The sequence below is a fragment of the Pseudomonas sp. AC239 genome (assembly GCF_979258545.1).
Genome location: NZ_OZ409864.1, coordinates 4,417,195 through 4,525,661 on the forward strand (window position 1 = coordinate 4,417,195; position 108,467 = coordinate 4,525,661).

Genomic DNA, 108,467 nt, shown 5'->3' on the forward strand with positions numbered 1-108,467 from the left:
CATTGGCGCAAAGTACAGTTTCATGTGGATCTCCTTGAAGTAAGCAACACGTACCCGAACGCATTGCCCGGCTCACGTCGCAATGGCTGTGAACCGTGTTCCAGACATATTGGTGGCGTGTCATGGATCGGTAAAATTACGATTTTATGCGCTCATCATTAGCTGCTCTTATGTCCACTCAGGCGACTTTCGCTTCAGTACTGCGAACCGTCATCGGAATATCGTTGCCAATACTCGACTTGCGAATTTCATTGAGAAACGCTTGAGCGGAAGGAGTCCGTTCGCCGACCGCCGAGCAGACCAGCCCGAATTCACGGTAAATCGGTCGGGCCAATTCGAAGACCCGCATGCCGCGTCGATCCAGCGGCAATGTCGAGGCAGGAACGATCGAGATGCCCATGCCTTCACTGATCAGCGCAAATGCAGTGGTCCAGTCGCGCACGGTGATCTTGATGTCTCTGAGCGTGAGTCCCTCACGCTCGACCAGCGACTGGCCATTGAGGTGACAGCCACCCGTTGCCAGGATGAAAGGCTCTGTCACCAGATCTTCGAGCGCGACCGTGCTGGCCGAGGACTTGCGCGCCAGATCATGGTTCGCAGGGACTGCCGCTACCCACGAGTCGCGGCCCAATAACAGCGCACCGCGCGAAGGGCAGGGGTTCATCACCACACCAAGGTCGATGCTGCTGTTGGCCAGCCACTGTTCGACTTCTTCATCGGTGCCTTCCAGCGCGACGATTTCGATGCCCGGGTGCAGCCGACTGAAACTTTGCAGCAGCGGTGGCAGCAGGTTGGCGAATACCGAGGGAAAGCTGGCGAGTTTGATTCGCCCCAAGTGACACCCACGTGATGCATCCACCAGATTCTGAATCGATTCGAATTCACTGAGCATGCGCCGCGCGCGGTCAATGATTTGCTGGCCAATGGCCGTTGCAGTGGTCTGGCGTCGATCACGCACAAACACTTTGACCCCGAGTGCTTCCTCCATCTGGGTCAAGGCCTGACTGGCGCCCGACTGGGTGATGCCATAGCGCTCGGCGGCGCGGGAAACATTCTCGGCGTCAGCCACGGCGACCAGCAGTCGCCAATGCATCAGGTTCATCATCTCAGTAGTTCCTCTTATGTTCAGGTAATCGAGATTTAATTTTACGGAGCCTGCGCACCGCCTCAGGATCACGATGAATACACAGTGAGGTGGTGGAAGGTGGGCAAAACTCTGTCAATGGATCTGGTGGTCAGGCCTGCGTCGGCGACGCCCGTGTTACTGAGCGTGGCGTTGAGCTCGTTCATGGTCGCGCTGGACGTCACAGCGCTGAATGTCGCGCTACCCGAGATGGGTCGCGACCTGGCAGCGGGGATGGATCGTCTGCAATGGATTGCCGGTGCCTACACGCTGGTCTTTGCCAGCCTGCTCCTGTCTGCCGGTGCATTGAGCGATCGTTTGGGCGCGAGGCGAGTGTTTGTGTGGGCCTTGGTGATATTCACGGGCGCATCGATAGCGTGTGGATCGGCCAGCAATGTCTTGGCGCTGATTGCGGCGCGTGCCGTGCAAGGCGTCGGAGCGGCATTGATGCTGCCCAGCTCCATGGCGCTGCTGGTCGAGGCCTACCCCGAGCCCGGCGCACGGGCGAGGGCCGTTGCGCTGTGGGGTGGAATCTCGGCGCTGGCGCTGGTGAGCGGACCTTTGTTGGGGGGCTTGCTGGTCGAGCACATCAACTGGCGTGCGATTTTCTACCTCAATGTGCCGTTTTGTATGGTTGCGCTGCTCAGCTGCGCGCTACGCAGCAGGCCCGTTGCCGTCCGGCCACGTTCTATCGACTGGGCAGGGCAGGTGCTTTCGGCCCTGGCGCTGGTGTCGTTGATCTTCGCTTTGATTGAAGGCCCCGTATGGGGCTGGGGACATGCGTGGGTCATGGCTGCACTGCTCACCGCTTTGATGACCGCCGTGGCATTCGTCCATTCGCAGCGAACTCGGCGCGAACCGATGCTGCCCCTGAATCTGTTTGCCTCCAGAACCTTTTCTGCAGCGATCGGCGCCGGATTTCTGCAAACGCTGGCTTACTACGGCAGTCTTTTCGTATTGCCGTTTGCCTTGCAGGGGCAAGGTCGCGCCCCTGTTGAAATCGGCGTGGCGATGATTCCGATGACGCTCGCAACCGGTGTGATGGCCAGCCTTTCCGGACGCCTGTCGAATGCATTGGGTGCCCGCTCAGTCGGTGCTGCTGGCATGTTGTGCGGCGCACTCGGCGCGGCATCGCTGGCACTGTTCGATATGAATGCTGTAAGCCTGGTGCTTGGCGGTTTGTTGATCGGCCTCGGCGGTGCGACCTTGCCGGTGATCGTCGGTGCCTGTCTGGCAAGTGTGCCGAGCGGCAAGGTCGGAATCGGCTCCGGCGTGCTCAATGCGGCCCGCCAGTGTGGCGGAGTGATGGGTATTGCCTTGCTCGGTGCGACGTTCCAGGGCTCGGGACACGCAACCGCTGCGTTGGCAATCATTGCGTTGTCATTTGCGGCGGCGGCCGTGCTGACCGTCATGCGGCTTTACACCGACGAAGTCGATGCTGTGGGTGAATGCTGACCGGCGTGCCGAAGCTTGCCGGTGAGTGTTTCGATGACACAGCGTTGCATTCGCCCGGCCGCACTCGGTTTGAGCGAGCAGGCAAACGCAACGGTATAGCGTGGTTCCTGATTGTGAAAGAGCGAGTCGGCAAGGCGTCTGGACACACTTGCCGATGATGCAGCCAACCGGGAATTCAGCCCCAGCGCCGCACGGTTCCGGTATCCAGTCCCAACAGATCAAGCATGCGCCCAAGCGTATGGTCGACCATGTCCTGGATCGATTGGGGTCTGGCATAGAACGCCGGTACTGGCGGCATCACGGTGCCGCCCATTTCACAAATCTGGGTCATGCTGCGCAGGTGCCCCAGATGTAACGGCGTTTCCCTCACCATTAAAATCAGCGGTCGACGTTCCTTGAGTGTCACGTCGGCGGCACGGCTGAGCAGGGTGCCGGTGATGCCGCTGGAGATCTCCGAAAGGCTTTTGATGGAGCAAGGAGTCACGACCATGCCCAGTGTCTTGAACGAACCGCTGGAAATCGAGGCGCCAATGTCCGCAGGGTCGTGTACGACACTGGCCAGCGCTTTGACGTCCGCCACTTTCATGTCCAGTTCGTGGGCCAATGTGACCTGGGCCGAGCGGGTCATCACCAGATGCGTGGCAATGCCCAGTTCGCGCAACAGCACCAACGTACGCACGCCATAAATCACGCCGCTGGCCCCGCTGATGCCGACGACAATCCGCCGCTCAGGGCTGTTCATGAGAATCTACCGCCTCGTCGAATGTGCTGATCAACGGCGGTTGACCCGGCAGGCCCAACGCGGCCCAGCGTTCGCTGACGCGCGCGTACACCGATGGGCGCAATAACGTGCGCGTCGGGAAGTGGCGTATGTTGCGGTAATCCTTGCAGGCGTTGATCAAGGCCTTGGAACCGAAAAAACGTTTCTCTGGCGGGTTCTGCGCCGGGTCCAGCGGCGAGCCGCGCGTGTTGCGCAGAATATCGATGTCATCGCTGGGAGTTGCACGTGTGGCCATCGCCCAGAGCACTTGGTTCATGTCGGTGGGATCGACATCCTCGTCAACCGCGACGATCCACTTGCTGATATAGGCGCCACCGGGGACCTGGCTGGCGAGTGCCAGGGCCTGTGCAGCGTGACCGGCGTATTTCTGTTCCAGGCTGATCACGATCATGCCGAACGCACCGGCTGCGGCCGGAGGGCAGTACACCCCGTGGATGCCCTGGATGCCGAGTTTGTCGAGATCGCTCCAGATTTTCGCCGAGCGGATCGTCGAAAAAAATGCGCTTTGTTCGTTCGAGGGGAAATCAGCCATCAAGGCATTGGTCAGGATCGGTCGGGTGCGATAGTGCAGGGCAGTGACTTCGATCAGCGGGCAATCGATGTCCTTGTAGCCGTAGTAACCGGTGAACTCGCCGAAAGGGCCTTCTTCGCGGGTCGAACCGGGACGAATCAGGCCTTCAATGACAATCTCGGCAGCCGCAGGAATCAACAAGTCGGAATGTCTGGCCCGTACCACTTCGATAGGCTTGCCTTTGATGCCCCCGGCGAAGTCGTATTCGCTGACGCCCGGTGGCAGGGATTGCGACCCCACGACCATCATCAGCGGGTCGACACCCCAGGCAGCAGCAACGGGCAGCGCCTCGCCCTTGGCCCATGCCTGATGAATGTGACGCAAAGCGTCCTTGCCTGGGGCCAGTGACAGGCCGACCTCGCGGGGGCCTTGGATCATCATTCGATAGGTGCCGACATTCAGGTAACCCGAGGCCTGATCGCGGGTGAACACCGCGTCCGCGGTACCGGCGTAAGCGCCGCCGTCTCGGGGCCAGTGCTTGGGAATCGGCAGCCGGGTGAGGTCGATGTCATGGCCGGTGAGGGTGTTCTGATAGATCGGTGCGGCTTCAGCGCTGACCTCCAGCGGGGCGATGCTGTGCCTGAGCTTGTCTTTGGTGCGCCGGATCAATTCCATCGTTGGCGTATCCGGTGCTTCCTCCAGGGTGATCGCGGTGCGAGCCACGCTTGGGCCGAAAATATTCCACAGGTGGCGTAAGCCCAGCGGCGAGTCCGCCTGGTCGAAGAGCACCGCAGGCGAAGCAGCCTGGCGAGCCAACAAATAAGTGATGGCGCTCATTTCCTCAACCGGATCGACAGCGGGCGAGACAGTCTGCAATTCGCCGATCTTTTCGGCCCGTGCCAGCCAGTCGCGCAGGTCGGCAACCGGTTCAATCAATTCGTTCATGTTGGATATCCGCAAGCACTGAAATGGAAGCGACGGGCAGCATTGCTGCGCCCGTCGCCAGAGGATCAACGTTTGTCGATCGAGTACTTTCCAGGCCCCAGAAGGCAGAGGAAGAGGAAACCGCCGGCAATGCTCACGTTCTTGAAGAAGTGCACGAATAGCGTGTGATGATCGGCCGGGTTGGTGCTGTTCCAGAAAGCATGGCCGATGATGCCGGTGCCAATGGTGTACACCACGAAGATCGCCGCGATCGGCCGGGTCCAGAAGCCGAACAACAGTGCCAGACCACCGAAGAATTCGATGATGGTGGCGACGATGGCGGTGAACTCGGGTATCGGCGCGTTTACCGTTTTCAGATAGCTGACGAAGCTGCCGTGATCGGTGACGTAGGTGAAGCCGAAGTAACCGTAGAGGATCAAAATCATGATCCGGGCCACCAGGATCATTGCGTCGCGTTGGTCGTCGAACAATTGATAGCGTAAGTACATTGCATGGCCTCAGATTGGGTAAGGAAACGTGCTGGCTGACTGCGTGTCGGCGAGCTGAAACGCACGCGCGAATACTTGCGGGTTCACCGCGTTGTCGTGGTTGGGTTCAGCGTCGAAAACCGCGAGAACATTGCCCGCAGCCAGTTTCGCCATGCGGCTGACGGCCTCGCGGGATACTCCCGCCAGGTGCGGCGAGCTGATAACGTTGTCCAGACTTGGCAAACCGCTGCCAGGAGCGGGCGGTTCCGGCAGAAATACATCCAGCGCAGCCCCCCCCAGTCGGTTCTCCCTCAACGCCTCATACAGCGCCTGTTCATCGACGATGCCGCCACGCGCGGTGTTGATCACATACGCGTGGGGTTTCATCAAAGCCAAGCGTTCGGCGGACAACAAGCCAACCGTTTCGGCGGTTTTGGGACAGTGCAGACTGACGTAGTCGGCGCTCGCCAATGCACCTTCCAGGACGGCAACCGGCTCCACGCCGTGGGGCAAGTGCTGCGCGGCGAGATAAGGGTCATACACCCTGACCCGCATCCCCAGTGCCAACAGCAGAGTGGCGACCCGAGCGCCTATTCGGCCGCAACCGATGAGCAATGCTTCACGACCTTCCAGCTCGCTGGGCAGATACTCGTAGCGCTGATGCCAATCGCCATTGCGCACCAGGAGACTCAGCGCCTCGGTGCGTTTGGCCAAGGCCAACATGAATCCCAGCGTATGCTCGGCGACTGCGCGGTGATTGGCGTTGGCGCAAACCATTACCGGAATCGCCGCTTCGGTCATTACCGGGATATCCACCGCATCGAAGCCGACGCCGATCCGTGACACTACCTGCAACCCTGTCGCGCGTTGCAACTCGGCTGGGCCGAATCGGGTCAGTCCGAGGACGACACCGTGTACGGCATCGAAACTTTCCAGCAGTGCCTGAAACTGACTTTGCTCAATCGTATTGGCGAACTCCACCACCTCGATATCGTCGCGCTCGCGCAGCAGGCGCTTCCCTTCATCGCCGAGGATATGAGCAATCAAAACGCGCTTTTTGCTCATGCGACATGCTCCTTCAGTTCATCTTTGGCAAAGAACTCGCCGTCATTGACGCCAATGCGAAACATCACCCGTTGGGCATCGCGGGGCAGTTCGGTGGCGCAGTGCCATACGGAGCGGTTGTCCCAGATCAGCAGATCGTGGGGCTCCCATTGGTAATTGAAGATCCGCTCCGGCGTCAGCGCGAATGCGAAAAGCTGGTCAAGCAATGCCTGACTCTGCTCTGGCGAATAGCCGCTGATGTGCGCTGTGTAACCCGGATTGACGTACAGGCTTTCGCGTCCGGTGCGCGGATGTATGGCAACTGTGGGGTGTGTGCTGGCGGGAAATGTCTGCTCCAGGCGTGTGAAAATCTCTTGGATCGACTCGCCTACGTCGTCTTCCTTGACTTTGTAGGTCCAGCGCACGTCGTGTACGGCTTGTCGATTCCTGACCCGCTCATACAAGTCTCTGGGCAAATCGTCGTACACCGACTGCATATCCACGAACAGGGTATCGCCACCCGCTTCGGGCAATTGCTGTGCGTGCAGCATGGTCAGTGGCAACGGTTCTGCCAGGTAGCTCGAATCGCTGTGCCACATGTTGCCGAGCTTGCGTGCACCGGTTGCGCCACCGCCATTGCGATTGTTGATTACCAGAATGTTCGGGAACGCCGGGTCGTGGTAATTCTTGAGCCTGAACTGCTCCAGTTCGCCGAAACATCCGGCGAATTGCTGATAGCCTTCGCGAGTCAATCGCTGGTTCTTCAGCGCCACCACTTTGCGCTCGTAGACCAGTTCCTGAATGGCACGAATCTCATTCAGGGACGCCGTGTTGATATCGAAATCTGTCACCGCGGTGACAAAGGTGTCGGTCAAATCCATTCGCTTCACGTTAAGTGTCTCCTGCACGACGTCAGTCAAACAGCCAGCGCAGGCTGGTGTTGGTCGGCACCCGGGTTCACTTGTGGCGACACGCTGCTTTTGAGCATCAGGCTCAAGTCGAGGATGTCGGCCGGGTTGTGTGCCGAGGTGACTGACATGCGCAGAGCAGCCTGGCCGCGCGGCACTGTCGGGAAGAACACGACGGAGGTGTAGTGACCCTGCTGCAACAGGTACTCGCCTTTGGCAATGGCCTGCTCTTCGTTGCCAATACGAACGATGCGAATCGGCAGTTCGCTGCCGCTGGTTTCGGTCGGGATCAGGTTGTCGAACAGCGCCATGTTGTTGCGCAGTGACCGTTGCAGTTTGTGCAGTTCAGGCGTGGCATGAATTTCCGCCGAAGCCAGCGCAGCACCGACGGCCGCCATATTGGGAGCGCAGGAGAAGCCGTAGGTCGGCGCATAACGGCGGATCGCGTTCTCGACATGTTGGGTGCCCAGCATCAACAGCCCGCCGGCGGCACCGTAGCCCTTGCCCAGCGATGCGGCCACGATGGTGTTTTCATCCAGACCGTCGAGTTGCGAACGAACGAAGCCCTCGCCGCGCTGCCCGACCACCGAAATCCCGTGGGCGTCGTCCAGATAGACGAACAGCCCGTATTTATCCTGCAGCGCGCGTAATTCGCGAACTGGCGCGGCGCCACCCATCGAATAGGCACCGTCGCCCACATACGCAACCTTACGACCGCTTTTGCACAAGCGTTCCAGGTGATCGAGGTCGTTATGCTCGATGACGATTACGTCAGTCTCTTCGCGCAAGACCGGAATGTGATACTGCAAGGTCACATGAGCAAAGCGGTCGAAGGCGATCAGCGGCTTTTCACCGCCGGTGAACAGGCCGGCAGCCAACAGGGGCAGGGCGCCCATATTGGCAGCGGCGACTGTCGGGAAAACCACTATGCCGTTGACGTCAAACAGTTTGGCCAGGGTTTTTTCCAGGCGTACCAGCGGTTCGGCGGACAGGCGCGTACGGGCGACCGAAAAGTGCGTGGAGGGCGTTTCTTCCATTGAGGCCCTGGCGGCAGCGAGCACTTTGGGGTGCGCATCGAGGTTAAGGTAGCCGCAGCGGGTATAGTCAATCACCTCCTTGCCGCTGGTGGCGATTTCGATACGGCGGTTGTCCAGCACGCGGCAGGACACCCCCATCAGACCTTTTTCATACGCAGCATCGAAATGCGGACGGCTGATTTCAGCCATTCTCGACGCATTGCGCGCTTTTGACCGGGATGTTTTTTCAAGCGCGACGCTGCTTGTTTCAACGGCGTTATTCATGGCGACCTCATCCTTTGAGTGGGTGTTCCCGAAGCCGTAATGGCTCAGGAACGGCGCTAGAATCCACGACCGCTGAAACATTTTGCAAAGGACTTCTCCGCTGTTACCTTATGACAAAATCTCATGAGCATTACGAAGTCTTATGGTTACCCGGATTCCCTCTCTCAATGGATTGAAAGCGTTCGAAGCCGCTGCGCGCCATATGAGCTTTACCAAGGCGGCCGAAGAGCTGAATGTCACGCAGACGGCCATCAGCCATCAGATTCGTCGCCTCGAAGATGAACTCGGAATTCGTTTGTTTCTGAGACTCAAGGACGGCCTGGCGCTGACGACTGAAGGCCACGCCTACCTGCCCGGTATCCGCTCGGCATTTCATGAGTTGCGTTACTCGACTGAAATGCTGCTGGAGTCCACGAATAACAGTGCGTTGACCATCAGTACTCTGGTGTCGCTTGCCTCCAAATGGCTTTTGCCGCGCCTGGCTTCTTTTCAGGATGCATTTCCCAATATCGACGTGCGTGTAACCGCCTCGACGGACCTGGTCGATTTCCGCAAGGGCGGTATCGATGCGGCGATTCGCTATGGCTTCGGTGACTGGAAAGGGCTGCGTGCAGACTGGCTGATGTCGGACGAAATCTTTCCGGTCTGCAGCCCGAAGCTACTGCTCGGCCCGCAGGCCTTGAGGACTCCCGTCGATCTTGCCCATCACAAGTTATTGCAAGTGAGCGGCATGACAAGCAATGACTGGAACATGTGGCTAAGCGCGGCGGGCCAGCCGAAAAAACTGGCCGAGGGTACGCGTTTGACGTTCGATCTGGCGATGATGGCGGTACAGGCCGCCATTGATGGTCTCGGCGTCTGCATTGGACGTTCGACCTACGTCGATGACGACTTGAAGGCCGGAAAGCTGGTCGCGCCATTCAACCTTCGATTGAAATCCGATCTTGGTTTCTATCTGGTGACACCGCTGGAAATTGCCAACTCCAACAAGGTCGTGGCCTTCCGCACATGGCTGATTGATCTGGTGCAAGGCGCAGGCACCGTCAAACCCTGATTTCGCGGCCATCCTTGATAGGCGGTCGGCGATCAGGAAGCGAACACGTTGGCGGCGATGCGCTGCCAGACACCGGTAATTTCGGCTCCGCCAAATCCCTCTTGCAGGCGTAAGCCTGCTCGCGATGACGCCAGCCCATTCGTCACCACATAAACACAAAATACCGAGTTCGTTTAAACGATTACTCCAGACTCAAGCAAACGGCTACAACGCCTTGCGCCATTCCCTACGACTACGCCAGAATCCGCCGGCTTGTGCGTCTGCCGTTCCCTCCGTAACTTGACTCCTGTCACTGCTCATCAGTGATCGGGTCTGCAAGCCCGTCGGAAATCAGTCGCATCGTCCTGCCAAAGGACACTTGTTCGTGTCCGCTCAATGGCGGCTTTGTGCGGGAGACCTTCGGGTCTGCCGGGTTCCTGATTTCCCGGTCTTGCAGACCCGCACACAGCTGCCACCCATCATCTGCAAGTGATGTTGGTAGCTCCAGACCAATAATCAGGAGTTTCACCATGTTCAAAGTCACACCCAATCCCCCAACCAACGACCCCGCATCGCCCTACGAATCCAGCGCCTCGAAAAAGCTTCACGAAGCCGCCGAACGCGCCCTCGATCACTATCTCGGTCCCGCTGAAATCCTGGCCAGCACCACCACCCCGGAACAGATGTTCCTCGCCAATCCGAAATACGACACCGAATCCCTGCTGGCCAATGCCAGCGAATCCCTCGGCTCGGCCACCACCATGCTCTACGACTTCGCCGCGCTGCTCGACAACCCGCGCCGCAAAACCCTGCTGGGCATCGCCCAAGTCGTCATGCTCGGCGAAATCGCGGTAAATCAGGCTTTGGACAAAGTCGAAATAGCCAAATAACCCGCAACGCGACGAGCGCCAAACCTCGTCGCATCCCCCGGTTGTGCCATGACTGGCACACCGCCACGGCTTGCACCACCCGGCCCCGACTGTCACCCTTCGGGCCGTTCTTCAAGGATCAGAACAAGGAATCAAGGATTGAGTGGCTACGTTCCAAACCCGCCGAAAAACTACCGCTACGAACAAGCCAAACCCGTCGACATACACGCCCAGCACTGGGCCGAGTATGAGAAACACGGGAAAGAACCCGCGCGCGAGCCTGAGAAAATAGGCATTGCGTTGAGGATCGGGGTTTTCTTTGATGGCACAGGCAACAATGCGAACAACTCTGCTGCGGGGTTGTTGTGCGGTGCCCAGCATCCGATTGCGCCGGAGGATATACCGGCTAGCTGTATGCCTTACATGAGTGATCCGGATAGTAGTTATGGTAACGATGTAAGCAATGTGAAAAAGCTGAGTAACCTTTACGACGCCATGCCTGAGGCAATAGGAGAGGGTACCCAGAAGAGTGCTTCTCGCGTCGTTTATGTCGAGGGTATCGGAACGCAGTCCGGGGAAGAAGACAGCAAGCTAGGTGCGGGCACTGGTCGGGGAGAAACGGGCGTAGCCAGCAGAGTCGAATCTTCGTTTCCGAGCATTCAACAGGCCATCAGCCGAGCTCTGATCGATAATCCTGGCAGTGAAATTACATCTTTGAAATTTGACGTGTTTGGATTCAGTCGCGGCGCGGCGGCTGCGCGGCATTTTGCCAATGAGGTCGTCCGCACTAGCCGCGGCCCACTTGGCACTGTGCTAAGAAACTTGCCACGAGCTTTCAGTTCAAAATTCAACGATCAATACCAAGGAGACATCGACATAGGCTTCATCGGCTTGTTCGACACCGTCCCGTCGATAGCTGGTTGGTCCAATCTCGGAAATATAAGGAGCCCGATCGCGACCGGCATAAAACTCTATCTCGACCGTCGTTTTTTCACCAATGTCGTTCAACTAACTGCGCGCGATGAATGCAGGGCCAACTTCGCACTTAGTCGCGTCAAAGCTGATCATTTGGAAATTACGCTACCGGGGGTACATTCGGATATCGGCGGAGGCTATCTCGAGAGCGCCCAAGAGTGTGTACTGGTAAGCCCCATGCAAACGCTGGTTGTGTCCTTAAACACCGACGTCAAAGCGACGTCAATATATCGCGATGCACTTGATGCACAAAGCCAATGGCTGGCCAAAGGTTGGCCTAAAGCCATGCTGGAAATAGTGACGCCTGAAGCATCGTTCATCCCTAATGAACCTCGGGATCGGCTCAGTCGTACTCAAAAGCGTGTTTACGCTGCTCTTCAGCTCAAGCGCCCGGTGAGTGGCATGCTGTCCAGAGTGTATATGCGATTGATGCATCGCTTGGCGAAAGAAAAGGGTGCCCGCTTCAATGACATTCCAGATACGCCGGATTTAACGATTCCGGCAGAGCTTCAAGCGTTGTGCGATAGATTTCTGGCTGGGAATTACAGCGTCACAGCGCAGGAAAACGAATTGCTGAAATTAAAGTACATTCACACCTCCGCCAATTGGAACCATCCATTAGGACGAACAGACGGAAGCGGAATAAACGCTGTTTACATCAACGCGCCAACTCAAGATTCCATCCGAGTGCAACATCCACACGTACCTGACTGGACGCTTTGGTAATGAAGATTTTTGTGACCATCTTGTTTGCACTCTTTATCTCTGGCTGCCAGTCCGCTGATCCGCTGTCCGCCGAATCCGACCCCAGATCGAGTGCATGGGAGCTCGCCTTCACCGAACCCTACTACATGAAGGTATGGGTAGAAGACAGCGCCGTTGAAGACATCAACGGCAATTTATTTCGACGCACCGGATCGGGAACCGCAGCAGGCGGTGAACCGGAAACCGGTGAAGAATCCGCTCGAGGCTGGCATGCGGTTGGCGCTGCTGCAAAACCGGTGATTGGTGCCGACTTGCCCAAACGTATTTATGTGCGCTGGCAGTCTATTGCCGAATCACAGACCTATCGGGTGTGGATAGATGTGCCGGAAGAAGCCAGGCAACTGATGGCGGCATCGGTTAATCAACGATGTCCTGAAACTCCGGATGAACAAGCCAGCTATAGCGCCTCCATTTATTTGGGGCTGGCTCCGGGAGGCGTCGTGCAGGTGTTTGTTCGCGATTCCTGTCATCGACCCGTCAAAGTAGCCAAGGCCAAGGCTGAAATTGACCCGTTGGGACCTAGCCAAGGGAAGAACGGAGGGCGCTACGCTTATCCTGTAAGTGAAAAGGCCAAGCGGTATATCGACAAATACGGTATCCCGTACGGTAGTTGGTAACAGGGGTGCCTAGGCATGCAATTGCCACTTTTATCGGAGGCAATTGCAATTCTGCAGATCCACTACCGATGAGTAGCGGCAGGCGGGTTCCCCGGCGGCGACTCCCGCCATCACACCCCCTCAAACCTCAGCCTTCGCCCCAACCTTCACCGCAGCCTTCCGATACGTCAGCAAAACAATCCCGCTCACCACAATCACGCCACCGATGATCTGTCCTCTGCTGAGCATCTGATCCAGCACAATCCAGCCCATCAACAACGTCGCCAATGGCTCAATGTTCATCACCGGGGCGTTGCGCGGCATGTCCAGTCGGGGGACGGAGATGAACAACACAATGAAGCCGGTTCCATAGAGCACCACAAGCGTGGCAAGGGCCAGCCAGCCGGTTGAGGTGGCGGGGAGGTTGAGTCCGCCGGGGAGGGCGCCGGTCAGTCCGGCGAGGTTGACGCTGCTGAACACGATGAAGATGGTCAGCAGGCTGCGCACCGAGCCGCGCACTTGCGACAGTTTGTGGTCGGTGATCCACAGCGCGCAGGCGAAGACGCTGGCGGCGCAGAAGGCGAGCGCGACGCCCAGCAACCATTCCGGGCCGACGCTGGCGCTGTCTGACAGACGTCCGGGGACGTCCAGTACGAACACCAGCCCGACGAGAATCAAGCCCATCAACATCGCGGTGCGCGCGCTTGGTCGTGGGCCGCCCAGCGCCCAGGTCAGCAAGGCGAGCAGGATCGGAAACACGTTGGCCACCAGCAGTGCCAAAGCGACCGGCACTCGTGCGACAGCGGAATACAGACACAGGCTCTGCGCGGTAATCAGCAGGCCCAACAACAGTTGCCAACGCCACGCGCCCGCCGGCAGGCGCAGGCTTTGCCGCTGCCATAGGACGAGAACGGCAAGCACCAGCAGGGTCCCGCCGGAGCGCATCAGAATTGCCAGCAACACGCCCGCGCCATCATCAAAAGCGACCCGTGCCGCGACGTGGTTGCCGGCGAACGCACAACCCATGCACAACAGAATGATCACGGCGAGATAACGGGGGAAGGGCGGCGGCACGGTTGGGGCAAATTCAGGACGGGACATGGGCAGTTCTCAAAAATAATAGCCACTCAGGGTGGCTCAGGTTTTTATTATGTTGTCGTACAACTGTTCGATTTGTACCGTAATCGAGCAGGGGCGGCAAGCTTGAAAGGCTTGATAATCCGCTTATGCATGATGCTGCTTGAGTTTCAGAGGTCGTATAACTTGCTGGCTAAGCTCGAGAGTCGAGTCGAGTCGCCCAGCCATCCTCTCGAGCCTGACCGACCAGAAAATCAACAAAAGCCCGGGTCTTTGCCGGCAACAGCTTCTGGCTGGAAAAGTACAAATAGATCTGTCCCGCATCGACATGCCAACCCGGCAACACCCTCTCCAGCGTGCCGTCCTGCAGATACGGCAGCACATCCGGAACCGCCAACAGCGCAACCCCTAATCCCAAGCGCGCGCACTGACACAGCGCTTGCGGGTCGTTGACCAACAGGCGCGGCGCCAACTCCAGCGGTGCTCGTTGCCCATCGGGCCCTTGCAGCATCCAGCTGCGCACCTTGCCGGTCTGCACCGAGCGCATGGCCAGATGATCCAGCGTCGACAGTTCTTCAATGTGCCGGATGCGCTTGTGTCCCGAGAGATATGCCTTCGATGCCACCAGGATCAGATGCGCCGGCGCGATAGCTCTGGCGACCACACCTTGCGCGAGTTCGATGCCGCCGCCGATGGCCGCATCAAACCCGTCCGCGATGAGATCGACTTGGCGATTGTCGAGGTGCCATTCAGGGGTCACGGCGGGGTATTGCTTGAGAAACTCGGGCATCAGCGGCAGCAGAAAATCCTTGGCGAAGCCCGGTGCCGCACTTAGACGCAAAGTCCCGGAAGGCTCTCCGGCATTGCCGGCCACATCGGCGATCGCCGCCTGAACGCTCTCCAGTCCCGAACCGACGTTGCCCAGAAAGCGCTCTCCCGCCTCCGTCAGTGTGAGTTTGCGCGTGCTGCGCTGGAACAAGCGTACGCCGAGGTTGGCCTCCAACTGCGCGACATTGCGACTGACCGCCGCGGGTGTCAGGCCCAAGCGCCGCGCCGCCGCAGAGAAGCTTCCCGCCTCAGCGCTGCGCACGAATGAGAGCAAATTGCCTAACGTTTCCATCGGCGCACCTTCAACGAATGATTGAAAGTGATTCTAGGTGGCTTCTACTACTGGTGGAAGATCAAAAAGCGTCTCATAGGCTCCTCAACTCCAACCACCCAGAGGCTCGACCATGAACACATCCACGCTTCCACTGACCGGCAAAATCGCCATCGTGACCGGTGGCTCACGCAGCATCGGCGCAGCAATTGCCAAGCGACTCGCGGCAGATGGCGCCACCGTCGCCATCAGCTACAACGCATCGCCAGATCGCGCCGAAGCGGTGGTGCAGGAAATCGTTGCGGCGGGCGGCCAGGCTGTGGCGCTGGCGGCCGATGCGGGCAATCCCGAAGCGGTGCGTGCAGCGATCGCCGAGGTTGCGCAGCGTTTCGGCAAGATCGACATTCTGGTGAACAACGCTGGCATCAGCGTGCTCGGTGCCCCGGAGGACATCGCCTTCGAGGACTTTCAACGCATCCTTGCGGTGAACGTGACCGGCGTCTTCGTCGCCACTCAGCAAGCGCTCAAACACATGGGACAGGGCGGTCGCATCATTCACATCGGCAGCTCGATGGTGCAATACGCTGCGTTCGCTACGGCCTCCGTCTACACCCTGAGCAAAGGTGCGCTGACCGGTTTCAGTCGTGGACTGGTGCGCGATCTTGGGCCGCGCGGCATCACTGTGAACACCGTCCATCCTGGCCCGACCGACAGCGACATGAACCCGGCCGACGGGCCCATTGCGGACTTCCTGCGCCCGAACATCGCCATGGGGCGGTACGGCGAGGGCAAGGATGTTGCCAGTGCGGTGGCGTACCTGGCCAGTGCAGAGGCAGGTTTTGTCACCGGCGCAGAATTAATCGTCGACGGCGGCTTCACAGCGTAAGGAGAGCATCATGACTATCAGCATCATTGGTACTGGTTCCATCGGCGGCGCCATCGCTCGGTTGCTCGTCAACGCAGGCCTGCCGGTCAGTCTGGCCAACAGCCGCGGGCCGCAAAGTCTTGCTGGCTTTGTCAGCGAATTGGGCCCACTCGCACAAGCCGTAACTGCTCGGCAGGCGAGTCAGGCGGACATCGTTTTTCTGGCGGTGAACTGGTCGAAAATCCCCGATGCCGTGCGCGATCTCGGGCCTTGGGACGGGCGCATCGTGATTGATGCCAACAACCCGATCGAGGCGCCACTGTTCAAGCCGTTCGATCTGGGCGGCCAGCCGTCTTCGCAAGTGGTGGCGCAGATGCTGCCCGGTGCGCACGTGGTCAAGGCCTTCAACCATTTGCTCGCGGCTCTGCTGACCGATCCCACCGCCGAGGGCGGCAAGCGTGTGCTGTTTTATTCCGGTGAAGATGCCGCGAGCAAAACCAGGGTTGCAGAGCTGATTACTCAACTGGGTTTTTACGGCATCGACCTGGGCGGTGTGCAGCAGGGAATGCTTGCACAGTTCCCGGGCGGACCGCTGCCAGCCTTGAACCTGGTCAAACATGGTTGACCGCTGAGCCCGGGCAACCGGGCTTCACATACCAATCGAGGATTCAAAAATGTCTGGCTCAGATTCGCGAAATATCAATGACGTGGAAAACTACGACGCCTTGCTGCGGGCCAACCTGCAGCGCGTGTTCAACGAGCGCGATGCACAGAAGCGCATTGCGGCGGTGCAGGAGCTTTTTGCAGACACACCGACGATGTACGAACCGACTGGCATCGTCACCGGGCGGGCGGCGATTTCAGAGGTGGCCGGTGCGTTGCTGGATCAGTTCGGGTCGGACTTCGCTTTTGTTCCCGAGGGGCCGGCGGTTGGGCATCATGGCTTGGGTTACCTGCGCTGGCATGCGGGCCCGAGCGCTGGGCCGGTAGTCGTCAGTGGCGTTGATGTGGCAGAAATCAAAGCGGGAAAGATCGTGCGGTTGTGGGTGTTGCTGGATGCGCCCCAAGGCTGAGCCGCAGGGCAGGGCAGGGCAGGGCAGGGCGGCGAAGCGAATCCCGATGCCGCCTGTCGCAGACTGCCAATCAGATCAAAATCGCGCATTGACATATCGAAGAATCTCGATATCATCGGCGCATGGAACTGATCGAAATCTTCAAAGCCCTCTCGAACCCGACGCGCCTCAAGATCCTTGAAGGCCTGAAGGATCCCGTGAAGAACTTCCCCCCGCAGGATGAGGGTGACGTTCTCGTCGAGGGTGTCTGCGTCAGCAGCATCCAGGAAGGTATCGGCTTGTCGCAGTCGACGGTGTCGAGTTACCTGGCCACGTTGCAGCGGGTGGGGCTGGTTGAAGTGCGACGCATCGGTCAATGGACCTACTACAAACGCAATGAGGCAGCTATCAGCGCGCTTGCAGAGGTCATAGGGAAAGAGCTGTAAATTTTTTTACTCTAGGATATCGAGAATTCTCGATATCCCTCTTTATCGATACGAGGTTTTGCCATGAAAGCGATGATTTTGAAATCCTTCGGCGGTCCTGATTCGTTCGAACTTAGCGACGTTCCAAAACCGGTTCCGCAAGCGGGCCAGGTGCTGGTCCGAGTGCACGCTACTTCCATCAATCCGCTGGATTATCAGGTTCGGCGCGGTGACTATCCCGATCTGGTGCCGCTGCCAGCCATTACCGGTCACGACGTGTCGGGCGTGGTTGAAGCCATCGGGCCGGGCGTCAGCGCTTTCGCGCCGGGCGACGAGGTCTGGTACACCCCGCAGATATTCGACGGGCAGGGCAGTTATGCCGAGTACCACGTCGCAGCCGAAAACATCATCGCCAGAAAGCCTGCCTCGCTGAGCCACCTTGAGGCGGCCAGTCTGAGTCTGGTCGGCGGTACGGTTTGGGAAGCGCTCACCGTGCGGGCCGTGCTTCGCGTTGGCGAAAGCATTCTGATCCATGGCGGCGCCGGCGGGGTCGGCCATGTGGCGATTCAGGTGGCCAAAGCCATGGGCGCCAGAGTGTTCACCACCGTGCGCGAGGCCAACGCCGACTTCGTCCGCAGCCTGGGCGCCGACGTGGTGATCGATTACACCCAAGAGGACTACGTCGAAGCAATCATGCGCGAAACCGCCGGGCATGGCGTTGATGTGGTGTTCGACACCATCGGCGGCGATACCCTGTCTCGCAGTGCCGACGCGCTCGCTCAGCTTGGCCGCGTCGTCTCGATCGTCGACATCGCGCAGCCACAAAACCTCGTTCAGGCCTGGGGCAAGAACGCCAGCTACCACTTCGTCTTCACCCGGCAGAATCGCGGCAAGCTCGATGAACTGAGCGCATTGGTCGATCGCGGTCAGCTGCGGCCACACGTTGGCGCCGTCTATTCGCTCGCCGACATCCCGCTCGCCCACGCCCGCCTGGAGAGCGCCAACAACGGTCTGCTGGGAAAAATCGCCATCGCCGTCGAGCCTTCGCTCATCGTCTGAATCCGCTCACTGATTTTGGAGAAACATCATGGTTTACGAGATCGCTGCGCTGCCCGTTCACCCGCAACAGACTGAGGCCTTCCGACGCGCATTTGCCGAAGTCGAACCGTTGCTCACCCGCGCCAAGGGATATGGCGGCCACTTGCTGGCGCAAGGTATTGAAACCCCCGAGCAATTCAATTTGATCGTGCGCTGGCAGTCACTTGAGGACCACTCGCCGGGGTTTGAAGAAAGCGAGGACCACCAGCGCTTCATGCTGGGGCTGGAGAATTATTTTTCGGCAGAACCGAAGGTCTACCACATTGAGGGTGGTGCTTTTCCGGGTGGCGATTTTGGCGTACCGGACAACGGTGCCAGCTTAGGCATCTGAGGGAGCATGTGGCTGTTCGTCACACGCGGCTGTGGCTGGTCGAGCGTGCTTGTGATGAATTGCCACATTAATTCCGCTTCGGCCTGTTCATGGGGCAGGGGTGGCAGGCAAAATGCGCCGTTTTCCATATGTCTTGTACTGCTGCTCATCCAAGGAAGGCCACTTGAAAGTCACTCTCCACGCTTCCCTGCGCCCTGAAATCTGGCCAGCCGTTGTTTTATTGCTGCTGGCAAGTCTGATCACGACCGGCTGCACGCGCTCCCATTCTCCAAAACCGGTGGAGCGCGATCCTTGTCTGGATGCCGGTCCAGCGCATACAACGGCCTACGCCAAATGCGTGAGCGAGCGGAAAGAGCGCCAAGCTGAAGCGCTCAGAATACTGCTCAGTGATGATCCTGCTGACAATCCGCAACGACAAGTGGCCGTGCCAGGCGACAGCAATTTCCAACCGTCAGATTTTCCTGACGAGCCAATGCCAGCGAGTTTTCGCATGTCTTCCGACTTGAATCTCAAGGATACCCAGGCATTTCCTTACAAGTCTCGCATCAGCTGGAAATACGTGTCGGATCGCTACCTGCCGAGTTCGAAGGAATCCGCGCGGATGATGCAGGTGGACCGCCTGATTAAGGCGGCCGTAACGGCGGATGGGTTCGCAAAGTGGGGGTGCACGGTCACCGGCGGAAAGCGTCAGGTGTGGGTTTTCTACACCCTGGACGACGCGGCCTTTGTCAGCCGTGTGCAGGCAGCTCTGGCGCAGACCGGGCCTTATCCGATTGAATTCAGCAGCCGTAAACAGGCAGATGTCAGTGCTGAGGTGCCGAACACCGAGCAAACTCGACTGACGCCCAAGCAATGCCTGGAGTGAAGACTCTCGACGGATAACCTCTTGAAACGGACTTCTCTCATCGCAAGGAGTCCGTAGCCGTAGTCGCTTCAGAGGCGTTCGTTGCGGGCGCAGCGATCATCTCATGCCGACCGCAACCTCTTCAGCACATCGATTTTCCTCCAACGTTAGCCCAGCGCTTTGGTGGTAGGCTGCATCCCCTCAGCCGTACTTTCTGTACTCCTGAATTGCCCTTTCCGAAATCTGCGCCGGCTCAGCTGCTGGCGTTGATGGATTTCCCCTGCGGACTACAGCCATGCGCCTGCCAGATTTCATTCTCGAAAACCTAGAGCCGATCCTCCAGGCCTGGGAAGATTTCGCCCGCACCATCGAGACACCAGGTGCGGAACTCGATAACGTCGCGCTGCGCGATCACGCCGAGCAGATGTTGCGCGCCATCGTGATCGATCTGCGAACCAAGCAGACCATGAGCGAACAAATCGCCAAAGCCCAGGGCCAGGCGCCGCGCGACGATGAAGAAACGGCTGCGGAAACCCACGCGGTGACGCGGCTGATGGCCGGTTTTACCATCGATCAGATGGTGTCGGAATACCGCGCGCTGCGCACCAGTGTGCTGACCCAATGGCTGCGTGAGGTCAAGGATGGCAAATCGGTGAATGTCGACGACATGACACGCTTTCACGAAGCCATCGATCAGGCGCTGGCCGAGTCGATTGCCAGCTACTCGCGCGCCGTCGAGGCGTCGCGCAACGTGTTTCTGGGGATTCTCGGCCATGACTTGCGCACGCCGCTGGGGGCGATTCTGCTCGGTGCGGATATGTTGCGTCGTACCGAAGCTACCGACCCGCGCACCAGCAAAGTGGCCAGGCAGATCTACGCCAGCGTGCAGCGCGCCAGCCAGATCGTGGGCGACCTGCTGGATCTGACGCGCTGCCAGATGGGGCCGGGGATTCCGGTGAAAAAATCCCTGATCGATCTCAGCCCTGTGTGCGAGCGGGTGATCGAGGAAATCCGCGCCTTTCATCCGCAGGCCAACGTGCGGTTCGATGCGACGGAAGCGGTGATGGGAGCGTTCGATGGCGCCAGGATGGAACAGGTGTTTTCCAACATCATCAGCAATGCGGTGACCCACGGCGATAATCAGTTTCCGGTTACGGTTGCACTGGAAGCGCGGGAGGATTGCGCGGTGTTCACGGTGCACAACGGCGGCGAGCCGATTCCGGAAGATGTGTTGCCGTTCATCTTCAACCCGATGGGGCGCTTCTCGCAGCGCTCCGTGGTTGATCACGGGCCGGTTGCCGGGCTCGGTCTAGGCCTGTTTATCGCTTCGGAAATCGTCGCCTCGCATGCCGGCTCGATCGAGGTCAGCTCTGACCTGGAAGGCGGAACCGTGTTTCGCGTAAAGCTTCCGGTTAATACCGAAAGCCCCGTCACCATCTAGGCCAATCGATGGAGAGCCGGCCCCGGCCCTCCAGCCTGATCACTCCTCCATCACCTCAACCAAACCGCGATCTTCACCGAGGAACCCGCCGCTCTGGTGCTGCCACAGACGCGCATAGGTGCCGTTCTTCTCCAGCAGTTGCACGTGGGTGCCTTGTTCGATGATGCGGCCTTCGTCCATGACGATCAGTCGGTCCATCGCTGCAATGGTCGACAAGCGGTGGGCGATGGCGATCACGGTTTTGCCCTGCATCATTTCATCGAGGCTTTCCTGGATCGCGACTTCAACCTCGGAATCCAGTGCGCTGGTGGCTTCGTCGAGCAACAGGATCGGTGCGTTCTTCAGCATCACCCGGGCGATGGCGATGCGTTGGCGCTGGCCGCCGGAGAGCTTGATTCCGCGCTCGCCGACCAGCGTGTCGTAACCGCTGTGGCCTTGTTTGTCGCTCAACTGGCTGATAAAGCCATCGGCCTGGGCGTTCACTGCCGCGCGATGGATGTCTTCGTCGGTGGCGTCCGGGCGACCGTAGGCAATGTTGTCGCGGATCGAACGGTGCAGCAGCGAGGTGTCCTGGGTGACCATGCCAATCACGCTGCGCAGGCTGTCCTGGGTGACCTCGGCGATGTTCTGCCCATCGATGCGGATCTCGCCGCGATCAACGTCATAGAAGCGCAGCAGCAGGTTGATCAGGGTCGACTTGCCCGCACCGGAGCGGCCGACCAGACCGATTTTCTCGCCGGGACGAATGTGCAGGGTCAAGCCGTCGAGCACTTGGCGTTCGCCGTTGTAGTTGAAGCTGACATTGTCGAAAACCACTTCGCCGCCGGCAGGCTCAAGCACTTTGGCATCCGGCGCGTCCTGGACTTTCGGGCCGCTGGTCAGGGTGGCCATGCCGTCCTGGACGGTGCCGATGTTTTCGAACAGCGAAGTCATCTGCCACATGATCCAGTGCGACATGCCATTGATGCGCAACGCCATGGCGGTGATCGCCGCGACGGCGCCGGTGCCGACTTCGCCCTGATGCCAAAGCCACAACGCATAACCGCCAGCGCCGAGAATCAACGCCACCACCAACGCCTGATTGACGATTTCGAACTGGCTCACCAGACGCATCTGGCGGAAGCCGGTGAGCTTGAAATCTTCCATCGCCGCGCGGGCAAAGTGCGCTTCACGCTTGGAGTGCGAGAACAGTTTGACTGTGGTGATGTTGGTGTAGGCGTCGGCAATCCGCCCGGTCATCGACGAGCGTGCATCGGCCTGTTCCTGGCCGACCTTGCCCAGACGCGGGACGAAATACACCATCGCCAGCCCGAACAGAACGATCCACGCCAGAAACGGCAGCATCAGCTTCAGCGCAAAGCCACCGGCCAGCGCGATGATCGCGATGAAGTACACGCCGATGCCGGGGAGAATTTCGATCAAGGTGAACAGCACCTCGCGCACCGACAACGCAGTCTGCATGACCTTGGTCGTGACCCGGCCGGAGAACTCGTCGGAGAAGAACGACAGACTTTGCCGCAGCATCAACCGGTGAAAGTCCCAGCGCAGGCGCAGCGGCAGATTGATCGCGAGGATCTGGTGCTGAACCATCGTGCGCAGCGCCACCAGACCAATGCTGACTACCAGCACGATGCCGATGCCCCACAACACGCGGCTTTCCTCATCACCGGCGGCGCCGCCGGATTGCCAGGTCGAGAGCAGATCCACCACTTGCCCGAGGAAGGAAAACAACCACGCCTCATAGATCGACACGCTGGCGCTGAGCAGGGCAAAGGCGAGGATGTAACCGCGCGCGCCCCGGGTGCAGGCCCCCAAGAAACGCATCAGACCGACTGGCGGTGGCGGCGCCTCGTCGGGCGGGAAGGGGTCGAGCCTTTCTTCAAACAGGCGAAGCATTGCGGTCTCCGAAGTGATCAGGGTGTGGGGATTCTGCCATCTATCGGCGTTGTTGCGGGTTTCAGCGTCGTGTTGCAGATAAATGCTTGTGCCTTGTCTTGACCGCAGCCAGGCGCAGAAGCTCAACGTAATCGTGCCAAGCGCAACCTTTCGTCGCTGATCAAGACCTGACACGGCACGCTCATCAACCTCTTTGAACTCTCGCGCAAGCTGCTTCGTCATCTTCTATGTGGGGGCTCGAGGCAATGTTGCCGTGTAGCTCCGATTTTCCGTTTTCAAGTCAGAACGCGAGGGGCCACATGAATACTCAAGACAGCAGGGCAGGCTTTGAACCAGGTGATCCGAACAGCAAGCCTGGACAGGGTTTTGAACATTTGAAGGACGACGTCAATGAAGCAATTGGCGGCGCGCGGCAACAGGCTGACGCGCAATTCGGACAGTACCGTGACACCGCGGCCGAACAGATAGAAGCACTGGCCCAAGGCGCAAAGAGCTTCGTCTCGGAGTTGCAGGACAAGGACACGCTGGGCATGTCCGACTACCTGACGGATATGGCGGACTCCATGACCGGGCTGGCGGGCAATCTGCGCGGCAAGAGCGCCGAGCAGTTGCTGCACGATGCCGCCGATCTGGCGCGCAGCAATCCGGGGCTATTCATCGCCGGCAGCATTGCTATCGGTTTCGGACTGTCGCGGTTTCTCAAGGCGGGCACGGCGGCTGCGGCGACGGTCAGCGCCGAACACGATCCGGCGGCAGGCACGACATCGACGCCACCGCCAGCCGATTATGGCGCGCAGCGGCCTTATGAATCGTCAGTGCCGTCATCGGCCCACGCCAATCCGGGACTGGCCACCGGCATCACTCCGACCTCGCCGAGTGACAGCGATCACCCCTCAGATTTTGCCGCGGCTTCCGTACCGCACGCACCCGACGCCAAAGGAGAACTGTGATGAACAGAGATGAATCTGATCTGAGCGGGGCAAGGCCCCTCGGCCAAACGGATGACGCTTCGGTGGTCGGCCTGTTGCGACAACTGTCGCGCGAAGTCCCGGCGTTGTTCACCAAGGAACTGGCGCTGGCCAAAGCCGAACTGCAGAACAGCCTCAGCACGCTCAAAGCTGGCATCGGCGCGGTGGCCGGTGGCGCAATCGTGTTCCTCGCCGGCTTCATCATTCTGCTGATGTCGGCGGTCTATGGCCTGAGCATGTTCATGGCGCCATGGCTGGCCGCGTTGATCGTTGGCGTGGTGGTGATGGTCATTGGTTTCGTCATGCTGCAATCCGGGAAAAAACAATTCGAGCCGTCTCACTTCAAACCTGATCGCACCCTCGACGCCTTGAACAAGGATCAGGAAGCGCTGCGGAGGAAAGTCTCATGAAAAGCGAACTGGATATCGAAGCGGAAAAAAGCCCGGAGCAGATCGAACGCGAAATCGATGCGCAACGCGCGAGCATCGGCAATATCGTCGATCAACTGGAAAGCAAATTCACCCCCGGGCAGATGATCGATCAGGCCTGGGGAATGATGCAGAGCAACGGCTCGACGTTCTTCACCAATCTGGGCACCAGCGTGCGCAATAACCCGGTGCCAGCGGTGCTGACTTCCGTGGGGCTGCTCTGGCTGATGATGGGCCAGAATCGCCCACCCGTGCCGCAACCAACCTATCGCAGCGGTCCGGATCAGGACAAGGCTGGCGAGTGGGCGGACGGTTTGGCCGACGGCATCGACAGTGCTCGCGCGCATCTGCACTCGACCACTGACTCGCTGAAGGGTGGTTATGAGGCACTGAAAGGCAAGGCCAGCCATTTGGGGGAAAACGTCGGTGCAGCGAAGGAAAATCTAAGCCATGCGATGCACGACGCCAGTGATCGACTGTCGCGTAATTCGCAAGTGCTTGGCCAGCAATTCAGCCACATGCTCAAGGAGCAACCGCTGATGGTGGCTGCCGCCGGGGTCGCACTCGGTGCATTGCTCGGCGCGGCGTTGCCGACTACGTCTACTGAACAGCGCTACATGGGCCGCACCAGCGCAGGCATGGTCGACAAGGCCAAGCAGAAAGCTCAGGAAGGGTATGAAGCAGTGCGTGACACGGTAACTCGAACCACTGAACAAACCGAAGTGGAGACCAAGCCGGAAACGGCGCGGCCTTCGTCTTCCGATTTGTCGCAAGGTCTGGGTACTTCCTGACGGTGGGAGATAAGGGAGGCCGCTTATGGGCCTCCCTGTTTTTGTCCTGCGGGTTAAGCTGCTACGTCGTCTGCAGTCCTTTCAAATATTCCACCAGCGTCTGCGCACACGCTTCAATTGCGCCGTCGACCACCAGTTCGAAACCATGGGTATTCTCGGTCGGGATCGCGATGCATCCGGCCTGGGCGCTGATGCCTGAGCTCATCACCGCGCTGGCGTCGGAGGCGAAATCCACCAGCAGGGCGAACTGCGGATCGAAGCCGCAACGCTTTGCTGCGTCGGCCAAGGCCATGACCACGCCGCGCGAGTAATAGCCTTTCTGGTCGCCGGTATCGATGATCGGGTCGACGCTCAATCGCGTTGCGTACTCGCTCATCACCGGGCCGACTTCCACCGCGATTGTGGTGTCGCCGGACAGGTGTGCAGCGGCGTACATTGCGCCGGCGTTGCTTTCTTCCTCGAGGGTGGTGAAGACAAAGTAGGTGTCGTGCGCCAATTCGGTCCGGCTGTGCTTGAGTTGCTCGGCGGCCTGGAGCATGGCGACCACAGGCGCGCGGTCATCGAGAAAATGCGCGGCGGTGGCATCACCTACCCGGAACGGCGTGCGCCAGTGCTGGCTGAGCACAACCCGCGTACCCGGACGCACGCCCATGCCTTGCAGGGTCTGCTGATCATGGCGGGTGATGATGTGCACGTCTTTCCATTCCACCGCGCCGCTCATCACATCCTTGCCCTGCGGCGAGCCTGTGGTGGCGTGCATCGAACCGAACGAGAGAACGCCGGGCAGGGTTTGCGCGTCGCCGAGAATATCCACCGGGCAGGCACCAAAGTTGACCGGATTCGCCCCACCCAACGCCACCACCCGCAACGTGCCGTCCGGCTCGACGCGTTTGACCAGCATGGCGATTTCATCCATGTGGCCCATGATGCGCACAGCGTGCTTGCCGTCCGGATCGGGTTCGCGGCCCTTGAGCAGGCCGATGACATTCCCGGCCCGATCGGTCCAGACCTCGTCGCAATGGCGCCGCAGTTCTTCCAGGCAGATCGCCCGGACCTCATCCTCCTGACCACCGGGCCCGCGTGCCATGAGCAAACGGCTCAATAGTGTTTGGGTGGATTCCTGTGTGTCGCGCGGCGAAGGCGTTTGATTATCCGACATGCATGCTGACCCTCCTTGCATCGGCGGACGTGTATCGACCGCCCACAATTTTAGGGGGCAGATTGGCGGGAAAATTCAGATGGTTTTTTGCCCGCTGATTCATATGCAGACCCACAGGATTTTGGTTGGGATGGAGGTCATTGGCGTGCCCCCGGATCATTGTGGGAGCGAGCTCGCTCGCGAAAGCGGTGATTCAGGTAATGCAGGTGTTGAATGTGCCGGCGCCTTCGCGAGCAAGCCCGCTCCCACAGGGATTGTGTCTGGGATGAAGATTGTTGGTGTGCCCCGGATCATTGTGGGAGCGAGCTTGCTCGCGAAAGCGGTGTGTCAGGCAATGCAGATGTTGAATGTGCTGGCGCCTTCGCGAGCAGGCTCGCTCCCACAGGGATTGTGTCTGGGATGAAGATTGTTGGTGTGCCCCGGATCATTGTGGGAGCGAGCCTGCTCGCGAAAGCGGTGGTTCAGGCGATGGTGATGTTGAATGTGCCGGCGCCTTCGCGGGCAAGCCCGCTCCTACACTGGATATTGTGGGTTGCCGGGATTTGGCACGCGCCGCGAACACCTGTGGGAGCGGGCTTGCTCGCGAATGCGCTGGGTCAGGCGATGAAGATGTTGAATGTGCCGCCGTCTTCGCGAGCAAGCCCGCTCCTACAGGGATTTTGTCTGGGATGGAAATCGTTGGTGTGCCCCGAATCATTGTGGGAGCGAGCTTGCTCGCGAACGCGGTGGTTCAGGCGATGGTGATGTTGAATGTGCCGGCGCCTTCGCGAGCAAGCCCGCTCCCACAGGGATTGTGTCTGGGATGAAGATTGTTGGTGTGCCCCGGATCATTGTGGGAGCGAGCCTGCTCGCGAAAGCGGTGGTTCAGGCGATGCAGATGTTGAATGTACTGACGCCTTCGCGGGCAAGCCCGCTCCCACAGGAATCTTGGTTGGGATGGGGATCGTTGGTGTGCCCCGGATCATTGTGGGAGCGAGCTTGCTCGCGAAAGCGTTGGTTCAGGCAATGCAGATGTTGAATGTGCCGACGCCTTCGCGAGCAGGCTCGCTCCCACAGGGAATTTGTCTGGGATGGAGATCGTTGGTGTGCTCCGGATCATTGTGGGGGGGAGCCTGCTCGCGAAAGCGGTAGTTCAGGCGATGCAGATGTTGAATGTGCTGACGCCTTCGCGAGCAGGCTCGCTCCCACAGGAATCTTGGTTGGGATGGGGATCGTTGGTGTGCCCCGGATCATTGTGGGAGCGAGCTTGCTCGCGAAAGCGGTGTGTCATTCAATGTAGATGTATCTGATCTGGCGCCTTCGCGAGCAAGCCCGCTCCCACAGGGTTTTGAGTTTGATTGAAGAGTTGCGTTTGTCAGCGGTTGTATTTCAGCGCTTCGACAAACGCCGCGAACGCCGCCGAGCCCTGGCGTCTGTTCGGGTAATACAAATGATAGCCCTGGAACGTTGGGCACCAGTCACTCAACACCTCCACCAGTCGCCCATCCGCCAGATAGGGCGCGACCAATTGCTCGGGCACGTACGCTACGCCGATGCCATCTACGGCGGCATTGAGCACATGCATGATGCTGTTGAACACCAGTTGCCCGTCGACCTTCACGCTGAAGTCCTGACCCTTGTGCGCGAATTCCCAGGCATAAATCGCGCCGGCTGGTTGGTGGCGGATGTTGATGCACCTGTGCTCCGTCAACTGGTGGGGCGAGGCGGGCGCCGGATGGCGAGCGAAGTAGTCGGGTGAGGCGACCACCGCCAGGCGCCAGTCCGGGCCGATGCGCACGGCGATCATGTCTTTGCTGATCGATTCGCCTAGTCGAATGCCGGCGTCGAAGCGTTCCTTGACCACGTTGGTGAAACCGTAATCGACATAAAACTCTAACGTGATGTCCGGATAGTCCCGCAAAAACTGCGCAAGCTTCGGCCGGATGCACAACTCGATCTGATCGTCCGTGCAGGAAATCCGGATCGTGCCGCTGGGCTTGTCGCGCAGTTCACCGAGGGCTTCAAGCTCGGCGCTGATCTGCTCGAATAGCGGTGCAATCGAACGCACCAAGCGCTCACCCGCTTCGGTCGGCGAAACGTTGCGCGTGGTGCGGGCGAGCAAGCGAATACCCAGACGCTGCTCCAGCGCGCGAACGGTATGGCTCAGCGCGGAGGGCGTGACGCCGAGGCGAGCGGCGGCTTTGGTGAAGCTTTGCTCCTGCGCCACCGCCAGAAAGGCCTGCAGGTCGTTGACTTTGGCGTTGCTCATTGCTGAATTTTTCTCAAAAGCACATGAAGATTACCGCTACTAATCAAGTTATTCGCAATCCGTCAAGCTTTACAGCCTGAGTAACGAGGCACAAACGCTTCGATCAAATCGTCTCCAAAGCAGGTTTTTCATGACGGCCCAAGTAATTGATAACCCGACAGCCCAATCCATGGGCGCATCCACAACCGGCGAGCAACCGGCGTACTGGAGCGGTGTATTCGCGATGACCTTGTGTGTCTTCGCGCTGATCGCTTCCGAATTCATGCCGGTCAGTCTGCTCACGCCGATGGCCACGGACCTGCACATCAGCGAAGGCCTGGCCGGTTACGGCATCGCTATCTCCGGCGCCTTCGCCGTGCTGACCAGCCTGACGATCGCCAGACTCGCCGGTTCGATGGACCGCAAGACCTTGTTGCTGCTGTTGACGGCACTGATGTGCGCTTCCGGGCTGGTGGTCGGTCTGGCGCCCAACTACACGGTGTACATGATCGGCCGCGCGCTGATCGGCGTGGTGATCGGCGGTTTCTGGTCGATGTCGGCGGCACTGGCCATGCGTCTGGTGCCATCGGCCAGCGTGCCCAAGGCGCTGGCCATTTTTAACAGCGGCAACGCGCTGGCGACCGTCGTGGCGGCGCCGTTGGGCAGTTATCTGGGCAGCGTGATTGGCTGGCGCGGGGCGTTTTTCTGTCTGATACCGGTCGCGCTGATTGCGCTGCTCTGGCAATGGATCAGTTTGCCGGCGCTCCCCGCCGCGCCGCGCAAGGTGAGCGCAGGCAATGTCTTTGCATTGCTGAAAAGCCGCCGGGTGGCATTCGGCATGTTCGGCGCCGGCTTGTTCTTCATGGGGCAGTTTGTGCTGTTCACTTACCTGCGACCGTTTCTGGAAACCGTGACGCGGGTCGACGTTTCAGTGTTGTCGATGATTCTGCTGGTGATTGGCGTGGCGGGATTTATCGGCACCGCGGTCATCGGCTCGGTGCTCAAGGCTGGCCTGTACAGGGTGGTGATCGCCATTGCGCTGCTGATGGCGATGATCGCTGTGGCGCTGATCGGGCTGGGCAGCTCGCTGGTCGCGACGTTCGTGTTGCTGGGCTTGTGGGGATTGATCGCCACGGCGGCGCCGGTAGGCTGGTGGTCGTGGCTGGCGCGCACGCTGCCCGACGATGCCGAAGCGGGCGGTGGGCTGATGGTGGCGGTGGTGCAGTTGTCGATCGCTTCGGGCTCTACCGTCGGTGGTCTGCTGTTCGACGGCAGCGGATATCGGCTGACCTTTTTCGCCAGCGCGGCATTGCTGGTGCTGGCGGCGCTGATGACCTGGTTGACGTCGCGGGAGACGGCCTGAATCAGCTTTCGGTGTTCTCGGCCGACGCCTGCGCCGCTTCGGCTTCCAGCTTCAAACGATCAGCCTTGCAGATGTATTTGGGCTTTTTCGGCGCCAGTTTGGCGTTGGCCTTTTTGGCCTTTTCCTTGAATAACTGCTGCAGCTTCTTTTGGCGATTCATGAGTTTTCGATCAGGGGTGGAGAGGGTGGGAATCCTGACGCAAGGCCGAGTGGTCAGCAAGGGGAAATCCACTAAGCTGAGCACTATGCTCGACTCAAGAGCCCGGCACACTTAAGGAACCGCCCATGAAAAAACTTCGCAGATTGGTTGCCGCGCTGTCCTGCCTCGCGCTGGTGGTTGGCAGCACGACGGCGCTGGCCGACCCCGGCAATGGCAAGGGCCAGGGTGGTCAGGGAGGCCAGGGCAACGGCAAGGGCAAACCGCAGAACATGCAGGATCACGGCAAACAGGGCGGGGGTGGCCAGGGTAATGGCAACAAAGGCGAGCCATCCTCTGGCAATCGCGGCGGTGGTCCGAGCGTTGATCGCGGCAATATTCTCGGCATCATCGGCGGCTATCGCGGCGAATACTGGAATCCGGGGCCGCCGCTGCCGCCGGGTATTCAAAAGAATCTGGCACGGGGCAAACCGCTGCCACCGGGCATCGCCAAGAAGCTGGACGGGCGTCTGCTTGGCCATTTGCCGCACTATGACGGCTACGAATGGCAACAGGTGGGCACCGATCTGATTCTCGTTGCGCTGGCCACCGGGCTGATCTACGAGGTGCTCAACGGCGCGTTCGATTGATTTTTCAAAGGGAGTGGCAGCACGTGCCGCTCTTTTTTGTACCCATAGCTGCATAAAATGCAGCAATGAACTGCATTCAGGCTGGCTTGTTCGTTGAAGGCTGAGCTTTCAGACTGAGCTCAACGGTTAACGAATGAATGGAGATGACCATGGCCAACGCAATCCGCTTCACCGAAACGGGCGCTCCGGACGTCCTGCAATTGCAGAGTGTCAGCGGGCAAACCCCTGGGCCCGGCGAGGTCTGGCTGGAGCAAGCCGCGGTTGGCGTCAATTACCTCGATGTCTCCCAGCGCAAAGGTGCGGTGCCGGTAGCGGTGCCGTCTGGGCTGGGTCTGGAAGGCGCGGGTCGGGTGGCCGCTGTCGGTGTTGGCGTGAGCAATGTCCGCGTCGGTGATCGGGTCGCTTATGCCACTGGCCCGTTGGGCGGTTACGCCTCGGCGCGGCTGTTTCCGGCAGAGCGCTTGGTAAAAATCCCCGATGAGCTGTCGTTCGAAGATGCAGCGGCGGTGCTGTTCAAAGGCATCACCGCGCAGTACCTGCTGAAGGCAACTTACCCGGTCGGGCCCGGCACGACGATGCTGCTTTATGGCGTCGCGGGTGGTCTGGGGGAAATCATGGTGCCGTGGGCCAAACACCTTGGCGCGACGGTGATCGGTGTGGTGTCGAAACAGGCCAGCGTCGACAAGGCGCGCGCTTCGGGCTGCGACGAAGTGCTGGTGTTCGATGCCGAGACACTTGCCGCCGACGTGTTGCGTATCACCGAGGGGCGCAAGGTCGACGTGGTGTATGACCCGATTGGCCGGGTGTCTTTTCAGGCCTCGCTGGACAGCTTGCGCCCACGCGGATTGATGGTCTCGTTCGGCGCGCAGACCGGCGCGCCGGCAGCGGTGGAAATCGCCACGCTGAACGCCAAGGGTTCGCTGTTCCTGACCCGTCCGTCGCTGGCCGCACATACCGCGACAACTGCGGAATATCAGGAACGTGCGCAAGACGTGCTGGCCGCTGTTGCCGCCGGTATCATCACGCCGCAGATCCGCGCGCGCTATGCACTGGCCGACGCGGCACAAGCGCACGCCGATCTCGAATCGGGGCGATCATCAGGGACGATTATTCTAAAACCATGAATCTGGATGTTCTGAGCAACCCGCACAGCGATGAGATCGCTGCCTTCCTGGCCGTCGCCGCGCAGGGCTCGTTTGTCGCGGCGGGGCGCATGCTGCAGCGCCATCCGACCATCGTTTCGAAACGCCTTGCGGCGATGGAAAAACGACTGGGCGTGCGGCTGGTCGAGCGCTCGACGCGACACGTGCGTATCACTGAGGCCGGCCTCCAGCTCGAACAGCGCTTGCGCGCAGCCGTTGAGCTGATGAACGAGGCGCAACAACAAGCGGTGCAGGGCGCCAGCGAAGTGCGCGGCACCTTGCGTCTGGCCTTGCCGGCGGCGATGGGGCGGTTATGGCTGGGGCCGCTGCTGCCGGAATTTCTCAGGGCTCATCCCCACGTTTCGTTGGTCGCCGATTACAGCGAAGGCCTCGTCGACATCATCGAGCAGGGTTTCGACGCGGCCATCCGCATCGGCGAGCTTGACGATAATCGGCTGATCGCAAAAAAGCTCAGCGACCATCGACGGATTCTCTGCGCGTCACCGGGCTACATTGAGGCGCACGGCATGCCGCACACCCCGCAGGACCTGCTGCAACACAATTGCCTGCGCTTCAGCGGGCTGGCGTCGTTCCCGCTGTGGCGTCTGTATCGCGGCAATGAGGTGCAGACCATCACGCCACACGGCAACCTGACCGCCAGCGACAGCGAATCGCTGCTCGCCGCCGCCCGGGCCGACGCCGGCATACTCGGCGCCGGCGACTGGCTGATGAGCCGCGATCTGGCGGCAGGGCGGTTGATCCAGGTACTGCCCGACTGGCATCTGGATTCGGCGGGCGGTGTCTATCTGGTCCGGCCGTCGTCGCGGTTCCCGCCGGCGGCGGTGGTGGCGTTCAAGGAATGGATTGAAGCGAAGTTCGATCCGGCGCCACCGTGGGCGGTTTGACCAAAGCCAGCATCCAGTGGCACCACCATCCCTGTAGGAGTGAGCCTGCTCGCGAAAGCGGAGTGTCAGTCATAGATGATCTGGCTGACCTGACACCTTCGTGAGCAAGCTCACTCTCACAGGTTTCATAGTTCGCTCAGAAAATCCCGAACACCCCAAATCCAATGTGGGAGCGAGCCTGCTCGCGAAGGCGGAGTGTCAGTCATAGATGATCTGGCTGACCTGACACCTTCGTGAGCAAGCTCACTCTCACAAGTTTTGTGGCTTGCCCGCAAATTCCTGAACGCTCGCGAATCCAGTGTAGGAGTGAGCCTGCTTGCGAAAGCGGAGTGTCAGTCATAGATGATCTGGCTGACCTGACGCCTTCGTGAGCAAGCCCACTCCCACAGGTTTCCTGGCTTGCCCGGAAATTCCTGGACGCCCGCAAATCCAGTGTGGGAGCGGGCTTGCTCGCGAAAGCGGAGTGTCAGTCATAGATGATCTGGCTGACCTGACACCTTCGTGAGCAAGCCCACTCCCACAGGTTTCCTGGCTTGCCCGGAAATTCCTGAACGCCCGCAAATCCAGTGTGGGAGCGAGCCTGCTCGCGAAAGCGGAGTGTCAGTCATAGATGATCTGGCTGACCTGACGCCTTCGTGAGCAAGCTCACTCCCACAGGTTTTCTGGCTTGCCCGGAAATTCCTGAACGCCCGTAAATCCAGTGTGGGAGCGGGCTTGCTCGCGAAAGCGGAGTGTCAGTCATAAATGATGTGGCTGACCTGACGCCTTCGTGAGCAAGCCCACTCCCACAGGTTTCATAGTTCGCTCAGAAAATCCCGAACACCACAAATCCAATGTGGGAGCGAGCCTGCTCGCGAAAGCGGAGTGTCAGTCATAGATGATCTGGCTGACCTGACGCCTTCGTGAGCAAGCTCACTCCCACATTTTTCGTGGTCGCTCAATAATTCCTGAACACTCGCAAATCCAGTGTGGGAGCGAGCCTGCTCGCGAAAGCGGAGTGTCAGTCATAGATGATCTGGCTGACCTGACGCCTTCGTGAGCAAGCCCACTCCCACAGGGTTCATGGTTCGCTCAGAAAATCCCGAACACCACAAATCCAATGTGGGAGTGAGCCTGCTCGCGAAAGCGGAGTGTCAGTCAAAGATGATCTGGCTGACCTGATACCTTCGTGAGCAAGCTCACTCCCACAGGTTTCCTGGCTTGCCCGGAAATTCCTGAACGCCCGTAAATCCAGTGTGGGAGCGAGCCTGCTCGCGAAAGCGGAGTGTCAGTCATAGATGATCTGGCTGACCTGACACCTTCGTGAGCAAGCTCACTCTCACAAGTTTTGTGGCTTGCCCGCAAATTCCTGAACGCTCGCGAATCCAGTGTAGGAGCGAGCCTGCTCGCGAAAGCGGAGTGTCAGTCATAGATGATCTGGCTGACCTGACACCTTCGTGAGCAAGCCCACTCCCACAGGTTTCCTGGCTTGCCCGGAAATTCCTGAACGCCCGCAAATCCAGTGTGGGAGCGGGCTTGCTCGCGAAAGCGGAGTGTCAGTCATAGATGATCTGGCTGACCTGACACCTTCGTGAGCAAGCTCACTCCCACAGGTTTCCTGGCTTGCCCGGAAATTCCGGAACACCCCCAAATCCAGTGTGAGAGGGAGATTCATTTTGAGCGCACAAAAAAGCCCGGCATCGCTGTCGGGCTTCGGTGTCTTCAGCGCTTCATGCGGCGATCTTGTTAGCCGCCATTTCCTTTTTGTGGCTCGCCTTCAAGGCTTCCATTTGCGCGCCCAGTTCCTCGAGCTTGGCTTTGCCCAGAAGCTTCTGCGCTTTCGGGAACATTTCCTCTTCTTCCTCTTCGATGTGGTGCTCCAGCAGCTCCTTGACTACTTTGACCCGACCGGCAAATTCCGGCGTGCCCGGATCGGTTTCTTTCAGATCAGGCAGCACCAGCGAGTCCACGGTGCGGTGCTCTTCCTTGGCCTCGTAGTACATGATGTCTTCTTCCTTGCTGCCGGCTTCCTTGAAGGCAGGGTAAAGAATTTCTTCTTCGAGGCGAGTGTGGATGGTGATTTCCATTTCCAGTTTGCCCAGCAACTCGACGCGTTTTTTCAGCGCGCGGTCGGTGGACTCACTCAGTTGGCTGAGGATGGCTTTTACTTTTTCATGGTCGGCTTTGAGAAGGTCGATGGCATTCATTTTTTTTAAGGCCTCTGCTTTTCACGGATTGAACACAGCGTTCTTTTTTTCACGCTGCTGTGTATTCAGGAAGAGGCTATCGCAGGACTCATGCCAACTCGCCGATCAAGCACAACCCTTCTAAATCAAGGGCTGGCATCGAAGCAGGCACAATGCTTTCGTGCAGCCTGCAAGATATCCGCGCAGAAGACATTGCATATAACAAGCCCGGCATAAGCCGGGCTGTGGTGGTGCTTGAGTCGGGCCTGCACCCGTGGTTCACCGGTTCGCCTGGGAAGGCGAAATGCGACCGACATGCTTGGGCCCCGCCAGTGCCCAGGCGATCAGGCCGAACAGCGGCACAAACACGATCAGCACGATCCACACGCCTTTATTGCTCGATTTCCCCTCGCTTTTACGCACCCGGTTGATGGCCCAAAGCTCGATCAGCACGAGAATGACCGCCAATACGATCCACACGGTTTCGATTTGCATAGGCTTACCTCCTGATGGTCTGTGCGTTAGGCGACAAGCGGGGCGTTGGGTTCATTCTTTTTGCCCGGGACAAGCGGACGCAGTGATACCCGGTTGCAAAATAGATGTCTGATTGCCGCTGCGGCCTATATCCTCAGCGCCATACGTTTGGGCTGGAACAGGGACAGGGCAATGGCATTCAGGGTGATGGTCGTCGGTGGTTACGGCAATTTCGGCAGCATCGTCTGTCGGCATCTGGCGCAGATGCCAGAGATTGAGCTGCTGCTGTCGGGCCGCGATGCGCGCAAGTTGCAGCGCAAGGTTGACGAGCTGCAAGCGCAGTCGGGCCGCCCGTGCGAAGGCTGGTGCGGCGATGCAATGGGCGCAGATTTTCAGGCGGCGCTGCGCGAGCTCAATATCCAGTTGGTGGTGCACACCGGCGGGCCGTTTCAGGGGCAATCCTACGCAGTGGCTGAAAGCTGCATCGGCGCCGGGGTCAATTATTGCGATCTGGCTGACTGCCGCACCTTCGTCAACGGCATTGATGTACTCAACGCCCGCGCCAGGGAAGCCGGCGTAGCGGTGCTCAGCGGTTGCAGCTCCGTGCCGACCTTATCTTCGGCAATCATCGATCAGCAGCGCTCGCGTTTTGCGCGAATCGACTCGATCGAGCATGGCATTTCTTCCTCGGCAAAAATGCCGGGGCTGTCCACGGTCGAGGGCGTGCTCGCCTATGCCGGCAAACCGATCAAACAATTGAAAAACGGCCAGGTTCACGAAGTATTGGGCTGGCTCGATCTGACCCTGCGCAGCATGCCGCAACTGGGCAAGCGGGTGCTGGCCAATGTCGATGTGCCGGACATGGGTATTTTCGCACGCCGCTATGGCGCACAGACGCTGCGCTTCAAGGCTGGCGCCGGCCTGAAGCTCGGCGGTGTCGCCAACGCCTTGCTCGCGCAAGCCTTGCGCTTTGGTCTGGTGCGCGATCATGTGCGCTGGGCGGCGCGTCTGCATCGCTTGGGCACGTGGTTCGAACGCTTCGGTGATGGCAAAAGCGCGATGTACATCGATGTTCAAGGCATCGGACTTGACGACCAGCCGCTGAGCATGACCGCGCAACTCACCGCGCTGAACGACAAAGGCCCGGAAATTCCCAGCTGCGCCGCCGTCGCCCTTGCTACAAAAATGGCTCGGGGTTATGCGCCGCAACCTGGCGCGCGGCCGTGTGTGGGCGAGATCAGCGTTGAGGAATACCTGACGGCGATCAACGATCCGGCCAACTTGAGCCTGTCGGTTCAGTTCGCCGAAGGGCATCGTTGAGATGCTCTATCTCTGCCTGAAGTACTTGCACGTCATTGCGGCGATTTTCCTCTTTGGTTTCGGCATGGGTTCCTACCTCTACCTGATCGCCGCCAGCCGCAGCGGCAACCCGCAAGTGATCGCCCATGTCGCACGAATGGTGGTGCGCTTTGATACGTGGATCACCACGCCGGCCGGGTTTGTGCAGGTCATTACCGGCTATCTGCTGATGCGGCTCTCGGGGCTTGCGATGAGCACCGAATGGCTGCTGACTTCGCTGATCATTTTCTTCTGTGTGGGCGCATTGTGGCTGCCGGTGCTGGTGTTGCAGAAACGCTTGCACAGCATGGCACTGAGCGCGGGCGAGGCTGACCAGCCGCTGGATGATCGCTACGCGAGCACGTACCGCTGGTGGTTCTGGATGGGCGTCGCCGGGTTCGCCGGGATGTTTGTCATCGTGCTGATGATGGTGACGAAAATGACGCCGCTGCAACTGATCAACTTAGCCGTGGGCCTTTAGGAAACGGCTTTCATGATCCGCCGTTGGCAGCAGGCAAGTGTCGTACCTGCCGAACAGCCGATAGCGGTTCAGCGCGATGCGATCGTAAGTCCAATCGCGCAGACGACGCGGGACAATGCGCAGCAGTTTCAGCGGCTGCCAGCGCCCCGGCAATTGCCCGACCACTTCCAGGAATGCATCCGAGCGCTCCCAATAATGCCGGTCGCGGAGCACCGCCATGGTGTCGAACTCGTCCAGCGGCAAACCGGCCCACGCCAGCAAGGCCTGGCCCTCGGGCGATTGCACGGTCGCCAGCCGCACGCGGCGCTGGCGGTCATGGCGAATCAGAAAACGCGCCCAGCCGTTGCACAGTTTGCACACGCCGTCGAACAGCACCACGGTTTCGCCGGGCTTGAGCAGTGGCGCGGGGGTAGGGCGGGTTTTCATGGCAGGCATCGGCGGATGTCCTTGGCGGCGATTGTCGTGATCATAACCTCGATCATTGGGCTACAGGAGCGGATCTCGCCTGTAGTGCCCAGGCGATATTCCGTGCACGCGGCGGAAGGCAGCGCCAAAAGCCGCGTCGGACAGATAGCCCAGTGACGCGGCGACAGTCGCCACAGTATCCCGACCATTGCGCAAGCGAAACGCGGCCACGCGCATCCGCCAGCGCGTGGCGTATTCGACTGGCGCTACACCCATGCATGTCTTGAACAGCGCGGCGAAACCGGATCGCGACATACAGGCAATCTCGGCCATTTGCGTCAGGCGCCAGGGCTTTTCCGGAGCCGCATGAATGGCGCGCAAGACGCCAGCAATCGCCGGTTCCCGCAGCCCGCCCAGCCACGCCAGTTGTTCGGCATCGGCGCTGTTGATGTGATGGCGCAGCGCATGGATGAAGATCAGCCGCAGCAGGTCGTTGCACATTGCCTGCGAGCCGGCCTGATGCGACGGCCACTCGCGGCCCAGTTCATCCAGCAGCCAGCCAAACGACGAGGCGCCTGCGGTTTCGGCACGAATGATCAGCGAGGCCGGCAGCACCTCAAGCAGCTCTGTCGCGCCTGGACCCGACAGCGACACGCTGCCCCCCAGCAACTCGACATCCTCGCCGACGCCGAACGTCGCCGAGGCGCCGTCGAGGGCAAAAACATCTGCAGCGTTCACCGCCTCGACATCGACGCCGCTGGCCAGAATGAACGGCGTACGCGACACCACGAAACAGTCGCCGGCCTCCAACAGGCGCGCCGGCATGCCTTGCATGCGCAGCCAGCATTCGCCTCGTCGCACCACGTTGAATTTCAGTTCGATGGGTTGGAAACGCAGCGCCCAGTCGCCTCCCGCTTGCAAGCGAACCGAGCAGGCTGCGCGCAGTTCCGAGAGTGCCAATACGGCAGAGAGTGGATCGCCAGCAGGATTTTGGATGATCACGACAGAAACCTGGATTTATCAGACTGGTTCGTCCCGAGAGCTTAGCCAAGAATGAAGGCCTTCGATAGCTCACTCAGGATTACCCTCATGGTCACGCTTCAACAACCTGTGCAATCACCGTTCAACGCCGCCAGCACAGCGGCCGAGGTCATGGCCGGCGTCGATCTGCACGGGCAACTCGCCGTGGTCACTGGCGGTTATTCCGGCCTGGGTCTGCTTACGGTCCAAAGCCTCGCGGCGGCGGGCGCGAAAGTCATTGTGCCGGCCAGAGATACGGCGCGTGCTCAGGCAGCATTGGCGGGTGTTGACGGTGTCAGCGTGATGCCCATAGATCTCATGCAGGCCGAGTCGGTGGCGGCGTTCAGCCACAGCGTGGTCAGCGCGGGTCAGCCAGTGTCATTGCTGATCAACTGCGCCGGAATCATGGCCGCGCCATTGCTGCGTGATGCCGATGGCCATGAAAGCCAGTTCGCGACCAATCACTTGGGCCACTATCGCCTGACCTGCGGCCTTTGGCCGGCGCTGGTCAAGGCTGGGCAGGCGCGGGTGCTGTCGGTGTCCTCGCGCGGGCATCAGATTGCCGGGGTCGACTTTGATGACATCGATTTCTTGCAGCAGCCGTATGACAAATGGGTCGCCTATGGTCAGTCGAAAACAGCCAATGCCTTGTTCGCGATTGCACTGGATCAGCGTGGGCGTAGCCATGGCGTTCGCGCATTTTCATTGCATCCGGGGCAGATCCTGACGGACCTGGCACGGCACTTGAGCACGGCGGAACTTGCCGCATTCGATGCGCTGGACGAGCAGGGCCTGCCACGGCTGGATGCCCACAACGGACTTAAAACGGTGGAGCAGGGCGCCGCGACGGGGTTGTGGTGTGCGACCAGTGCGGCGCTTGCGGAGTTGGGTGGCGTGTATTGCGAAGACTGCAATGTTGCGCCGATCAATCAACCTGAAGTCGGCCGCAAGGGTGTTGCGAAATGGGCGGCGGATGGCGAGTTGGCGGAGCGACTCTGGGCGGTTTCGGAGCAATGGACTGGGCTCACGGTGGCATAAATCGAGTCAAAGGCCAAAAGCCCCTCATCCTAGCCCTCTCCCGGAGGGAGAGGGGACTGACCGAGGTGTTTAGTAGAGATACGCCGACCTGAAATACCGGGTCGAACTCAGGATTGAACCTCAGCGAAATCGGCTCCCTCTCCCTCGGGAGAGGGCTGGGGTGAGGGGCTGAGGGTTCCGGCAAAACGCACAATCGCGGCGCTCACTCCCCCAGCTTCGCCCAGAATTCCTCCGCCGACGGACTGATCGGTGCCGTCGGGCGAGTCAAATGAATCTCCAGTGGAATATCCCAACTTTCATCCAGTGCCCTGACCAGACGCCCGTCAGCCATTTCCTGTTCGGTCAGGCTTTTCGGCAGCCAGGCCACACCTTTGCTTTCCAGCGCCATCGACATCAGCACTGCGGCCAAGTGGCTGCTGAACAGCGGTTTCAGGTGCAGATAATCAGCCTTGCCATGCAACCTGTGGGCGACGATTCGGCCCAGTCCGGATTCGTGGGTGTAGGCCAGATAGGGCAGGGTTTCAGGCGATGTGCCAAATTGCGCTGAAGCACTCGCCAGCGGCACGAGTACATCCTCGCCGACCTTCTTGCCCATGAACTGATCAGGTGCCAGCAACGGCGGAACGTCGGGGTGGCGATGGCACAGCAGGAACTGCACCTGACCATGAATCAGCATCTGTTCGCACACGGCCATGCTGTCGGAGTGCAGGCGAACCGCGTCGATTGGCGCGCCATTCTCGGCGCTGCGCAGCCAGCGGGGGAAGAAGGTGAATGACAGCGAATGAGTTGCGGCGAACTGCAAGGTTTTCGCCGCCATGCCAGCCACTTCCTGGGCCTCGGAACGCATGCGGTAGAGGCGTCTGGCCGCTTCCTGGGCGCTGGGCAAAATCTGCCGGCCGGCTTCGGTCAACGTTGCGCCTTGCGGGGTGCGTACGAACAACTCCACACCCATCCAGTTCTCCAGCGAACGCACTCGGCGACTGAACGCCGGCTGCGTCACATGGCGCGCTTCGGCGGCCCGGACAAAGCTGCCGTACTCGGCCAGCGCTGAAAAATCCTCAAGCCAAACCAGTTCCAAGGGCAATGCCTCCTGTGCATAGGGCGCGGCATTAATAGCATTGGGCGGGTGTCGTCGCAACGCATAACGTTGGGTCACCACAACAAGAGGAACCCGTCATGCGTATCGTCGATATCCGTGAAAAAACCGTCTCCATTGCTTCCCCGATCGCCAATGCCTACATCGATTTTTCAAAGATGACCTGCTCGGTCGTCGCGGTCATTACCGACGTGATTCGCGACGGCAAACCGGTCATCGGTTACGGCTTCAACTCCAACGGTCGCTACGGCCAGGGCGCGTTGATGCGCGATCGCTTTCTGGCGCGGATCACTGAAGCCGACCCGGAAACCCTGATCGATCACGAGAACAATAACCTCGATCCGTTCGCCATCTGGAAAACCCTGATGACCAACGAAAAACCGGGCGGGCATGGCGAGCGTTCAGTAGCGGTCGGCACTATCGATATGGCGGTGTGGGACGCGGTGGCGAAGATCGAAGGCAAGCCGCTGTATCGTCTCCTTGCTGATCGTTATCGCGACGGTGTGGCCGATGACAAAGTCTGGGTGTATGCGGCTGGTGGTTATTACTATCCGGGCAAGGACCAGACCAAGCTCAAGGCCGAAATGCAGAGCTATCTGGATCGTGGCTATGACGTGGTCAAAATGAAGATTGGCGCGGTACCGCTGGACGAGGATATTCGCCGCATCGAAGCGGTGCTCGAAGTGGTGGGCGACGGCCAGCGCCTGGCGGTCGACGCCAACGGCCGCTTCGATCTGCAGACCGGTATCGCCTACGCCGAAGCGATCAAGAAGTACAACCTGTTCTGGTACGAAGAAGTCGGCGACCCGCTGGATTACGCCCTCCAGGCCGAGCTGGCCAATCACTACGAACTGCCGATGGCCACCGGCGAAAACCTCTTCTCTCACCAGGACGCCCGCAATCTGTTGCGCCACGGCGGCATGCGCCCTGACCGTGACTACCTGCAATTCGACTGCGCGCTGTCCTACGGACTCGTCGAGTACATGCGCACCCTGAAAGTGATGGAAGAGCTGGGTTGGTCTTCGCGCCGCGTGGTGCCGCATGGTGGTCACCAGATGTCGTTGAACATCGCCGCCGGTCTGCACTTGGGCGGCAACGAATCGTACCCGGACGTGTTCCAGCCATTCGGTGGTTTTGCCGATGGCATCCGCGTTGAAAACGGCTACGTCGGGCTTCCGGATATCCCGGGCGTCGGCTTCGAAGCCAAATCTGCGCTGTATGCCGTCATGCGTGAACTGGGCGAGGGCTGATTCGGTTTCATCTGCGGCCTCGATTTCGGAGGCCGCAGCTTCAGGCGCCATCCTCGACGCCAAAGCCACATGCCCACCACAACAATAAAATGAGGTGCTTCCGTGGAAACTTCAAAATCGCGCTGGTACAGCCAGCTCTATGTGCAAGTGCTGATCGGCATCGTCATCGGCGCTGCCATCGGGTACTTCGTGCCGGACATCGGCGCCAAGCTCCAGCCGTTTGCCGACGGTTTCATCAAGCTGATCAAGATGCTCCTGGCGCCGATCATTTTCGGCACGGTAGTGGTCGGTATCGCCAAGATGGGCAGCATCAAGGAGGTCGGTCGCATCGGTGTGAAAGCGCTGATCTACTTCGAGATTCTGTCCACCATCGCTCTGGTGGTCGGCCTGATCGTAGTCAACGTGGTCAAGCCCGGCGCCGGCATGAACATCAACGCCGGCACTCTCGATGGCAGTGCTGTCAACAAATACAGCCAGGCGGCGAGCGAGCAGGGCGGCCTCGTCGAATTTTTCCTCAATATCATTCCGCATACCTTCCTCGGCGCCTTCTCCAATGGCGTCATGCTGCAGGTGATTCTGTTGTCGGTGCTGATGGGCGTCGCCTTGGTGCAAATGGGCGAAACCAGCAAACCGCTGATCAACACCATCGATCTGTTCCTGCAAGGCCTGTTCAAAATCGTCGCGATGGTCATGCGTCTGGCGCCGTTGGGCGCGGGGGCCGGCATGGCGTTCACCATCGGCAAATACGGCATTGGCACTCTGCTGTCGCTGGGGCAGTTGCTGGTCGCGCTGTACATCACCACGCTGATCTTCATCGTCGTCGTACTGGGCACGGTGGCGCGATGGTCGGGTATGCCGATGATGCAGTTTCTGCGCTACTTCAAGGATGAAATCCTGATCACGCTGGGCACCTGTTCGACCGAAGCGGTGCTGCCGCGAATGATGGTCAAACTGGAAAAGCTCGGCTGCAAGAAATCCGTGGTCGGCATGGTTCTGCCGACGGGCTACACCTTCAACGCAGACGGCACCTGCATCTACCTGACCATGGCGGCGATCTTCATCGCCCAGGCGACCAACACGCCGCTGACGTTCATGGATCAGATGATTCTGCTTGGCGTGTTCCTGCTGACCTCCAAAGGCTCGGCCGGTGTGGCGGGTGCCGGGTTCGTGACCCTTGCGGCGACCCTCACCACCATTCACTCCATACCTCTGGTGGGCCTGGTGTTGCTGTTGGGCATCGACCGCTTCCTCAACGAGGCGCGAGCGGTGACCAACCTGATTGGCAACGGCATCGGCACCATTGCCATCGCCAAGTGGGACAACTCCTTCGATGTCGAAGCATGCGAGCGGGAAATCGCCGCCATGAAGCACGCCAAGGCCGAACGTAAATCGTTGCTGGCGCACAAGTAAACCCGAAGCGTGGCGATCAGCACCTCTGTTGGCGATCCGGATCGCTGACAGAGGTGCTGATCGACACCGCACGGGCTGCCTGGGTTGACACTCCTATCGTACTCATGAAATATATAGCGCACTATACAATAGCGAACTATGAAATGAGCTCGAGCCGAAATCACGTGGGAACGCAGCTGTCGTTTTCACTCTACGCCGCCGCCAACCGGGTCGTGCGTTTGCATAAGCCGTATCTGGAACCCCTGGGCATAACCTTTCCGCAATATCTGGTGATCCTCCAACTTCTCGATGGCGCGCCACTGTCGGTGGGCGAACTCGGCACTTACCTGGCCATGGATGCGGGAACCATCACGCCGCTACTCAAACGCTTGGAAAGCGCCGGACTGGTCACGCGCAAGCGCGATCCGGCAGACGAGCGCCGCGTGCTGATCGACCTGACGCCTGAAAGCCGAGCCATGGAAAATGACATCAGAGCCATCACCGGCAAAATCAAATCTGCCTGCCAACTCGATGAGCAGGGGATTGAGGCGCTTCGTCTGACGCTGGATGCGCTTGCCCATCCGGCGGCTGACTGAGCCGACGACTCAATCCAAACGCGCGCTCAACCGGGCGATAACACACGTACCAGAGAGGGTATTGAAATGAACGTCGGAATCATCGGCGCCGGCCACATCGGCGCGACGCTGGCACGCAAGCTGGCGGCCTGCGGTCATCAGATCAAACTGGCCAATTCGAAAGACCCGCAAAGCATTCAGACGCTCGCTGACGAGGTCGGTGCCAAGGCGGTGACCAAAGAGCAGGCCGTGGCCGACGTCGACGTGATTATCCTGTCGATTCCCTTCGCCCGATACCCTGATTTGAAACAAATGCTGAGCCAGGTTCCCGAGCAAGTCGTGGTCATCGATACCTCCAATTATTACCCGCAGCGTGACGGGGCAATCAGGGAAGTGGACGAGGGCAAACCTGAAAGCGTCTGGGTCAGCGAGCAGATCGGCCGCCCGCTGATCAAAGCGTGGAACGCCGTACTCGCTGCTACGCTGGCCGATCAAGGTCAACCTGCCGAATCCGCAACTCGCATCGCCTTGCCAGTCGCCGGCGATGATGTGCGTGCTGAGGCGATCGCGCAGGATCTGGTCGAAGAAACCGGATTCACCGCGCTCGCTGCCGGCGGTCTTCAGGATTCATGGCGTCAACAACCCGGGACCCCCGCTTACTGCACCGAGCTGACCCTGCCGGAACTCAAACAGGCGCTCGAAGCTGCGGACAAAGCCCGCGCGCCGCTGAACCGCGATGCTTTGATGGCCCGATTCATGGCGCCCGGCACAGAGTTCACCCGCGAGCAGATGGTTGCGATCAATCGGGAAATGACTGCCTGATTAGCGAGCCGACGCCTTCAGGTTTAAAGTCAACCTCAATTGAAATGTGCATTGGAGTGGGACGATGAGAATTGGCGAACTGGCGAAAATCAGCGGACTGACGCCGTCACGCATCCGCTTCTACGAGGCCCGCGGTCTGATCTGCTCCGTCGCGCGTACCGCCAATGGCTAAAACCAGCCGGTGCTGACACGCCACAAATCACCAGCCATGCCGAAAACCTGTGGGAGTGAGCTTGCTCGCGAAGGCGTCGGCACATTCGACACCATCATCGCCTGACACACCGCTTTCGCGAGCAAGCCCGCTCCCACAGTAGATAGATGATTCCCCCAGATCCTTGGCAACCTCAAAAACCAGCTTGTATTGCCACACCACAAATCCCCAGCCATGCCGAAAAACTGTGGGAGCGAGCCTGCTCGCGAAGGCGTCGGCACATTCGACACCATCATCGCCTGACACACCGCTTTCGCGAGCAAGCCCGCTCCCACAGTAGATAGATGATTCCCGCCCGATCCTTGGCAACCTCAAAAACGAGCTTGTGCTGCCACACCACAAATCCCCAGCCATGCCGAAAAACTGTGGGAGCGAGCCTGCTCGCGAAGGCGTCGGCACATTCGACACCATCATCGCCTGACACACCGCTTTCGCGAGCAAGCTCGCTCCCACAGTAGATAGATGATTCCCCCAGATCCTTGGCAACCTCAAAAACCGGCTTGTGCTGCCACACCGCAAATCCCCAGCCATGCCGAAAAAACTGTGGGAGCGAGCCTGCTCGCGAAGACGTCGGCACATTCGACACCATCATCGCCTGACACACCGCTTTCGCGAGCAAGCCCGCTCCCACAGTAGATAGATGATTCCCGCCAGATCCTTGGCAACCTCAAAAACCAGCTTGTGCTGCCACACCACAAATCCCCAGCCATGCCGAAAAACCTGTGGGAGCGAGCTTGCTCGCGAAGGCGTCGGCACATTCAACACGATCATCGCCTGACACACCGCTTTCGCGAGCAAGCCCGCTCCCACAGTAGATAGATGATTCCCCCAGATCCTTGGCAACCTCAAAAACCAGCTTGTATTGCCACACCACAAATCCCCAGCCATGCCAAACCTGTGGGAGCGAGCTTGCTCGCGAAGGCGTCGGCACATTCAACACCATCATCGCCTGACACACCGCTTTCGCGAGCAAGCCCGCTCCCACAGTAGATAGATGATTCCGGCTGGCGCAAGGTCACCGATGCAGTGCATGGCGCTGGTGGCCGGATCATCGCGCAGCTGTGGCACATGGGCCGGGTCGTGCACCCGAGTTTTCTTGGCGGCGGCCAGCCGGTTTCCGCATCGGTCACCACCGCGCCGGGGCAGGCGCACACCTACGCCGGCAAGCAGCCGTATACCCCGGCGCGCGCGTTACCGCTGGAAGAAATCCCCGCATTGCTGGAAGACTTTCGACAGGCGACCCGCAATGCAATCGAGGCGGGTTTCGATGGCGTGCAGATCCACGCCGCCAACGGTTATCTGATCGACCAGTTTCTGCGCGACAGTGACAATTTCCGCAGCGATGCCTATGGCGGTTCGATCGACAACCGCATCCGCTTGCTCAAGGAAGTGACCGAGGCGGTCGCCGAAGTCATCGGCGCCGACCGCACCGGCGTGCGCTTGACCCCAAGCAGCTACGAGCAGGGCATCCGTGACAGCGATCCCGAAGCGCTGTTCATCCGCGCCGCCGAGGTGCTGTCAGCGATCGGCATTGCTCATCTGGAAGTCCGCGAGCCACCGCTGGACGGCACCTTCGGCAAGTCCGAACGACCGCCGTTGGCCGGGATGATCCGCGAAGCGTTCAAAGGCGTGCTGATCCTCAATTCGGACTATGGATTTGCGCGGGCGCAAGCACAACTGGACGTAGGGCTCGCCGATGCGATTGCGTTTGGACGGCCGTTTATAGCCAATCCGGATCTGCCGCTTAGATTTGCCCGCCAGTTGCCATTGGCGCAAAGCGAAATGAGTACGTGGTTCAGCCAGGGCTGGGAAGGGTATTTGGATTACCCGGCGGTGAGTGACGTTTGAACGCATGATTGCCACGTTTCGACTGCCCGCTGCGGAGTGCTCAGTGGGCAGATGTTTTACCCGATTCAGCGCAAGCGCGATGTCCGTTGCGAGGACAGCACCTGTTCAAGCTGAGGTTCGAGCACAGCTTTGTGCGCGGCCAATACATGCGCCTGCGCCCACTCCAGATCAGGGTGCAGCCATTCCAGCGCATCCTTTGCGGTGAACGCCAACAGACGCTGACGTTTCATTTCTGTGTCCTCATGGGTGATCAGCGCCAGGCCATCGCAACCGCTACGGGTTCCGCTGACCTGAGCGAGTGCGGCGAGAAAGATCGGAGAAGGCTCACGGGCTGTGGTGTAGGCAAGGTTGCGCGAATGAATGAACATTCCGGCGTCGAGGGCCTCATACCAGCCTTCCACCGCGACGAGCATGCGCCCGTCGTGTTTGACCCGGTCAAATACCTTCGAACGCATGACCAGATGCAACGGCAAATGGGTCAGCGGAGGCAGGGCGCCCATCGACCAGGTGGGTGACCAGCCCCAGCGCACGGGCAAGCAGTCCAGAGCCCCGTCGCGGCGACAGATGCCATTGACCTGCATACCCGGTTTGATGAGGTGGCGCCCGTCAGGTGTGCATTTGCCGGAAGCGCCGTCACCGGCCGTATCGGCTTGTGCGTCTACGTTTGCCATCTGGCCGGTCACCAGAAGAGTCGCCAGTTGTTGCGGGGCGGTGTGTTGAACGATGTACTCACACATTGCAAATCTCCTGGTCGGCAGAGCTTTGCGCACTGCACGCAAGTCCGGCGTTTCTCGCGTTGTGCTGCTCTGGGGCAGATGGGCGGCGCAGGTTTTTCATATCGCCAGATCCTCGTCCCAACACACCGCCTTCGATTCGTGCCATTGCACGTCGGTAACGCCGAACCGTTCGGCCATAGGTTTTGAGAAACGCTTCAGCGGAGGCCGGCCGGGCTTGGGGATCGGCGTCAACCCGGCGTCGCAACTTGCCCACTGCCAGGCTTCCGCGTTGTTCATCAATTTGGCGCGGATAATGAAGGATTTGGGCACGCCGTGAAGGCGGTATTTGATCATGTACAAATCTGTCTGGCTCATGAGGCTCTCCTGTTGCTCATGAAAGAGGGATGTTCCTCGTGCCAGGAAATTCATAGATTTTTCTAACATCTCGACATGCGTTCGTATCGGTTGAAAATAAGTTATACAGACCGCGCTTACGGTATAAGGAGCTCGTGTTTTCCACTGAGCTAGTTTGAGAAAAGAGACTAAGCGGAACGACGGAATATAATGAAGTCACATGGCCGGTGGTGGCATTTAGATGTTATTTATCTTTACGACGAATATCGCTGCGTTTATTCCGCACAACTCTGCAAATTAGCAGCCGATACAACTAAGCTGGAACGCAAGTACAAGTAAGTCTGCGGGTTCTATTAATTAGGAAGCTTTGCAAACGAAGCGACAAATTGATTTTTTTTGTACAGATTTGAGTCGACTCATGTAATGGTTGATGACCCGATTGTGCCTTGACAGGAAGAAGGGCCATGGAAAACGACGACCTGCGTCAAACTTGTACAAATTGCAATAAGCTGTACAAAACCTCGCCGCAAGTAGAGCTTTACAAGGCAAGCGCCGGTCATGCGGGGCTTTGTGAGACCTGTCTCCAAACCGAACAGGAGCGGGTGATCGACGAGCGTTTGGCTCTGTGCGCGGCGAAGATGCTGGTGATTGATCGTCAGTTCAAGCCACCGGCGAAGCGCTGATGTCGTCGTCGGCTTTCAAGTAAAGCGGGGCGCCGGACTGCCGATGCCCCAGTTTTGGTTTGCCGTTTTTATTGACCAGCGTTCAAGCTCCTCGATTAATCAGCCACGCGAAAAACGCCAGGAACGGCGCCAATAAAACTGCACCGCCAATTACCACTGCCCAACCCGAGGCAAAGCCACGCTCACCCTTGAACCGCCCGCCGCTTAATAACCGCAGTACAAAAACGCCTGTGCGATGGGCCAGCAAATCAATAATGAAATCCATGTCATCACGGCTCCTTTGTGCATCTGACTTGCCAGTTCATTCATCTAACGCCGCGCCGTGCGCGTACTCACATCCACCCAGACCGCCAGCACCAGGATGCTGCCCTTGACGATCATCTGCCAGTAACTATCCACGTCGAGCATGGACATGCCGTTGTCCAGGCTGGTGATCACCAGCGCGCCGAGGAGGGCGCCGTAGACGGTGCCGGAGCCACCGCGCATGGAGGTGCCGCCGATGAAGCAGGCGGCGATGGCGTCGAGTTCGCCCATGCTGCCGGCCGAGGGCGAACCGGCGGCGAGGCGTGCGGTGTTGACCACGCCGGCGAGGGCGCACATCACGCCCATGATGCCGAAGATCCACAGCTTGACCGCTTGCACATTGATGCCTGACAGGCGCGTCGCTTCCATGTTGCTGCCGACCGAATAGACCCGGCGGCCGAACACGGTCTGGCTGGTGACGTAGCTGAACACACCGAGCAGAATCAGCAACAGCAGCACCGGCACGGGAATGCCGTCATAGCTGTTAAGGGTCTGGACGAAACCGGCCAGCACCGCGCCGATCACCAACACGCGCACAACATCACGCACCAGCGAATGCGCCGCCAGACCGTGCAGGGCGCGATTGCGTCGTTGTTTCCAGGTCAGAAAAATCGTCAGCACGAACAGCAGCACACCCAGGCCAGTGCCGATCGCGTGGGGCAGATAACCCTGGCCGACGTAGACCAGCTCCGGCGATACCGGGGCGATGGTGGTGCCGCCGGTGATCCCCAGCAGAATCCCGCGAAACGCCAACATCCCACCGAGGCCGACGATAAATGAGGGGATGCGCAAGTAGGCGGCCATGTAGCCATTGGCGAGGCCGATCATCAGGCCGCACAGGGCAACCAGACTGAGATTCGCCAGCAGCGGAATGTGATAGACCACGTCGAGAATCGCCGCGAGGCCACCCAGCAGGCCGAGCAATGAGCCCACCGACAAATCGATCTCGCCGCTGATGATCACCAGCACCATGCCGCAGGCAAGGATTCCGGTGATCGACATCTGCCGCAGCAGGTTGGAAAGGTTGCGCGGGGTGAGGAAGCCGCCCTCGGTCTGCCAGCTGAAGAACAGCCAGATCAGCACCACGGCGAATACCAGCGCGAGCATCTTGTAGCGGGTGAACAGTTGTTTGACCTGATTCATTTACGCGGTTTTCCGATCATTATTGTTATGGCTGCCCGGCTGACTGAGGGCGGCGGCGAGTACCTGTTCCTGGGTCAGCTCATGGTTGACGAAGTCGCCGCGCAACTGGCCTTCGCCGATCACCAATACGCGGTCGGACACGCCGAGCACTTCGGCCAGTTCCGATGAAACCATGATGATCGACACGCCTTCAGCGGCCAGCGCGCCCATCAACTTGTAGATTTCATACTTGGCGCCGACATCCACGCCTCGGGTCGGCTCGTCAAGAATCAGCACGCGCGGTTTGGCCAGCAGCATTTTCGCCAGCACGGCTTTCTGCTGGTTACCGCCCGACAGGCTGGTGATTGGCAAGGACGGACTTGCGGTCTTCAGATGCAGACGGGAGATTTCCCGGTCGATGCAGCCCAGTTCGGCTTCGGCATCGATGCGGGTCATTTTCGAATAACTCTCGAGCACGGCGAGGGTGATGTTCTGGCCGACGCCGAGATCCGGAATGATGCCTTGGCGCTTGCGATCTTCGGGCACCAGGCACAGGCCGGCGCGGATCGCTTTCAGCGGCGTGCGCGTGTCGATTGGCTGGCCGTCCAGCCAGACTTCGCCTTCCTGGCGGCCGGGGTAAGCGCCGAACAGTGCGGTGACCAGTTCGGTGCGGCCGGCGCCGACCAGCCCGGCAATGCCAAGAATCTCGCCGCGCTTGAGGCTGAAGGAAATGTCGTCGACCCGTTTGCGCTTGGGGTTGTCGACGTCGTAGCAAGTGATGTGGCGCGCCTCGAAAATCACCTCGCCAATCTCATGCGGCTCGCTGGGGTAGAGGTTGCTCATTTCGCGGCCGACCATCTGCGTGATGATCTGCGGAATGTCCATGTCCGCCATGGCGGTGGTGGCGATGTGTTTGCCGTCGCGGATCACCGAAATGGTGTCGCACACGGCGGCGACTTCATCGAGCTTGTGCGAGATGTAGACGCAGGCGACACCCTTGGCTTTGAGGTCGCGGATGATGTCGAGCAGCACTTCGATTTCCGAGCGGCTCAGGGCCGAGGAGGGCTCATCGAGGATCAGCAGACGCGCCTGTTTGTTCAGGGCTTTGGCGATTTCCACCAGTTGCTGATAACCGCCGCCGTACTGCGAAACCGGCAGCGAAACGTTCATGTCCGGCACTTTCAATTCACGCATCAACGCTTCGGCGCGGTGGATCATCGCCGGGTAGTTCATGCGCCCGCCGGGCAGCGTCAACTCATGGCCCATGAAGATGTTTTCCGCCACCGACAGATCGGGAACCAACGTCAGTTCCTGATGGATGATGACGATGCCGGCGGCCTCGGTTTCGCTGATCGATTGCGCCCGGAGCGGTTGCCCGTCCCAGAGGATTTCGCCGTCCCAGGTGCCATGCGGATAGACCGCCGAGAGGATCTTCATCAGCGTCGACTTGCCGGCGCCATTCTCGCCGCACAGGCCCACGCATTCACCGGGCCGGACCTTGATGTCGATACCGTTGAGCGCTTTGACACCGCCGAAGGTTTTGACGATGCCGTTCATTTGCAGCAGATAGTCGGACATGGAAAAGGCTCGTATACCAGGGACCTGAACACCACAAAGCCCTTGTGGGAGCGAGCTTGCTCGCGAAAGCGTCAGTTCAAGCAATGCATCGCTGACTGATACACCGCCTTCGCGAGCTAGCTCGCTCCCACAGGTCTGATCAAGATTTACGACCGGATCACTGCCCGGCAATCTGCGCCTTGGTGTAGAAGCCGTCCTGTTCGAGCAAATCGATGTTGTCCTTGGTCAACGGCGTTGGCGTGAGCAGGATGGTGTCGACCTTTTTGCTGCCGTTGTCGTACTGCGAGGTGTAGGCGGGTTTCTCGTTGCGTGCCAGTTGCACCGAGAGCTTGGCCGCTTCGGAGGCGATGAGTTTCAGCGGTTTGTACACGGTCATGGTTTGCGTGCCGGCGATCACGCGTTTGACCGCTGCGAGGTCGGCGTCCTGACCGGAAATCGGCACCTTGCCGGCCAGTTGTTGCGCGGCCAATGCCTGGATAGCGCCGCCAGCGGTAGCGTCGTTGGAGGCGACGATGCCGTCGATTTTGTTGTTGTTACGGGTCAGGGCGTTTTCGACGATGCTCAGCGCTTCGGTCGGGTTCCATTCCTTGACCCACTGCTGGCCAACGATCTTGATATCGCCCTTGTCGATGGCCGGTTGCAGCACTTTCATCTGGCCTTCACGGAGGATCTTGGCGTTGTTGTCGGTGGGCGCGCCACCCAGCAAGAAGTAATTGCCCTTGGGCGCTGCTTTCAGCACGCCGCCGGCCTGCATCTCGCCGACCTTTTCGTTATCGAAGGAAATATAGGCGTCGACATCGGCGTTGAGAATCAGCCGGTCGTAAGACACCACTTTGATCCCGGCTTTCTTCGCTTCGGCCACCGCGTTGGTCAGCACCGTGGCGTTGAACGGCACGATGACGATCACATCGACGCCGCGAGAGATGAGGTTTTCGATCTGTGAAATCTGCTTCTGCTCATTGGCGTCCGCCGATTGCACGAAGACTTTGGCGTCCATTTTTTCCGCCGCCGCGACGAAGTAATCGCGGTCGCGCGACCAGCGTTCCAGACGCAGGTCGTCAATGGAGAAACCGATTTTCGGGTGGGTGGCGTCGGCCATTACCGGCAGGGCCAACAACGCCAGGGCACTGGCCAACAGCGTACGTTTCAAGTTGTTCATGGTGGTGCGTCCTTTTATTTTTGTTGGAAAGACACGGCCTGACGATGAATCGGGCTGGTAGAACTGTAGAGAATCTGCCGACGCAGCAGGCACAGAATTGTCGTGCAATTGTCACAGCGTCGTTGCGTCGGCAGCCTCCCTTGGCGATCAGCGATACAGGTAACGGTTGACGATGTTTTCGAGCATTTCCTGGCGGCCACTGACGGCTTGAGGGTTCAGCTCGTTGGTGAACGCGTGCTCGGCCAGCGACTCGAGATTGAAGTCGCCCGCCATCACCGCCTGCCCGAACGGCTGACGCCAACCGGCGTAGCGTTGATCCTTGAGCACTTGCAGTTGATCGTTCTCGACCATCGCGGCGGCGCGTTCCAGCGACAGGGCGAGAACGTCCATGGCGCCGACATGGCCGTGGAACAGGTCGATCTCGTCGAGACTCTGCCGGCGCACCTTGGAGTCGAAGTTGAAGCCGCCATTCTTGAAACCGCCGGCCTTGAGGATTTCATAGGTCGCCAGGGTCATTTCTTCGACGCTGTTGGGGAACTGGTCGGTGTCCCAGCCGTTTTGTGGATCGCCACGGTTGGCGTCGATGCTGCCGAAAATACCCAGCGATGCAGCCGTGGCAATTTCGTGATGGAAGCTGTGGCCGGCCAGGGTCGCGTGGTTGGCTTCGATGTTGACCTTGATTTCCTTCTCCAGGCCGTACTGCTGGAGGAAGCCGAACACCGTGGCGCTGTCGTAATCGTATTGGTGCTTGGTCGGCTCCTGCGGCTTGGGTTCGATCAGCAGATCGCCGGTGAAACCGATCTTGTGCTTGTGCTCGACCACCATGCGCATGAAGCGCCCGAGTTGTTCGCGCTCGCGTTTCAGATCGGTGTTGAGCAGGGTTTCGTAGCCTTCACGACCACCCCACAGCACGTAGTTGGAACCTTTGAGCCGATGGGTCGCGTTCATCGCGCTGAACACTTGCGCGGCGGCGCAGGCGAACACTTCCGGGTCCGGATTGCTCGCGGCACCGGCGGCAAAACGTGGATTGCTGAAGCAGTTGGCGGTGCCCCAGAGCAGCTTGATGCCGCTCTGTTCCTGATGTTGCTCAAGGCGGTCGACCATTTGCGCGAAGTGTTCGCGGTACTCCTTCAGCGAGTTGCCTTCGGGGGCGACGTCCGTGTCGTGAAAGCAGTAGTAATCGATGCCCAGTTTACTGAAGAACTCGAACGCGGCTTCAGCCTTGCCAATGGCCAGTTGCATCGGCTCGCCGCTGCGTTGCCATGGGCGTTTGAAGGTGCCGGCACCGAACACATCGGAGCCCGGCCAGACGAAGGTGTGCCAGTAGCACGCGGCCATGCGCAGGTGTTCGCGCATGGGTTTGCCGAGGATCAGCTTGTCGGCGTCGTAGTGGCGGAAAGCGAGGGGCGAATCACTGTTCGGGCCTTCGTAGCGAACCGGCTCGATATTGGGGAAGTACTGCATGGACCTTGTCCTTGTTGTTCTTGGCGGTGTCTCGATACTAGCAACGGCCCCGTGCCCGCTGATTATGAAAAACCTCAACTGCGAGTGCGATTTTGCGTATTGAGCTTCAGCGCGCGCAGGCCTAGTCTGTGTCCATCGTCGCCGTGACGAGGCGACCCGGAACAGCCTAAAAACAATGAAAAGCCTACCGCCCGTGCACCGCATCGCCCTGTTGTTCAACGGCAGCAAGATCTACGACCGTGGAATCATCAGCGGTATCGGCAACTACCTGAGCAGCACCCGCGCTTCCTGGGACCTGTTTCTGGAAGAGGACTTTCTCTGCCGCTTGAAAGGCATCGAGCGCTGGCAGGGTGACGGGATCATTGCCGATTTCGACGATCCGCTGATCGGCGAGGCGCTGGCCGACATTCATTTGCCGGTGGTAGCGGTGGGCGGTTCCTACGAGGATGCACGCGCCTATCCGAAAGCGATTCCCTACGTTGCCACTGACAACAACGCATTGATCACGCTGGCTTACTCGCATCTGGTCGAGGCGGGGTTGCAGCGCTTTGCCTGTTTCAGCTTGCCGGAGGCACAAGCCAATCGCTGGGCGCAGGAGCGGGAAAAGGCCTTTCGCAAACTGATGCAGCGCGACGGCCTGCACGCTGAGATCTATCGCGGCATGGGCACCAGCGCGCCGCTCTGGGACAGCGCCGTCGAACAACTGATCGCCTGGCTGCACAGCCTGCCCAAACCGATCGGCATCATTGCCGTCAGCGACGCCCGCGCCCGCCAGTTGCTGCAAGCCTGCCTGACCGCCGGCATTGCCGTGCCGGAGCAGGTCGCGCTGATCGGCATCGACAACGACCCGCTGACCCGCAGCCTGACCCGTGTGCCGCTGAGTTCGGTGATTCAGGGCACCGAAACCATGGGCCGGACCGCTGCGCAATTGCTGCACCAGATGCTCCACGGCATGCCGTCCACCGGTACGCAAATCCTGATTCCGCCTGACGCGGTCAACGTGCAGGTGTCGAGTCTGCATCAACCATTGGGCAATCCCTACGTCATGCAAGCGCTGCTGTTCATCCGCCAATATGCCTGTCAGGGCATCAAGACCGCGCAAGTCGCGGCCTATGTCGGCGTGTCGCGCTCATCGCTGGAAGCGCATTTTCGCGCCGAGCGCGGATGCAGTGTGCATGACGAAATTCTGCGTTTCAAACTGGCGGCGGCTACCAGCGGTTTGAAGAACACCGATGCGGCGATTGCCGACATTGCCCAGGCCTGCGGCTTCAAATCGGCGCAATATCTGCACACGGTGTTCCGTCGCGAGTTCGGCTGCACGCCCCGCGAATATCAGCAGGGCGGGGCGTAGCGCTGCGAAGACTTACGCCAGCGCAGCGGCACTGGCTCTGGAGCGCCAGGCGAACGTCAGCACCATCAGCAGGCCCAGACCAGCCATCGCCGCGCCGGCCAGGGAAATCGCTGGATAACCCAGCCCGGCATTGATCACCGCGCCACCCAGCGCCGCGCCGATCGCGTTGCCGAAATTGAAGGCACCGATGTTCACCGCCGAAGCCAGATTCGGCGCGTCCTTGGCCGCTTCCATCACGCGCATCTGCAGCGGCGGCACCAGAGCGAAGCTGGCGATACCCCAGATCAGAATGGCCACGGCGGCCGGCAGCGGCCAGCGCATCAGCACCGTAAATGCGAGCAACACCACGATCAATGCGCTCAGCGACACGATCAGGGTGCGGTCGATCGAGCGGTCGGCGGCCTTGCCACCCCACATGTTGCCCAGCGTCAAACCGATTCCGAACAACACCAGCATGGCGGTGATGAACGCGGCGGAGGCGTGCGTCTCGCTGCTGAGAATCGGCGCGATGTAGGTGAACACGGTGAACATCGCACTCGAGCCGACCACGGTCAGGGCCAGCGCGGCCAACACCGGACCGCGGCCCAATACACGTATTTCCGCCAATGCACCGGCGCCTTGCTCTGCTTTCAGGTTGGGCAGGGCGAACCACAAGGCGACCATGGTCAGCAGACCGAGGCCGGTAATGCCCCAGAACGCCGTGCGCCAGCCGAACAGCTCACCAAACCAGGCCGCCAGCGGCACACCGCCGATAGTCGCCAACGTCAGGCCCATGAACATCGCCGCCACGGCGCCGGCACGTTTTTCCGGCGCGACCACGCTGGCGGCGACCACGGAGCCGACCCCAAAGAATGCGCCGTGATTGAGCGAGGTGATCACCCTGGCGACCATCAGGCTGGAGTAATCGGTGGCCAGCGCCGACATCAGATTGCCCAAGGTAAAAATCGCCATCAGCCCGATCAGCAGATAGCGCCGGGGGATCTTGCCAGTGGTCAGGGTCATCAGTGGTGCGCCGAGCAGCACGCCCAAGGCGTAGGCACTGACCAGCAACCCCGCAGCGGGAATGGAAACGCCGAGATCGGCGGCGATGCCGGGCAACATGCCCATCGGCGCGAACTCGGTGACGCCGATGCCAAAGGCGCCGACGGCAAGTGCAACAAGTGGTGGATTGATACGCATGGAAAGTCTCCTCATCTATGCCGCCAATGCTACGATCCATCGTTTTCAGGCGGTAGATGGCGATTTTGGTAATCACCTTTGCGTAAGAGGCACGAATGGACTTCAACGGCAGATCAGGGGAAATGAGCGTGTTCGTCACCGTGGCGCAGGAGGGCAGCCTCTCAGCGGCTGCGCGTGCGCTGGGGCTGACGCCTTCGGCAGTCAGTCGGATCATCGCCCGCGCCGAACAGCGACTCGGCACTCGGCTGTTGCTGCGCACGACCCGCGCGCTGACGTTTACCGCCGAGGGCGAGGCCTTCCTGCGCGGTGCCCGGAGGATTCTGGCCGACATGGACGAGGTGGAAGGGGCCATCACCGACCAAGGCGTACCCAAGGGCCGCTTGCGTGTCAGTGCCGCCCTTGGCCATGGACGGCTGACCATTGTGCCGCTGGTCGCAGCCTTCACCGCCCGCTACCCGAACATCGTCGTCGACCTCAGCCTTGGCGACGAAGTCGTCGACATCCTCGCCGGTCAGGCGGACGTCGCCATCCGCTTCGGCCATCTGCCGGACAGCCCACTCACCGCCCGCCGGCTCGGCCACACCGGCCAGGTCGTGGTGGCATCGCCCGACTATCTGCAACGTCATGGCACGCCTCAGCAACCCGAAGACCTGCTCAAGCACAACTGCCTGCGCTTCAACTTCCGCCGCGCCGAAGCCAACTGGCCGTTTATCCGCGACGGCAAGGAGTTCTCACTGAAAGTCAGCGGCAACATCGAATGCAGCAGCGGCGAAGCACTGGCCCAGTTCGCCAGACTCGGCGCCGGAATTGCGCGGATTGGCGAGTTCACCGTCAGGGAAGATTTGCAGCGCGGCACGCTGATCCCGCTGCTGCAAACGTTTAACCCGGGCGATGAGGAACCGATTCATGCGGTGTTCGTCGGCGGCGCGGCGATGCCGGTGCGGGTGCGGTTGTTTGTGGATTTTTTGCTGGAGCAGCATCGGATGTAAGAGGTGGCGTCTTTTCATCGGATCTGATTCTTTGCACGCAAATGCAATCATATTGCGATCATTTGCAACTCTTCATTTTTCAGTCTGAATACTGTGAGTACCGATGTTCGTGAAAACGCTGACTGGGTTGCTTGTCTTATTGGTTTGCGGAGTGCTGGGCGCTTGCGGAAAAACAGACCGTTTTGCCGACGGCTGGGATCAAGGCGGCAACCTGCATGACGTGAGTCTGCGCGAGTGGGCCTTTGCAACCGATGCCAACCGGCTTGCCAGTGCTGCCGATTTTGTCCGGGAATTTATTCCGGCGTTGCCAGCAGTGTCTTTGCCGCTTGCGAGCGCCCTGGTTGAAAAGTGTCTGACCGAGAGTGCGTATATAGCCGCTATCGAGGAGATTGGGGTGCGAAGCAGAATTGAACCCTGTATTGAATATGCTCAACAAACCGCCCAGAGCCTCGCGCAGGAATATGCCAAGCGCCAGGGTGTTTCCAGCCAGTAAACGGTCGCCAGCGAAGTATTGTCGAGTGTCGGCTCCCAGTTACAAAGGGCCACCGCAGAATGATGGACCAGGATGTTCTTTACTGGGCGCCGAGCGAGACAGGTTGTTGTTTTCACTCGACGAATCTGAGGCATGCAAAAGCGGTTTTGATACGCAGTTGCTTGATGGGTTCGATGCTTTCCTGAGATCCGATTTTTTTGACTACGCCCAGGCCGCAGTATTGTTGATTGAAGGTGAAGATCGGGAGAAGGCCAGCCTTGGGTTCAGTCCAGTAGCCCGACTTCAACGTATAGCTGGCCCCAGCCTGAGGGGTGAAAGAGAAGGGTATCTGGCAAAACTTTCCACCAACTGTTTGCCGGTAAGTCAAAACCAGCTCTTTGTCGACAGCTACCGGCGATTGGATAAAACCCTCGGTATAGGGCAAAGGCGTGAAGCCTGCGTAACATCCCGATTCGTTGAAGGTCATCGCATCGAGGTTAGTGCCGCTTTCATATTTAAGCCTGACCGTCGCCGAGGGTTCATCCTGCCGGGGAAATTGATACTGTTTACCCTGAAACAGTGAAGTACAACCGCTAAGTGCCAATGCTCCAGCCAAAAGCGTCAAACCAAATCTGCCATTCCCGTACATGTACTGCTCCTGGATACCATCGGACTTTTCAGAAGCAGATGATACCGAAAAGTGGCCACATGCTACTAAGCTTTACGAGGTTGCAGACAGCCCAAGATTTTCCCTCGCCCACTGCTCAGCCGTCGTGACCTGAATCGCCCGCTGCTCATTGAACGTGCCTGCTTTAGGCCACGCCACACCTCGACCTTGGGCAAACACCGCGCGGTATTTTTTGATGTGGTGAGTGGGGTCTTTTTCCAGTTCCTGCATCAGGTGCGGCACTGTCCAGACGTTACGCTTGAAGGGCCGTCCGAGCACGCGTTCGAGAAGGCCCGCGACCTGTTCATAGGTCAGCGTGTCGCCCGACAGATACACGATCTCGTTGCGAAAACGCGGTTCGAAGAAAACGATTTCTGCGGTCAGCTTGCCGATGTCGTCCGGGGTCGTGAGCGTCACACTGGTGTCCAGGCTGCCCAAGGCGTTAACGGTGGCGTTGTCGAAATCAACGACTTCAAATACTGGCTCAAACAGGAAGCTGGTAAACATGCCGGTCGAGATGATCACCCATTCGGTTTTGTCCTGCGCGCGCAGCAGTTCGCGCACGTCGAGTTGAGCATCGAACAGATCCTGCGGACTGCCCCGGCCGATCACCTCGAAATCCACGCCAAACTGCCAGGGAAAGTAGCGTTTGATGCCGGACTTGAGAGCAGCGGTCGCCAGCTTCATCGGCGTCTCGCGACCAGCCACCATGCCGGCGCAGCCGATGACGGTATCGAAAGGTGCGAAGACTTCGGCCAGTTGGTCGATCGAATCGTTGACCAGATCTGCCGCCACCATCTGCACGCCGAGACGGCGCAGTTCATCGATTTCGGATTTCTTTGCCGGCACCTGACTGTCGATCGTCGAGGCCCTGAGCAGGACGCTGATCGTGCTGCCAGGCGAGCGCTTTGCCACTCGCGCAAGGTTGCGCAAAACCGGCAGGCCGAGCTCGCCTGCGCCCAGGACGAGAACGGATTGCGCGGAAGGGTGGTTCGATTCGGTCATGATGTCTCCTCAGATCTGCATGTAAGATCGGCAAATGCTGGCACGATCGGGCAGCACTCAGAAGAAGGCACACGCGTGATACCAGGTAAAGAAATGACTGATCAGCAAGCGCTCAGTGAGGCAGAAGCAATCTGCCAGACGCTCAGACGAGACGATGATGGCGTGCGCCGCGAAGTGCTTGCGCACGCCGGTAGTCGCTGGTCTTTGGGCATCCTGCATGCCTTGGGGGTGTACGGCACGATGCGCCATGCCGAGCTCAAACGGCAGATGACCGGCGTGACTCAGCGCATGTTGACCAAAACCCTGCGTGCGCTGGAACGCGACGGCCTGCTGACCCGGCGCGAGCTCGACCAGGTGCCGCCGCACGTCGAGTACGAGCTGACGCCATTGGGCATGGGCTTGCTGGTGCGGATGTCGCCGATCTGGACTTGGGTGGTGGAAAACGTCGAGGGTTTCCGCCAAGCGCGACGCACGTTCGATAGCCAGATCGGCAAGAAACCCTCATGGCAAATTCCAGTGCCAGCGCGGGATGATTCTGAAGCGTCAGACTGAGGTTTCGCGCTCTAGCTCAGCGGCACGGCGAACACGGCACTGGCGCGCGCGACCGTTCGCTCTCCGACGTGCAGACTGACACCAGCAAACGCCAGTTGACGGCCCTTTTTGGAGTGCTCGAGACGCACTTCGAGCCACTCGTTGATTTGCACCGCACCGAGATAATCCAGGGTCATGCTCGCCGTGATCAACGGCTGCGGCGGATCGCTGGAGAAAGCCATGGCGTAGCCCATGCCGACATCGGCCAAAGTCGCCAATACACCACCATGCAAAGTGCCGCGACCATTGGCGTGGCGGGAGTCAGTCAGCAAGCCCAGTTCCAATTGCAGGCCGTGGCCTCTGGCGTAGATCGGGCCGAGCAGATCCAGCAACGGACTGCTGCGGGTGAATGGAGTGAAACCTTCGGGAATGGCCGTGGTGTTCATGTTCCCATCCTGATGCAGGTGGCTGACCTGTTGGATTGGGCGGGGAATCGCAGAAGGAGGCAAGCACTATGCGCATGGGGAATTTGCTGCGATAAGTGCTGTACACGGAGCGGACAAGCAAGGAGTTACTGGGTGGATATTCAAATTCACATTGCGAGGGATGCGGATGCATCGGCTATCAGTGAAACGATCATCAAGACGCTCCGTGAGAGCAATGCTCGCGACTATCCACCCGATATCATTGATCGAGTGATTGAAAGTTTTTCGCCCTCGAAGATCCTTCGTTTTTTGACTGAGCGTCAGGTGCTGGTCGCTACGCTCGACAGTCAAATCGTCGCAACGGCAAGTCTCGATCAAAACATTGTTCGAAGCGTATTTGTCGACCCGGACTTTCAAGGAATGGGTGTTGGAAGACAGCTGATGAAGAGCATTCAATCACTCGCCATGGACACAGGTTTCAATCTGCTGCGCGTTCCTTCCTCAGTCACCGCAGAAGGCTTCTATGCTTCGCTCGGCTTCGAGAAAATCAGAGATGAGTTTCATCAGACGGAGCGCACGATCATCATGGCGAAGAAGTTGAAACGATAGCGTTCACCTAACGTTTAAGCCTGCCGAATGTGGCTGCCATCGCTGCCCGGTCATGGTCGAGCAACCAGGCATGATGTCGTTGATAAAGCTGCAAAAGTAGTTCGGTGTTGGCTCCAACCACGTCCATGCCTCGGTCGTCATAGGGAAAGACGATGACTCGCTTGGGCAGATTGAACAGGTAGACAGCACAGTTCGCACGCGGTTGGATATCGGCGAAATCCTTGGCCAATGCGCACCAGAGTAATGCTTGAATGCTCGCCATAGACGCTTCGAAGGCGACGTTGACCCAGTATTCCGGTTCTTCCTCGGTGAACCATTCCTCGTTGTCTATTTCTTCGCTCCAGATGCACAGCTCTGATGGAGTATCGATGCCAGCAGATTTAAGGGTGCGAAGAGTGCTGCGGTGGGCGAATCGATTGCGACCGGAATGAATGCGCAGGCATGCGACAAACGATGCGTCCCCTTGGAAAATGTCGCCGCAGATGGTTATGGATTTGCGCATAGCGGTCAGGAATTGCTCGATCATTCCGCCCGTTTCGGAGAGTTCGAAACGCAATCCTCCCGGCCAGGAATAGAAAAGCGGGCGGGCGAATGCCTGGGGTCCAAATGCGTTTTCGATCTCAGCTCTCAGATTCACTTTCTTCCCTTCTATGTGGATTTCTGTTTGTTCAAGACGCGGGTGAAGTCAGTGCGAAGACACAAACGGCGAAGCAGTCGTCGGTGCCGGCAGCGCATAGGCCTGTTTCATCCACGCAACTTCCGCCAGGGGTGTGCGGCCGAATAGGCGTTTGAAGTCGCGGCTGAATTGCGAGGCGCTTTCGTAACCGACCAGAAATGCCGATTTTGCCGCGGTCAGGTCGTTACGCAGCATCAGCAATCGCGCCTGGTGCAGCCGCGTCGACTTCAGGTACTGCATCGGCGAAGAGTCGGTAACTTTGCGAAAGTGCAGATGAAAATTCGGCACGCTCATCTGCGCTTCTTCGGCCAGGGTTTCTACGTCGAGATGTTGGTGATAGCAACTGTGGATCTTGTGGATGGCGCGCGTCACTTTGCCGAACTGGCCCTGTTGGGCGATGGCGGCGCGCAGGGTGCCGCCTTGTTCGCCGGTGAGGATGCGGTAGTAGAGCTCGCGCAGCATCGCCGGGCCGAGGATTTGCGCGTCGGCATCGTTGCTCATCACTTCAAGAAAACGCAGGGTTGACCGGCGTAGCGGTTCATCCAGAGGCGAGGCGTACATGCCCATCGGCTGCGCTCTGGGGAAATCCCACAGTTCATCGACCTGCTGAATTAGCTCACCGGCCAGGGCGAAATTCAGACGCATGTACACCGCTAGCATCGGCTCGGCTTCGCTGGCGTCGGTTTCCATGGTGAAGGGTACCGGCACCGACACCACCAGATAGTGCTGAGCGTCGTAGACGTAGATTTCATCGCCGAGATAACCGCGTTTACGCCCCTGACAGAGGATGACGATGCCCGGTTCGTACAACACCGGCGTGCGGGTCAGCGGTCGGTTGGAGCGCAGGAAACGCACAGCGTCCAGCTGGCTGAGGTTGTAACCCTCCAGCGGGGCGAGCTGGCTCATTAGCTGGACCATGCGCGTTGTGAGCGGGTCTTTCGGTTTCCGCATTGAGGTTCTCCTCGTTGCTCAGCCATCCGTCGAGCGGCTAAGCGCTGCCCATTGCTCAATACTCTCCGCCGTCAGCTGCAACTTGTCACGCACCAACGCCAGAGCATCACTGCCAAGCAGCAGGTGGGCCGGCGGGTTTGGACTGTCGATAATCGCAAGCATGGCCCGTGCAGCTTTCAGCGGATCGCCCAGCTGATGGCCGCTTTTCTCCTCCCGGGCCTTGCGCACCGGATCGAAGCTTGCGTCGTAGTCACTGATGCTACGCGGCGTGCGCTGCATCGAGCGGCCTGCCCAGTCGGTGCGAAATGACCCCGGCGCCACAGCGGTGACAAAAATATTGAAGGGCGCAAGCTCTTTGCTCAAGGTGTCGGAGATGCCCTCAAGCGCAAACTTGCTGCCGCAGTAGTACGCGATCCCGGGCATGGTGATATGGCCGCCCATCGAAGTGATATTGAGGATATGCCCCGCGCGGCGCTGGCGGAAATACGCGACGAAAGCCTTGGTCACCGCCACTGCGCCAAACACGTTGACGTCGAATTGGCGGCGCATTTCCTCCAGCGATGACTCTTCGAAAATCCCCTCATGGCCATAACCTGCGTTGTTGACCAGCACGTCCACCGGGCCGTGACGATCCTCCACTGCCGCAACCACCCCATTGATGGCATCGAAATCGGTAACGTCCAGCAGCACCCCATGAGCGCGCTCGGGCGACAGCGCTTCGAAAGCTGCCAGCGCGGATTCACTGCGCACTGTGCCGATAATCCGGTGACCTTGAGCGAGCGCTTCCTTGGCCAGCGCCTGGCCAAAGCCGCTGCTGACACCGGTGATGAAAAGGGTCTTCATGGATCTGTACTCCAGCAGGCGATTGGAGAGTCCATGCTAGGACGGATAACGCTGTTGGACTATGCCGGATCGGATCGAAGTATTGCCTGTTCCTATCAATAGGGTTTTCCAGGTCTTGCCTCAAGAAACGGAAAAGTCCTGCGGGTTTCAAACCCGCAGGACTTTTCTTGTCTCGGCAGCACGCGCTTAGGCTGCGCGACGACCCGGGGTGCGGTCCGAACCATCAGCGGCGAGAGCCTCACCCAGTGGGGTGCGGTCAGAACCGTCGGCAGCAACAGTCTGCTGTGGTTCGCTGACCTGGGTGAAGAAACGATCTTCCTGATTGCTCGGTACGGCGAATGCGCTGGCGCTGAGGGCGAAGGTGGCGACGGCGATCAGTTGGCTTACAGTTTTCATGGCGGTGACTCCGGTCAAATTTCGATTGAGGTCCGGGTCGTTCAGATCAGTCTCTGGTTAACCCGTTGCAGTGGTGTGTTCTGCATGGGTTCAGATTAGGGGGCAGGGCGGTGTCGGCGTTAGGCGGATACTGTCGGCGATTTGCCTGATTCTGCTCGATGGAAAATAGCCATTGACTTAGAGCGCGCTCTAACCTTTACGGTGATTGCATGAATCCAGAACTGACAATTTCAAAGTTGGCCAAGCGCCTTGATTTGAGCGCTCACACGATCCGCTATTACGAGCGCATCGGGCTGTTCGATCCGGTTGGGCGCGGTGGCAATGGCCACCGGGTATACACCGAGAAGGATGTGCTGTGGGCCGAGTTTCTGCTCCGGCTGAAGGCGACCGGAATGCCGATCCAGCAAATGCTGCGGTATGCCGAATTGCGTCGATCAGGCGACTCGACCCTGGCAGAACGCCGCGAACTTCTCGAGCAGCATCGCCGGGACGTGCAAGCGCAGATCAGCCAGTTGAGCCAATCCCTGGAGGTTCTGGATAACAAGATTCAGATCTATCACCAACTCGAGCAAAAGGAGCATCACCATGATCCGTAAACTTCCCGGTTTCAATCGTTTGCTGTCCGCCACATTGATCGGCGCCAGCGTGACCAGTGTCGCAGCGCCCGTGGAGATGACTGATCGTCGAGCGCGCGGAGAAGCCGCTCTGACGCAGATTACTGGCGGACCTGGTCAGGCAGTGGTTGATTCATTGAAGGATACTGCTCCAGAGCTTGCGGACTGGATTCTGAGTTTTGCCTACGGCGATGTCTTCGCCCGCCCCGGGCTCGATCACTGCACTCGTGAGCTGGCAACCGTTGCGGCATTGACCGCACTGGGCAACGCACAGCCACAACTGAAAGTGCATATCGGCGGTGCCCTTAACGTCGGGTGCACACCGGAGGCGGTGGTCGATGTGATCTTGCAAATGACCGTATACGCAGGATTTCCCAGCGCCTTGAACGGTATAACGGCTGCGCGTGAAGTCTTTGCTGCTCGCGGGATCAGTGTTAAGTCTTGAGTGCGCTGGCCGCTGACCTTGCAACAGGACGGTGCAAGGCCAGATTTGATCGACCGGCCTTAACGCAAATCCTCGGGCTGCATCGTCAGAATAATCTTCCCGACATTCTGCGAAGACTCCATCCGCCGATGGGCATCGGCTGCGCGGGATAGCGGGAAGGTGCTGTCCACCACCGGTTCCAGACTCGCAGCGCCGGCGAAGCGTTCCAGCCAGTGGTCGCGAAAGCGCTGGATCATCGCGTGCTTCTCCGGCTGGGTGCGCGACTTCATCACCGTGCCGATGATTTGCAGGTGCCGGTAGAGGATGTGCTCCAGCTCCACGTCGACCTTGCCGCCGCCGCCAAGAATGCCGACCTGCACCAGGCGACCACCGTGGGCCAGCGAGGCGATGTTGCGGGCGAAGTAGGGCGCGCCGATGAAGTCGATGATCACGTCGACGCCGCGCCCGTTGGTTTTGTCGGCGATGACTGCGGCGAAATCCTCGGTTTTGTAGTCGATGGCCACGTCGGCGCCCAGGTGCTCGACGCGCGACAGCTTGCTGCCTTCGGTGGTCGCGTACACCGTGGCGCCGGTGGCGTAGGCCAGTTGTACGGCAGCGGAGCCGACGCCGCCGGCGGCGGCATGGATCAGCACCGAGTCACCTGACTTGAGTCGGGCCAGGTGCAGCATCGCTTCGTGGGCGGTGACAAACACTTCGGGAATCGCCGCTGCGTGCACATAGTCGAGCTGTGCCGGAATCGGCATGGCCATGCGGTAGTCGATGCGCGCCAGTTCGGCGTAGGCGCCGCCGCCGACCACGCCCATCACCCGTTCGCCGACGGCGAATCCGCTCACTTCGCTGCCGGTCTCGAGCACTTCCCCGGCAATCTCCAGACCGATGATCAACGAGTCGCCGAAGTTGGCATGGCCGTAGCCGCCGGTTCGGTGCGTCAGGTCGGCACGGTTCACGCCGGCCGCGTAGACGCGCACCAGCAGGTCGGTCGGGCGTACTTCAGGATTGGGCGCTTCGCCGAGTTGCAGCACTTCTGCCGAACCGAATGCTTTCAGGTTGATGGCTTTCATCTCAGCGTTGCTCCGTGTCGGCAAGGGTGGCATTGGCGATGGCCGAGGCGGTGATGGCGCCCGGAAAACCGACGTAAAAGGCCAGGTGAGTGATCGCCGCCGCCAGTTCTTCATGGCTCACGCCATTGCTGACAGCGCGGCGCAGGTGCGCGGGCAATTCTTCACAGTGGCCGCCGGCAATCAGCGCAGCGACAGTGATCAGACTGCGCTCGCGGGGTGCCAAGGCGGGGTCACTCCAGATCTGCGGGTACAGCGTTGAGTCAACGAATTGCGCCAGTTTCGGGGTGAAGGCGCGGGCGGCTTCGCGCGGGCTGCTGAAATCGATAGTCGACATGGAAATCCCCTTAAACCTGGCTGATGAATTTGTTGGTGAGATAGTGCTCGATGCCTTCGATGCCGCCTTCGGAACCGTGGCCGCTTTCCTTCATGCCGCCGAAGGGCAGTTCGGTGGCGACGATGCGGTACTGGTTGATGCCGATCATTCCGGCTTCCAGGCCATCGGCGACGTCGATCGCGGTGCGCGCATTGGAAGTGAACGCGTAGGCCGAGAGGCCGTAGGGCAGGCGGTTGGCTTCTTGCAGGCCGTCGCTCAACTCATCGAAAGGCATCAGTATCGCGATGGGGCCGAAGGGTTCTTCGTGCATGATTCGCGCATTCATCGGCACATCGGCCAGAACAGTGGGCTGGAAGAAGTAGCCTGCTCCCGGCAGCGCCTCGCCACCGGCCAGCACCCGTGCGCCTTTCTCGACGGCGTCGGCGATCAGTTGCTCCATCTTCGCCAGTTGCCGTGGGTTCGCCAGAGGCCCGACCTGGGTTTGCGGATCCATGCCATCGCCGATTTTCAGTGGCTTGGTGGCAGCAACGAAGTGCTCGACGAACTCGGCATAGGCCTCGCGCTGGATAAGAAAACGAGTCGAGGAAATGCACACCTGGCCGGTGCCGCGAAAGCGATTGGCAACGCCTTCCACGGCAGCCTTTTCGATGTCGGCGTCGGCAAACACCAGCACCGGACCGTGGCCGCCCAGTTCCAGAGTGATCGGCTTGACGCCTTCGGCAGCGCGGGCCGAGAGCAGCCGACCGATCGGCACCGAACCGGTGAAGGTCACTTTGCGAATGATCGGTGAGGCAATCAAATGGCTGGACACTTGATCCGGCACACCGAACACCAATTGCAGCACGCCTTTGGGCAAGCCGGCATCGTCCAGCGCACGGGCCAGGGCCAGCGCGGTGGAAGGGCTTTCCTCGCCGGGCTTGAGTACCACGCTGCAACCGGCGGCCAGCGCTGCCGAGAGCTTGCGCGCCGGGGTGATGGCCGGGAAATTCCACGGTGTGAACGCTGCCACAGGGCCGATCGCCTGACGTTTCACTAGTTGCAGTACACCCGGACGATTGGCCGGTACGACACGGCCGTCGATGCGTCGTGCGCTTTCGGCGAACCATTCGAAATATTCCGCCGCACGGGTCACTTCATCGAGGCTTTCGCGCAGTGGCTTGCCTTCTTCCAGCGTCATTTGCGCAGCGATGTGCGGGGCGCGTTCGAGGATCAGATCGGCGGCGCGCTTGAGGATTTTTGCGCGCTGGTCCGGCACGGTCTGGCGCCATTGGTCGAAGCTCAGTCGGGCCACTTCGAGGGCGTGATCGAGGTCTTCGGCGGTGGCCAGTGGCACCTGACCGATTTCCTCGCCGGTTGCCGGGTTGACCACGGCAGCGGTCGCGCGGTCTTGGGCGGTGAGCCATTGACCACCGATGAAGAGATAGAGCGGATCGTAAGGAGTGTTCATGGATGTCGCCTTCATGGTTGAGGATTCATTCGGCGCCTTGTACGCAGTGGTTCAGGCGTCCCGTGGAATCCAGTCTATGGAAGGCGTGCGGTTTGATTTAGCCGGCCACGAGGGAATCATTGTTGTCCCAGAAGGTAATATCGAGCGCAGGAGCGAGCGTGTAGCATCCGACGTTATCCGCAGTGGGCTGCAGGTTTACAGGACGATCAGGATGGACAAACTTTCAAACATGTCGGTGTACATCAAGGTAGTCGAGATGGGCAGTTTCACTGCCGTGGCCAACCATCTCGACTCCACCGTCGGTAACGTATCGCGTGCGGTCTCGGCGTTGGAAAACGTGCTCGACACTCGCCTGTTGCAGCGCTCGACCCGGCGTCTCTCGGTGACCGATGCGGGCCGGCGGTTTTATGAGCGCTGCGTGAAGATTCTCGCTGACCTGGAAAGCGCCGAAGCCGAGGCGAGCAATGCCGCCTTGCAACCACGAGGGACGTTACGGGTGCACTGCGTGCCCGGACTGGCCCGGCAACTGGTGACCGGCGCGGTGCTGGAATATCGCCAGGCGTTTCCCGAAGTGACCGTCGATTTGATGCTCTCCCAACGCATGCCCAATCTGCTTGAGGATCAGTTGGACGTGTCCATTCTGATCGCGCGAACGCTGCCGGATTCGGCGTATGTCAGCCAGAAGATCGGCGTCAGTCACTGCGTACTGGTGGCCTCTCCGCAATACCTGGCGCGGCATGGCGCACCCGAAACGCCGGAGCAGCTTTGCGATCATCAATGCCTGCTGCTCGGTACCGTCGATTACGTGCGCGATGAATGGCAGCTCAAAAGCAAGGCAGGCAACGCGACGTTCATCCCCAGCGGGCCGAGTTTCAGCGTGAACGATATGGATGCAATGGCCGTGGCCATTCGCGAAGGGGCGGGGATTGGTCTGTTGGCAGGCTTCACGGCGACCGACGATTTGCGTACCGGCAGGCTGGTGCGAGTGCTGCCTGATTACCACACCTATGAGCGCAATGTTTATGCGGTCTACACGTCTCGCCAGTTTGTCGATGCGAAGATCACGCGATTCATCGACACCTTGAAAACCCGGGTCGGCGCGCAGTTGGCGAGCACTGCTCAGGCGCTTATCGATTGAAGCGGTAAAGGCATTTGCGTCTCAGCGAGCCAACTCTGAGACGCAATGGGTGTGCGAGGTATTGACCTGATCAGCCGTTGCTGCAGCCGCTGCCCATGACCTCGTATTGCAGGATGTGCTGCTTGCCCTGGGAATCCTGATAGGTCATGTGCACCGGCACTACGGCGCAGACATCCGGCACGGGATCTTCCGAGATGATTTTGGCGACGTCGAGATGACTGGCGTAGGTGTATTGCTCGACGGGAGGTGTGGTAGTCGAGTCCTGAGCCATGACCACCGAGCTTAAGCCGAAGAGTGCGAGGACGAGCATTGAGACTTTCATGGAAGATGTTCCTTTGCTGAAGTTGAGTGTGCTGCTGGAACAAACTCTATGCGGCGGCTGGCGGGGGAAACAGGCGCGGATCGGGTAAAGACTGTTTACGGTTTGAGCCACAATCGGCATGTGGTGAACGGGCGCGCGGGGTTCAGCGCAAACAAAAAAGGCGCCGGTGAGGGCGCCTTTTGCTTTCGCTAGGTTTACGGTTCGCCGCGCTCAACCATCGCGCGCCATTGCTGCACGCTCGGACGTTGCTGCATGCGCGCGTGCCATTCGCGCAGTGCCGTGCAATCTTCCGGGACTTCCAACTCAACCAGCGCCGAGAAGATCATCCCGCCCAACACGGCGATATCGGCCATGGAAAAACTGGCGCCGGCCACGAACGGCTGATGACGCAGCAAGTTGTCGAAGTAGCGCATGCCGCGCACAGCCTTGTCCCGCATGCGCATGCCCCATTCGGCGTTCTGGTACAGCTCCACTTCCGGGCCAAGTCCCGGGGTTGCGTGGTGGAAATACACGCTGACGGCATCGAGAAATTCGATCTCGGCACGTTTGGTCATCATGTGGATCCGTCCTTGCTCAATGGGTGTGCGGCCGGTGAGCACCGGGTTGCCGTCGAGGGCGTCAAGATATTGCGTGATGGCGGTGCACTCGGCGATTAGCGTGCCGTCGTCCAGCTCCAGCACTGGCAGCGTTCCGGAGTAGTTCAAGCGCAAGAATTCGGGGTTCTTGTGTTCGCCTTTCCACAGATTTACTGGGATGAATTCGGTGCGGGCCAATAGCGATTTTTCCGCCAGGGCGATGCGTACGCGGGCCGGGTAGGGGCCGTTGTACCAGTCGTAGATTTTCAATGCGGAAATGGAGTGAGCGTCGTTTTGAGTCGAGTTAGCGGTCATTTCGGTTGCCCTGCCTGTCAGTTGGTAGGCAAAGACTGCGACCAGAATTTATTCCTGTCAATCCCCTACCTGCCAATTGGCAGGTAAATCTTTCACGAGTACAATCCGCCCCATTGATCGACGGTCATCAAGGACACAGACATGAGCGTGAACGCGCGCGAAGCGATTCTGGACGCCGCCAAAACAGCGGCGCAGACCCACGGCTACAACGGCATCAACTTCCGTAGCATCGGTGAAGTGGTGGGTATCAAGAACGCCAGCATCTACTACCACTTTCCCAGCAAGGCCGACCTCGGCGCGGCAGTCGCCGAGCGTTACTGGCAAGACGCGGCCAAGGCGCTGGACGACATTCGTGAGGCCAATCCCGAGCCGCAGCAATCTCTGAAGTTGTACCCGTCGATTTTCCGCACTTCGCTGAAAAACAGTAATCGGCTGTGCCTGGTCAGCTTCATGGCTGCCGAATACCAGGATCTGCCAGACCCGGTGAAGGACCAGGTGAAGAAGTTCGCAGAGGTCAATATCGAATGGCTGACCCAAGTGTTGATCGCTGCTGGATCTGCCGACGAAGACAGCTGCAAGGCGCGGGCGCGGGCGATTTACGCGGCGGTGGCTGGCGCGCAGTTGATTGCGCGCAGCCGAGGGGATATTGCGTTGTTTGATGAGTTGATTGGCAGCTACGAAAGCGCCGGGCTGATTTCGGCGGATTTCGCTGAGTAGCTCGCCACTCGTGCCGAGATCCACTGCCTGCTGTAAGCCAGCACATGGTCAGCAGTGGCCGTGGGGAAGTGAATGAAGCCATGCGGACACTCTGGCAGCACGTACATCTCCACCGGCGCCGCGTGGTGCCAGCGCTCAGCAATCAGCCGCGTGTCATCCAGCAGCGGATCGAGGTCGCCGGCAAACAGCAGCGCTGGTGGCAGTCCGCTGAAATCGCCATGCAGCGGCGACAGCGGTGGCTGGCGTCGTTGTTCGTCGCTGATATCCGGCGTGAGCAGGCGTAACGCGTCGACCATGCCGGGGCCGTCGAGCACCAGGGTGTCGGCGGGTGCGGTGCGCACGCTGGGTGTGCCGGTCAGGTCGTAGACGCCGTAATACAGCAGCGCGCCGCAGATCCGTTGCAGCAGTTCGGGCGAAGATTTGAGCACGAGCAGGGTGGCCGCCGCCAGATGCCCGCCGGCCGATTCACCGACGACGACTGCGGGCAATCCAGCAAACTCAGCATCGTTCAAGATGCCGCGCGTGGCGCACAGACAATCGTCCAGCAAGCCCTCGATTGGCGTCGACACGGCCAACCGATAATCCACAGACACCACCGCCACGTCGCAGGTATTAACGATGGCGATGTTGAAGTTGTCGTTCATCTGCGCATTGCCGATCACCCAGCCGCCACCATGGAAATCCAGCACCACGCCTCTGGCTTTGCCCTTGGGACGGATGATGCGTACCGGCACCGTGTCGATGATCTTGCGTTCGGCGGTCAGCCCCTGCTGGCGCAACTTGCCGGCGCCGCCGAGCTGACCCGCCCGAAGCAACGCCTGAATCAGCCGTGGGGTGACTCGATTGCGCACCTTGAAGCGCGGCAGCCAGGCGAGCTTTTTGTTGAACGCGCGAACCTGAGCCAGTTCGCGCTCGCCTTGTGGCCATGGAAATTCGCTCACAGGCGATTCTTCATCAGGATCGAGCAGTTCAGCGCCAGCGCAACGCAGAGCCAGGCCAGATACGGGAACAGAATCAGCCCGGTGACCACGTCCAGTTGCAGGGCGAGTACCACCATCACCGCGACTACCACCCACAACACCGCCAGAATCACCAACGCCGCCAACACCTGATGCGCGCCGAAGAACACTGGCGTCCACAGCGTGTTCAGGGCGATTTGCGCGGCCCACAAGGCCAGCACCGTTTGGCTGCCGGGGATCAGGCTCAGGCGATAACCGGCCCAGGCCAGCAGCAGGTAGATAATCGTCCACGCTACCGGAAACGCCCAGTTGGGCGGGGTGAAGGAGGGTTTGGTCAGCGCTTCGTACCACGGGCCGGGTTTGAACATCACGCCAGTGGTTGCCGCCGCCGCGCAGGCCAAGAGGAAGATGAAGAAGGTCATTGCCGGTCCTTAGCTGTGATCAGCTGTTATGGAGAGTTAAGAAGAGGACGCTTCGCTGCGCAAAAAGTTTGTTCGCAAACGCAAAATGGCAGTCAGGTTGAACTAAAAGCTGACCGTCGCATCAGGATAAACACTGCCTTTTCCCACCGACGCGGACGACATCATGTACACCTATCACATCGAATACCGATTCAAAGGCGAGCCCCGTACCTATCTGCTCGAGCTCAAGGAAGCGCAACTGGCCGAGCACGACGCGGCGATGCATCTGTTGGAACTGCACCTGGGCGATGCCGAAAACAGCCTGGTCATGCCCACCGCGGATTCGACTCCAGAGCAGATTCTCGAGCAGGCAGAGCGGGTGGGGATTACACATATCCGGGTGGTCAGCCGGACTAATTGACCGTCACGGTCCAGCAAATTCCAGGCCACTGTCCCCGCCACTGCAATAACGGTCCCGGCCTTGCTGCTTCGCCGCATAAAGCATCTTGTCAGCCGAATCGATCAGCATGGCGGGGCTCACCTCCTGTTCGGCGGGTTTGCCAACCGCGATGCCCGCGCTGGCGGTGACGTGACCCAGCGGATGGGCTTTGTGCTCCATCCGCAAGGATCGAATGGCCTCAAGAATTTCCTGCGCCACAAGCGCCGCCCCGCGAATATCCGTGTTGGGCAGCAACACGGAAAACTCCTCGCCGCCATAGCGCACGGCCAGATCACCCGGTCGCTTGACCGCTCGCGCAATCGCTTGGCCGACAGCGCTCAGGCAATCGTCGCCCGCCGCATGTCCGTAGGTGTCGTTGTAGAGTTTGAAGTGATCAACATCAATCATGATCAGTGAAATCGAGGAACCCTGGCGTCTGGCCAGACGGATTTCGTCAGCCAGCGCGGTGTCCAGGCGGCGGCGGTTGGCCAGCCCGGTCAGGCTGTCGGTCAGGGCCATGTCCTTCATGGCCTGGTGTGCACGGCGCAAGTCCTTTTCCATGACCATCCGTTGGCGCAGTTGCCTCAAGACGATCCACCCAAAGATCGTGAAAGCGGTGATCACCGACATCAACACGAAGCCGGTTTTGATCAGGTCCCAGCGCCACGGCGCAATGATCGATTCGCGGGAAAGGCCGGTTTCTACCACCAACGGATAGGTGCTCAAAGCCCTGTAGCCATACAGACGCTGGGTGCCGTCGACGACGGCTCTGACTTCGGCGATGCCTTGATTGGAATAGGGCAGGTAGTTCTTGAAAACCTCGCTGTCGGCGAGGCTCTGACCGATCACCGAGGCGATAAAGGGGCGACGTACAAGAATCGTTCCGTTGCGCAACGCCAGTACCAGTGCGCCCTTGTCGTCGATCTTGAAATCGCCGTAATAGTCGACGAAATAACTGACCTTGATCGTCCCCAGCAGCACACCGGCGAAGGAGCCGTCCGGGTTGTTCAAGCGGCGGGAAATCGGAATGATCAGGTCGTCCGTGGATTTGCTTTTGACGACATCACCGATGCGCACGTTTCGGTCGGTGTGGGTGCGGTGGTACTGGAAGTAATCGCGGTCGGCATTGTTCGCCGGATCCGGGATGTTTTCCTTGTCGGTGACGATCCAGTGCCCGTCCGGGCCGTAGATGAACAGGCCGTGCAGCTGCGGCATCAACTTGGCCTGCTGAACCAGCAACTTGTGGATCCGGGGCACATCGATGTTCTGCAAGCCATCGCCTTCGACGCGCTCGCCCAGCGCGGCGGTCAATACGTCGACCTGGCGAATGGCGTCTTCGGCGTGCTGCGCCGTTGCCCGCGCGAGGTTGGTGACCGAATCCCGGGCGGACGAAAACGCCGAATGGTAGTCACGCCACGTCCGCCATCCTTCCACTCCCAGAAACGCCAGAATCACCGTCAGCATAAAGATCACGGTCAGGCGGAAAGCGGCTATGTCGCTGGAAGCTTTGATGGGAGCGGTTTCTGCAGCGTCATGCCCTTGGCTGTCGGGCAGTTTGCGGCCGAGCATTTGAAGGTCCTTATGCTTGTCATCTCGCATCTCTGAAAGATGACCATCCTTTTCCACTGGGGATTCAATTTATTGCCCTTGTCGGGCGGCGGCCATTGGATCGTTCAAAGCCGTGCCGGGTCAACATCTGTAATAGACGCGCGCCTTGAGGTGAGACTTGTGAGTGAAATCATCACGGCCGGTGACCTGAACATCGACCTGCGAAACGCCAACGAATCCGGCCTGTTCAAATGGCTGGTGGCCAGTTTTCTGATGGGCAAAAGGATACAGGGCGCGATCGCCGCCAAGGCGTATCAGGTCATAGTAGAGCAGTATCAGAAAGACACGCCGCAAAGACTCGCGCAGTGTACGCATCGGCAGCTGGTGTCCATGCTGGGGCAAGCGCGTTACGTGCGCTATGACGAGAGCACGGCGTCGCGATTACTCGCGTTGGCCAGCAAGCTCAACAGCGAGTACGCCGGCAAGGTCAGTAACATCGTCGCAGCGAGCGCGGATCGCAAGGCGCTGGAGAAGCGCCTGTCCGAGTTCGAGGGGATAGGACCGAAGACCGTTGAGATCTTCATGAGGGAAGCGGCTGCGGTGCTGTTTTGAATGTGCAGCAGCGACAGGCTCACATCGCAACGACTTTCCCCGCCAGCTCGCTCATCATGATCAGCGTTCCGCCGGCGAGTATCGCGCAGCCCAGCAGAAACAGGAGGCCGGGGGCGATGATCGGCCTTGAGGGCAAACCCGGATTTTTAAGTGTTCTCATGTCGCGCTCCTTTTACCGATGGAATGGTTCAGCCACCTCGATTGAACGGTTGCGCGATGCCAATGCGCGCTTGGCAACTACCGGCATCGTGGGCAAGGCGTCGTCGACGGCTGGATGTTCGTCCGCTGGCGGGACGGTGGTCTCCTCGGCGAAGTTATTCGGCAGCAGCGTACCCAGGCCAAATACATTGACGGCCATGCTGACTTTCAGCCCCCGACAGGCCTGTTTGCAGTCGAGCTCAAAACACGCGTATGCATGCTCCATCAAGCGTTGAAAATGTTCAGTGGTCAGTGCCGAGACTTTGCTGCTTTTCATGTTGTTCACCTTGAGCAAGTGGCGACCCCGGATCGGGGCCGCCGGGCTGGACTCAGACATCTTTGCCTTGCACGTAACCGGAGCCCAGATCAGCACCGGTCACCGGTTCGCTGAGTGGGTCGGAGGCCGTGCGGGTCTTCATCGCCTCAAGCACTTGTGCGTCTTCAGCCGGAAGGGAGACGGTCGCCAGACCATCGCCGCCATCGACCGCAGGTTCCGGGTTCTCGACGTACTCCCACGCACCGCCCTCGTTCCAGGGGCCACGAACGTTGGGCTCGCCGGACATGTTGAAGTACTTGTTGGTGAATTCGGGCATCCCCTGCAGCTTGCCTTGCGGGAAGTTGGGCTGGATCGAATGCAGGGCTTTTTCGAACGACTGCTGATGGGCGATTTCCCGAGTCATCAGGAAACCAAGCGCCTCTTTCACGCCCGGATCGTCGGTGATGTTGATCAAGCGTTCGTAGAGGATTTTCGCCCGTGCTTCGGCGGCGATGTTGGAGCGGAAGTCGGCGGTCGGCTCGGTGATCGAGTCAACGTAGGCCGCCGTCCACGGCACACCAGCCGAATTGACCAGAGGTGCGCCGGCACCATAGAGCAGGCTGGTGATGTGCGAGTCATTACCGGCGCCATTCAACGCGCGGTATAGCTCGCCTTCTTCCTGCACGCCCTCGGCGAGTTGACCTTTGGCACCCTTGTTGAGCATCACGATGATCGAGCCGACCACCTCTAGGTGACTCAACTCTTCGGTGGCAATGTCCAGCAGAAGGTCTTTGCGCCCCGGATCTTCCTCGGCCAAGGCTTGGGTGAAATAGCGCGCTGCTGCGGCCAGTTCGCCATTGGCGCCCCCGAATTGTTCCAGCAGCAGATTGGCCAGACCCGGATTGGGCTCGGCAACACGAACGGTGTACTGAAGTCGCTTGTTATGTATGAACATTCAAATTTTCCTCAGACCAGGCTATCGCGCTTTGCCCTTGTGGGCGTTGGCGCATGCATAGTTTGTGAGGAGGGCGCGCAGCAGAAATTTCGTTTTTTGCCGAGTGGCAGGACGGGCGGCAGAGCGCGGAAAGTTCCGCAAACAGGACGGTTGGCTTAGCCACGTACCTCGAACAATGTGGGAGCGAGCAGGTTCGCTCCCACCTTGGTTCGTTTGCAATCAAGCGATTTTAAGCGCCCTCAGCACAGGCAGCGTTTGCTCGGCGAACACCTGCGCCTGTGCGGTCAGTGCGGCGATATTGGCTTCAGCGGTGAGCAGCGGTTGGCCATTGTCGATCAGCACTTCACCTTGTTCGCTGATCACCCCCCACGCCAGTTGCGCCCATTCGGCCGGCTGCTGTTTGCCTTGCTTGATCGAGATCAGGAACAGCTGCTGGAAGCGGCTGACCGTCACGCCACCACCGGTGACCGGGCTGGCCAGGGTCTGGATGTTGGCGCCGTACAGCGAGCGTTTGCACAGTTGCAGATTGAGCGCGGCGCAGCGACCGCTGACCTGCGACTCGGCGGCCTCGCTCTGGCACGGAGCGACAGCGCCCATACCGATCAGCACGGCCAGGGCTTGTTCGAGGTCGTCGTAAGCCATCGCAGTCTCGGAGAGCAATTGGCGCATGGATTTGGCCGCATAGTTCTGCGCCGCCAAGGCATCGAGCACCGGGCCGTAGATTTCCGCTTGCAGGGTCGCTTCGCCGGCAGGACCGGTGACCGAGCCCGCCACGGTTTCCCAGGATTGCAGCAACGCGAAACGGCTGTGCAGCATTCTCGCCCGGCGTTCGGCAGCGGACAGGCGCGTCGCGCCACGCACGTACAGGTCGCGGCGGAAGTGCTGGTTGACGAAGTAGTCCCGCGCTTGCTCGCGCATGATCGGGTGTTCGATGGTTTCCAGAAAGTCCATGCCTTCGGCGCTCAGGTTGAGCGGGTCGACCGAGTCCAGCGGCACTGCCGTGGTGGCGTAGTCGAGTTTGGCCGGGGCCAGCGCGTCGACCATGTCGGCGAAGTACATGCAATTCCAGTCGCGATTGAAATATTCGTGGGCGACGTAGTGACGATCCTGGCCCTTGATGCTCTGCAGCCGCGCACCGAGACTCGGCGCCGCAGCGGCATACTTCGGATTGGCCGCGAGCAGCGCTTCGGAAAACTCCAGTGCGGCGTCGATGCGCTCATCGGAGCGCGCCGAGGCGTTGGCGAATCGGTCATGCAGGCTGAACAGATTGCGCAGCGGCGCCGATGGCGACCAGCCGGGGAAGCAGTTGTAGCTGACGTAAAGCATACCGCCCGGTTTAAGGTGACGGCGGGCGAATTCGACGATCAGTTTTTGATTGTCGCGGCTGACCCAGGTCCAGATACCGTGCAGGCTGATGCTGTCGAACTGCGGCAGGTCATTGCGCGCTAGCAGCTGTTCGAAACTGTCGTCATACAGACGCGCGCCATTGTTGGCGGCAGTCGCGAGGTCGATGGCATGGGCGGCCATACCCGGGTGAAAGTCCGTACCGACAAACGAACCCGGGTTGGCCGTGGCGTGGATGTTGATCGACACGCCCTGACCGAAGCCCAGTTCGCAGTGCACGCCGTCGTTGCTTTCCAGCGTGGCGAACCCACGCAACAACAGGCAGTAACGCAGGAACACCGGATTGATCTCCCGGCTATAGCTGTAGGTGTAGCCTTCGTCGGTGAAATAACCTTCGTTCCAGGCGTTGCTCATGGGTACAGCCTCTTGTTCTTGAAAGTGATGGCAGTCTTATAAGGGGTTGGCATTGCGCGCGACAAATTGAAAAAACGGATACTTTCCCAAACCCTGTGGGAGCGAGCCTGCTCGCGAAAGCTTTTTTCAGTTTGAATATAATCGGCTGACACGCCGCTTTCATGAGCAGGCTCGCCGCCACAGGGATCGTCAACACATTCAAGCAGGATTGATGGACCGATCACGCACCCCACGGCCCATTCGCGCAGGCATTTTGTAGCCAGCCGAAACTGTCATATTCCTTCCCACTCGCCTGACCATAGTGACCAGCCCAACGCTGATTTCATGAGGCTGCACTGTGTTCCAACGTCTTCTGTGTTCGCTGTCCGTTCTGAGCCTTTCCATCGCCGCTGCCCATGCGGCCGAGCCTGTCACCCTCGACACGCCGCGCTTGTCCGGCATCGACAACTTCCGCGACATCGCCGGCATTACCACCGCGTACTCCACCGCCCACGACGGCGTTATGCGCAGTGGCGTGTTCTACCGCTCCAACGCGCTGACCCCATCGGCGGCGGATCTGGCGACACTCAATGGTCTCGGCATCAAAGCCATTTACGACCTGCGCACGCCCAGCGAAATTGCCGCCACGCCTGACACGATGATCAGCGGCGCGGTCTATCGCAACATCGACATCATCGGCAGCACCACCTCGGGTGCGAACATCACCAATATCTCGTTCCACAGCGCCGCCGAAGCGGTGGCGATGATGGAGGAAACCAACCGTGCGTTCGTCAGCGATGCCGGCATGCGCGGGCAGTTCGGCCAGTTGTTCAATGAGCTGGCCAGTGTCGACGCCGCGCAGCTGTTTCATTGCACCGCCGGCAAGGACCGCACTGGCTGGACCGCCGCTGTTTTGCAGAGCATCGCTGGCGTCGATGAGGCTACGATCATGTCCAATTATCTGGCGACCAACGACTACACCGCCGCCCGTGTCGCCGCGACCTTGAAAGCGCTGCCGCCGAGCATGGCCGCTGTCTACGAGCCGTTGCTCGGGGTGCAGGCCAGTTACTTGCAGGCCGGTCTCGACCAGGTCGCCGCCGAGTACGGCAGCATGGACAATTACCTCAAGCAGGGCCTCGGTCTGTCCCCGGAAACCATTTACGTGCTGCGCGGCAAGCTGGTCGAGTACAACAGCTTGCCGGGGCAGGCCGGGCTGATCGGCAACGCCGCTGCTGGCGCCGAGTTGCTGCGGCAGTTGCAGAACTCCGAGCTGTCCGGCACTTACAGCGCCTACAACTATTACCTGCAATCGGCGATCGACGCCGGCACGCTGGGCGGTGTCGAATCTCAAGTTGGCGGACAGGTCCACGCTGATGCGGCCAGCTACCTGCTGCGGCAGAACGCGATGATCGAACAGGCCGCCGCGCCGTTCGCCAGCGGCAGCGATTTGAAGGTCGGCCAATACCGCCTCTGGATCACCGCGCTTGCCAGCTACCTCGGCACGAACGGCTCGGCCCATGCGGAGAGCAGCAACGAACACAGCCAGGGCCTGATGCTCGGCATCACCCAGCGCTTCAGCGAACAACTCAGCGCGCGCGGCGGTTTCGGCTACAGCAAGGGCAGCGTCGGCGGGGCGGGTGGCGAGGCCGAGACTGACTTGACCTTCCTCAACCTTGGTGCGCGTTACGGCCTCATCAGCCTTGAGCGCGGCGTGTTCGTCGATGCCAACGCGAGCGCCGGATACGTCGACTACGACAGCAAACGCGAGCTCGGCGGTGGCCTCGGCACAGCCAAGGGCGACACTCACGGCAATCTCACTGGCGCGACCGTGGCGTTGGGTTATCGCCTGCCGCTCAGCAGTGTGATTCTCGAGCCGAGTCTGGGCTTTCGCGTCAGTCATCTCGACTTGCAAGGTTTCAAAGAGAAGGGCAGTGAGCTGGCACTCGACGTCGATGGCATCGAGCAGACCCGCCGCAGCGCGGTTGCCAATCTCGACGTGTCATTTGCCCCAGTGGCCATGGGCGCGTGGCAGTTGGTCCCGGGCGTTCGCGTGGGCTATGAACGTGCGCTCGGCGATCAGCACGTCGACAGCGAAGGCCACCTGCTGGGGCTGGACATCGAGCAGCGCGCGGCGTTCGATAACCGCGATCAGTTCAGTGGCGGCGCCAACTTGATGGCAAACCTCGGCGCCCTGAGTGTCGGCGCTGAGGTCGGGGCCAACGGTGGCGGTGACAGCCACGGTTTCAATGGCGGACTCAAGGCCAGTTACGCGTTTTGAACACAGCGAGCCCGGCAAATTGCCGGGCTCTTCAGTTCAAGCATGCTGCGCACGCGAAGGTTGCTGTGTGCGTGCCGGCTGCGCGGTGGGTTCGGGCAGCGAGGCGACATGCACGGTGCGCGCCGGGAAGGCGAACGTCGCGTCCAGCTCGGCCACCGCTTCCATGATTGCCAGATTGATGCGTTGCTGCACGTCCATGTAGACGTTGTAGCTGGCGTCCAGAACGATGTACACCGTTTCGAATTCCAGCGCGCTTTCACCAAAACTGCGGAAATGGCAGCGGTCGAAGCGTGCCTGTTTTTCATTCTTGATGATGCTTTCTACGCGCTGGGTGATTTGGCGAATCTGTCCGGTGGTGCATTCGTAAGTCAGACGAAACTCGAACACCACCCGACGCTCCTGCAGGCGTTTGTAGTTCTGAATGGTGCTGCCGATCATGTCGGCGTTGGCCATGACAATCTGCTCACCGCCAAGACTGCGGATGCGCGTGGTCTTCAGGCCGACGTGCTCGACCGTACCGGCCAGCGTGCCGACGACGATGAAATCGCCCACCTCAAACGGCTTATCGACGGCAATCGACAGCGAGGCGAACACGTCGCCGAGAATGTTCTGCACCGCCAGCGCCACAGCGATACCGCCGACACCGAGGCTGGCGACGAACGCAGTGATGTTGACGCCCAGGTTCGACAGCATAGCCAGCAGAATCACTGCCCACAGCAACACCTTGACGCCCCACAGGCTCAGGGTCGCCAATGCGCTCGCCTGAAAAGTGCCGGTCGCGTTATGCCGCGAGAAATAGCGATGCAACCCCAGCGCCAGCGCGCGGTTGGTCCACAGGCCGACCTGCAACGCCGCCACCACGAACCATAAACTGCTGACCCGCCCGAGCCAGCGCTCCGGCAAATCCAGCAAACCGATGCCGACCAGAATCGACGCCAACAGCAGCAGCGTGGTGCTGGTCGCCGCCAGCACTTCGCTGGCCATGTACGTCAGATGCCCATTGCCGGCGCTGGCCCGCGCCTGCACCTTGCGGAACACGAAACGGATCGCCGTGGTGGTGAGCAAATAACTAAGCGTCGCGGCGAGAAACGCCAGTACCCAGTTCGCCAGTGAAATGCCTAAAATCGTGTGTGCTGTGAAAAAGCCGATGAAATCCTCGGTCATAAAAACCCCCTTTTTGCCAAGTGGCCTGTCTGGGGTTAGTCGCCCTGAGATTTCTGCTGTTCAATCAAATGCAGGTTTCGCCGGACCGAATGGTCAACGCCTGGCCTTCAGCTCCGCCGGGCTCACGCCGTAAGCACTCTGAAAATACTGACAGAAGCGCCCGACATTGCTGAAGCCAAACCGCAACGCCACTTCCGTCACGGAGCCTGCATGCCCGCGCGCCAACGCCTCATAGGCGCGCTGCAAACGCACCTGACGCTGATAAGCCACAATCGTCATCCCGACAAAACGCCGAAAGCCTTCCTGCAAGGCGCGCTGGCTGACATGGCTCAACCGCGCCAGATCCACACCACTGACCAACTGCTGCGGATGCGCCTGGATAAACTCCATCGCCACCTTCACATGTCGCGGCGCCACACATGGCGCCGGCTGGCGCAGCGCCTCGGTGAAATTGTGCGGCCACGCCTCCAGCACCGCATCGATCAACATCTCGCGCAAGCGCGACGGCATCAGCGTGCCGCTGTTGATCAACGCATCGAACTCGGTGCCGGTGGCCAGATCAATCAACGCCTTGAGGCCCTTGAAAGCTGGCGCATTCAGATCAACGCTGGGCTCAAACACGATTCTCTGGACAATCGGCTTCTCCAGCAGCGCCGCCAACCGCTCGGTGAGCTGCTGACGATTGATCGAGATGCCGTGATGCGCATGATCATCAACAAAGCGCATCGAACGGATATCCGCCTTGTCGATCGCCAGACCGACATGCGCCATGCCGATGGACTCGGTGGCGTGGTTGAAAACGATCTTGCCGGCGGTGGGGATGACGAAGGTGATTTCATTCTGCGGATCGGGGAGGGCGACGCTGAAGTCGCCGTGGTAATGCATACGCCGAAAACTCACCCCGTCGTGCCGCCCGTAGACCCCGCCGATGATGATGTTGGAGGGCGGCGGCGGAGTATCGGCGTAGCGGTTGCCGAAGAGCCTGGAGAACAGGGCGCCGAAGTCGGAAGAGGTGAGGTTGTCGGAGCGCAGGATGATTTTTTGGCGGGTTGGGGAGGTGGCGGTGATGGGCAGCATTTTGGAATGCGGGCTCTTGGGGCGATGGCGGGGACTGGTAGAGCCTAAGGAGCAGGCGTGACGGTTCAGTGACAGGACTGGAGCCATGGACTGCTTTCAGGCAAAAGCAGACAGCCAATACTCGCACTTGTATATTCCCGGCAGACAGATCACCACGTCCGAACAGACTCGGGAACGTACGCATTCATGGATAGGAAAAAAGGCCAACCCGACAGCACTGACTGGGTCATCCGCAGTGTTCAACCAGGAGGAATCGAGCGTATTGAAGCGTGGTTCGGCAGCCACGGCTACGATCCTCATCGACATGACACCTACTCCATCGGCCGCACGTTGGCGGGCGTCCAGAGCTTTCACTATGTAGGCTCGTTGCGCCACGGTATCCCCGGCAATACGCTCGTGCTTCATCCAGACGAACTTCACGATGGCATGGCCGGGACTGATGCAGGCTTTCGTTATCGGATGGCTTACATTGATCCGGCAATGATTCAAAACATCCTGGGTGGCGAGCCCTTGCCTTTTATCACGGGGGGGCTTTCAAACGACCCACGGCTGTTACATGCCAGTGAAACATTTGTGAAAGCAGTGGATCATCCGCTGGAAGCATTGGAGCAACAGGACGCGCTGTATGACTTGGCAATGGCGTTGCGTGCCGTCGCGGGCAAGCCGCGCGGGCGCAAGCGCCTGGATTACCGCGCAGCCGAGCGTGCCAGAGCGTTCATCCTGGAACACTTGGATTCATGCATCACGCTGGAGATGCTCGAGTGTGCCAGCGGGCGCGAACGCTGGAGCCTGTCACGCGACTTCAGAACGCTTTACGGTACGAGTCCTTACCGATTTGTCACCCTGCGCCGCCTGGACCGGTTCCGCTCATTGGTGGTTGAAGGTTTTACCCTGGTCGATGCAGCGCTCGTCGCGGGGTTTCACGATCAAAGTCATATGACGCGACATTTCACCCGCTGTTACGGCATCCCGCCCATGCGCTGGCTGGAACGATTGCGCGCCGCACGCTGAGTTGCAGGATCGTACAAGAGACCCTATTCCTTGCTCTATAGGCTGGCGACTTCAACCACAGAGGATTCGTCATGGCAGAGCTCCGTCATCAATATTCATCAGTTCCTGTAAACCTGGCACATAAGGCTTCGCTGATCGAACAACAATGGAGTCCCAGGGTTGTGGCAGAGATGAATGACTACCAGTTCAAGGTTGTGCGAATCGAAGGCGAATTCATCTGGCACTCGCATCCTGAGACCGATGAAGCATTTCTTGTTTTGGAAGGCACCTTGCGCATTGATCTGCTGGAAGGCTGTGTCTATGTGAATCCAGGTGAACTCTATGTGGTACCCCGCGGCATGGAACATCGCACGGCTGCCCAAGGTGAAGCCAAGCTGATGATGATCGAGCCGCGAGGCATCTTGAACACGGGGCATGAAGATGGCGAAAGAACGGCTTTGAACGACGTCTGGATATAATCCAACGCACATCCTGTGCAATGTCTGCGCAGAGTTGCAATTGCTGACCTGACCAGCAGCTATGAGTTAAAAGCGAGTTCTGACTTCTCATGCAAAGATTGTTATGAGAAAGGACCATGGACTTGATTATCGATTTGATAGGTCATCGGATTGGCGTGTTCGTGTTGGACTTAATGAATGACGGCCGTTTCAAGGTAGAGAGTGGTTTAGCATGGGGTTGTCGTCGGCGGACTGATTCTGTTATCTCCATTCGCAGCATTCTGGGGTTAAATCTGCAAGTACGAATTAGCCCCGTTATGCAGCTTGTCAAATCACAGCGCAGGCGATTGACTGTTCTGTTTCCAAGCCCTGGGAGTCACACCTTCGGTTTGCACAAATGTTCGACTGAAGTGAGACTGATCAAAGAAACCACATTCTAGTGCGATCTCTGCAACCAACAATCTTGACGTCTGAAGCAGCTGCTTGCCCCGTAGAATCCTTTGCTCTCGCATCCATTCTTTGGGTGAGACGAGAGTGCTTTTTTTGAACTGACGAGTGAAATGGCTGCGCGACAGCGCACACGCCTGTGCGATAGCTGCCACGGAGATATGTGCGTCCAGGTTATCGAGCATCAGCTGCTTGGCGCGCTGGATCTGCCAGGGTTTCAATTGTCCGGTTTGTTTAGCCGGATCCTTTTGTGAGGACGCGCATGTTTCCTTGTTCATCCTGATTCCTTTTTCCCATTAGCCGGTTGATCAGCTCAATCCAGCGGTCAGTCGATGGGAAAAATCTAACGGAAGGCGCGACGGTATGGGGGCGCAATTTTGCGCTACTGGAGGCGCAAAAATGCACATTCCCAGTCGCGTTCCCGATGCTAGCCTTTGCCTCCCGACAACTCGAATCGACATCATTCGATTCGTCATCTGCAAGGAGAAAGCAATGGCTGCCTCACAACCGCACGGCAAAAACACCGCTTACTGGGGAGTCTCATGGGAGGAGGGCTACGGCTATCCCCAGGCCAGAAAAGTCGGAAACGAGATCTATATCTCGGGTCAGTTCAACCACGATGAGGAGGGTAATCTCGTTGCTCCCGCGCCCCTGAATAGCGAGGGTAAACCCAGCGATTTCTCGTCGATAGGAGAGCAAATGCGCGCCTCCTACGACAATATCGCCAAGCTGCTCGCGCTCTATGGAGCAACCCTTGATGATGTCGTCGAAGAAACGCTGTACGTATTGGATATGGACGCGGCATTCGCCATCGTAGGTGATGTGCGCAAAGCCGCATATCGCACTGAGCGGCCACAGTGCGCGAGCAATATCATCGGTGTATCCAGGTTGGCTCAACGTTCACAGCTGATTGAAATTGTCTGCAAAGCTGTCATCGGATCTCGCGCCGACTAAGAGACGCTCCCGGTTTCGCCCTGCGCAACCGGGAGATCCAATTGCCCTTCGATCAAAGGCTTTTGATGCGCTACGGCTGCTGCACAAAAAGTCATGAATGCTTTGACTCTCCATGACTTTCGAATGTCCTGATGCGTAAGCAGCCAGAGCTCGTCCTGTAGTTCGCGCACAACTGGTCCTACGCGTGTCAACCCAGGCGTAATGTCTCCCAGCATGCACGGAAGAAAGCCGTAACCAAGTCCTGCCGCAATGGCGACGCTCGCGGCCGCGACGGAGTCCGTACGATAAGAAATACAGTCGGCGCCGATTCTGTCTTCGACGTAGCTTTTGGCCTTCAGTCCACATAATCCTGCGGAATACGACACCCATCGCTGGCCTTCTGCGAAGGGGGTAGTAGTCGCGTGTTTTATGCTGCCATAAGGCGCCCATGCGATCGAAGCGAGCTTGCGCCCGACGAGACTTTCGGCAGGTTTTTTGGTCGCTCTTACCGCTACGTCAGATTCATCGCGGGCGAGACTTAACGTCTCGTTGCCGACCAGCACCTCGATGGCAATTCCTTCATTAAGCGCCTTGAAGTCGGCGATGATCGGCGTGAGGAAATACAAAAGCAGGGAGTCGCTGGTAGTGATCCGAAGCTTTCCCTGTGGCCCTTGACCTGCCCGAGAAACCCGACGTGTAACGCTGACGATATCAAGCTCGACGCGTTCGGCGAGCGCCCTTAACTCGATGCCTTCTGGCGTGAGCATGTACCCAGAGCGACGGTGGTCAAATAGGGCGACCCCAAGTGTCTTTTCCACTTGAGCCACGCGACGCGATACGGTGGATACATTGATCCCCAACCGTTTCGCTGTCGTGGCTCTATTACCGCATTCGCTTAGCGTTTTGATGATTCGCAAGTCGTCCCAAGAAAGCTGACTTACAGCATCGCTTAAATTCTGGGTGACGCCGGTTGGTACGGGCGGAGTGGTTGAAGCTTTTTTTGATGACGGTTTCACGCCAAGCATCCCAAACTTAGATTGCTCATCATACGAAATGGCTGGAGGTGAACCAAGAAATCGCGTGCACAAGCAGACTTTGCCCAAGCATTCTGATTGAACAAGGTGTCAGTCGGTGGGGTGGCGAAGGTCGGATTTTTGCTATTGGCCGATTTCGGCCCAAAGCGGTCATCCTTTGTGCAAGAGGTGTTTGGGATCTGGGCCAGGAAAAATCGATGTTATGAAAGCGGGCATAACGGACGCGCCTATGAAGATGGATGCCATTGGCCGAAGACGTACTCTCGCCAAAATTGGTTTCACTCATAAGCAAACTGATCAATCAATCCCAAGCGAGGAACACGCGTATCGGGCCGCAACAAAGCGCCAGGAGCAATCACAGCGTTTGCGCCAATCTTGCAGCCGTCACCCACCAGCGCTCCGAACTTGCTGACGCCTGTGTCGATCACCTGATCTTCATGGCGGATCTTGATATCGGCTCCGTCCAGTTCGTTACGGTAGTTGGCGATGATCGCGCCGGCTTCAATATTGACCGCTTCGCCGATCAATGAGTCGCCGACGAAGTTGAAGTGGGCAAGCTTGCTGCCATCGAGCATGAAGGTACTTTTCAGCTCGCAGCTGGGGCCAACGATGCAGTTTTTGCCGAGGTATACACCTCCCCGTAGATAAGCCCCCGCCGCGACGAAGCAGCTTTCGCCGATGATGATTGCGCCTTTGAGAACGGCGCCTTGCTCAACGATGGCGGTTTCATGAATCGCACAATTATTGTGGCGCCGGTATCCCGGGCCGAGCGTTTCAAGCAATTCCAGAATCCGGCTCTCGCAATCCTGAACCACCGCCCAAGGGGCAGCGGAGTCCACGCCCAGTAATGGCCATTGAGCGATGTAATCTTCAATTTTTGGCGATTTCATAAGAGTCTTCCGAATAAGTGGGGCGTGGGTGGACTGTCGACGACTTGAACGACTCGCTACGCCTGCCAGTCGTACCTGTACAAGCATTTTCAAGGTACGGCGCAATGGATAAGACAATCACCGTGGATCAACTGGCAACCACTGATCTTGGATCAATCAACGAGATATGGCTCGGCGGGACCCATACTCAGTTATGCCTATGGCGTGCTGAACAAGTCTTCACCCATGAAATGCTCAGCGAGGGAACCCATGATCAGAATGTCCGACGCCTGTGCTTGCAGCTGGTGGATCCCGACGATCGTGACGCAGTGGCACGTGTTGAGGCGGTAGCGCGCGAACGACTCGAAGAAATGGGCAAGCAGGGCGAGTTTTACCCGGCCGAGGCGGCGGACACTCGTCAATAGCCGCCCCGCATCTGATGAAAAGCGCTGCTGCTAAAGCAGCGCCTCAAGCGGGCTCCTCAACCCTGCGCACATCCCCCAACGAATCACGCTGCATCGATTGCAAATTCTTTTCGATGGTTTCGCACAGCGCTTCCATTTGAATCTGGTGTTCGCTGTGGCGAAACGGGCTTTGCAGATCAGTGCCGATGCGCTCGATGGCCAGCAGCATGAATCCCACCACGGTCGACGCCAGCGGCGTGAACCAGCCGAGGGATTCGACCAGTCCTATCGGTACGATCAGGCAGAACAGCGAAATGAACAGCCGTGGAAAATACACGTAAGGGTAGGGCAGCGGGGTATTGGCGATCCGCTCCATGCCGCCTTGGCTGTTGGACAAGTCCACCAGCGTCGACTCAAGCCGCGCCAGACGAATACTGTCCAGATGCCCGGCCTTGTATTCGCGAGCGAGCAAAGTCGCCGAGCCGGTGAGGATATCGTTGGCAAAGTTATTGGTTGTGCCACTGCGGGCGAATTCTTCGGCGGGAATAAACGCCCGCACCTCGTCGGGACACGGCTGACCTTGCAGGTGCGCGGCGAGGCAATTCACGTAGGCGACGTGGCGGCGCAACAGCGTCGATTTGACCGGGTTAACCTCGCCACCGGCGTCGTCCAGCAGCGTCAGCACCTGCCGGGCGAAGCTGCGGGAATTGTTGATCATCGACCCCCACAGCGTCCGCGCTTCCCACCAGCGGTTGTAAGCGCTGCTGTTGCGAAAACTGATCAACACGATCAACGCCGAACCGAGCAACGTCAGCGGCATCAGCGGCAGATTCAGCTTGGCGTTGAGAAACAGCATGAAGTCGACGGTGACGGCGATATCCCAGAGCAGCAGCCAGAACAACGACCAGCCCACGTAGCCGAGGGTCTTGATGATCAGACGGTATTTTTTGACGATGGCAGCTTTCAAACGGAAACCTCGCGACGAGCTGTTTGCTTAAACGCTTAAGCTCGGACGATGCCTGGCACCGGCAGTTCCCTAGTGGGGCGGTCAGCCGTCAGTCGGTCTGCAAAGACTGGCCCGTCGGATGCTTTGGAGATAAACCCTCGTATCTCGATTCGACCTCGCTACGCTGGGGTTTGCCGCGCTGCCGACAACCTGGCTCGGCGGTCCGCCCGCTCGCCGAGCCGCCATCCCAGCAGCCCCCACAGCAGTGCACACAACGCGCCGACCAGCGCTGCCATGCCTGCTCCCTGGCTGAGGGCGTCCAGCGCGCTTTTCGCCCAGGCACTGATGGCGTCGCCGGCGCGGTAGACCACGGTGTCGATGAAGTTCTTTGCCTTGTACTTGCTTTCGGCATCGAGCGGGGCAAACAGCATTTCCCGACCTGGGCGCACGAAGGCGTACTCACCGATGCGGCGCACGATCATCAGCGCGGCGATCAGGCCAAAGCCGGGCGCGAAGATCAGCCCGATAAACCCCGCGCACATGACCAGCGGCACCATGGCCAACAGCACGCCGACGCCGAGCCTTTGGGCGAGGCGCCCAGTGATGAACAACTGGCAGAGCAGGGCGCCCGCCTGCACGACAAAGTCGATGATGCCGAACACGCGCACCTGCGCCGCGCGGTCCGGGAAGTGTTCGGCGACGACGCGTGCCTGCTCGAAGTAAAGGAAGGTGGAGACTGTCGCCAGCAGCACCACAAAGCCGCAAATGCCGAGCAGATAGGGTGATTTCAGAACGGCGGTCATACCGCTGAACGGATTGCCCGGCAACGGCCTGCGAGGGCTTTCGCTCGGCGCGGCATCGGGGCGTCCTGCGCCACCCCGTTCACGCCAGCGCATCAGCTGGCGCTTGAACCACATCGCAGCGGCGAGCAGAACAGCGGCCAGCAGCATCAGGCCGGACTCGCCCAGCGGACCGATCAGCAAGGCGCTCAGCGCAGGTCCACTCAAGCCGCCGACGCTGGCGCCCGCCGCGATGAAAGCGAATAGACGTTTGGCCTGGGCACTGTCGAATACATCGGCCATCAGGCTCCAGGCGACCGATACGACAAACAGGTTGTAGACCGATATCCATACATAAAACACGCGCGCCAGCCACGGGCTTTCCTCGCCCAGGAACAAGACGGCGAACAACAGCAGATTGGTGCAGAAGAATCCGTACACCCAGTCCACGAAATGCAGGCGCGGCACGCGTGCGCTGAGCCAGGCGAACAGCGGAACGGCCGCCAGCATTACCAGGAAGGTCGCGGTGAACAGCCACTGCAAGTTCTCGACGCCGGCAGTGATGCCCATCGATTCGCGGATCGGACGGAGCATGAAATAGCCGGCGAACAGGCAAACGAACAGCAGAAAACCGTTGAGCGCAGGGCGCAGCTCGTGAGCCTCGGCATTGATGATGGCGCCGGCGCGGTGTGCGAGAAGAGACGTATCCATGTTGCGCTCCTGTGGGAGTGGCGGGGCAACGGCACGGGGCCTGCCCGTGCCGGGCGGTCAGCGGTAGGTGACGCCGGTCAGTCGCTCGGAGAGTTGCCACAGTGTGGCCGAATTCGAGCGATCGGCAGCGGCCGGCGGCATCTTGGCGAAGCCCAGCGGCCCGCGCTTTTCGTTATCACCGGTTGGGCCGTAGTAGGCGCCGCCAACCGCCTCCAGCGCCGTCGCCGCATACAGCGTGGGCAGCGCGCCCTGCGCTGCGGAATGATACATGTCCCGCTCTACCGCCCATTGTTTGCCGAATTCACTGTCCAGGCCAGGCCCCCGGGCGACGAGCTCGGTCACGGCAACGCCGGGGTGCGCGGCGATGCTGCGTATCCCCCAACCGGCGGCATCGCTGCGCTGCTGCAGCTCGATACTCCACTTCAGAACCGCCAGTTTCGATTGGCTGTAGCTGGCGAAAGGGTCGTAACTGCGCTCAGCCTGCAGGTCATCGAAGTTCAGGCTTGCGCGCCCGGCGGCGATGCTCGACAGGCTGACCACCCGACCATCGTCGCTTTTGCGTAGCAGAGGCATCAGCAGGCCGGTCAAGGCGAAATGCCCCAAGTAATTGGTCGCCAGTTGCATCTCGTAGCCATCGACCGAAACGCCTCGAACAGGCGGCGACATGATCGCAGCATTGTTAATCAGCACGTCGAGCCTCGGCAGGCGACCTTGCAGACGGTTGGCGAGATCGCGCACCGATTGCAGATTGGCAAGGTCCAGCGTTTCGAATTGCAGGCGCGCCTCGGGCACGGCTTGCTTGATCTTCGTGATCGCTTCGCGGCCGCGCTCGGCGTTGCGTGCGGCGATGATCACCTCGGCACTGGCGCGCGTCAGGGCCAGCGCGTCTTCATAGCCCATGCCGCTGGTCCCTCCGGTAACCAGCACGATGCGGCCTTTCTGGCTGGGCATGTCGTGGGTTGACCAGTCCGGCTTCGGCTCCGTTCGAGGATTCGCCTGCGCAGCCAGTGTGCCGGCCATCGCGGAAATGGCGAACAGCATCCGGGCGGCATTGAGGAGGCGTTGGGTCGCGGTATTGCTCGGCGTAGCGGGTGAATGGCTCATCGGGGGATTCTCATTCGCGTGACAGGTTCCCGGTTGGCGGGGGCGAGTGAGCAGTATCGGTGTACGAATGCGCGAGGATAAGTCGGGCATTGGTGGATGGCCCGTACGGTATGGCGTACAGTCAGCCGCTTGCGGAGGAAGCGTCCATGCGTAAACCAAACCTTACCGATGTGTCGATATTTGCTGCGGTGGTCGAGGCGGGGGGATTTCGTGCTGCCGCGCAAAAGCGCGGTTTGTCCGCCTCGTCGCTGAGCGATTGCATGCGTCGGCTGGAAAGCGATCTGGGCGTGCGCCTGCTCAATCGAACCACGCGCAGCGTCACGCCGACGGCGGCCGGCGAACGATTGCTCGAGCGCCTGCGCCCGGCTTTGCAAGAAATCGACGCCGCTTTCAACGATCTGGACGACGACGCTCAGCGCCCGGTCGGCACGCTCAAACTCAATGTGCCAGTCCCGGTGGCACGTTTTCTGTTGCCCGACCTGCTGGCGCGTTTTCTGCGCCTTTATCCAGGAGTCAGTGTCGAAGTCGTCATGGACAACACCTTTGTCGACGTCAACGCTGGCGGGTATGACGCCGGCGTGCGCTATGAAGAGAGCCTCGCCAAGGACATGATCGCCGTGCCCATCGGCCCGCGTCGCCAACGCTTCGTAGCGGCCGCCGCCCCGGGCTATCTGGCTGAACGCGGTACGCCCACTCACCCCGAACAACTGCCGGGCCATGACTTGCTTGGCCATCGGTTTGAGAGTGGCAAAGTCGGCGTATTCGAATTCCATCGAGACGGCCGTATCGTGCGTATCCCGCCTCAGGGGCAACTGCTGACGTCGTCGCACGATCTGAAAATTCGCTCGGCCATCAATGGGCTGGGCATCGTCTATACCTTCGAGGACTTCCTGCGCGAGCCACTCTCCGATGGGCGACTGGTGCCGATACTCGAGGACTGGTGGCAGGCCTTCGACGGGCCGTTTGTTTACTACCACGGACGCCGTCATATGCCTTCGCCGCTGAGGGCGTTTGTGGATTTTTTGCGTGCTGAACAGCAGATTGCGGAGAGTTCAGGTGTCTTTAGCATCGTTTCGTAAGGCCAATCACCCCTCAATCGAACTCTGCATCACCCCCAATGCCCCAATCTGGGGTACATATGGTTGGCGACCCTTCTTTTATGCCAGAATTCCGCTGATTCTAATTTTACAAGGATGTTAAAGATGTCAGGCAAACCTGCCGCTCGCGTTACCGATCCTACTTCTTGCCCTCTGCCTGGTCATGGCGTTAATCCAATTGCCTCTGGGTCTCCAGACGTTTTCTTCGATGGGTTAGCTGCCGCTCGGCAAACTGATAAGAGCGCATGTGGCAGCCCTATCGTCGGAGATGTAGCGTCGACGGTGCTCATCAATGGATTACCTGCAGCAACCGTTGGTAGCACTGGCGCCCATGGGAATAACGTCATCGCTGGCTCCAGTACCGTAATAATTGGTAACTCGCATACTCCAGCGGATTTCACACCTCCTTCCGCAATGCCGCTTTGGGCACTGGTCTTCGATGAGCAGTTTCGTATCGTTGGTACTGATGGTCAGCCATTAGCTAACGTTCCCTACCACATCAAAGATGAGTCAGGAATGGTCTATACCGGGTTTTCAGATGAGTCAGGACGTACTCCGAGAATTGCTACGAGCAAACAAGAAACTCTGGAAATTACTACAGGAGTTGCGGCCCTTGAAAAGTGGGGTGAAGCATGACGGAGTTTTCTTGCAAAGTACCCACAAACAAGGAAGCCGGCTCGGTAAGTAACGTACCTGGCTATGCGATGCCGGCGAATATTCATCTTTTCGTCGCAGTCGATGAAATCGGAAAGGATGGATTTTTAGTTAGAAAAATTTACTCGTCTCCGGACAATCCTCATCTTGTTGCAAAAAATTTACCGGAATTCCAGATGAAACACGAAGTCTGGCCCGAAAAATATGGTATGCGCCCCGTCGCTCCGAACTCAAATGCCACCGTAGCAGAACACGTATTCAGCAGCAGGAAATATCCATCAAGCTATCTTTCAACAAGCTCCGAGTTTCCCGGTGGCTCTCCAAGGTTCGACGGAAAAGTTGTCTATATCGACATTGAGAAAGCGAAGGCGGCTGGAGCAAAGTTAGTTACGACGGAGGAAATCCTTAAGTCGTTAGAAGACTATAAAAAAGTAGCTCCGAAGAACTCGGCGAGAATCGACCAGATTGCTAGCTGGGTGAGAGATATCGACAAAGAAGTACTGGTGAAAGCAGAAAAAGTACCAGCTAATGCGATTTTCACACCAAGGTCTTATCAAGTGACCAATACGCTCATGAAGGGTGCAAGAGTCGTAAGGGTTTTCGCCATTGGATTTACTGCGTATGACCTAAAATTAGCCACAGAAGAATCAATTAAGCAGAAAAGCGTTAAACCTATTTCTGTCGAAGTGGTGAAACAAGCAGGCGGCTGGGGAGGCGCGATGGCCGGTGCAAGGATAGGGTTCGTTGCAGGTGCTGCGGTTGGTATAGAAACCGGACCTGGTGCATTTGTAAGTGGTGCAATCGGTGGAATAATATTTGGCACTGCAGGGTACCTGGGCGCGACCTGGCTCGCTGACTACTTACAAGAGTGAAAAAGTATATGAGCTGGCTAGGTCGTATGAAGAAGGTGTTCAAGACTACCCCTGAGGAGCAAATCGTTGGTTATTCGGTTGTAGAGTTAAAATCTATATTTGGAATCACGATCACTGAGGCTGTAGCAGGGCATCGAAATTACCCTGTTTACTCAGCGTTGACTCCTGCAGGAATACAAGCCTATTACTCAAGTTTTGTCATCGACAAAGCTGAGGTGGCTGGTGTTGAAAACCTTATTAACGAACGGTTCTCACCCGTCAATGAAAGAGTGTTCAATGGATTGGTCGTAACTCGCTTTCAGCATCGACTGAGTGGTGAGCAGCTTATATTGTCTATTTCATATAAAGAATTCAATAGCGCTACGATTCGGCTGGTCACCAACAGTTCTCAGCTATTGTCCCGGTTAAGCGAAACAAAAATTGCGGCTCCTCCTCCGTGGTTGGTCTTCGATGGATACGAGGCGTCTTGGTGGGGAGGTGACATGCAGGGGGCACAAGGTTTTTACAACGACAACTATTTCTTTCCGTTTTTTTCATCGCTAAGTCCAGCAGAAAGAACTGCTTATTACGCAAGATATTCCGCACCTGAGGAGTGGATCAGGAGCCTAGAGTTGACTCTGGATCTCGAATAGCTATAGCTATAGCTCTGCTTCGGTCAAAAGTAGGGCACAGTTCGATGGCTGCTTTCGGCCAAGAGCTGTCGTTTATTATGCCTACAGATTTTGGAGCGATCCGATGATCCGAGCACAGTCTCTACTCGAATAAAAGTGCCTCATCGCGGCTTTAATCAAGACTCACCATTTTAAATACGATGTTTTTTTAGGATAAAAATGCAAGAAATCTTAGAGTCAATAACCCTTCTTGATACGAAGGACTTGATTTTGCTGGGGCTAGGGGGAGTTCTCGGATATTTGCTCAGTCTTATCGCCGCCAAACAAACCGAGAAAAAGAAAGACTTGGTATTGGAAGTCTTAGGGCGCCAGATCGTTGCAGAGGCCACTGAATATTGTCCTTTTCGGATTGTCGATCTCGCTGGTGAGCCGCTGGACAACGTTTACTTTATCGTTGTGCGCGTGTGGAATAGAGGTCGAGAAGCAGTGCGGGGCGATGAAATTTCACCCAGTGCACCTATCACGATTGACTTGGGTGACGATATCAAAGTTATTGGGCCACCCCGTGTGACTAAACCTCATCAGGCGATGGATTTTTCCATCAATTTAGTAGATCAGAACAGATATCAAATTGGTTTTGACTGTTTGAATCAAGACGAATGGGTGCAAATCGGTTTTTACACGGCTGGCAATCCCAGAGCAGTAATAAAAGGGACTGGCCGTGTGTTCGGACAGCATTCAGATTTTGCTATAACCACTGATGATTCCAAGGCTACTATTTATGAAAGACTAACTGCTTTGATTGCGTTCGCGATGATCGTTAGTAGCCCGTTCTGCCTCTTTTTTGCATTATGGTGGATATACGAGGACTACACATTGGCAGAAGTTTTTCATCAGCCTGACAAACTACCAAAAACTCTATCAGCGATGCTATACCTAGGCATACTCATACCAGTGATCTCGGCATTCTATTTCTTTTCTCTGTGGCTAAAGCGTAAACGCAACCCTAAAGGCTACCCTATACGCGAAGATTTTGAGCCGACCCAGAGCCAGTCGTTAAAAGCTTTTTATCTGACAGCGCTGCATGGAAAACGCTACGAAGTATCTACATCAGTCCATGACTACGGTGAGATAACAGTGCGTTCTTCCCCAAGCAAAGAGCCGTAACTCATTGAGACGCAAGTAGCCTCTCATGGATGGCGGCTATTGGCCGAAACCCGACATTCGGTAGCTGGCCCCTCCGTATATCTTGCAGCTTCTTGCAAGCAGATCCTTCAGGCGATCCTGGCGGGCTTATCTATTCCACATCGCCAGCTTTAAGGGGAATCCGCCTGATAACGTCATCGTAAGGCACCAGGTCGAGAAAGGCAGTGACTTCGGCTGCCTGCGAGTTTTGCATGCGCATGATCCATACGTAGCTGTTGCGATAAGGCGCGCCGTCGGCTGCGGTGGCGGTGCCGTCCCAGTGGACAACGATGTCATCGCCTTCAGCCCAGATATCCGTCACCGTCGGGCGAACGGGCGAGGCGAGCCGTTTTGCGAAGGGTTGGACTGCGCGTTTCAGGAAGTCATCTCGGCCGCGATAAGTACCCGCCGAAGGGCTCGTCCCCTTGATTGTCCAGATCACATCGGGAGCCAGCACATCTGTGAAGAACGTCCGGCCGCCCTGAGCCCACTGGTTGAACGCTTGCGCAACGAATTGGCGATTGCGTTCCGTAGTTGGTTCGCTGGCCACGGCGGGCGCCGGCCCTGCGATGAGTGTGGTGAAGACTAGTGCTAGCGCTGTAGAGAGGCGTTGAACAAGCGTCATTTCCTGTGCTCCTTAATCTGTTCGATGAGCCCCGTCGAGTTGGATGGGCCGTTGTTGTTTTCTGTAAGCCGCTAGTTGCGTTCCCCGACGCCGTTGTTCTATATGAGGCATTGGCAAAGAATCGGCGCGGGTGTGGACGGCAGTTTCTCTGGGCTTCATCTGAAGTGTGACTTATGAGCGGAGGAGGGCTGTTGCAGGATCGTCCTGATTTCTTGCTTGATCATCCGATACCAGATGCCCAACCGCCGAATCCCCACGTTATGGAGTTGTGTTTGAATTCCCTTTCAAAGCTTGTCGATATCGTTGGTCGTCACGTCCGGGATGACGGCATTCACAGCACCGCGATTCCGGGTGTCAGCCTGATTCGTTCGGCTTCGCCCACGATGCCTATGCCGGTGGTGTACGAGCCGACACTCTGCCTAGTGGCTCAGGGACGGAAACAAGCGATGCTGGGCACTACCGCCTATGTTTACGACCCGGCCAAGTACCTGATTGCATCGGTAAACCTTCCGGTGATGGGCTCGGTCATCGAGGCGAGCGAGGCTGTTCCTTATCTGTGCCTGGCGCTGGATCTCGATACCACTGTGTTGAGTGAACTGGTGCTGCGCCATCCGCTAAGAGAAGAGAGCGTCAGTGCACCGCCGGCAGGCATTACGCTCAACGATACGACTCCAGAACTGCTGGATGCTGCGGTTCGGCTGGCCGGGCTGCTCGACAGGCCACGGGATATCGAAGCGCTCGCTCCGCTGGTGATTCGCGAAATGCTTTATCGCCTTCTAACCGAGAATGGCAACAGCATCATCAGGCAGATGGCACAAGCAGACGGCCGCTTGAACCAGATCGCCAAGGCCATTGACTGGTTGCGCAGCCACTACAACGAAGCGTGTCGGATAGATCAACTCGTCGAAATCGCCGGCATGAGCCGTTCTTCGTTTCACACGCATTTCAAGGCGATCACCTCGATGAGCCCGCTGGAGTTTCGTAACCAGTTGCGGCTACAGGAAGCACGTCGGCTGATGGTCACCGAAGCGGTCGACGCCGCAGAGGCGGGATATACAGTCGGTTACGAAAGTCCTTCGCAGTTCAGCCGAGACTACGCCCGCTTGTTCGGTATGCCACCAGCGAAAGACGCCTGGCGGCTGCGCACGGCAGTCGAGGTGCCGAGCGGATGACTGGGCGACGGTTGCCCTGCGGGCCAAAGCGCTTGGCTCCAAGGACGCGATCCACACGAAGCGGCATAGATTACGAGCTTCACCGCTTGTATTTATAATTCTGCACCTCGCCAGTGATGCTTTTGAGCCCTGTCTTCGGTAGCTCGAACGTCTGAAATTCAACGCCTGCCGCGTCAACCTTGACTCGTTTCAGTAGATAAAGCATGTCGTCAGATTCTGAAATCTTGCATCCGCTGAACTGGTCCAGATTTTGGTACTTAAACTGCCGCACCTCGCACGTGGTTGCCAGTTCCAGCGCTGCTGCCCGTCCCGCGTTTGAAGGCACTCGGACCAACAGATACCAAGCGGTCATCAACAAAAACGCGAGCAAGAAAATCGAACCCACAATGATAAACATGCCGCGGTTTTCTGCGGCTCGTTCACGCACATCGACTACCCATTCTGACGGTGGGGCAGGTTGGCGCGCGTCCAGTTTGCGTTTTTCAAAAAGCAGTATCAGGAGAGAAACAATCCCGACCAGAGCCATGGTGAACAAGAGAGCAGAGAGAAAAGATCCGAACCCGGAAGCACCATAGGAAAGGTATTGCTGGGCGCTGATGTTCAATCGTTCGATGGGGACATCAAGCGTCAGATAAAACTTTTCCAAGTGAGCGAAACCGCTAAGGGTGAAAGCGCCCAGCATGCTTGCTATAAAAAGAGCTGCATCGATGCGTAGATATTTTGTCAGTCCGCGCGGGTTTGCCGATGGGTTGTTCTGTTCGCTCATTTCTTTACCTTCAGATCTGGAGATTGGAAACCCTGTGAGAGGTTAGTAAACCGTCACAGGGCATCTTCGTTTACTCCACCGGCACGACATTATCCAACGCCTGATTAACCGCGAGCTCGCCGAGCATCACTACCTGCGCGATACCTTGCAGTGTCTTGCGCGCAGATCCTTCAACCATCCCGATCACATCACTCAGCATTACCGAGGCCGAGCCCAGCGATTCGCTGGCGTTGACCAGCAATTCTTCGGTGGCGATTTTCGGGTTGGCGAGGAACATGCTGCTGGTCTGGTAGGGCGTGGTTTTGAGGGTGTCGGTGGGTTTGAGGTAGTGGTCGAGGGCGCGGTCGGCGGCTTCGTGGAGTTTGTTTGAGTCGAGGGATTCGTAGGGGGAGGTTGCGTCTGACTGTGGCGGGTTGGGCGTGACTTTGAACATGGTGAAGCTCCATATGTGACCAAGGGAGCCATCACTCTCGCTACCAAACGAAGGGTGGTGGCCATACGAAGGTTGGTAGACCGGCCCACATGGAAAAACCGGCGCGCTCGAAAACGCCCTGCGCATGGCCACCATAAAACCGATGCGAAAGCATCTGCATACGATGACGTTATGCGCCATGTGGAGAGCGGGCTACCAAACCCGATCACTGTTTTCAGTGACCGGCCAACGATAGAACCCCGGCCCGAGGCGCACAAGCCGGCGGATTCTGGCGTAGTCGTAGGCAATGGCGCAAGGCGTTGTAGCTTGCTGGAATAGTCTGGATGTCGGCTTTAAACGGGGTGTTTAGGGAATTGGTTTGGGCTGAGGTTTTGTGTTGATCGGGCTGGGGTCTTCGCGAGCAGGCTCGCTCCCACAGGTGTCGAGTTGGCAATGTTTATAGCGTCGTGCCGACAAGCCCTATCACACATTTTGAACTTTGCTTTCGGCGCCATTTCAATTGTTTGAGGTGACAACCCTCCAGCTCCTACCCACCTGAACCAAGGAATGACCGTGACGGCTCCCACTCATAAACCTGCTCTGCGCCGGGCTATCACTTTCCCGATGCTGTTTCTGTTCATTCTCGGCGATGTACTCGGCGCGGGTGTTTACGCACTCGCCGGAACGATTGCAGGGGAGGTGGGCGGCGCGATTTGGGTGCCGCTGCTGATTGCGCTGTTCTTCGCCATGTTGACGGCGGGTTCCTACGCAGAGCTGGTGACCAAATATCCCCACGCCGGCGCGGCTTCGGTGTTCGCGGAAAAGGCGTTCAAATCACCGCTCATTTCCTTCCTGGTCGGTTTTTGCATGCTGGCGGCTGCGGTCACCAGCGCTGCGGGTTTGTCGCTGGCGTTTGCCGGTGATTACCTCAACGCCTTTGTCGACGTATCGCCGCAGATTGCAGCCTTGGTCTTTCTTCTGGCTATCGGCCTGCTCAATGCGCGGGGGATCAAGGAGTCGCTTGGGGCAAACCTGGTGATGACGGTGATTGAACTGTCCGGGTTGATTCTGGTGATCGTGGCTGCAGTCTGGTATTTCCGCACAGGCGAGGCGGATCTGGGGCGGACGCTCACGTTCAAGCCCGGCGTCAGTCCGATGCTGGCGGTGCTGGGGGCGGCATTGTTGGCCTTCTATTCTTTCGTAGGCTTCGAAACCTCGGCGAATCTGGCGGAGGAAATCAAGGACGTGCGCAAGGTTTATCCGCGTGCTCTTTTCGCGGCTTTGCTCACGGCTGGTGTGGTTTACATGGCGGTGGGTGTGGCAGCTTCTTCGGTGTTGCCTACCGAGAAGTTGGTCGCCACGTCGGCGCCGTTACTCGAAGTTGTCCGCGCATCGACCCTCCAAATTCCACCGACACTCTTCTCCTTCATTGCGCTGATCGCTGTCGCCAACGGTGCGCTGCTAACCATGATCATGGCCAGTCGATTGACCTATGGCATGGCCAACCTTGGGCTGTTGCCGGGTGTTTTGGGTGCGGTGCTGCCTGGACGAAAAACCCCGTGGGCTGCCATTGGCGCAACCATCCTGGTAGCGATTGCGCTGACGCTCACCGGTACTTTGGCAACGCTGGCAGAGACCGTCGTATTGCTGTTGTTGTTCGTGTTTCTGAGTACCAATGTGGCGGTGCTCGTCCTTCGTCGCGACAGGATTGAGGAAGATCACTTCCGCGTGCCGACCTTTGTCCCGGTGCTTGCGATCGTCTCGTGTCTGGTGCTGCTCAGTCAGCAAGGCTGGGAAACGTGGTTGCGCGCGGGGGCGTTGCTCATTGTCGGGATGTTGCTGCACGGCTGCTCTCGCATGAAGTTTTCCGCGATCAGCAAGCCCAGCCAATGAGCACAGTCATTTTCACCATTGGCCATTCCACCCGGCCAATCGACGTCTTCATCCAGATGCTGAAAAGTTTCGGCGTTAACGCCGTGGTGGACATCCGCACCGTGCCACGCTCGCGGACCAATCCGCAGTACAACCTCGATGTGTTGCCAGACCTGCTCGCCGAATCTGACATCCAGCATTACCAGATCGCCAGCCTCGGCGGCTTGCGCAAGAAATCGAAAACCGTGCCGGATGAGGTCAACGCATTCTGGGACAACCGCAGCTTCCACAACTACGCGGACTACGCCTTTTCGGACGAGTTTGAACAGGGGCTGAATCAACTGTTGCGGCTCAGCGACAGCAGACGCTGCGCGATCATGTGCTCGGAGGCTGTCTGGTGGCGCTGCCATCGTCGGATAGTTGCCGATTACCTGCTGAGCCGAGGCGTGGAGGTCTTGCACATCATGGACATAGGCAAGTCCACGGAGGCAATACTCAATCCTTCGGCCGAGCGAACAGGGATTAAGCTTTGCTATCCGAGGCGTTTGGAGGGGTAGGGTTCGACTGAGGTTCTTCGTCGATTGGGCGGGCGTCTTCGCGAGCAGGCTCGCTCCCACAGTGGGTGGATAGTGGTATTGAAATGTGTCACACGTTGTCAGTCGGCGGGCGGGTGAGTAAGCTGCCGACATGAATCAGACTTCAGTTTCCCCATCCTTCCCCGGCCCGCGTGGTCCCGTCGATCACGACATTCGTGATCAGATTGTCGCGGCGGCCAACGAGCATTTCAGCCAGTACGGCTATGCCAAAACCACGGTGTCCGATCTGGCCAAGGCCATCGGTTTCTCCAAGGCGTACATCTATAAATTCTTCGATTCCAAGCAGGCGATAGGCGAAGCCATCTGCGCGAACTGTCTGGGGCAGATCGTGGCGGCGGTCGAGCAGGCGATCAATGAAGCAGACCTGACGCCGACCGAGCGCTTCCGTCGTTTGGTAAAAACCGTGATCGCCACGGGTGTGAACCTGTTCTTCAACGACCGCAAGCTCTACGACATTGCCGCATTCGCCGCTGGCGAAAACTGGCCGAGTGCGCAGCGTTACGATGCGCAGATCAAGCGCTTTATCACCGACATTGTCCGTGAAGGGCGAGAGGCCGGTGAGTTCGAGCGCAGGACGCCGCTGGATGAAACCGTCGAATCGATCCACTTGGCCCTGCGGCCCTTCGTCAATCCGCTGATGCTGCAACACAACCTGGACTTCATCGAAGTGGCGCCCACGCTGACTTCGAACCTCATCTTGCGCAGCTTGATGCCTTGACGCTCTGCTGATCCGAGGAGTCGGATCAGTCGCCCCAAACCAATCCTGTTCCTGGCGCAACAACATTTTCGCTGTTTTGGAAGTGACGGTTGACTGATATGGTCACTTGGATAACATGGCGTCGCAGTTTGGTCATTCCATTTCCGAGACACCCATAGAGTCCACACAATGAAAAAAACAATGCTCAAGCACCCGGTGGGGCTGGCTGTCGTTCTCGCGTCCTCCAGCGTTCTGGCGGGCGGTTTTGCGCTCAATGAGCAAAGCGTCAGCGGCATGGGATCGGGTTTTGCCGGTCGCTCTTCTTCGGCGGAAGACGCCAGCACCGTTTTCGGCAACCCGGCAGGCATGGCGCGGCTCAAGCGCGAGCAGGCCAGCGTGGGGCAGGCGACGTTGTTTGCGAAGTCCGATATCAGCCAGACCCGCAGCACGTTCGGCGGCAAGGAAGACGGCGACATGGTGCCGACCACCACGGTGCCGATGGGTTATTACGTCAAACCGATCGACGAGCATTGGGCGTTCGGCGTCGGGTTTTACGTGCCGTTTGGCTTGATCACCGACTACGGCAGTGGTTTCGCCGGCCGCTACTACGCCAACAAAAGCGAAGTCACCACGCTGACGTTCCAGCCGACCATCAGCTATGCCTTCAACGACAAGGTGTCGATCGGCTTCGGCCCAACCATCAACCGCATCAGCGGCGAGCTGTCGGGGATGGTCGCCAATCCGCTGAGCCCCGGGCGCAACGACGGCAAAGTCAAAAGCACCGGCGACGACACCGCGCTGGGCTTCAACGCCGGGGTCATGGTGCAGGCCACCGAGCAGACCCGCCTGGGCCTGACCTATCACTCAAAAGTCAGTTACCACCTCGACGCGAAAAGCAAACTCAGCGATGGCATCTTCAACGTGCTCGGCGTAAGCGGTCGCAGCTATGACGCGTCGCTTGACGTCGACACACCTGAATCCGTGGACTTCTCGGTCACCCATCAACTGAACAACGACTGGACGCTGTATGCCGGCAGCACCTGGACGCGCTGGAGTCGCTTCAAAGAGCTGACCATCGAAAACAGTGGATTGCCGCCATTGCTCGCCGCCCAGTTGGGCACGATCAGCGAAGAGCAGAACTGGCATGACACCTGGGCGCACGCCATCGGCGCGGCGTACCGGTTGAACAACCAATGGGTGCTGCGTACCGGGTTCTCGGTTGATCAATCGCCGGCGAACAACACCAATCGCGGGCCGCGCATTCCCACGGGCGATCGCAAGGTGTTCAGCCTCGGTGCCGGTTGGACCCCAGCGGAAAATGTCACCATCGACGTCGCCTATTCCTATCTCTGGGAAGAGAGCGTCGAGATCAACGACATCTCGGCGGGCAAGGGTTCGTACAGCGCCAAATACAATAACAGCGCCAGCGGGCTCGGTACTTCTGTCAGCTATCGCTTCTGATTCAGCGCTGAAAATCGGGCCGGAGACATAGTGACTGTTGACGGTATCGGTCACAGGATTGAGAATATGATGATCATCCTATTTTCAGTAAAGGAATTCCATGCGCCGGCTCCGACCTTTCCCCCTCGCGGTATGTTTGTTGCCCTTGGCCCTGACGGCGTGCGGGGATTCCTCCAGCGCAAAAGATCCACGTACCTTGGCGCCGATTGTCAGATCGGCGGCGGTGCAACCGGCAGAAAATGGAACACGATCATTCACCGGCGTCGTCGCTGCGCGCACCCAGGGCGATCTGGGCTTTCGCGTCTCTGGCAAGGTGCTCGAGCGTCTGGTTGATACCGGTCAGACGGTCAAGCGCGGCCAGCCACTGATGCGGCTGGACCCGATCGACCTCGGCCTGCAGGCGCGAGCCCAGCAAGAAGCGGTGAGCGCCGCTCGCGCCCGAGCCATACAGACTGCCGGTGACGAAGCGCGCAATCGCAAACTCGTCGCCGCCGGCGCTATTTCGGCATCGGCCTACGATCAGTTCAAAGCAGCAGCCGACACCGCCAGGGCGCAACTCAATGCCGCTGTGGCGCAAGCGGACGTCGCGCGCAACGCCTCGGGTTACGCGGTTTTGCTGGCGGACGCTGATGGCGTGGTGGTGGAAACCCTCGCCGAACCGGGGCAAGTCGTCAGCCCGGGACAACCGGTGGTGCGGCTGGCGCGAGCCGGTCAGCGGGAGGCCATCATCCATTTGCCCGAGACCATGCGGCCCGCACCGGGCTCCACCGCTCAGGCAAAACTGTATGGCGATACGTCGGCTGCCGTGAGCGCAAAACTGCGACTGCTTTCCGATTCGGCCGACAGCACCACTCGTACTTTTGAGGCGCGCTATGTGCTCGAAGGCAGGTTGGCCAATGCGCCAATCGGCTCGACGGTCACCCTTGATATCGGCCAGGGTTCTGCGCCAAGACAGGCATTGAAAGTGCCCATCGCCGCGATCTACAACGCAGGCGAGGGCCCCGGTGTGTGGGTGATCGCAGGCACACCGGCGAAAGTGAGCTGGCGCCCGGTCGAGGTGCTGGGCTTGAGCGATGATTCGGCCCGTGTCGCTGGCCAGCTCAACGTCGGTGAACCGATTGTTGCGCTGGGCGCGCATCTGCTGCGCGATGGCGAAGAAGTGCGCTTGCTTGCGCGCGACGATGGCCAGGTTGCCGGGAGCCGTCCATGAGCGAGGGCCGGTTCAACCTTTCCGCCATCGCTGTTCGCCAGCGCGCAATCACGGTGTTTCTGATTTTTCTGATCGCCGTGGCCGGCGTCCTGTCGTTCTTCAAACTGGGCCGGGCGGAGGACCCGCCGTTCACGGTCAAGCAGCTAACGGTGATCACTGCGTGGCCGGGGGCCACCGCGCAAGAGATGCAGGATCAGGTCGCCGAACCCCTCGAAAAGCGTCTGCAGGAATTGAAGTGGTACGACCGCTCGGAAACCTACACCCGCCCGGGTCTCGCATTCACCGTGGTGTCGTTGCTCGACAGCACACCGCCGTCGCAGGTGCAGGAAGAGTTCTATCAGGCACGGAAAAAGCTCGACGACGAAGCGATCAAGCTGCCGACGGGTGTCATCGGGCCGATGGTCAACGACGAGTTTTCCGACGTGACCTTCGCGCTGTTCGCCTTGAAAGGCAAGGGCGAGCCGCAGCGCTTGCTGGTGCGCGACGCGGAGACTTTACGCCAACGCCTGTTGCACGTACCGGGGGTGAAAAAGGTCAACATCATCGGCGAGCAGTCCGAGCGGATATTCGTTTCGTTTTCCCATGATCGCTTGGCGACGCTGGGCTTGTCGCCGCAGGACATCTTTGCTGCGCTGAACAATCAGAACGCGCTGATGCCCGCCGGATCGGTCGAAACCCGAGGGCCAGAGGTGTTTTTGCGCATCGACGGCGCGTTCGACACGTTGCAGAAAATTCGTGACACGCCGGTTGTCGCGCAGGGACGCACCCTGAAGCTGTCTGATGTCGCGACGGTCGAGCGCGGCTACGAAGACCCCGCGACCTTTCTGGTACGTAACAACGGCGAAGAAGCGTTATTGCTCGGCGTGATCATGCGCGAGGGCTGGAACGGCCTCGATCTGGGCAAGGCGCTGGATGCCGAGACAGTCAGGATCAACGAAGAAATGCCGTTGGGCATGACGCTGTCGAAAGTCACCGATCAGGCGGTGAATATCGACTCGGCGGTCGGCGAGTTCATGGTCAAATTCTTTGTCGCGCTGCTGGTGGTCATGCTGGTGTGCTTTCTCAGCATGGGCTGGCGTGTCGGCGTGGTGGTCGCAGCGGCAGTGCCGTTGACCCTGGCGATCGTGTTTGTGGGGATGGCGGCCACTGGCAAGAACTTTGACCGGATCACCTTGGGTTCGCTGATTCTGGCGCTCGGCTTGCTGGTCGATGACGCGATCATCGCCATTGAAATGATGGTGGTGAAAATGGAGGAGGGCTACGACCGCATCAAGGCCTCGGCCTATGCCTGGAGCCATACCGCAGCGCCAATGCTGGCCGGTACGCTGGTGACGGCGATTGGCTTTTTGCCCAACGGATTCGCGCAATCAACGGCAGGTGAATACACCAGCAACATGTTCTGGATTGTCGGCATCGCGCTCATTGCGTCGTGGGTCGTCGCCGTGGTTTTCACGCCGTACCTGGGCGTGAAGCTGTTGCCGGATATCAAGAAGGTCGAAGGCGGGCATGCGGCGATATACGATACGCCGCGCTACAACCGTTTTCGGCGGATTCTGGCGTGGGTGATTACGCGCAAATGGCTGGTGGCGGGCGTGGTTGTCGTGTTGTTCACCGTTGCGATCCCAGGCATGGGGCTGGTGAAGAAACAGTTCTTTCCGACCTCTGACCGCCCGGAAGTGATGATCGAAGTGCAGATGCCCTACGGCACATCCATCGAGCAGACCAGCGCCGCGGCGGCCAAAGTCGAAGCCTGGCTGCACAAGCAGGAAGAGGCCAAAATCGTCACCGCCTATATCGGCCAGGGTGCGCCACGGTTTTTCCTGGCAATGGCGCCGGAGTTGCCGGATCCATCGTTCGCCAAAATCGTCGTGCTGACCGACAGCCAGGACGCCCGTGAAACTCTGAAGTTGCGTTTGCGTGAAGCGGTCGCCGAAGGGCTTGCTCCAGAAGCGCGCATTCGGGCCACGCAAATCGTCTTCGGGCCGTACTCGCCATTCCCGGTGGCCTACCGGGTGATGGGGCCTGATCCGGCGAAACTGCGCGAGATCGCCGAGCAGGTCAGGGTGGTGATGCAGGACAGCCCGATGATGAGAACCGTCAACACCGACTGGGGGCCGCTGGCGCCGACGTTGCATTTCAACCTGGATCAGGACCGTTTGCAGGCAGTGGGGCTGACGTCCAGCGCAGTCGCCCAGCAGTTGCAGTTTCTGCTCAGCGGCGTGCCGATCACGGCGGTTCGCGAGGACATCCGTTCAGTGCAGGTCGTCGGCCGCGCGGCGGGCAATATCAGGCTGGATCCGGCGCAGATCGAAGGCTTTACGCTGGTCGGAGCGGCGGGGCAGCGCATCCCGCTGTCGCAGATCGGCCAGATCGAAGTGCGCATGGAAGACCCGATCCTGCGCCGCCGCGATCGCACGCCGACCATCACTGTGCGTGGCGACATCGCCGAAGGTTTGCAGCCGCCGGACGTTTCCGGCGCAATCATCCAGCAGTTGCAGCCGATCATCGAAAACCTGCCTTCCGGCTACCGGATTGAACAGGCGGGCGCCATCGAAGAGTCCGGCAAGGCCGGCAAAGCGATCCTGCCGTTGCTGCCGATCATGATCGCCATGACGCTGCTGATCATCATCATCCAGGTACGCTCGATCTCGGCGATGATCATGGTTTTCCTCACCTCGCCGTTAGGCCTGATCGGTGTGGTGCCGACGCTGCTGATCTTCAACCAGCCGTTCGGCATCAATGCGCTGGTCGGGTTGATTGCGCTGTCGGGGATTCTGATGCGCAACACATTGATCCTGATCGGGCAGATTCATCACAACGAGCAGGAAGGGTTGGCGCCATTCCATGCCGTAGTCGAAGCGACAGTGCAACGGGCGCGCCCGGTGTTATTGACCGCGCTTGCAGCGATTCTCGCGTTCATTCCGCTGACCCACTCGGTGTTCTGGGGCACGCTGGCCTACACGCTGATCGGCGGCACGTTTGTTGGCACGATTATCACGCTGGTGTTTCTGCCGGCGATGTACGCGATCTGGTTCAGGATTCGGCCTGAGAACAACCAAGAGGCTGACACGGTGAAATCAGCCTGAATCGAAGTAAAGGCATAAGAGGCCCGTCGTGCGGCGGGTCTTTTTTCTCGCACAAGAACAGGACGCAGAGGCTTTGGGATAGTTGAAGTGATAGCATAGCGATATCACTTTTCGCCGGAGACGGCCGCTGTTGACGAAGCGGCCGTAGGTATCTCAGCAAGGAAGAACAATGCGTTCGTCGTTTTTCAATTCACAACTCAAGCTATCCGCTGTTCTGCTGGCGGCCATTTTCACCACCGCCTGCTCTAACTATCACTACAAGGATTACCAGGGCGAATGGGCGCCGGAATCGATGACGCCTTATGATCTTTCCAATAACGCTCCCGACGCCGCGCTTGTGTACTTCGCGACCACTCAATTTCGCGCTATCGGTGTGCCTTTTCACCGACTGCTGCTGGCCACGCAAGTGGATGGCCAACCATTGCCGGGCGCCGGTCGTGCGTCAATTCTCGATGTTTCCGGCAAGCAGGCGCTACGCCTTACGCCCGGGAAGCACTCATTGGGCTGGTGCTGGGTATCGATGAACGGGCTGGGTACGGGCGGTGCCAAATGCGGCTTCGGTGCGCGCGATGTCGAGTTCCGTGCCGGTCAGCGTTACGTGGTGGACTTCTCCACCAGCAGCTCCATCA

At 59.1% G+C, this 108,467-nt stretch carries 116 protein-coding genes and 2 pseudogenes (2 of these 118 only partly in view); 60 read left to right on the plus strand and 58 right to left on the minus strand.

Translation table 11 applies throughout. The annotated features are described in order from the left end of the window. A protein-coding gene (gstA, locus tag ACZ0AZ_RS20250) for a glutathione transferase GstA (protein ID WP_310409258.1) crosses the window boundary here: on the minus strand, positions 1-24 show its beginning. It extends 588 nt beyond the left edge of the window; the window shows 24 of its 612 coding nt (coding positions 1-24); the start codon lies at positions 22-24; the stop codon falls past the left edge of the window. Between the two features lie 154 nt (positions 25-178). Beyond that, on the minus strand, positions 179-1,105 hold the full coding sequence (locus ACZ0AZ_RS20255) for a LysR family transcriptional regulator (protein WP_200890484.1): 927 nt from the start codon (positions 1,103-1,105) through the stop codon (positions 179-181). A 117-nt stretch (positions 1,106-1,222) separates the two neighbouring features. Here ACZ0AZ_RS20255 and ACZ0AZ_RS20260 point away from each other — a divergent pair, with 117 nt between their 5' ends. Next, the gene (locus ACZ0AZ_RS20260) at positions 1,223-2,578 is read left to right on the plus strand and encodes an MFS transporter (RefSeq protein ID WP_052269132.1); all 1,356 of its coding nucleotides are present in this window, start codon (positions 1,223-1,225) and stop codon (positions 2,576-2,578) included. A 175-nt stretch (positions 2,579-2,753) separates the two neighbouring features. Here ACZ0AZ_RS20260 and ACZ0AZ_RS20265 read toward each other — a convergent pair whose 3' ends face one another. From ACZ0AZ_RS20265 to ACZ0AZ_RS20290, 6 genes are all read right to left on the minus strand, one after another. Next, a complete protein-coding gene (locus ACZ0AZ_RS20265) occupies positions 2,754-3,320 on the minus strand; it encodes a UbiX family flavin prenyltransferase (protein WP_463537992.1) in 567 nt (188 codons plus the stop codon). Further along, positions 3,307-4,815 carry a UbiD family decarboxylase gene (locus tag ACZ0AZ_RS20270; protein ID WP_310409262.1) on the minus strand — a complete coding sequence of 503 codons (1,509 nt, stop codon included), beginning with the start codon at positions 4,813-4,815 and terminating at the stop codon, positions 3,307-3,309. The genes ACZ0AZ_RS20265 and ACZ0AZ_RS20270 overlap by 14 nt, the downstream gene beginning before the upstream one ends. A gap of 65 nt (positions 4,816-4,880) precedes the next feature. Continuing rightward, complete coding sequence (locus ACZ0AZ_RS20275; protein WP_039762175.1) at positions 4,881-5,303, minus strand: DoxX family protein; 423 nt, start codon at positions 5,301-5,303, stop codon at positions 4,881-4,883. Between the two features lie 9 nt (positions 5,304-5,312). Further along, positions 5,313-6,347 (minus strand): hydroxyacid dehydrogenase, encoded by a 1,035-nt coding sequence (locus tag ACZ0AZ_RS20280; protein WP_463572235.1) that lies wholly within the window; start codon positions 6,345-6,347, stop codon positions 5,313-5,315. After that, positions 6,344-7,207, minus strand: coding sequence for a TauD/TfdA dioxygenase family protein (locus ACZ0AZ_RS20285; protein WP_052269130.1), 864 nt, complete (start codon positions 7,205-7,207; stop codon positions 6,344-6,346). Before ACZ0AZ_RS20285 ends, ACZ0AZ_RS20280 begins: the two co-directional genes overlap by 4 nt. A gap of 35 nt (positions 7,208-7,242) precedes the next feature. Then, on the minus strand, positions 7,243-8,616 hold the full coding sequence (locus ACZ0AZ_RS20290) for an aminotransferase class I/II-fold pyridoxal phosphate-dependent enzyme (protein ID WP_306386474.1): 1,374 nt from the start codon (positions 8,614-8,616) through the stop codon (positions 7,243-7,245). Positions 8,617-8,677: 61 nt separating this feature from the next. Here ACZ0AZ_RS20290 and ACZ0AZ_RS20295 point away from each other — a divergent pair, with 61 nt between their 5' ends. From ACZ0AZ_RS20295 to ACZ0AZ_RS20310, 4 genes are all read left to right on the plus strand, one after another. Then, positions 8,678-9,589 (plus strand): transcriptional regulator GcvA, encoded by a 912-nt coding sequence (locus ACZ0AZ_RS20295; RefSeq protein WP_039762174.1) that lies wholly within the window; start codon positions 8,678-8,680, stop codon positions 9,587-9,589. A gap of 509 nt (positions 9,590-10,098) precedes the next feature. Continuing rightward, positions 10,099-10,458, plus strand: coding sequence for a DUF6124 family protein (locus ACZ0AZ_RS20300; RefSeq protein ID WP_463537994.1), 360 nt, complete (start codon positions 10,099-10,101; stop codon positions 10,456-10,458). A 138-nt stretch (positions 10,459-10,596) separates the two neighbouring features. Next, positions 10,597-12,138 carry a phospholipase effector Tle1 domain-containing protein gene (locus ACZ0AZ_RS20305; protein WP_039762169.1) on the plus strand — a complete coding sequence of 514 codons (1,542 nt, stop codon included), beginning with the start codon at positions 10,597-10,599 and terminating at the stop codon, positions 12,136-12,138. Next, a complete protein-coding gene (locus ACZ0AZ_RS20310; RefSeq protein ID WP_039762167.1) occupies positions 12,138-12,794 on the plus strand; it encodes a DUF2931 family protein in 657 nt (218 codons plus the stop codon). The genes ACZ0AZ_RS20305 and ACZ0AZ_RS20310 overlap by 1 nt, the downstream gene beginning before the upstream one ends. A gap of 120 nt (positions 12,795-12,914) precedes the next feature. Here ACZ0AZ_RS20310 and ACZ0AZ_RS20315 read toward each other — a convergent pair whose 3' ends face one another. Together ACZ0AZ_RS20315 and ACZ0AZ_RS20320 are read right to left on the minus strand one after the other, a co-directional pair. Next, a complete protein-coding gene (locus ACZ0AZ_RS20315; RefSeq protein WP_129998447.1) occupies positions 12,915-13,874 on the minus strand; it encodes an EamA family transporter in 960 nt (319 codons plus the stop codon). A gap of 169 nt (positions 13,875-14,043) precedes the next feature. Then, positions 14,044-14,970, minus strand: a complete 927-nt coding sequence (locus tag ACZ0AZ_RS20320) for a LysR family transcriptional regulator (protein WP_463537995.1) — start codon at positions 14,968-14,970, stop codon at positions 14,044-14,046. Positions 14,971-15,082: 112 nt separating this feature from the next. On the opposite strand from ACZ0AZ_RS20320, the gene ACZ0AZ_RS20325 reads away from it, so the two are divergent. The 8 genes from ACZ0AZ_RS20325 (at position 15,083) to ACZ0AZ_RS20360 (ending at position 21,005) form a co-directional block, all read left to right on the plus strand. Beyond that, the gene (locus ACZ0AZ_RS20325; protein ID WP_463537996.1) at positions 15,083-15,835 is read left to right on the plus strand and encodes a 3-oxoacyl-ACP reductase family protein; all 753 of its coding nucleotides are present in this window, start codon (positions 15,083-15,085) and stop codon (positions 15,833-15,835) included. Between the two features lie 7 nt (positions 15,836-15,842). Further along, complete coding sequence (locus ACZ0AZ_RS20330) at positions 15,843-16,439, plus strand: NADPH-dependent F420 reductase (protein ID WP_463538794.1); 597 nt, start codon at positions 15,843-15,845, stop codon at positions 16,437-16,439. A gap of 49 nt (positions 16,440-16,488) precedes the next feature. Next, positions 16,489-16,887: a nuclear transport factor 2 family protein gene (locus ACZ0AZ_RS20335; RefSeq protein WP_463537997.1), complete on the plus strand. Its 399-nt coding sequence runs from the start codon at positions 16,489-16,491 to the stop codon at positions 16,885-16,887. A 122-nt stretch (positions 16,888-17,009) separates the two neighbouring features. Then, complete coding sequence (locus tag ACZ0AZ_RS20340; RefSeq protein ID WP_071171906.1) at positions 17,010-17,312, plus strand: ArsR/SmtB family transcription factor; 303 nt, start codon at positions 17,010-17,012, stop codon at positions 17,310-17,312. A gap of 63 nt (positions 17,313-17,375) precedes the next feature. Beyond that, entirely contained in the window at positions 17,376-18,350 is a 975-nt protein-coding gene (locus tag ACZ0AZ_RS20345; RefSeq protein WP_463537998.1) for a zinc-dependent alcohol dehydrogenase family protein, read from the plus strand. 28 nt (positions 18,351-18,378) lie between these two features. Continuing rightward, positions 18,379-18,720, plus strand: coding sequence for an antibiotic biosynthesis monooxygenase family protein (locus ACZ0AZ_RS20350; RefSeq protein ID WP_129998452.1), 342 nt, complete (start codon positions 18,379-18,381; stop codon positions 18,718-18,720). A gap of 163 nt (positions 18,721-18,883) precedes the next feature. Further along, positions 18,884-19,585 carry a DUF695 domain-containing protein gene (locus ACZ0AZ_RS20355; RefSeq protein ID WP_165368396.1) on the plus strand — a complete coding sequence of 234 codons (702 nt, stop codon included), beginning with the start codon at positions 18,884-18,886 and terminating at the stop codon, positions 19,583-19,585. A 274-nt stretch (positions 19,586-19,859) separates the two neighbouring features. Next, positions 19,860-21,005, plus strand: a complete 1,146-nt coding sequence (locus ACZ0AZ_RS20360) for a sensor histidine kinase (RefSeq protein WP_129998454.1) — start codon at positions 19,860-19,862, stop codon at positions 21,003-21,005. Between the two features lie 39 nt (positions 21,006-21,044). On the opposite strand, the gene ACZ0AZ_RS20365 is transcribed toward ACZ0AZ_RS20360, so the two are convergent. Further along, positions 21,045-22,901, minus strand: a complete 1,857-nt coding sequence (locus tag ACZ0AZ_RS20365; RefSeq protein WP_463537999.1) for an ABC transporter ATP-binding protein — start codon at positions 22,899-22,901, stop codon at positions 21,045-21,047. Between the two features lie 299 nt (positions 22,902-23,200). Between ACZ0AZ_RS20365 and ACZ0AZ_RS20370 the strand changes: the two genes are divergently transcribed. From ACZ0AZ_RS20370 to ACZ0AZ_RS20380, 3 genes are read left to right on the plus strand one after another with little or no spacing between them, the layout of a single operon-like run. After that, a complete protein-coding gene (locus ACZ0AZ_RS20370) occupies positions 23,201-23,851 on the plus strand; it encodes a hypothetical protein (RefSeq protein WP_129998455.1) in 651 nt (216 codons plus the stop codon). Beyond that, positions 23,851-24,279 (plus strand): phage holin family protein, encoded by a 429-nt coding sequence (locus ACZ0AZ_RS20375; protein WP_052269127.1) that lies wholly within the window; start codon positions 23,851-23,853, stop codon positions 24,277-24,279. Before ACZ0AZ_RS20370 ends, ACZ0AZ_RS20375 begins: the two co-directional genes overlap by 1 nt. After that, on the plus strand, positions 24,276-25,088 hold the full coding sequence (locus ACZ0AZ_RS20380; RefSeq protein ID WP_463538000.1) for a DUF3618 domain-containing protein: 813 nt from the start codon (positions 24,276-24,278) through the stop codon (positions 25,086-25,088). The genes ACZ0AZ_RS20375 and ACZ0AZ_RS20380 overlap by 4 nt, the downstream gene beginning before the upstream one ends. 61 nt (positions 25,089-25,149) lie before the next feature. Here ACZ0AZ_RS20380 and ACZ0AZ_RS20385 read toward each other — a convergent pair whose 3' ends face one another. Continuing rightward, entirely contained in the window at positions 25,150-26,247 is a 1,098-nt protein-coding gene (locus ACZ0AZ_RS20385) for a M28 family peptidase (RefSeq protein WP_463538001.1), read from the minus strand. A gap of 154 nt (positions 26,248-26,401) precedes the next feature. On the opposite strand from ACZ0AZ_RS20385, the pseudogene ACZ0AZ_RS20390 reads away from it, so the two are divergent. Further along, positions 26,402-26,638, plus strand: a pseudogene (locus tag ACZ0AZ_RS20390) (hypothetical protein); the annotation flags it as partial. 963 nt (positions 26,639-27,601) lie between these two features. Here the strand turns inward: ACZ0AZ_RS20390 and ACZ0AZ_RS20395 are convergent. Then, positions 27,602-28,495, minus strand: a complete 894-nt coding sequence (locus tag ACZ0AZ_RS20395; protein WP_463538002.1) for a LysR family transcriptional regulator — start codon at positions 28,493-28,495, stop codon at positions 27,602-27,604. 130 nt (positions 28,496-28,625) lie between these two features. Between ACZ0AZ_RS20395 and ACZ0AZ_RS20400 the strand changes: the two genes are divergently transcribed. Further along, on the plus strand, positions 28,626-29,837 hold the full coding sequence (locus ACZ0AZ_RS20400; RefSeq protein WP_463538003.1) for an MFS transporter: 1,212 nt from the start codon (positions 28,626-28,628) through the stop codon (positions 29,835-29,837). Between the two features lies 1 nt (position 29,838). Here the strand turns inward: ACZ0AZ_RS20400 and ACZ0AZ_RS20405 are convergent, their stop codons facing one another. After that, a complete protein-coding gene (locus tag ACZ0AZ_RS20405) occupies positions 29,839-29,997 on the minus strand; it encodes a DUF2986 domain-containing protein (protein WP_080769419.1) in 159 nt (52 codons plus the stop codon). Between the two features lie 125 nt (positions 29,998-30,122). Between ACZ0AZ_RS20405 and ACZ0AZ_RS20410 the strand changes: the two genes are divergently transcribed. The 3 genes from ACZ0AZ_RS20410 (at position 30,123) to ACZ0AZ_RS20420 (ending at position 32,670) form a co-directional block, all read left to right on the plus strand. Next, a complete protein-coding gene (locus tag ACZ0AZ_RS20410; protein WP_039762148.1) occupies positions 30,123-30,623 on the plus strand; it encodes an anti-virulence regulator CigR family protein in 501 nt (166 codons plus the stop codon). Positions 30,624-30,772: 149 nt separating this feature from the next. Continuing rightward, positions 30,773-31,747: a quinone oxidoreductase family protein gene (locus ACZ0AZ_RS20415; RefSeq protein ID WP_129998460.1), complete on the plus strand. Its 975-nt coding sequence runs from the start codon at positions 30,773-30,775 to the stop codon at positions 31,745-31,747. Continuing rightward, a complete protein-coding gene (locus tag ACZ0AZ_RS20420; protein WP_463538004.1) occupies positions 31,744-32,670 on the plus strand; it encodes a LysR family transcriptional regulator in 927 nt (308 codons plus the stop codon). The genes ACZ0AZ_RS20415 and ACZ0AZ_RS20420 overlap by 4 nt, the downstream gene beginning before the upstream one ends. Before the next feature lie 1,709 nt (positions 32,671-34,379). On the opposite strand, the gene ACZ0AZ_RS20425 is transcribed toward ACZ0AZ_RS20420, so the two are convergent. Next, positions 34,380-34,856, minus strand: coding sequence for a hemerythrin domain-containing protein (locus ACZ0AZ_RS20425; protein ID WP_039764120.1), 477 nt, complete (start codon positions 34,854-34,856; stop codon positions 34,380-34,382). A gap of 258 nt (positions 34,857-35,114) precedes the next feature. Next, a complete protein-coding gene (locus tag ACZ0AZ_RS20430) occupies positions 35,115-35,330 on the minus strand; it encodes a PLD nuclease N-terminal domain-containing protein (protein WP_039764119.1) in 216 nt (71 codons plus the stop codon). Between the two features lie 171 nt (positions 35,331-35,501). On the opposite strand from ACZ0AZ_RS20430, the gene ACZ0AZ_RS20435 reads away from it, so the two are divergent. After that, positions 35,502-36,629 carry a saccharopine dehydrogenase family protein gene (locus ACZ0AZ_RS20435; protein ID WP_463538005.1) on the plus strand — a complete coding sequence of 376 codons (1,128 nt, stop codon included), beginning with the start codon at positions 35,502-35,504 and terminating at the stop codon, positions 36,627-36,629. Position 36,630: 1 nt separating this feature from the next. Further along, entirely contained in the window at positions 36,631-37,128 is a 498-nt protein-coding gene (locus tag ACZ0AZ_RS20440) for a DUF2269 family protein (RefSeq protein ID WP_039764117.1), read from the plus strand. Here the strand turns inward: ACZ0AZ_RS20440 and ACZ0AZ_RS20445 are convergent. Together ACZ0AZ_RS20445 and ACZ0AZ_RS20450 are read right to left on the minus strand one after the other, a co-directional pair. Continuing rightward, entirely contained in the window at positions 37,111-37,563 is a 453-nt protein-coding gene (locus ACZ0AZ_RS20445) for a thiol-disulfide oxidoreductase DCC family protein (protein ID WP_310409792.1), read from the minus strand. The genes ACZ0AZ_RS20440 and ACZ0AZ_RS20445 overlap by 18 nt on opposite strands. A gap of 51 nt (positions 37,564-37,614) precedes the next feature. Further along, positions 37,615-38,535 (minus strand): AraC family transcriptional regulator, encoded by a 921-nt coding sequence (locus ACZ0AZ_RS20450; RefSeq protein WP_463538006.1) that lies wholly within the window; start codon positions 38,533-38,535, stop codon positions 37,615-37,617. Positions 38,536-38,622: 87 nt separating this feature from the next. Between ACZ0AZ_RS20450 and ACZ0AZ_RS20455 the strand changes: the two genes are divergently transcribed. After that, entirely contained in the window at positions 38,623-39,591 is a 969-nt protein-coding gene (locus ACZ0AZ_RS20455) for an oxidoreductase (protein ID WP_463538007.1), read from the plus strand. A gap of 202 nt (positions 39,592-39,793) precedes the next feature. On the opposite strand, the gene ACZ0AZ_RS20460 is transcribed toward ACZ0AZ_RS20455, so the two are convergent. Continuing rightward, entirely contained in the window at positions 39,794-40,669 is an 876-nt protein-coding gene (locus tag ACZ0AZ_RS20460) for a LysR family transcriptional regulator (RefSeq protein WP_039764113.1), read from the minus strand. A gap of 98 nt (positions 40,670-40,767) precedes the next feature. Between ACZ0AZ_RS20460 and ACZ0AZ_RS20465 the strand changes: the two genes are divergently transcribed. The 5 genes and pseudogenes from ACZ0AZ_RS20465 to ACZ0AZ_RS20485 all read left to right on the plus strand — a co-directional run. After that, positions 40,768-41,937, plus strand: a complete 1,170-nt coding sequence (locus tag ACZ0AZ_RS20465) for a mandelate racemase/muconate lactonizing enzyme family protein (RefSeq protein ID WP_039764111.1) — start codon at positions 40,768-40,770, stop codon at positions 41,935-41,937. A 102-nt stretch (positions 41,938-42,039) separates the two neighbouring features. After that, on the plus strand, positions 42,040-43,347 hold the full coding sequence (gene dctA, locus ACZ0AZ_RS20470; RefSeq protein ID WP_039764110.1) for a C4-dicarboxylate transporter DctA: 1,308 nt from the start codon (positions 42,040-42,042) through the stop codon (positions 43,345-43,347). A gap of 53 nt (positions 43,348-43,400) precedes the next feature. Further along, positions 43,401-43,922 carry a MarR family winged helix-turn-helix transcriptional regulator gene (locus ACZ0AZ_RS20475; RefSeq protein ID WP_240783185.1) on the plus strand — a complete coding sequence of 174 codons (522 nt, stop codon included), beginning with the start codon at positions 43,401-43,403 and terminating at the stop codon, positions 43,920-43,922. Between the two features lie 12 nt (positions 43,923-43,934). After that, positions 43,935-44,723: an NADPH-dependent F420 reductase gene (locus ACZ0AZ_RS20480; RefSeq protein ID WP_276320622.1), complete on the plus strand. Its 789-nt coding sequence runs from the start codon at positions 43,935-43,937 to the stop codon at positions 44,721-44,723. 64 nt (positions 44,724-44,787) lie between these two features. After that, positions 44,788-44,892, plus strand: a pseudogene (locus ACZ0AZ_RS20485) (MerR family DNA-binding transcriptional regulator); the annotation flags it as partial. A 709-nt stretch (positions 44,893-45,601) separates the two neighbouring features. Here the strand turns inward: ACZ0AZ_RS20485 and ACZ0AZ_RS20490 are convergent. Continuing rightward, positions 45,602-45,907, minus strand: coding sequence for a hypothetical protein (locus tag ACZ0AZ_RS20490; RefSeq protein ID WP_463538008.1), 306 nt, complete (start codon positions 45,905-45,907; stop codon positions 45,602-45,604). A 17-nt stretch (positions 45,908-45,924) separates the two neighbouring features. Here ACZ0AZ_RS20490 and ACZ0AZ_RS20495 point away from each other — a divergent pair, with 17 nt between their 5' ends. Next, on the plus strand, positions 45,925-46,782 hold the full coding sequence (locus ACZ0AZ_RS20495) for an oxidoreductase (protein ID WP_463538795.1): 858 nt from the start codon (positions 45,925-45,927) through the stop codon (positions 46,780-46,782). A gap of 65 nt (positions 46,783-46,847) precedes the next feature. Here ACZ0AZ_RS20495 and ACZ0AZ_RS20500 read toward each other — a convergent pair whose 3' ends face one another. Together ACZ0AZ_RS20500 and ACZ0AZ_RS20505 are read right to left on the minus strand one after the other, a co-directional pair. Beyond that, positions 46,848-47,519: an SOS response-associated peptidase family protein gene (locus tag ACZ0AZ_RS20500; protein WP_129998469.1), complete on the minus strand. Its 672-nt coding sequence runs from the start codon at positions 47,517-47,519 to the stop codon at positions 46,848-46,850. Positions 47,520-47,615: 96 nt separating this feature from the next. Then, a complete protein-coding gene (locus ACZ0AZ_RS20505; protein WP_039758965.1) occupies positions 47,616-47,873 on the minus strand; it encodes a DUF6555 family protein in 258 nt (85 codons plus the stop codon). A gap of 443 nt (positions 47,874-48,316) precedes the next feature. Here ACZ0AZ_RS20505 and ACZ0AZ_RS20510 point away from each other — a divergent pair, with 443 nt between their 5' ends. Then, complete coding sequence (locus ACZ0AZ_RS20510; RefSeq protein WP_129998470.1) at positions 48,317-48,535, plus strand: hypothetical protein; 219 nt, start codon at positions 48,317-48,319, stop codon at positions 48,533-48,535. Between the two features lie 82 nt (positions 48,536-48,617). Here the strand turns inward: ACZ0AZ_RS20510 and ACZ0AZ_RS20515 are convergent, their stop codons facing one another. The 5 genes from ACZ0AZ_RS20515 to xylA all read right to left on the minus strand — a co-directional run bounded on the left by ACZ0AZ_RS20515 (position 48,618) and on the right by xylA (position 54,161). Then, positions 48,618-48,800, minus strand: a complete 183-nt coding sequence (locus ACZ0AZ_RS20515) for a hypothetical protein (protein WP_129998471.1) — start codon at positions 48,798-48,800, stop codon at positions 48,618-48,620. A 44-nt stretch (positions 48,801-48,844) separates the two neighbouring features. Further along, complete coding sequence (locus tag ACZ0AZ_RS20520) at positions 48,845-49,981, minus strand: sugar ABC transporter permease (protein WP_039758960.1); 1,137 nt, start codon at positions 49,979-49,981, stop codon at positions 48,845-48,847. Continuing rightward, a complete protein-coding gene (gene xylG / locus ACZ0AZ_RS20525) occupies positions 49,982-51,538 on the minus strand; it encodes a D-xylose ABC transporter ATP-binding protein (RefSeq protein ID WP_463538009.1) in 1,557 nt (518 codons plus the stop codon). A 157-nt stretch (positions 51,539-51,695) separates the two neighbouring features. Next, positions 51,696-52,697 carry a D-xylose ABC transporter substrate-binding protein gene (xylF, locus tag ACZ0AZ_RS20530; protein WP_129998473.1) on the minus strand — a complete coding sequence of 334 codons (1,002 nt, stop codon included), beginning with the start codon at positions 52,695-52,697 and terminating at the stop codon, positions 51,696-51,698. Between the two features lie 147 nt (positions 52,698-52,844). Then, positions 52,845-54,161: a xylose isomerase gene (gene xylA, locus ACZ0AZ_RS20535; protein WP_039758954.1), complete on the minus strand. Its 1,317-nt coding sequence runs from the start codon at positions 54,159-54,161 to the stop codon at positions 52,845-52,847. A gap of 175 nt (positions 54,162-54,336) precedes the next feature. Between xylA and ACZ0AZ_RS20540 the strand changes: the two genes are divergently transcribed. Next, a complete protein-coding gene (locus ACZ0AZ_RS20540) occupies positions 54,337-55,512 on the plus strand; it encodes a XylR family transcriptional regulator (RefSeq protein ID WP_016774329.1) in 1,176 nt (391 codons plus the stop codon). Positions 55,513-55,524: 12 nt separating this feature from the next. Here ACZ0AZ_RS20540 and ACZ0AZ_RS20545 read toward each other — a convergent pair whose 3' ends face one another. Further along, positions 55,525-56,691, minus strand: a complete 1,167-nt coding sequence (locus ACZ0AZ_RS20545) for an MFS transporter (RefSeq protein ID WP_463538010.1) — start codon at positions 56,689-56,691, stop codon at positions 55,525-55,527. A 95-nt stretch (positions 56,692-56,786) separates the two neighbouring features. Here ACZ0AZ_RS20545 and ACZ0AZ_RS20550 point away from each other — a divergent pair, with 95 nt between their 5' ends. Continuing rightward, entirely contained in the window at positions 56,787-57,680 is an 894-nt protein-coding gene (locus tag ACZ0AZ_RS20550; protein ID WP_039758946.1) for a LysR family transcriptional regulator, read from the plus strand. 103 nt (positions 57,681-57,783) lie between these two features. Beyond that, a complete protein-coding gene (locus tag ACZ0AZ_RS20555; protein ID WP_129998476.1) occupies positions 57,784-58,173 on the plus strand; it encodes a hypothetical protein in 390 nt (129 codons plus the stop codon). Positions 58,174-58,285: 112 nt separating this feature from the next. Here ACZ0AZ_RS20555 and ACZ0AZ_RS20560 read toward each other — a convergent pair whose 3' ends face one another. Continuing rightward, a complete protein-coding gene (locus ACZ0AZ_RS20560) occupies positions 58,286-58,801 on the minus strand; it encodes a hypothetical protein (protein WP_039759025.1) in 516 nt (171 codons plus the stop codon). A 72-nt stretch (positions 58,802-58,873) separates the two neighbouring features. After that, positions 58,874-59,824: an aromatic alcohol reductase gene (locus tag ACZ0AZ_RS20565; protein ID WP_129998477.1), complete on the minus strand. Its 951-nt coding sequence runs from the start codon at positions 59,822-59,824 to the stop codon at positions 58,874-58,876. A 93-nt stretch (positions 59,825-59,917) separates the two neighbouring features. Here ACZ0AZ_RS20565 and ACZ0AZ_RS20570 point away from each other — a divergent pair, with 93 nt between their 5' ends. Further along, complete coding sequence (locus tag ACZ0AZ_RS20570) at positions 59,918-60,376, plus strand: winged helix-turn-helix transcriptional regulator (RefSeq protein ID WP_186568978.1); 459 nt, start codon at positions 59,918-59,920, stop codon at positions 60,374-60,376. An 11-nt stretch (positions 60,377-60,387) separates the two neighbouring features. Here ACZ0AZ_RS20570 and ACZ0AZ_RS20575 read toward each other — a convergent pair whose 3' ends face one another. Next, positions 60,388-60,801, minus strand: a complete 414-nt coding sequence (locus ACZ0AZ_RS20575; RefSeq protein WP_130888041.1) for a PaaI family thioesterase — start codon at positions 60,799-60,801, stop codon at positions 60,388-60,390. 132 nt (positions 60,802-60,933) lie between these two features. Here ACZ0AZ_RS20575 and ACZ0AZ_RS20580 point away from each other — a divergent pair, with 132 nt between their 5' ends. Beyond that, positions 60,934-61,389, plus strand: a complete 456-nt coding sequence (locus ACZ0AZ_RS20580) for an N-acetyltransferase family protein (protein ID WP_463538011.1) — start codon at positions 60,934-60,936, stop codon at positions 61,387-61,389. Positions 61,390-61,396: 7 nt separating this feature from the next. Here ACZ0AZ_RS20580 and ACZ0AZ_RS20585 read toward each other — a convergent pair whose 3' ends face one another. The 4 genes from ACZ0AZ_RS20585 to ACZ0AZ_RS20600 form a co-directional block, all read right to left on the minus strand. Continuing rightward, positions 61,397-62,026: a DUF3885 domain-containing protein gene (locus ACZ0AZ_RS20585; RefSeq protein ID WP_129998480.1), complete on the minus strand. Its 630-nt coding sequence runs from the start codon at positions 62,024-62,026 to the stop codon at positions 61,397-61,399. 48 nt (positions 62,027-62,074) lie between these two features. Next, positions 62,075-63,016, minus strand: a complete 942-nt coding sequence (locus ACZ0AZ_RS20590) for an AraC family transcriptional regulator (RefSeq protein ID WP_129998481.1) — start codon at positions 63,014-63,016, stop codon at positions 62,075-62,077. 18 nt (positions 63,017-63,034) lie between these two features. Beyond that, a complete protein-coding gene (locus tag ACZ0AZ_RS20595; protein ID WP_129998482.1) occupies positions 63,035-63,859 on the minus strand; it encodes an oxidoreductase in 825 nt (274 codons plus the stop codon). Between the two features lie 186 nt (positions 63,860-64,045). Then, positions 64,046-64,255: a hypothetical protein gene (locus tag ACZ0AZ_RS20600; RefSeq protein WP_042610215.1), complete on the minus strand. Its 210-nt coding sequence runs from the start codon at positions 64,253-64,255 to the stop codon at positions 64,046-64,048. A 209-nt stretch (positions 64,256-64,464) separates the two neighbouring features. Between ACZ0AZ_RS20600 and ACZ0AZ_RS20605 the strand changes: the two genes are divergently transcribed. Beyond that, a complete protein-coding gene (locus ACZ0AZ_RS20605; RefSeq protein WP_252885819.1) occupies positions 64,465-64,851 on the plus strand; it encodes a MerR family transcriptional regulator in 387 nt (128 codons plus the stop codon). A gap of 70 nt (positions 64,852-64,921) precedes the next feature. After that, a complete protein-coding gene (locus tag ACZ0AZ_RS20610; RefSeq protein ID WP_016774346.1) occupies positions 64,922-65,314 on the plus strand; it encodes a carboxymuconolactone decarboxylase family protein in 393 nt (130 codons plus the stop codon). 59 nt (positions 65,315-65,373) lie between these two features. Here ACZ0AZ_RS20610 and ACZ0AZ_RS20615 read toward each other — a convergent pair whose 3' ends face one another. From ACZ0AZ_RS20615 to ACZ0AZ_RS20625, 3 genes are read right to left on the minus strand one after another with little or no spacing between them, the layout of a single operon-like run. Further along, complete coding sequence (locus ACZ0AZ_RS20615; RefSeq protein WP_463538012.1) at positions 65,374-66,375, minus strand: NAD(P)H-quinone oxidoreductase; 1,002 nt, start codon at positions 66,373-66,375, stop codon at positions 65,374-65,376. Between the two features lies 1 nt (position 66,376). Then, entirely contained in the window at positions 66,377-66,709 is a 333-nt protein-coding gene (locus tag ACZ0AZ_RS20620) for a carboxymuconolactone decarboxylase family protein (protein WP_039758911.1), read from the minus strand. A gap of 10 nt (positions 66,710-66,719) precedes the next feature. Continuing rightward, positions 66,720-68,156 carry an NAD-dependent succinate-semialdehyde dehydrogenase gene (locus ACZ0AZ_RS20625; protein WP_463538013.1) on the minus strand — a complete coding sequence of 479 codons (1,437 nt, stop codon included), beginning with the start codon at positions 68,154-68,156 and terminating at the stop codon, positions 66,720-66,722. 211 nt (positions 68,157-68,367) lie between these two features. On the opposite strand from ACZ0AZ_RS20625, the gene ACZ0AZ_RS20630 reads away from it, so the two are divergent. Further along, complete coding sequence (locus ACZ0AZ_RS20630; RefSeq protein ID WP_463538014.1) at positions 68,368-69,294, plus strand: LysR family transcriptional regulator; 927 nt, start codon at positions 68,368-68,370, stop codon at positions 69,292-69,294. Between the two features lie 70 nt (positions 69,295-69,364). On the opposite strand, the gene ACZ0AZ_RS20635 is transcribed toward ACZ0AZ_RS20630, so the two are convergent. Both ACZ0AZ_RS20635 and ACZ0AZ_RS20640 read right to left on the minus strand, forming a co-directional pair. Further along, positions 69,365-69,616, minus strand: a complete 252-nt coding sequence (locus tag ACZ0AZ_RS20635; protein ID WP_463538015.1) for a DUF2790 domain-containing protein — start codon at positions 69,614-69,616, stop codon at positions 69,365-69,367. A gap of 194 nt (positions 69,617-69,810) precedes the next feature. Beyond that, positions 69,811-70,506: a glutathione S-transferase gene (locus ACZ0AZ_RS20640; RefSeq protein ID WP_463538016.1), complete on the minus strand. Its 696-nt coding sequence runs from the start codon at positions 70,504-70,506 to the stop codon at positions 69,811-69,813. A 141-nt stretch (positions 70,507-70,647) separates the two neighbouring features. Between ACZ0AZ_RS20640 and ACZ0AZ_RS20645 the strand changes: the two genes are divergently transcribed. Then, complete coding sequence (locus tag ACZ0AZ_RS20645; RefSeq protein WP_463538017.1) at positions 70,648-71,223, plus strand: TetR/AcrR family transcriptional regulator; 576 nt, start codon at positions 70,648-70,650, stop codon at positions 71,221-71,223. Here ACZ0AZ_RS20645 and ACZ0AZ_RS20650 read toward each other — a convergent pair. Together ACZ0AZ_RS20650 and tspO are read right to left on the minus strand one after the other, a co-directional pair. Next, entirely contained in the window at positions 71,181-72,164 is a 984-nt protein-coding gene (locus tag ACZ0AZ_RS20650; RefSeq protein ID WP_463538018.1) for an alpha/beta hydrolase, read from the minus strand. The two genes, ACZ0AZ_RS20645 and ACZ0AZ_RS20650, sit on opposite strands and share 43 nt — an antisense overlap. Continuing rightward, positions 72,161-72,604, minus strand: a complete 444-nt coding sequence (gene tspO, locus ACZ0AZ_RS20655; RefSeq protein ID WP_129998489.1) for a tryptophan-rich sensory protein TspO — start codon at positions 72,602-72,604, stop codon at positions 72,161-72,163. Before tspO ends, ACZ0AZ_RS20650 begins: the two co-directional genes overlap by 4 nt. Before the next feature lie 163 nt (positions 72,605-72,767). On the opposite strand from tspO, the gene ACZ0AZ_RS20660 reads away from it, so the two are divergent. Further along, entirely contained in the window at positions 72,768-73,004 is a 237-nt protein-coding gene (locus ACZ0AZ_RS20660) for a hypothetical protein (protein WP_463538019.1), read from the plus strand. Between the two features lie 3 nt (positions 73,005-73,007). Here ACZ0AZ_RS20660 and ACZ0AZ_RS20665 read toward each other — a convergent pair whose 3' ends face one another. Next, positions 73,008-74,591, minus strand: a complete 1,584-nt coding sequence (locus ACZ0AZ_RS20665) for a sensor domain-containing diguanylate cyclase (RefSeq protein ID WP_463538020.1) — start codon at positions 74,589-74,591, stop codon at positions 73,008-73,010. 159 nt (positions 74,592-74,750) lie between these two features. On the opposite strand from ACZ0AZ_RS20665, the gene ACZ0AZ_RS20670 reads away from it, so the two are divergent. Then, complete coding sequence (locus ACZ0AZ_RS20670) at positions 74,751-75,182, plus strand: HhH-GDP family DNA glycosylase (RefSeq protein ID WP_463538796.1); 432 nt, start codon at positions 74,751-74,753, stop codon at positions 75,180-75,182. Positions 75,183-75,201: 19 nt separating this feature from the next. On the opposite strand, the gene ACZ0AZ_RS20675 is transcribed toward ACZ0AZ_RS20670, so the two are convergent. The 4 genes from ACZ0AZ_RS20675 to ACZ0AZ_RS20690 form a co-directional block, all read right to left on the minus strand. Next, complete coding sequence (locus ACZ0AZ_RS20675) at positions 75,202-75,342, minus strand: hypothetical protein (protein WP_463570713.1); 141 nt, start codon at positions 75,340-75,342, stop codon at positions 75,202-75,204. Between the two features lie 12 nt (positions 75,343-75,354). Beyond that, positions 75,355-75,657, minus strand: a complete 303-nt coding sequence (locus ACZ0AZ_RS20680) for a hypothetical protein (RefSeq protein ID WP_463538021.1) — start codon at positions 75,655-75,657, stop codon at positions 75,355-75,357. Between the two features lie 52 nt (positions 75,658-75,709). Further along, positions 75,710-76,591 (minus strand): manganese catalase family protein, encoded by an 882-nt coding sequence (locus ACZ0AZ_RS20685; RefSeq protein ID WP_039758880.1) that lies wholly within the window; start codon positions 76,589-76,591, stop codon positions 75,710-75,712. 219 nt (positions 76,592-76,810) lie between these two features. After that, positions 76,811-78,349 carry a class I SAM-dependent methyltransferase gene (locus tag ACZ0AZ_RS20690; protein ID WP_310405193.1) on the minus strand — a complete coding sequence of 513 codons (1,539 nt, stop codon included), beginning with the start codon at positions 78,347-78,349 and terminating at the stop codon, positions 76,811-76,813. Between the two features lie 337 nt (positions 78,350-78,686). On the opposite strand from ACZ0AZ_RS20690, the gene ACZ0AZ_RS20695 reads away from it, so the two are divergent. Next, positions 78,687-80,606: a tyrosine-protein phosphatase gene (locus ACZ0AZ_RS20695; RefSeq protein WP_463538022.1), complete on the plus strand. Its 1,920-nt coding sequence runs from the start codon at positions 78,687-78,689 to the stop codon at positions 80,604-80,606. A 36-nt stretch (positions 80,607-80,642) separates the two neighbouring features. Here the strand turns inward: ACZ0AZ_RS20695 and ACZ0AZ_RS20700 are convergent, their stop codons facing one another. After that, positions 80,643-81,770 (minus strand): mechanosensitive ion channel family protein, encoded by a 1,128-nt coding sequence (locus tag ACZ0AZ_RS20700; protein ID WP_463538023.1) that lies wholly within the window; start codon positions 81,768-81,770, stop codon positions 80,643-80,645. A gap of 93 nt (positions 81,771-81,863) precedes the next feature. Next, the gene (locus ACZ0AZ_RS20705; protein ID WP_463538024.1) at positions 81,864-82,847 is read right to left on the minus strand and encodes a helix-turn-helix transcriptional regulator; all 984 of its coding nucleotides are present in this window, start codon (positions 82,845-82,847) and stop codon (positions 81,864-81,866) included. A gap of 186 nt (positions 82,848-83,033) precedes the next feature. On the opposite strand from ACZ0AZ_RS20705, the gene ACZ0AZ_RS20710 reads away from it, so the two are divergent. Beyond that, positions 83,034-83,858 (plus strand): AraC family transcriptional regulator, encoded by an 825-nt coding sequence (locus ACZ0AZ_RS20710; protein ID WP_463570711.1) that lies wholly within the window; start codon positions 83,034-83,036, stop codon positions 83,856-83,858. Positions 83,859-83,929: 71 nt separating this feature from the next. Next, complete coding sequence (locus ACZ0AZ_RS20715) at positions 83,930-84,316, plus strand: cupin domain-containing protein (protein ID WP_129998498.1); 387 nt, start codon at positions 83,930-83,932, stop codon at positions 84,314-84,316. 311 nt (positions 84,317-84,627) lie between these two features. Here the strand turns inward: ACZ0AZ_RS20715 and ACZ0AZ_RS20720 are convergent, their stop codons facing one another. After that, entirely contained in the window at positions 84,628-85,020 is a 393-nt protein-coding gene (locus tag ACZ0AZ_RS20720) for a helix-turn-helix domain-containing protein (protein WP_039758866.1), read from the minus strand. A 214-nt stretch (positions 85,021-85,234) separates the two neighbouring features. On the opposite strand from ACZ0AZ_RS20720, the gene ACZ0AZ_RS20725 reads away from it, so the two are divergent. Continuing rightward, positions 85,235-85,696, plus strand: coding sequence for a Rid family hydrolase (locus ACZ0AZ_RS20725; protein WP_463538027.1), 462 nt, complete (start codon positions 85,235-85,237; stop codon positions 85,694-85,696). Here ACZ0AZ_RS20725 and ACZ0AZ_RS20730 read toward each other — a convergent pair. Together ACZ0AZ_RS20730 and ACZ0AZ_RS20735 are read right to left on the minus strand one after the other, a co-directional pair. Then, positions 85,693-86,700 (minus strand): LysR family transcriptional regulator, encoded by a 1,008-nt coding sequence (locus tag ACZ0AZ_RS20730; protein ID WP_125926186.1) that lies wholly within the window; start codon positions 86,698-86,700, stop codon positions 85,693-85,695. The genes ACZ0AZ_RS20725 and ACZ0AZ_RS20730 overlap by 4 nt on opposite strands. Positions 86,701-86,987: 287 nt before the next feature. Then, positions 86,988-87,599, minus strand: coding sequence for a DapH/DapD/GlmU-related protein (locus tag ACZ0AZ_RS20735; protein ID WP_463538028.1), 612 nt, complete (start codon positions 87,597-87,599; stop codon positions 86,988-86,990). Between the two features lie 104 nt (positions 87,600-87,703). On the opposite strand from ACZ0AZ_RS20735, the gene ACZ0AZ_RS20740 reads away from it, so the two are divergent. Beyond that, a complete protein-coding gene (locus ACZ0AZ_RS20740; protein WP_016774369.1) occupies positions 87,704-88,003 on the plus strand; it encodes a hypothetical protein in 300 nt (99 codons plus the stop codon). 43 nt (positions 88,004-88,046) lie between these two features. Here the strand turns inward: ACZ0AZ_RS20740 and ACZ0AZ_RS20745 are convergent, their stop codons facing one another. From ACZ0AZ_RS20745 to ACZ0AZ_RS20755, 3 genes are all read right to left on the minus strand, one after another. Then, complete coding sequence (locus ACZ0AZ_RS20745; RefSeq protein WP_024012629.1) at positions 88,047-88,949, minus strand: bestrophin family protein; 903 nt, start codon at positions 88,947-88,949, stop codon at positions 88,047-88,049. Between the two features lie 158 nt (positions 88,950-89,107). Then, a complete protein-coding gene (locus ACZ0AZ_RS20750; RefSeq protein WP_463538029.1) occupies positions 89,108-90,418 on the minus strand; it encodes an NTP/NDP exchange transporter in 1,311 nt (436 codons plus the stop codon). Between the two features lie 57 nt (positions 90,419-90,475). Then, positions 90,476-91,522, minus strand: a complete 1,047-nt coding sequence (locus ACZ0AZ_RS20755) for an SDR family oxidoreductase (RefSeq protein WP_463538030.1) — start codon at positions 91,520-91,522, stop codon at positions 90,476-90,478. A 146-nt stretch (positions 91,523-91,668) separates the two neighbouring features. On the opposite strand from ACZ0AZ_RS20755, the gene ACZ0AZ_RS20760 reads away from it, so the two are divergent. The 5 genes from ACZ0AZ_RS20760 (at position 91,669) to ACZ0AZ_RS20780 (ending at position 95,923) form a co-directional block, all read left to right on the plus strand. Then, a complete protein-coding gene (locus ACZ0AZ_RS20760; protein ID WP_463570708.1) occupies positions 91,669-92,601 on the plus strand; it encodes a LysR family transcriptional regulator in 933 nt (310 codons plus the stop codon). 123 nt (positions 92,602-92,724) lie between these two features. After that, complete coding sequence (locus ACZ0AZ_RS20765) at positions 92,725-93,255, plus strand: PAAR domain-containing protein (protein ID WP_227974323.1); 531 nt, start codon at positions 92,725-92,727, stop codon at positions 93,253-93,255. Then, on the plus strand, positions 93,252-94,145 hold the full coding sequence (locus ACZ0AZ_RS20770) for a hypothetical protein (protein ID WP_039758853.1): 894 nt from the start codon (positions 93,252-93,254) through the stop codon (positions 94,143-94,145). Before ACZ0AZ_RS20765 ends, ACZ0AZ_RS20770 begins: the two co-directional genes overlap by 4 nt. Before the next feature lie 26 nt (positions 94,146-94,171). Next, positions 94,172-94,777, plus strand: coding sequence for a hypothetical protein (locus ACZ0AZ_RS20775; RefSeq protein WP_129998504.1), 606 nt, complete (start codon positions 94,172-94,174; stop codon positions 94,775-94,777). Positions 94,778-94,975: 198 nt separating this feature from the next. Continuing rightward, the gene (locus ACZ0AZ_RS20780) at positions 94,976-95,923 is read left to right on the plus strand and encodes a hypothetical protein (protein WP_039758851.1); all 948 of its coding nucleotides are present in this window, start codon (positions 94,976-94,978) and stop codon (positions 95,921-95,923) included. Between the two features lie 130 nt (positions 95,924-96,053). Here ACZ0AZ_RS20780 and ACZ0AZ_RS20785 read toward each other — a convergent pair whose 3' ends face one another. Continuing rightward, a complete protein-coding gene (locus ACZ0AZ_RS20785; protein WP_463538031.1) occupies positions 96,054-96,566 on the minus strand; it encodes a nuclear transport factor 2 family protein in 513 nt (170 codons plus the stop codon). Positions 96,567-96,757: 191 nt separating this feature from the next. Between ACZ0AZ_RS20785 and ACZ0AZ_RS20790 the strand changes: the two genes are divergently transcribed. Continuing rightward, entirely contained in the window at positions 96,758-97,738 is a 981-nt protein-coding gene (locus ACZ0AZ_RS20790; RefSeq protein WP_463538032.1) for an AraC family transcriptional regulator, read from the plus strand. 79 nt (positions 97,739-97,817) lie between these two features. Here the strand turns inward: ACZ0AZ_RS20790 and ACZ0AZ_RS20795 are convergent, their stop codons facing one another. Then, the gene (locus tag ACZ0AZ_RS20795) at positions 97,818-98,504 is read right to left on the minus strand and encodes a hypothetical protein (RefSeq protein WP_463538033.1); all 687 of its coding nucleotides are present in this window, start codon (positions 98,502-98,504) and stop codon (positions 97,818-97,820) included. A 70-nt stretch (positions 98,505-98,574) separates the two neighbouring features. Continuing rightward, on the minus strand, positions 98,575-98,937 hold the full coding sequence (locus ACZ0AZ_RS20800) for a DUF6124 family protein (RefSeq protein ID WP_463538034.1): 363 nt from the start codon (positions 98,935-98,937) through the stop codon (positions 98,575-98,577). A gap of 546 nt (positions 98,938-99,483) precedes the next feature. On the opposite strand from ACZ0AZ_RS20800, the gene ACZ0AZ_RS20805 reads away from it, so the two are divergent. From ACZ0AZ_RS20805 to ACZ0AZ_RS20835, 7 genes are all read left to right on the plus strand, one after another. After that, entirely contained in the window at positions 99,484-100,809 is a 1,326-nt protein-coding gene (locus ACZ0AZ_RS20805) for an APC family permease (RefSeq protein ID WP_463538035.1), read from the plus strand. Further along, positions 100,806-101,345 carry a DUF488 domain-containing protein gene (locus tag ACZ0AZ_RS20810; RefSeq protein ID WP_463538036.1) on the plus strand — a complete coding sequence of 180 codons (540 nt, stop codon included), beginning with the start codon at positions 100,806-100,808 and terminating at the stop codon, positions 101,343-101,345. Before ACZ0AZ_RS20805 ends, ACZ0AZ_RS20810 begins: the two co-directional genes overlap by 4 nt. Before the next feature lie 130 nt (positions 101,346-101,475). Beyond that, positions 101,476-102,102, plus strand: a complete 627-nt coding sequence (locus ACZ0AZ_RS20815) for a TetR/AcrR family transcriptional regulator (protein ID WP_039758841.1) — start codon at positions 101,476-101,478, stop codon at positions 102,100-102,102. Positions 102,103-102,270: 168 nt separating this feature from the next. Beyond that, entirely contained in the window at positions 102,271-103,542 is a 1,272-nt protein-coding gene (locus tag ACZ0AZ_RS20820; protein ID WP_463538037.1) for an OmpP1/FadL family transporter, read from the plus strand. 100 nt (positions 103,543-103,642) lie between these two features. Next, the gene (locus ACZ0AZ_RS20825; protein WP_129998509.1) at positions 103,643-104,752 is read left to right on the plus strand and encodes an efflux RND transporter periplasmic adaptor subunit; all 1,110 of its coding nucleotides are present in this window, start codon (positions 103,643-103,645) and stop codon (positions 104,750-104,752) included. Continuing rightward, the gene (locus ACZ0AZ_RS20830) at positions 104,749-107,838 is read left to right on the plus strand and encodes an efflux RND transporter permease subunit (protein WP_463538038.1); all 3,090 of its coding nucleotides are present in this window, start codon (positions 104,749-104,751) and stop codon (positions 107,836-107,838) included. The genes ACZ0AZ_RS20825 and ACZ0AZ_RS20830 overlap by 4 nt, the downstream gene beginning before the upstream one ends. Before the next feature lie 169 nt (positions 107,839-108,007). Then, positions 108,008-108,467 carry the 5' portion of a hypothetical protein gene (locus ACZ0AZ_RS20835; protein WP_129998511.1) on the plus strand. The gene runs 113 nt beyond the window's last position, so the window shows 460 of its 573 coding nt (coding positions 1-460); the start codon lies at positions 108,008-108,010; its stop codon lies beyond the right edge, outside the window.

Excerpts from the sequence above, each read along its gene's own strand:
- ACZ0AZ_RS20255 (WP_200890484.1), bottom strand. The coding sequence starts at position 1,105 with ATGATGAACCTGATGCATTGGCGACTGCTGGTCGCCGTGGCTGACGCC.
- ACZ0AZ_RS20260 (WP_052269132.1), top strand. The coding sequence starts at position 1,223 with ATGGATCTGGTGGTCAGGCCTGCGTCGGCGACGCCCGTGTTACTGAGC.
- ACZ0AZ_RS20265 (WP_463537992.1), bottom strand. The coding sequence starts at position 3,320 with ATGAACAGCCCTGAGCGGCGGATTGTCGTCGGCATCAGCGGGGCCAGC.
- ACZ0AZ_RS20270 (WP_310409262.1), bottom strand. The coding sequence starts at position 4,815 with ATGAACGAATTGATTGAACCGGTTGCCGACCTGCGCGACTGGCTGGCA.
- ACZ0AZ_RS20275 (WP_039762175.1), bottom strand. The coding sequence starts at position 5,303 with ATGTACTTACGCTATCAATTGTTCGACGACCAACGCGACGCAATGATC.
- ACZ0AZ_RS20280 (WP_463572235.1), bottom strand. The coding sequence starts at position 6,347 with ATGAGCAAAAAGCGCGTTTTGATTGCTCATATCCTCGGCGATGAAGGG.
- ACZ0AZ_RS20285 (WP_052269130.1), bottom strand. The coding sequence starts at position 7,207 with ATGGATTTGACCGACACCTTTGTCACCGCGGTGACAGATTTCGATATC.
- ACZ0AZ_RS20290 (WP_306386474.1), bottom strand. The coding sequence starts at position 8,616 with ATGTTTCAGCGGTCGTGGATTCTAGCGCCGTTCCTGAGCCATTACGGC.
- ACZ0AZ_RS20295 (WP_039762174.1), top strand. The coding sequence starts at position 8,678 with ATGGTTACCCGGATTCCCTCTCTCAATGGATTGAAAGCGTTCGAAGCC.
- ACZ0AZ_RS20300 (WP_463537994.1), top strand. The coding sequence starts at position 10,099 with ATGTTCAAAGTCACACCCAATCCCCCAACCAACGACCCCGCATCGCCC.
- ACZ0AZ_RS20310 (WP_039762167.1), top strand. The coding sequence starts at position 12,138 with ATGAAGATTTTTGTGACCATCTTGTTTGCACTCTTTATCTCTGGCTGC.
- ACZ0AZ_RS20315 (WP_129998447.1), bottom strand. The coding sequence starts at position 13,874 with ATGTCCCGTCCTGAATTTGCCCCAACCGTGCCGCCGCCCTTCCCCCGT.
- ACZ0AZ_RS20320 (WP_463537995.1), bottom strand. The coding sequence starts at position 14,970 with ATGGAAACGTTAGGCAATTTGCTCTCATTCGTGCGCAGCGCTGAGGCG.
- ACZ0AZ_RS20325 (WP_463537996.1), top strand. The coding sequence starts at position 15,083 with ATGAACACATCCACGCTTCCACTGACCGGCAAAATCGCCATCGTGACC.
- ACZ0AZ_RS20335 (WP_463537997.1), top strand. The coding sequence starts at position 16,489 with ATGTCTGGCTCAGATTCGCGAAATATCAATGACGTGGAAAACTACGAC.
- ACZ0AZ_RS20340 (WP_071171906.1), top strand. The coding sequence starts at position 17,010 with ATGGAACTGATCGAAATCTTCAAAGCCCTCTCGAACCCGACGCGCCTC.
- ACZ0AZ_RS20345 (WP_463537998.1), top strand. The coding sequence starts at position 17,376 with ATGAAAGCGATGATTTTGAAATCCTTCGGCGGTCCTGATTCGTTCGAA.
- ACZ0AZ_RS20350 (WP_129998452.1), top strand. The coding sequence starts at position 18,379 with ATGGTTTACGAGATCGCTGCGCTGCCCGTTCACCCGCAACAGACTGAG.
- ACZ0AZ_RS20360 (WP_129998454.1), top strand. The coding sequence starts at position 19,860 with ATGCGCCTGCCAGATTTCATTCTCGAAAACCTAGAGCCGATCCTCCAG.
- ACZ0AZ_RS20365 (WP_463537999.1), bottom strand. The coding sequence starts at position 22,901 with ATGCTTCGCCTGTTTGAAGAAAGGCTCGACCCCTTCCCGCCCGACGAG.
- ACZ0AZ_RS20370 (WP_129998455.1), top strand. The coding sequence starts at position 23,201 with ATGAATACTCAAGACAGCAGGGCAGGCTTTGAACCAGGTGATCCGAAC.
- ACZ0AZ_RS20375 (WP_052269127.1), top strand. The coding sequence starts at position 23,851 with ATGAACAGAGATGAATCTGATCTGAGCGGGGCAAGGCCCCTCGGCCAA.
- ACZ0AZ_RS20380 (WP_463538000.1), top strand. The coding sequence starts at position 24,276 with ATGAAAAGCGAACTGGATATCGAAGCGGAAAAAAGCCCGGAGCAGATC.
- ACZ0AZ_RS20385 (WP_463538001.1), bottom strand. The coding sequence starts at position 26,247 with ATGTCGGATAATCAAACGCCTTCGCCGCGCGACACACAGGAATCCACC.
- ACZ0AZ_RS20395 (WP_463538002.1), bottom strand. The coding sequence starts at position 28,495 with ATGAGCAACGCCAAAGTCAACGACCTGCAGGCCTTTCTGGCGGTGGCG.
- ACZ0AZ_RS20400 (WP_463538003.1), top strand. The coding sequence starts at position 28,626 with ATGACGGCCCAAGTAATTGATAACCCGACAGCCCAATCCATGGGCGCA.
- ACZ0AZ_RS20405 (WP_080769419.1), bottom strand. The coding sequence starts at position 29,997 with ATGAATCGCCAAAAGAAGCTGCAGCAGTTATTCAAGGAAAAGGCCAAA.
- ACZ0AZ_RS20410 (WP_039762148.1), top strand. The coding sequence starts at position 30,123 with ATGAAAAAACTTCGCAGATTGGTTGCCGCGCTGTCCTGCCTCGCGCTG.
- ACZ0AZ_RS20415 (WP_129998460.1), top strand. The coding sequence starts at position 30,773 with ATGGCCAACGCAATCCGCTTCACCGAAACGGGCGCTCCGGACGTCCTG.
- ACZ0AZ_RS20420 (WP_463538004.1), top strand. The coding sequence starts at position 31,744 with ATGAATCTGGATGTTCTGAGCAACCCGCACAGCGATGAGATCGCTGCC.
- ACZ0AZ_RS20425 (WP_039764120.1), bottom strand. The coding sequence starts at position 34,856 with ATGAATGCCATCGACCTTCTCAAAGCCGACCATGAAAAAGTAAAAGCC.
- ACZ0AZ_RS20430 (WP_039764119.1), bottom strand. The coding sequence starts at position 35,330 with ATGCAAATCGAAACCGTGTGGATCGTATTGGCGGTCATTCTCGTGCTG.
- ACZ0AZ_RS20435 (WP_463538005.1), top strand. The coding sequence starts at position 35,502 with ATGGCATTCAGGGTGATGGTCGTCGGTGGTTACGGCAATTTCGGCAGC.
- ACZ0AZ_RS20440 (WP_039764117.1), top strand. The coding sequence starts at position 36,631 with ATGCTCTATCTCTGCCTGAAGTACTTGCACGTCATTGCGGCGATTTTC.
- ACZ0AZ_RS20445 (WP_310409792.1), bottom strand. The coding sequence starts at position 37,563 with ATGCCTGCCATGAAAACCCGCCCTACCCCCGCGCCACTGCTCAAGCCC.
- ACZ0AZ_RS20455 (WP_463538007.1), top strand. The coding sequence starts at position 38,623 with ATGGTCACGCTTCAACAACCTGTGCAATCACCGTTCAACGCCGCCAGC.
- ACZ0AZ_RS20465 (WP_039764111.1), top strand. The coding sequence starts at position 40,768 with ATGCGTATCGTCGATATCCGTGAAAAAACCGTCTCCATTGCTTCCCCG.
- ACZ0AZ_RS20500 (WP_129998469.1), bottom strand. The coding sequence starts at position 47,519 with ATGTGTGAGTACATCGTTCAACACACCGCCCCGCAACAACTGGCGACT.
- ACZ0AZ_RS20505 (WP_039758965.1), bottom strand. The coding sequence starts at position 47,873 with ATGAGCCAGACAGATTTGTACATGATCAAATACCGCCTTCACGGCGTG.
- ACZ0AZ_RS20510 (WP_129998470.1), top strand. The coding sequence starts at position 48,317 with ATGGAAAACGACGACCTGCGTCAAACTTGTACAAATTGCAATAAGCTG.
- ACZ0AZ_RS20515 (WP_129998471.1), bottom strand. The coding sequence starts at position 48,800 with ATGGATTTCATTATTGATTTGCTGGCCCATCGCACAGGCGTTTTTGTA.
- ACZ0AZ_RS20520 (WP_039758960.1), bottom strand. The coding sequence starts at position 49,981 with ATGAATCAGGTCAAACAACTGTTCACCCGCTACAAGATGCTCGCGCTG.
- xylG (WP_463538009.1), bottom strand. The coding sequence starts at position 51,538 with ATGTCCGACTATCTGCTGCAAATGAACGGCATCGTCAAAACCTTCGGC.
- xylF (WP_129998473.1), bottom strand. The coding sequence starts at position 52,697 with ATGAACAACTTGAAACGTACGCTGTTGGCCAGTGCCCTGGCGTTGTTG.
- xylA (WP_039758954.1), bottom strand. The coding sequence starts at position 54,161 with ATGCAGTACTTCCCCAATATCGAGCCGGTTCGCTACGAAGGCCCGAAC.
- ACZ0AZ_RS20540 (WP_016774329.1), top strand. The coding sequence starts at position 54,337 with ATGAAAAGCCTACCGCCCGTGCACCGCATCGCCCTGTTGTTCAACGGC.
- ACZ0AZ_RS20545 (WP_463538010.1), bottom strand. The coding sequence starts at position 56,691 with ATGCGTATCAATCCACCACTTGTTGCACTTGCCGTCGGCGCCTTTGGC.
- ACZ0AZ_RS20550 (WP_039758946.1), top strand. The coding sequence starts at position 56,787 with ATGGACTTCAACGGCAGATCAGGGGAAATGAGCGTGTTCGTCACCGTG.
- ACZ0AZ_RS20555 (WP_129998476.1), top strand. The coding sequence starts at position 57,784 with ATGTTCGTGAAAACGCTGACTGGGTTGCTTGTCTTATTGGTTTGCGGA.
- ACZ0AZ_RS20560 (WP_039759025.1), bottom strand. The coding sequence starts at position 58,801 with ATGTACGGGAATGGCAGATTTGGTTTGACGCTTTTGGCTGGAGCATTG.
- ACZ0AZ_RS20565 (WP_129998477.1), bottom strand. The coding sequence starts at position 59,824 with ATGACCGAATCGAACCACCCTTCCGCGCAATCCGTTCTCGTCCTGGGC.
- ACZ0AZ_RS20570 (WP_186568978.1), top strand. The coding sequence starts at position 59,918 with ATGACTGATCAGCAAGCGCTCAGTGAGGCAGAAGCAATCTGCCAGACG.
- ACZ0AZ_RS20575 (WP_130888041.1), bottom strand. The coding sequence starts at position 60,801 with ATGAACACCACGGCCATTCCCGAAGGTTTCACTCCATTCACCCGCAGC.
- ACZ0AZ_RS20590 (WP_129998481.1), bottom strand. The coding sequence starts at position 63,016 with ATGCGGAAACCGAAAGACCCGCTCACAACGCGCATGGTCCAGCTAATG.
- ACZ0AZ_RS20595 (WP_129998482.1), bottom strand. The coding sequence starts at position 63,859 with ATGAAGACCCTTTTCATCACCGGTGTCAGCAGCGGCTTTGGCCAGGCG.
- ACZ0AZ_RS20600 (WP_042610215.1), bottom strand. The coding sequence starts at position 64,255 with ATGAAAACTGTAAGCCAACTGATCGCCGTCGCCACCTTCGCCCTCAGC.
- ACZ0AZ_RS20605 (WP_252885819.1), top strand. The coding sequence starts at position 64,465 with ATGAATCCAGAACTGACAATTTCAAAGTTGGCCAAGCGCCTTGATTTG.
- ACZ0AZ_RS20615 (WP_463538012.1), bottom strand. The coding sequence starts at position 66,375 with ATGAAAGCCATCAACCTGAAAGCATTCGGTTCGGCAGAAGTGCTGCAA.
- ACZ0AZ_RS20620 (WP_039758911.1), bottom strand. The coding sequence starts at position 66,709 with ATGTCGACTATCGATTTCAGCAGCCCGCGCGAAGCCGCCCGCGCCTTC.
- ACZ0AZ_RS20625 (WP_463538013.1), bottom strand. The coding sequence starts at position 68,156 with ATGAACACTCCTTACGATCCGCTCTATCTCTTCATCGGTGGTCAATGG.
- ACZ0AZ_RS20630 (WP_463538014.1), top strand. The coding sequence starts at position 68,368 with ATGGACAAACTTTCAAACATGTCGGTGTACATCAAGGTAGTCGAGATG.
- ACZ0AZ_RS20635 (WP_463538015.1), bottom strand. The coding sequence starts at position 69,616 with ATGAAAGTCTCAATGCTCGTCCTCGCACTCTTCGGCTTAAGCTCGGTG.
- ACZ0AZ_RS20640 (WP_463538016.1), bottom strand. The coding sequence starts at position 70,506 with ATGACCGCTAACTCGACTCAAAACGACGCTCACTCCATTTCCGCATTG.
- ACZ0AZ_RS20645 (WP_463538017.1), top strand. The coding sequence starts at position 70,648 with ATGAGCGTGAACGCGCGCGAAGCGATTCTGGACGCCGCCAAAACAGCG.
- tspO (WP_129998489.1), bottom strand. The coding sequence starts at position 72,604 with ATGACCTTCTTCATCTTCCTCTTGGCCTGCGCGGCGGCGGCAACCACT.
- ACZ0AZ_RS20660 (WP_463538019.1), top strand. The coding sequence starts at position 72,768 with ATGTACACCTATCACATCGAATACCGATTCAAAGGCGAGCCCCGTACC.
- ACZ0AZ_RS20665 (WP_463538020.1), bottom strand. The coding sequence starts at position 74,591 with ATGCTCGGCCGCAAACTGCCCGACAGCCAAGGGCATGACGCTGCAGAA.
- ACZ0AZ_RS20675 (WP_463570713.1), bottom strand. The coding sequence starts at position 75,342 with ATGAGAACACTTAAAAATCCGGGTTTGCCCTCAAGGCCGATCATCGCC.
- ACZ0AZ_RS20680 (WP_463538021.1), bottom strand. The coding sequence starts at position 75,657 with ATGAAAAGCAGCAAAGTCTCGGCACTGACCACTGAACATTTTCAACGC.
- ACZ0AZ_RS20685 (WP_039758880.1), bottom strand. The coding sequence starts at position 76,591 with ATGTTCATACATAACAAGCGACTTCAGTACACCGTTCGTGTTGCCGAG.
- ACZ0AZ_RS20690 (WP_310405193.1), bottom strand. The coding sequence starts at position 78,349 with ATGAGCAACGCCTGGAACGAAGGTTATTTCACCGACGAAGGCTACACC.
- ACZ0AZ_RS20700 (WP_463538023.1), bottom strand. The coding sequence starts at position 81,770 with ATGACCGAGGATTTCATCGGCTTTTTCACAGCACACACGATTTTAGGC.
- ACZ0AZ_RS20705 (WP_463538024.1), bottom strand. The coding sequence starts at position 82,847 with ATGCTGCCCATCACCGCCACCTCCCCAACCCGCCAAAAAATCATCCTG.
- ACZ0AZ_RS20710 (WP_463570711.1), top strand. The coding sequence starts at position 83,034 with ATGGATAGGAAAAAAGGCCAACCCGACAGCACTGACTGGGTCATCCGC.
- ACZ0AZ_RS20715 (WP_129998498.1), top strand. The coding sequence starts at position 83,930 with ATGGCAGAGCTCCGTCATCAATATTCATCAGTTCCTGTAAACCTGGCA.
- ACZ0AZ_RS20720 (WP_039758866.1), bottom strand. The coding sequence starts at position 85,020 with ATGAACAAGGAAACATGCGCGTCCTCACAAAAGGATCCGGCTAAACAA.
- ACZ0AZ_RS20725 (WP_463538027.1), top strand. The coding sequence starts at position 85,235 with ATGGCTGCCTCACAACCGCACGGCAAAAACACCGCTTACTGGGGAGTC.
- ACZ0AZ_RS20730 (WP_125926186.1), bottom strand. The coding sequence starts at position 86,700 with ATGCTTGGCGTGAAACCGTCATCAAAAAAAGCTTCAACCACTCCGCCC.
- ACZ0AZ_RS20735 (WP_463538028.1), bottom strand. The coding sequence starts at position 87,599 with ATGAAATCGCCAAAAATTGAAGATTACATCGCTCAATGGCCATTACTG.
- ACZ0AZ_RS20740 (WP_016774369.1), top strand. The coding sequence starts at position 87,704 with ATGGATAAGACAATCACCGTGGATCAACTGGCAACCACTGATCTTGGA.
- ACZ0AZ_RS20750 (WP_463538029.1), bottom strand. The coding sequence starts at position 90,418 with ATGGATACGTCTCTTCTCGCACACCGCGCCGGCGCCATCATCAATGCC.
- ACZ0AZ_RS20755 (WP_463538030.1), bottom strand. The coding sequence starts at position 91,522 with ATGAGCCATTCACCCGCTACGCCGAGCAATACCGCGACCCAACGCCTC.
- ACZ0AZ_RS20760 (WP_463570708.1), top strand. The coding sequence starts at position 91,669 with ATGCGTAAACCAAACCTTACCGATGTGTCGATATTTGCTGCGGTGGTC.
- ACZ0AZ_RS20765 (WP_227974323.1), top strand. The coding sequence starts at position 92,725 with ATGTCAGGCAAACCTGCCGCTCGCGTTACCGATCCTACTTCTTGCCCT.
- ACZ0AZ_RS20770 (WP_039758853.1), top strand. The coding sequence starts at position 93,252 with ATGACGGAGTTTTCTTGCAAAGTACCCACAAACAAGGAAGCCGGCTCG.
- ACZ0AZ_RS20775 (WP_129998504.1), top strand. The coding sequence starts at position 94,172 with ATGAAGAAGGTGTTCAAGACTACCCCTGAGGAGCAAATCGTTGGTTAT.
- ACZ0AZ_RS20780 (WP_039758851.1), top strand. The coding sequence starts at position 94,976 with ATGCAAGAAATCTTAGAGTCAATAACCCTTCTTGATACGAAGGACTTG.
- ACZ0AZ_RS20785 (WP_463538031.1), bottom strand. The coding sequence starts at position 96,566 with ATGACGCTTGTTCAACGCCTCTCTACAGCGCTAGCACTAGTCTTCACC.
- ACZ0AZ_RS20795 (WP_463538033.1), bottom strand. The coding sequence starts at position 98,504 with ATGAGCGAACAGAACAACCCATCGGCAAACCCGCGCGGACTGACAAAA.
- ACZ0AZ_RS20800 (WP_463538034.1), bottom strand. The coding sequence starts at position 98,937 with ATGTTCAAAGTCACGCCCAACCCGCCACAGTCAGACGCAACCTCCCCC.
- ACZ0AZ_RS20805 (WP_463538035.1), top strand. The coding sequence starts at position 99,484 with ATGACCGTGACGGCTCCCACTCATAAACCTGCTCTGCGCCGGGCTATC.
- ACZ0AZ_RS20810 (WP_463538036.1), top strand. The coding sequence starts at position 100,806 with ATGAGCACAGTCATTTTCACCATTGGCCATTCCACCCGGCCAATCGAC.
- ACZ0AZ_RS20815 (WP_039758841.1), top strand. The coding sequence starts at position 101,476 with ATGAATCAGACTTCAGTTTCCCCATCCTTCCCCGGCCCGCGTGGTCCC.
- ACZ0AZ_RS20820 (WP_463538037.1), top strand. The coding sequence starts at position 102,271 with ATGAAAAAAACAATGCTCAAGCACCCGGTGGGGCTGGCTGTCGTTCTC.
- ACZ0AZ_RS20825 (WP_129998509.1), top strand. The coding sequence starts at position 103,643 with ATGCGCCGGCTCCGACCTTTCCCCCTCGCGGTATGTTTGTTGCCCTTG.
- ACZ0AZ_RS20830 (WP_463538038.1), top strand. The coding sequence starts at position 104,749 with ATGAGCGAGGGCCGGTTCAACCTTTCCGCCATCGCTGTTCGCCAGCGC.